The sequence below is a fragment of the Empedobacter stercoris genome, from assembly GCF_025244765.1.
GTDB lineage: Bacteria > Bacteroidota > Bacteroidia > Flavobacteriales > Weeksellaceae > Empedobacter > Empedobacter stercoris.
The window spans coordinates 57,672-173,014 of record NZ_CP104209.1 but is presented as its reverse complement, the minus strand read 5'-3'; the positions used below and the strand labels follow the sequence as shown (position 1 = coordinate 173,014).

The 115,343-nt window shown below is 31.8% G+C and carries 107 protein-coding genes, 2 tRNA genes and 3 rRNA genes (2 of these 112 cut by a window edge); 56 read left to right on the top strand and 56 right to left on the bottom strand.

Annotation, left to right across the window (positions count from 1 at the left end; genetic code table 11):
- The 6 genes from NZD85_RS00820 to NZD85_RS00795 form a co-directional block, all read right to left on the bottom strand.
- Positions 1 to 1,533 carry the start of an efflux RND transporter permease subunit gene (locus NZD85_RS00820; RefSeq protein ID WP_260542776.1) on the bottom strand. 1,551 nt of this gene lie to the left of the window's left edge, so the window shows 1,533 of its 3,084 coding nt (coding positions 1-1,533); it begins with the start codon at positions 1,531 to 1,533; its stop codon lies beyond the left edge, outside the window.
- A gap of 11 nt (positions 1,534 to 1,544) precedes the next feature.
- Positions 1,545 to 2,594: an efflux RND transporter periplasmic adaptor subunit gene (locus NZD85_RS00815; RefSeq protein WP_260542775.1), complete on the bottom strand. Its 1,050-nt coding sequence runs from the start codon at positions 2,592 to 2,594 to the stop codon at positions 1,545 to 1,547.
- Between the two features lie 65 nt (positions 2,595 to 2,659).
- Entirely contained in the window at positions 2,660 to 3,985 is a 1,326-nt protein-coding gene (locus NZD85_RS00810; RefSeq protein ID WP_260542774.1) for a TolC family protein, read from the bottom strand.
- A gap of 16 nt (positions 3,986 to 4,001) precedes the next feature.
- Entirely contained in the window at positions 4,002 to 4,289 is a 288-nt protein-coding gene (locus tag NZD85_RS00805; RefSeq protein ID WP_188319933.1) for a cupin domain-containing protein, read from the bottom strand.
- On the bottom strand, positions 4,286 to 4,741 hold the full coding sequence (locus tag NZD85_RS00800) for a hypothetical protein (RefSeq protein ID WP_260542773.1): 456 nt from the start codon (positions 4,739 to 4,741) through the stop codon (positions 4,286 to 4,288). Before NZD85_RS00800 ends, NZD85_RS00805 begins: the two co-directional genes overlap by 4 nt.
- A gap of 12 nt (positions 4,742 to 4,753) precedes the next feature.
- On the bottom strand, positions 4,754 to 5,350 hold the full coding sequence (locus NZD85_RS00795) for a TetR/AcrR family transcriptional regulator (RefSeq protein ID WP_225541491.1): 597 nt from the start codon (positions 5,348 to 5,350) through the stop codon (positions 4,754 to 4,756).
- Between the two features lie 319 nt (positions 5,351 to 5,669).
- Between NZD85_RS00795 and NZD85_RS00790 the strand changes: the two genes are divergently transcribed.
- Entirely contained in the window at positions 5,670 to 7,115 is a 1,446-nt protein-coding gene (locus NZD85_RS00790; protein WP_260542770.1) for an FAD-dependent oxidoreductase, read from the top strand.
- A 76-nt stretch (positions 7,116 to 7,191) separates the two neighbouring features.
- Here the strand turns inward: NZD85_RS00790 and NZD85_RS00785 are convergent, their stop codons facing one another.
- Complete coding sequence (locus NZD85_RS00785; protein WP_260542768.1) at positions 7,192 to 7,653, bottom strand: Lrp/AsnC family transcriptional regulator; 462 nt, start codon at positions 7,651 to 7,653, stop codon at positions 7,192 to 7,194.
- Positions 7,654 to 7,980: 327 nt separating this feature from the next.
- On the opposite strand from NZD85_RS00785, the gene metK reads away from it, so the two are divergent.
- Positions 7,981 to 9,240 carry a methionine adenosyltransferase gene (gene metK / locus NZD85_RS00780; RefSeq protein ID WP_171622190.1) on the top strand — a complete coding sequence of 420 codons (1,260 nt, stop codon included), beginning with the start codon at positions 7,981 to 7,983 and terminating at the stop codon, positions 9,238 to 9,240.
- Between the two features lie 61 nt (positions 9,241 to 9,301).
- Here metK and NZD85_RS00775 read toward each other — a convergent pair whose 3' ends face one another.
- Both NZD85_RS00775 and NZD85_RS00770 read right to left on the bottom strand, forming a co-directional pair.
- A complete protein-coding gene (locus NZD85_RS00775) occupies positions 9,302 to 9,679 on the bottom strand; it encodes a hypothetical protein (RefSeq protein ID WP_260542766.1) in 378 nt (125 codons plus the stop codon).
- 99 nt (positions 9,680 to 9,778) lie between these two features.
- Positions 9,779 to 10,162: a hypothetical protein gene (locus NZD85_RS00770; protein WP_171622192.1), complete on the bottom strand. Its 384-nt coding sequence runs from the start codon at positions 10,160 to 10,162 to the stop codon at positions 9,779 to 9,781.
- Between the two features lie 145 nt (positions 10,163 to 10,307).
- On the opposite strand from NZD85_RS00770, the gene fabG reads away from it, so the two are divergent.
- Together fabG and menD are read left to right on the top strand one after the other, a co-directional pair.
- Positions 10,308 to 11,051: a 3-oxoacyl-[acyl-carrier-protein] reductase gene (gene fabG, locus NZD85_RS00765; RefSeq protein ID WP_171622256.1), complete on the top strand. Its 744-nt coding sequence runs from the start codon at positions 10,308 to 10,310 to the stop codon at positions 11,049 to 11,051.
- An 82-nt stretch (positions 11,052 to 11,133) separates the two neighbouring features.
- The gene (menD, locus tag NZD85_RS00760) at positions 11,134 to 12,804 is read left to right on the top strand and encodes a 2-succinyl-5-enolpyruvyl-6-hydroxy-3-cyclohexene-1-carboxylic-acid synthase (RefSeq protein ID WP_171622193.1); all 1,671 of its coding nucleotides are present in this window, start codon (positions 11,134 to 11,136) and stop codon (positions 12,802 to 12,804) included.
- A 40-nt stretch (positions 12,805 to 12,844) separates the two neighbouring features.
- On the opposite strand, the gene NZD85_RS00755 is transcribed toward menD, so the two are convergent.
- The 4 genes from NZD85_RS00755 to NZD85_RS00740 form a co-directional block, all read right to left on the bottom strand.
- Positions 12,845 to 13,258 (bottom strand): SRPBCC family protein, encoded by a 414-nt coding sequence (locus NZD85_RS00755; protein ID WP_260542763.1) that lies wholly within the window; start codon positions 13,256 to 13,258, stop codon positions 12,845 to 12,847.
- A 3-nt stretch (positions 13,259 to 13,261) separates the two neighbouring features.
- Positions 13,262 to 15,580, bottom strand: a complete 2,319-nt coding sequence (locus tag NZD85_RS00750) for a hypothetical protein (protein WP_260542761.1) — start codon at positions 15,578 to 15,580, stop codon at positions 13,262 to 13,264.
- Between the two features lie 66 nt (positions 15,581 to 15,646).
- Positions 15,647 to 16,402 carry a peroxide stress protein YaaA gene (gene yaaA / locus NZD85_RS00745; RefSeq protein WP_171622196.1) on the bottom strand — a complete coding sequence of 252 codons (756 nt, stop codon included), beginning with the start codon at positions 16,400 to 16,402 and terminating at the stop codon, positions 15,647 to 15,649.
- A gap of 21 nt (positions 16,403 to 16,423) precedes the next feature.
- Entirely contained in the window at positions 16,424 to 17,044 is a 621-nt protein-coding gene (locus NZD85_RS00740; protein WP_260542759.1) for an L-threonylcarbamoyladenylate synthase, read from the bottom strand.
- A gap of 290 nt (positions 17,045 to 17,334) precedes the next feature.
- On the opposite strand from NZD85_RS00740, the gene NZD85_RS00735 reads away from it, so the two are divergent.
- Together NZD85_RS00735 and NZD85_RS00730 are read left to right on the top strand one after the other, a co-directional pair.
- Entirely contained in the window at positions 17,335 to 18,075 is a 741-nt protein-coding gene (locus tag NZD85_RS00735; RefSeq protein ID WP_260542758.1) for a hypothetical protein, read from the top strand.
- Positions 18,054 to 18,629 (top strand): T9SS type A sorting domain-containing protein, encoded by a 576-nt coding sequence (locus tag NZD85_RS00730; protein WP_260542756.1) that lies wholly within the window; start codon positions 18,054 to 18,056, stop codon positions 18,627 to 18,629. The genes NZD85_RS00735 and NZD85_RS00730 overlap by 22 nt, the downstream gene beginning before the upstream one ends.
- A 50-nt stretch (positions 18,630 to 18,679) precedes the next feature.
- Here the strand turns inward: NZD85_RS00730 and NZD85_RS00725 are convergent, their stop codons facing one another.
- Positions 18,680 to 19,651, bottom strand: a complete 972-nt coding sequence (locus NZD85_RS00725; protein ID WP_188319928.1) for an N-acetylornithine carbamoyltransferase — start codon at positions 19,649 to 19,651, stop codon at positions 18,680 to 18,682.
- 88 nt (positions 19,652 to 19,739) lie between these two features.
- The gene (locus NZD85_RS00720) at positions 19,740 to 20,621 is read right to left on the bottom strand and encodes a DUF72 domain-containing protein (protein ID WP_260542753.1); all 882 of its coding nucleotides are present in this window, start codon (positions 20,619 to 20,621) and stop codon (positions 19,740 to 19,742) included.
- A gap of 182 nt (positions 20,622 to 20,803) precedes the next feature.
- Between NZD85_RS00720 and htpG the strand changes: the two genes are divergently transcribed.
- On the top strand, positions 20,804 to 22,681 hold the full coding sequence (gene htpG, locus NZD85_RS00715; RefSeq protein WP_260542751.1) for a molecular chaperone HtpG: 1,878 nt from the start codon (positions 20,804 to 20,806) through the stop codon (positions 22,679 to 22,681).
- 638 nt (positions 22,682 to 23,319) lie between these two features.
- On the opposite strand, the gene NZD85_RS00710 is transcribed toward htpG, so the two are convergent.
- The 3 genes from NZD85_RS00710 to NZD85_RS00700 are packed head-to-tail and all read right to left on the bottom strand — an operon-like array spanning position 23,320 to position 26,872.
- Complete coding sequence (locus NZD85_RS00710; protein ID WP_171622202.1) at positions 23,320 to 24,090, bottom strand: succinate dehydrogenase/fumarate reductase iron-sulfur subunit; 771 nt, start codon at positions 24,088 to 24,090, stop codon at positions 23,320 to 23,322.
- 60 nt (positions 24,091 to 24,150) lie between these two features.
- Entirely contained in the window at positions 24,151 to 26,163 is a 2,013-nt protein-coding gene (locus tag NZD85_RS00705; protein ID WP_225539516.1) for a fumarate reductase/succinate dehydrogenase flavoprotein subunit, read from the bottom strand.
- A 16-nt stretch (positions 26,164 to 26,179) separates the two neighbouring features.
- Positions 26,180 to 26,872: a succinate dehydrogenase cytochrome b subunit gene (locus NZD85_RS00700; RefSeq protein WP_225539515.1), complete on the bottom strand. Its 693-nt coding sequence runs from the start codon at positions 26,870 to 26,872 to the stop codon at positions 26,180 to 26,182.
- Between the two features lie 318 nt (positions 26,873 to 27,190).
- Between NZD85_RS00700 and NZD85_RS00695 the strand changes: the two genes are divergently transcribed.
- From NZD85_RS00695 to NZD85_RS00660, 8 genes are all read left to right on the top strand, one after another.
- Positions 27,191 to 27,691, top strand: coding sequence for an RNA polymerase sigma factor (locus NZD85_RS00695; protein ID WP_171622205.1), 501 nt, complete (start codon positions 27,191 to 27,193; stop codon positions 27,689 to 27,691).
- The gene (locus NZD85_RS00690; RefSeq protein ID WP_260542746.1) at positions 27,691 to 28,332 is read left to right on the top strand and encodes a hypothetical protein; all 642 of its coding nucleotides are present in this window, start codon (positions 27,691 to 27,693) and stop codon (positions 28,330 to 28,332) included. Before NZD85_RS00695 ends, NZD85_RS00690 begins: the two co-directional genes overlap by 1 nt.
- A gap of 21 nt (positions 28,333 to 28,353) precedes the next feature.
- A complete protein-coding gene (locus NZD85_RS00685) occupies positions 28,354 to 28,665 on the top strand; it encodes a hypothetical protein (protein WP_260542744.1) in 312 nt (103 codons plus the stop codon).
- Between the two features lie 52 nt (positions 28,666 to 28,717).
- Positions 28,718 to 31,102: a TonB-dependent receptor gene (locus NZD85_RS00680; RefSeq protein ID WP_260542742.1), complete on the top strand. Its 2,385-nt coding sequence runs from the start codon at positions 28,718 to 28,720 to the stop codon at positions 31,100 to 31,102.
- A 7-nt stretch (positions 31,103 to 31,109) separates the two neighbouring features.
- Entirely contained in the window at positions 31,110 to 31,430 is a 321-nt protein-coding gene (locus NZD85_RS00675) for a hypothetical protein (protein WP_260542740.1), read from the top strand.
- A 47-nt stretch (positions 31,431 to 31,477) separates the two neighbouring features.
- On the top strand, positions 31,478 to 31,930 hold the full coding sequence (locus tag NZD85_RS00670; protein ID WP_260542738.1) for a DUF4625 domain-containing protein: 453 nt from the start codon (positions 31,478 to 31,480) through the stop codon (positions 31,928 to 31,930).
- Positions 31,931 to 32,027: 97 nt separating this feature from the next.
- Positions 32,028 to 32,882: an ATPase gene (locus NZD85_RS00665; RefSeq protein WP_171622211.1), complete on the top strand. Its 855-nt coding sequence runs from the start codon at positions 32,028 to 32,030 to the stop codon at positions 32,880 to 32,882.
- Positions 32,883 to 33,587 (top strand): formyltransferase family protein, encoded by a 705-nt coding sequence (locus NZD85_RS00660; RefSeq protein WP_260542736.1) that lies wholly within the window; start codon positions 32,883 to 32,885, stop codon positions 33,585 to 33,587.
- A gap of 75 nt (positions 33,588 to 33,662) precedes the next feature.
- Here NZD85_RS00660 and NZD85_RS00655 read toward each other — a convergent pair whose 3' ends face one another.
- Positions 33,663 to 34,268, bottom strand: coding sequence for a DUF4126 domain-containing protein (locus NZD85_RS00655; protein WP_260542734.1), 606 nt, complete (start codon positions 34,266 to 34,268; stop codon positions 33,663 to 33,665).
- A 379-nt stretch (positions 34,269 to 34,647) separates the two neighbouring features.
- On the opposite strand from NZD85_RS00655, the gene udk reads away from it, so the two are divergent.
- The 10 genes from udk (at position 34,648) to NZD85_RS00605 (ending at position 46,905) form a co-directional block, all read left to right on the top strand.
- Positions 34,648 to 35,274 carry a uridine kinase gene (gene udk / locus NZD85_RS00650; RefSeq protein ID WP_171622214.1) on the top strand — a complete coding sequence of 209 codons (627 nt, stop codon included), beginning with the start codon at positions 34,648 to 34,650 and terminating at the stop codon, positions 35,272 to 35,274.
- Positions 35,274 to 35,663 carry an FtsB family cell division protein gene (locus NZD85_RS00645; RefSeq protein ID WP_171622215.1) on the top strand — a complete coding sequence of 130 codons (390 nt, stop codon included), beginning with the start codon at positions 35,274 to 35,276 and terminating at the stop codon, positions 35,661 to 35,663. Before udk ends, NZD85_RS00645 begins: the two co-directional genes overlap by 1 nt.
- Positions 35,656 to 36,930 (top strand): methylmalonyl-CoA mutase family protein, encoded by a 1,275-nt coding sequence (locus tag NZD85_RS00640; protein WP_225539509.1) that lies wholly within the window; start codon positions 35,656 to 35,658, stop codon positions 36,928 to 36,930. Before NZD85_RS00645 ends, NZD85_RS00640 begins: the two co-directional genes overlap by 8 nt.
- 123 nt (positions 36,931 to 37,053) lie before the next feature.
- Entirely contained in the window at positions 37,054 to 38,220 is a 1,167-nt protein-coding gene (locus NZD85_RS00635) for an RsmD family RNA methyltransferase (RefSeq protein WP_260542732.1), read from the top strand.
- A 63-nt stretch (positions 38,221 to 38,283) separates the two neighbouring features.
- Positions 38,284 to 40,461: an FUSC family membrane protein gene (locus tag NZD85_RS00630; protein WP_188319922.1), complete on the top strand. Its 2,178-nt coding sequence runs from the start codon at positions 38,284 to 38,286 to the stop codon at positions 40,459 to 40,461.
- Between the two features lie 130 nt (positions 40,462 to 40,591).
- Complete coding sequence (locus tag NZD85_RS00625; RefSeq protein WP_171622218.1) at positions 40,592 to 41,269, top strand: hypothetical protein; 678 nt, start codon at positions 40,592 to 40,594, stop codon at positions 41,267 to 41,269.
- Positions 41,270 to 41,416: 147 nt separating this feature from the next.
- Positions 41,417 to 42,796 carry a TolC family protein gene (locus NZD85_RS00620; RefSeq protein WP_260542731.1) on the top strand — a complete coding sequence of 460 codons (1,380 nt, stop codon included), beginning with the start codon at positions 41,417 to 41,419 and terminating at the stop codon, positions 42,794 to 42,796.
- Between the two features lie 4 nt (positions 42,797 to 42,800).
- Positions 42,801 to 43,793 (top strand): HlyD family secretion protein, encoded by a 993-nt coding sequence (locus NZD85_RS00615; RefSeq protein ID WP_260542729.1) that lies wholly within the window; start codon positions 42,801 to 42,803, stop codon positions 43,791 to 43,793.
- A 6-nt stretch (positions 43,794 to 43,799) separates the two neighbouring features.
- Positions 43,800 to 44,981 carry an ABC transporter permease gene (locus NZD85_RS00610; protein ID WP_225541469.1) on the top strand — a complete coding sequence of 394 codons (1,182 nt, stop codon included), beginning with the start codon at positions 43,800 to 43,802 and terminating at the stop codon, positions 44,979 to 44,981.
- A gap of 34 nt (positions 44,982 to 45,015) precedes the next feature.
- Entirely contained in the window at positions 45,016 to 46,905 is a 1,890-nt protein-coding gene (locus NZD85_RS00605) for an ABC-F family ATP-binding cassette domain-containing protein (protein WP_260542726.1), read from the top strand.
- Positions 46,906 to 46,945: 40 nt separating this feature from the next.
- Here the strand turns inward: NZD85_RS00605 and NZD85_RS00600 are convergent, their stop codons facing one another.
- Positions 46,946 to 48,433 (bottom strand): helix-turn-helix domain-containing protein, encoded by a 1,488-nt coding sequence (locus NZD85_RS00600; protein ID WP_260542724.1) that lies wholly within the window; start codon positions 48,431 to 48,433, stop codon positions 46,946 to 46,948.
- A gap of 81 nt (positions 48,434 to 48,514) precedes the next feature.
- Here NZD85_RS00600 and aceB point away from each other — a divergent pair, with 81 nt between their 5' ends.
- Positions 48,515 to 50,134, top strand: a complete 1,620-nt coding sequence (gene aceB / locus NZD85_RS00595) for a malate synthase A (protein ID WP_396127073.1) — start codon at positions 48,515 to 48,517, stop codon at positions 50,132 to 50,134.
- Between the two features lie 67 nt (positions 50,135 to 50,201).
- Complete coding sequence (gene aceA / locus NZD85_RS00590; protein ID WP_348650874.1) at positions 50,202 to 51,479, top strand: isocitrate lyase; 1,278 nt, start codon at positions 50,202 to 50,204, stop codon at positions 51,477 to 51,479.
- 157 nt (positions 51,480 to 51,636) lie between these two features.
- On the opposite strand, the gene NZD85_RS00585 is transcribed toward aceA, so the two are convergent.
- Together NZD85_RS00585 and arsC are read right to left on the bottom strand one after the other, a co-directional pair.
- Positions 51,637 to 51,843 (bottom strand): hypothetical protein, encoded by a 207-nt coding sequence (locus NZD85_RS00585; RefSeq protein ID WP_260542723.1) that lies wholly within the window; start codon positions 51,841 to 51,843, stop codon positions 51,637 to 51,639.
- Between the two features lie 47 nt (positions 51,844 to 51,890).
- A complete protein-coding gene (gene arsC, locus NZD85_RS00580; protein WP_260542722.1) occupies positions 51,891 to 52,235 on the bottom strand; it encodes an arsenate reductase (glutaredoxin) in 345 nt (114 codons plus the stop codon).
- A gap of 177 nt (positions 52,236 to 52,412) precedes the next feature.
- Between arsC and NZD85_RS00575 the strand changes: the two genes are divergently transcribed.
- Genes NZD85_RS00575 through NZD85_RS00555 form a run of 5 tightly spaced genes read left to right on the top strand, consistent with a single transcriptional unit; the run spans position 52,413 to position 57,186 of the window.
- On the top strand, positions 52,413 to 52,682 hold the full coding sequence (locus tag NZD85_RS00575) for a DUF6146 family protein (protein WP_260544515.1): 270 nt from the start codon (positions 52,413 to 52,415) through the stop codon (positions 52,680 to 52,682).
- 33 nt (positions 52,683 to 52,715) lie between these two features.
- A complete protein-coding gene (locus NZD85_RS00570) occupies positions 52,716 to 53,114 on the top strand; it encodes a hypothetical protein (protein ID WP_171622229.1) in 399 nt (132 codons plus the stop codon).
- 42 nt (positions 53,115 to 53,156) lie between these two features.
- The gene (prfB, locus tag NZD85_RS00565) at positions 53,157 to 54,257 is read left to right on the top strand and encodes a peptide chain release factor 2 (RefSeq protein WP_260542719.1); all 1,101 of its coding nucleotides are present in this window, start codon (positions 53,157 to 53,159) and stop codon (positions 54,255 to 54,257) included.
- 20 nt (positions 54,258 to 54,277) lie between these two features.
- On the top strand, positions 54,278 to 55,645 hold the full coding sequence (trkA, locus tag NZD85_RS00560) for a Trk system potassium transporter TrkA (RefSeq protein ID WP_260542716.1): 1,368 nt from the start codon (positions 54,278 to 54,280) through the stop codon (positions 55,643 to 55,645).
- Positions 55,645 to 57,186, top strand: a complete 1,542-nt coding sequence (locus NZD85_RS00555) for a TrkH family potassium uptake protein (protein WP_260542714.1) — start codon at positions 55,645 to 55,647, stop codon at positions 57,184 to 57,186. Before trkA ends, NZD85_RS00555 begins: the two co-directional genes overlap by 1 nt.
- On the opposite strand, the gene NZD85_RS00550 is transcribed toward NZD85_RS00555, so the two are convergent.
- Entirely contained in the window at positions 57,183 to 58,157 is a 975-nt protein-coding gene (locus NZD85_RS00550; RefSeq protein WP_260542712.1) for a glycosyltransferase family protein, read from the bottom strand. The genes NZD85_RS00555 and NZD85_RS00550 overlap by 4 nt on opposite strands.
- Positions 58,158 to 58,982, bottom strand: a complete 825-nt coding sequence (locus NZD85_RS00545; protein WP_260542710.1) for a UDP-2,3-diacylglucosamine diphosphatase — start codon at positions 58,980 to 58,982, stop codon at positions 58,158 to 58,160.
- 92 nt (positions 58,983 to 59,074) lie between these two features.
- Here NZD85_RS00545 and NZD85_RS00540 point away from each other — a divergent pair, with 92 nt between their 5' ends.
- Positions 59,075 to 59,287: a heavy-metal-associated domain-containing protein gene (locus tag NZD85_RS00540; RefSeq protein WP_171622240.1), complete on the top strand. Its 213-nt coding sequence runs from the start codon at positions 59,075 to 59,077 to the stop codon at positions 59,285 to 59,287.
- 61 nt (positions 59,288 to 59,348) lie between these two features.
- On the opposite strand, the gene NZD85_RS00535 is transcribed toward NZD85_RS00540, so the two are convergent.
- On the bottom strand, positions 59,349 to 60,164 hold the full coding sequence (locus NZD85_RS00535; RefSeq protein ID WP_260542709.1) for a T9SS type A sorting domain-containing protein: 816 nt from the start codon (positions 60,162 to 60,164) through the stop codon (positions 59,349 to 59,351).
- A gap of 135 nt (positions 60,165 to 60,299) precedes the next feature.
- On the bottom strand, positions 60,300 to 61,691 hold the full coding sequence (lpdA, locus tag NZD85_RS00530) for a dihydrolipoyl dehydrogenase (protein ID WP_260544514.1): 1,392 nt from the start codon (positions 61,689 to 61,691) through the stop codon (positions 60,300 to 60,302).
- Between the two features lie 87 nt (positions 61,692 to 61,778).
- On the opposite strand from lpdA, the gene NZD85_RS00525 reads away from it, so the two are divergent.
- Positions 61,779 to 62,129, top strand: coding sequence for a hypothetical protein (locus NZD85_RS00525; RefSeq protein WP_260542708.1), 351 nt, complete (start codon positions 61,779 to 61,781; stop codon positions 62,127 to 62,129).
- A 29-nt stretch (positions 62,130 to 62,158) separates the two neighbouring features.
- On the opposite strand, the gene NZD85_RS00520 is transcribed toward NZD85_RS00525, so the two are convergent.
- Positions 62,159 to 62,365: a hypothetical protein gene (locus NZD85_RS00520; RefSeq protein ID WP_188319909.1), complete on the bottom strand. Its 207-nt coding sequence runs from the start codon at positions 62,363 to 62,365 to the stop codon at positions 62,159 to 62,161.
- Positions 62,366 to 62,458: 93 nt separating this feature from the next.
- On the opposite strand from NZD85_RS00520, the gene NZD85_RS00515 reads away from it, so the two are divergent.
- Entirely contained in the window at positions 62,459 to 63,064 is a 606-nt protein-coding gene (locus NZD85_RS00515; protein WP_188319908.1) for an alpha-ketoglutarate-dependent dioxygenase AlkB family protein, read from the top strand.
- 9 nt (positions 63,065 to 63,073) lie between these two features.
- Here NZD85_RS00515 and NZD85_RS00510 read toward each other — a convergent pair whose 3' ends face one another.
- Both NZD85_RS00510 and NZD85_RS00505 read right to left on the bottom strand, forming a co-directional pair.
- Complete coding sequence (locus NZD85_RS00510) at positions 63,074 to 63,601, bottom strand: hypothetical protein (protein ID WP_260542707.1); 528 nt, start codon at positions 63,599 to 63,601, stop codon at positions 63,074 to 63,076.
- A 107-nt stretch (positions 63,602 to 63,708) separates the two neighbouring features.
- Entirely contained in the window at positions 63,709 to 64,473 is a 765-nt protein-coding gene (locus NZD85_RS00505) for a M15 family metallopeptidase (protein ID WP_225541460.1), read from the bottom strand.
- 51 nt (positions 64,474 to 64,524) lie between these two features.
- On the opposite strand from NZD85_RS00505, the gene NZD85_RS00500 reads away from it, so the two are divergent.
- Entirely contained in the window at positions 64,525 to 65,811 is a 1,287-nt protein-coding gene (locus NZD85_RS00500; protein ID WP_225541459.1) for a hemolysin family protein, read from the top strand.
- Between the two features lie 120 nt (positions 65,812 to 65,931).
- On the opposite strand, the gene NZD85_RS00495 is transcribed toward NZD85_RS00500, so the two are convergent.
- The 3 genes from NZD85_RS00495 to NZD85_RS00485 are packed head-to-tail and all read right to left on the bottom strand — an operon-like array spanning position 65,932 to position 68,198.
- Positions 65,932 to 66,510, bottom strand: a complete 579-nt coding sequence (locus NZD85_RS00495; RefSeq protein WP_260542704.1) for a hypothetical protein — start codon at positions 66,508 to 66,510, stop codon at positions 65,932 to 65,934.
- A gap of 50 nt (positions 66,511 to 66,560) precedes the next feature.
- The gene (locus NZD85_RS00490; RefSeq protein ID WP_225541457.1) at positions 66,561 to 66,998 is read right to left on the bottom strand and encodes a hypothetical protein; all 438 of its coding nucleotides are present in this window, start codon (positions 66,996 to 66,998) and stop codon (positions 66,561 to 66,563) included.
- A gap of 9 nt (positions 66,999 to 67,007) precedes the next feature.
- Positions 67,008 to 68,198: an MFS transporter gene (locus NZD85_RS00485; RefSeq protein ID WP_260542700.1), complete on the bottom strand. Its 1,191-nt coding sequence runs from the start codon at positions 68,196 to 68,198 to the stop codon at positions 67,008 to 67,010.
- 292 nt (positions 68,199 to 68,490) lie between these two features.
- On the opposite strand from NZD85_RS00485, the gene NZD85_RS00480 reads away from it, so the two are divergent.
- Positions 68,491 to 69,366: a helix-turn-helix domain-containing protein gene (locus NZD85_RS00480; RefSeq protein WP_260542698.1), complete on the top strand. Its 876-nt coding sequence runs from the start codon at positions 68,491 to 68,493 to the stop codon at positions 69,364 to 69,366.
- A 93-nt stretch (positions 69,367 to 69,459) separates the two neighbouring features.
- Entirely contained in the window at positions 69,460 to 71,409 is a 1,950-nt protein-coding gene (locus NZD85_RS00475) for an oleate hydratase (protein WP_260542696.1), read from the top strand.
- 253 nt (positions 71,410 to 71,662) lie between these two features.
- On the opposite strand, the gene NZD85_RS00470 is transcribed toward NZD85_RS00475, so the two are convergent.
- From NZD85_RS00470 to NZD85_RS00455, 4 genes are all read right to left on the bottom strand, one after another.
- Positions 71,663 to 72,010 (bottom strand): hypothetical protein, encoded by a 348-nt coding sequence (locus NZD85_RS00470; RefSeq protein WP_260542694.1) that lies wholly within the window; start codon positions 72,008 to 72,010, stop codon positions 71,663 to 71,665.
- 146 nt (positions 72,011 to 72,156) lie between these two features.
- The gene (locus NZD85_RS00465) at positions 72,157 to 72,243 is read right to left on the bottom strand and encodes a hypothetical protein (RefSeq protein ID WP_244958059.1); all 87 of its coding nucleotides are present in this window, start codon (positions 72,241 to 72,243) and stop codon (positions 72,157 to 72,159) included.
- Between the two features lie 689 nt (positions 72,244 to 72,932).
- Positions 72,933 to 73,574 carry a DUF6266 family protein gene (locus tag NZD85_RS00460; RefSeq protein ID WP_260542692.1) on the bottom strand — a complete coding sequence of 214 codons (642 nt, stop codon included), beginning with the start codon at positions 73,572 to 73,574 and terminating at the stop codon, positions 72,933 to 72,935.
- A 1,043-nt stretch (positions 73,575 to 74,617) separates the two neighbouring features.
- Positions 74,618 to 75,412 carry an alpha/beta fold hydrolase gene (locus NZD85_RS00455; protein WP_260542690.1) on the bottom strand — a complete coding sequence of 265 codons (795 nt, stop codon included), beginning with the start codon at positions 75,410 to 75,412 and terminating at the stop codon, positions 74,618 to 74,620.
- 564 nt (positions 75,413 to 75,976) lie between these two features.
- Between NZD85_RS00455 and NZD85_RS00450 the strand changes: the two genes are divergently transcribed.
- The gene (locus NZD85_RS00450; protein ID WP_171623939.1) at positions 75,977 to 76,399 is read left to right on the top strand and encodes a PaaI family thioesterase; all 423 of its coding nucleotides are present in this window, start codon (positions 75,977 to 75,979) and stop codon (positions 76,397 to 76,399) included.
- Positions 76,400 to 76,562: 163 nt separating this feature from the next.
- Positions 76,563 to 77,477 (top strand): AEC family transporter, encoded by a 915-nt coding sequence (locus tag NZD85_RS00445; protein WP_260542688.1) that lies wholly within the window; start codon positions 76,563 to 76,565, stop codon positions 77,475 to 77,477.
- On the opposite strand, the gene NZD85_RS00440 is transcribed toward NZD85_RS00445, so the two are convergent.
- Complete coding sequence (locus NZD85_RS00440) at positions 77,478 to 78,224, bottom strand: dienelactone hydrolase family protein (protein ID WP_188319901.1); 747 nt, start codon at positions 78,222 to 78,224, stop codon at positions 77,478 to 77,480.
- 79 nt (positions 78,225 to 78,303) lie between these two features.
- Here NZD85_RS00440 and NZD85_RS00435 point away from each other — a divergent pair, with 79 nt between their 5' ends.
- Positions 78,304 to 78,720, top strand: a complete 417-nt coding sequence (locus tag NZD85_RS00435) for a putative signal transducing protein (RefSeq protein WP_260542683.1) — start codon at positions 78,304 to 78,306, stop codon at positions 78,718 to 78,720.
- A gap of 58 nt (positions 78,721 to 78,778) precedes the next feature.
- Here the strand turns inward: NZD85_RS00435 and NZD85_RS00430 are convergent, their stop codons facing one another.
- The 3 genes from NZD85_RS00430 to NZD85_RS00420 all read right to left on the bottom strand — a co-directional run bounded on the left by NZD85_RS00430 (position 78,779) and on the right by NZD85_RS00420 (position 81,875).
- A complete protein-coding gene (locus tag NZD85_RS00430; protein ID WP_260542681.1) occupies positions 78,779 to 79,777 on the bottom strand; it encodes a beta-ketoacyl-ACP synthase III in 999 nt (332 codons plus the stop codon).
- A 175-nt stretch (positions 79,778 to 79,952) separates the two neighbouring features.
- The gene (locus tag NZD85_RS00425; protein WP_171623943.1) at positions 79,953 to 80,846 is read right to left on the bottom strand and encodes a helix-turn-helix domain-containing protein; all 894 of its coding nucleotides are present in this window, start codon (positions 80,844 to 80,846) and stop codon (positions 79,953 to 79,955) included.
- A 102-nt stretch (positions 80,847 to 80,948) separates the two neighbouring features.
- Complete coding sequence (locus tag NZD85_RS00420) at positions 80,949 to 81,875, bottom strand: 2-hydroxyacid dehydrogenase (protein ID WP_171623944.1); 927 nt, start codon at positions 81,873 to 81,875, stop codon at positions 80,949 to 80,951.
- Between the two features lie 140 nt (positions 81,876 to 82,015).
- Here NZD85_RS00420 and NZD85_RS00415 point away from each other — a divergent pair, with 140 nt between their 5' ends.
- Positions 82,016 to 84,043 (top strand): M3 family metallopeptidase, encoded by a 2,028-nt coding sequence (locus NZD85_RS00415; RefSeq protein ID WP_260542677.1) that lies wholly within the window; start codon positions 82,016 to 82,018, stop codon positions 84,041 to 84,043.
- Positions 84,044 to 84,082: 39 nt separating this feature from the next.
- Here NZD85_RS00415 and NZD85_RS00410 read toward each other — a convergent pair whose 3' ends face one another.
- From NZD85_RS00410 to NZD85_RS00370, 9 genes are all read right to left on the bottom strand, one after another.
- Complete coding sequence (locus NZD85_RS00410) at positions 84,083 to 84,595, bottom strand: GNAT family N-acetyltransferase (protein WP_260542675.1); 513 nt, start codon at positions 84,593 to 84,595, stop codon at positions 84,083 to 84,085.
- Positions 84,596 to 85,019: 424 nt separating this feature from the next.
- Positions 85,020 to 85,127: ribosomal RNA gene (rrf, locus tag NZD85_RS00405) — 5S ribosomal RNA — on the bottom strand.
- A gap of 255 nt (positions 85,128 to 85,382) precedes the next feature.
- A 23S ribosomal RNA gene (locus NZD85_RS00400) occupies positions 85,383 to 88,167 on the bottom strand.
- Positions 88,168 to 88,403: 236 nt separating this feature from the next.
- Positions 88,404 to 88,477 (bottom strand) — tRNA-Ala (locus tag NZD85_RS00395).
- A gap of 16 nt (positions 88,478 to 88,493) precedes the next feature.
- Positions 88,494 to 88,567, bottom strand: a tRNA-Ile gene (locus tag NZD85_RS00390).
- Between the two features lie 105 nt (positions 88,568 to 88,672).
- A 16S ribosomal RNA gene (locus NZD85_RS00385) occupies positions 88,673 to 90,191 on the bottom strand.
- The 16S, 23S and 5S rRNA genes sit together here with 2 tRNA genes alongside, the layout of an rRNA operon.
- Before the next feature lie 687 nt (positions 90,192 to 90,878).
- Positions 90,879 to 91,301 carry a hypothetical protein gene (locus NZD85_RS00380; protein ID WP_260542673.1) on the bottom strand — a complete coding sequence of 141 codons (423 nt, stop codon included), beginning with the start codon at positions 91,299 to 91,301 and terminating at the stop codon, positions 90,879 to 90,881.
- A 735-nt stretch (positions 91,302 to 92,036) separates the two neighbouring features.
- A complete protein-coding gene (locus tag NZD85_RS00375) occupies positions 92,037 to 92,579 on the bottom strand; it encodes a lipocalin family protein (RefSeq protein WP_260542671.1) in 543 nt (180 codons plus the stop codon).
- 109 nt (positions 92,580 to 92,688) lie between these two features.
- Positions 92,689 to 93,567 (bottom strand): DUF808 domain-containing protein, encoded by an 879-nt coding sequence (locus NZD85_RS00370; protein WP_225539438.1) that lies wholly within the window; start codon positions 93,565 to 93,567, stop codon positions 92,689 to 92,691.
- Between the two features lie 156 nt (positions 93,568 to 93,723).
- Between NZD85_RS00370 and NZD85_RS00365 the strand changes: the two genes are divergently transcribed.
- Positions 93,724 to 94,437 carry an AAA family ATPase gene (locus tag NZD85_RS00365; RefSeq protein ID WP_260542669.1) on the top strand — a complete coding sequence of 238 codons (714 nt, stop codon included), beginning with the start codon at positions 93,724 to 93,726 and terminating at the stop codon, positions 94,435 to 94,437.
- Positions 94,438 to 94,566: 129 nt separating this feature from the next.
- Here NZD85_RS00365 and NZD85_RS00360 read toward each other — a convergent pair whose 3' ends face one another.
- From NZD85_RS00360 to NZD85_RS00350, 3 genes are all read right to left on the bottom strand, one after another.
- Positions 94,567 to 96,246, bottom strand: coding sequence for a RagB/SusD family nutrient uptake outer membrane protein (locus tag NZD85_RS00360; protein WP_260542667.1), 1,680 nt, complete (start codon positions 96,244 to 96,246; stop codon positions 94,567 to 94,569).
- Positions 96,247 to 96,250: 4 nt separating this feature from the next.
- Entirely contained in the window at positions 96,251 to 99,349 is a 3,099-nt protein-coding gene (locus NZD85_RS00355; RefSeq protein ID WP_260542665.1) for a SusC/RagA family TonB-linked outer membrane protein, read from the bottom strand.
- A gap of 203 nt (positions 99,350 to 99,552) precedes the next feature.
- Positions 99,553 to 100,665 carry a metallophosphoesterase gene (locus NZD85_RS00350; RefSeq protein WP_260542663.1) on the bottom strand — a complete coding sequence of 371 codons (1,113 nt, stop codon included), beginning with the start codon at positions 100,663 to 100,665 and terminating at the stop codon, positions 99,553 to 99,555.
- Between the two features lie 255 nt (positions 100,666 to 100,920).
- Between NZD85_RS00350 and NZD85_RS00345 the strand changes: the two genes are divergently transcribed.
- The 10 genes from NZD85_RS00345 to ribD all read left to right on the top strand — a co-directional run bounded on the left by NZD85_RS00345 (position 100,921) and on the right by ribD (position 109,979).
- Complete coding sequence (locus NZD85_RS00345) at positions 100,921 to 101,193, top strand: DUF2089 family protein (protein WP_221411940.1); 273 nt, start codon at positions 100,921 to 100,923, stop codon at positions 101,191 to 101,193.
- A complete protein-coding gene (locus NZD85_RS00340) occupies positions 101,186 to 101,668 on the top strand; it encodes a PH domain-containing protein (protein ID WP_171622344.1) in 483 nt (160 codons plus the stop codon). Before NZD85_RS00345 ends, NZD85_RS00340 begins: the two co-directional genes overlap by 8 nt.
- Positions 101,649 to 102,245, top strand: a complete 597-nt coding sequence (locus NZD85_RS00335) for a hypothetical protein (RefSeq protein WP_188319888.1) — start codon at positions 101,649 to 101,651, stop codon at positions 102,243 to 102,245. Before NZD85_RS00340 ends, NZD85_RS00335 begins: the two co-directional genes overlap by 20 nt.
- Positions 102,242 to 103,177 (top strand): alpha/beta hydrolase, encoded by a 936-nt coding sequence (locus NZD85_RS00330; RefSeq protein WP_260542658.1) that lies wholly within the window; start codon positions 102,242 to 102,244, stop codon positions 103,175 to 103,177. Before NZD85_RS00335 ends, NZD85_RS00330 begins: the two co-directional genes overlap by 4 nt.
- Before the next feature lie 346 nt (positions 103,178 to 103,523).
- Positions 103,524 to 104,243, top strand: a complete 720-nt coding sequence (locus NZD85_RS00325) for a DUF4290 domain-containing protein (RefSeq protein WP_260542656.1) — start codon at positions 103,524 to 103,526, stop codon at positions 104,241 to 104,243.
- A gap of 24 nt (positions 104,244 to 104,267) precedes the next feature.
- Positions 104,268 to 105,578: a UDP-N-acetylglucosamine 1-carboxyvinyltransferase gene (murA, locus tag NZD85_RS00320; RefSeq protein WP_171622341.1), complete on the top strand. Its 1,311-nt coding sequence runs from the start codon at positions 104,268 to 104,270 to the stop codon at positions 105,576 to 105,578.
- Positions 105,579 to 105,588: 10 nt separating this feature from the next.
- Positions 105,589 to 106,266: a VTT domain-containing protein gene (locus NZD85_RS00315; protein WP_171622340.1), complete on the top strand. Its 678-nt coding sequence runs from the start codon at positions 105,589 to 105,591 to the stop codon at positions 106,264 to 106,266.
- Entirely contained in the window at positions 106,263 to 107,000 is a 738-nt protein-coding gene (locus tag NZD85_RS00310) for a shikimate dehydrogenase family protein (protein ID WP_260542650.1), read from the top strand. The genes NZD85_RS00315 and NZD85_RS00310 overlap by 4 nt, the downstream gene beginning before the upstream one ends.
- A gap of 54 nt (positions 107,001 to 107,054) precedes the next feature.
- On the top strand, positions 107,055 to 108,917 hold the full coding sequence (locus tag NZD85_RS00305) for a DUF349 domain-containing protein (protein ID WP_260542648.1): 1,863 nt from the start codon (positions 107,055 to 107,057) through the stop codon (positions 108,915 to 108,917).
- Between the two features lie 9 nt (positions 108,918 to 108,926).
- A complete protein-coding gene (gene ribD, locus NZD85_RS00300) occupies positions 108,927 to 109,979 on the top strand; it encodes a bifunctional diaminohydroxyphosphoribosylaminopyrimidine deaminase/5-amino-6-(5-phosphoribosylamino)uracil reductase RibD (protein WP_260542646.1) in 1,053 nt (350 codons plus the stop codon).
- A 36-nt stretch (positions 109,980 to 110,015) separates the two neighbouring features.
- Here the strand turns inward: ribD and NZD85_RS14705 are convergent.
- Both NZD85_RS14705 and NZD85_RS00285 read right to left on the bottom strand, forming a co-directional pair.
- Positions 110,016 to 111,382, bottom strand: a protein-coding gene (locus NZD85_RS14705) for an IS3 family transposase (protein ID WP_396127066.1) whose coding sequence is annotated in 2 segments (ribosomal slippage) — positions 110,016 to 110,923 and positions 110,923 to 111,382 — 1,368 coding nt in all. Because the reading frame shifts where the segments join, the coding sequence is not laid out codon by codon here.
- Positions 111,383 to 111,622: 240 nt separating this feature from the next.
- The gene (locus NZD85_RS00285; protein ID WP_260542645.1) at positions 111,623 to 111,925 is read right to left on the bottom strand and encodes a hypothetical protein; all 303 of its coding nucleotides are present in this window, start codon (positions 111,923 to 111,925) and stop codon (positions 111,623 to 111,625) included.
- A 91-nt stretch (positions 111,926 to 112,016) separates the two neighbouring features.
- Here NZD85_RS00285 and NZD85_RS00280 point away from each other — a divergent pair, with 91 nt between their 5' ends.
- Positions 112,017 to 112,622, top strand: coding sequence for an IMPACT family protein (locus NZD85_RS00280; protein ID WP_171622335.1), 606 nt, complete (start codon positions 112,017 to 112,019; stop codon positions 112,620 to 112,622).
- A complete protein-coding gene (locus tag NZD85_RS00275; protein WP_260542644.1) occupies positions 112,622 to 113,671 on the top strand; it encodes an acyltransferase family protein in 1,050 nt (349 codons plus the stop codon). The genes NZD85_RS00280 and NZD85_RS00275 overlap by 1 nt, the downstream gene beginning before the upstream one ends.
- Before the next feature lie 236 nt (positions 113,672 to 113,907).
- Here the strand turns inward: NZD85_RS00275 and NZD85_RS00270 are convergent, their stop codons facing one another.
- Both NZD85_RS00270 and NZD85_RS00265 read right to left on the bottom strand, forming a co-directional pair.
- The gene (locus tag NZD85_RS00270) at positions 113,908 to 114,405 is read right to left on the bottom strand and encodes a hypothetical protein (RefSeq protein ID WP_260542643.1); all 498 of its coding nucleotides are present in this window, start codon (positions 114,403 to 114,405) and stop codon (positions 113,908 to 113,910) included.
- 34 nt (positions 114,406 to 114,439) lie between these two features.
- Positions 114,440 to 114,967 carry a hypothetical protein gene (locus tag NZD85_RS00265; protein ID WP_260542642.1) on the bottom strand — a complete coding sequence of 176 codons (528 nt, stop codon included), beginning with the start codon at positions 114,965 to 114,967 and terminating at the stop codon, positions 114,440 to 114,442.
- A gap of 175 nt (positions 114,968 to 115,142) precedes the next feature.
- Here NZD85_RS00265 and NZD85_RS00260 point away from each other — a divergent pair, with 175 nt between their 5' ends.
- Positions 115,143 to 115,343, top strand: partial view of a helix-turn-helix domain-containing protein gene (locus NZD85_RS00260; protein ID WP_225539432.1) — the 5' portion only. The gene runs 1,005 nt beyond the window's last position; only the first 201 of its 1,206 coding nucleotides appear in the window; the start codon lies at positions 115,143 to 115,145; the stop codon falls past the right edge of the window.

The following is a 115,343-nucleotide window of genomic DNA, read 5'->3' as shown; positions in this document are numbered from 1 at the left end:
CTGATGTTCAAACCAAAGTAAAAAACGATTAAAAATAGTCGTAGGTTGTAAATCTTCTTTTTTTCCAATGCGTGAAGCTAACCAAGGAGTTAACGTAAACCCTACCAATAAACTTGTTAACGTAGAAGTAATCACTACTACCGAAAACTGTTTGAGCATATCGCCTACAAAAACTTGTAAAAATAAGATGGGTAAAAATACCACTACATCCACCAATGTAATAGAAAGTGCTGAAAAACCAATTTCCATTCGTCCGTCCAAAGCTGCAGTTGTTTTATCCTTTCCTTTATCCAAATGACGTTGAATGTTTTCTAAAACAACAGTTGCATCATCCACCAAAATACCAATAATTAAAGACATGGCAAGTAAAGTCATCAAATTAAGCGTATAACCTAATAACCACATCACTGCAAAAGAAGTAATTAAAGAAGTTGGAATAGCGACCAAGACAATCAATGCATTTCTGAAACTACGTAAGAAAAGTAACATGACCAATGCGACTAAAATAACAGCTAAAATCAAATCATACATCACCGAATTAACAGCTGCAATAGTTGTATCCGTACTATCGTCAGTGACTATAAATTGTACATTAAAGCTTGAATTTTGTTCTTCGATCGATTGGAACTGTTCTCTTATCAATTTCGAAACATCTACGGCATTGGCATCTCCTTGTTTCTTAATCAATAAACCTATCCCATTTTTACCATTGTAACGACTGTAAGAAGTAATTTCTTTCACTCCCTCTTCTACAGATGCAATATCTTTAACGTAAATCGGACTATTTGGAAAAGGCATTGCAATTTGTACATGTTGAATTTCTGAAAGTGTATTAAATTTCCCAACTAATCGAACCGAGTTATTTTCTTGGTCAGTTTGCAATTTACCAACAGGAATATCAATTCCAGAACGATTAATGGCTTCCACTATTTGATTCATAGAAATTTTGTAAAGCTTCAGTTTTTCTTTATCTACTTTTACTTGAATTTCTCGTTCTTCTCCACCTAAAATGGTAATTTCGGCCACTCCTTTTAATTGTTGAATTTGCGGTAGAAAATCGTCTTTCATTTTCTGGTAAAATACAGTCGATTCTAAATCGCTTGTTGCACTCACCGACATTATAGGCAAATCATTAGGTGACACTTTGCTCATCACAGGACTCTGAATATCCTTTGGTAAATCCTTTCGAATATTATCAATATAGCGTTGCGCATCCTGCATTGTTTTATCCAAATCTGTTCCATATTTAAGATTGGCAATGATCACAGAAGCGTTGGGCAATGATTTTGTAATCAAATAATCTACACCTTCTAAATTAGAAAGTGCATCTTCTATTTTTCGGGAAACAGAAGTTTCAACTTCATTGGGTTCTGCTCCGGGATAAGCAGTACGGATAACCACAACAGGTTGATTAAAATCGGGCATCAGTTCATAGCTCAAATTCTTAAAACCAATGATTCCTAAAAGCGTAAATACACTAAAAAGTACAATGATCAATGAAGGCCTTTTAATGGAAATTTCTGAAATGTTCATTATAACTGATTTTATTTTATTGTGATATTCGCTCCATCAAAAAGGTTGATAAATCCATTGGTTACAATTACATCTCCTTGGTTTAAACCGCTTGATACAACTGCTGAATTACCTACATTTTTTCCTACAGTAATTGGTTGTATGATTGCTTTTCCATTTTTTATCAAATACACTTTTAGCTTGTCTTTTTCTTTGATAATTGCCGAAGAGGGAATAACAATACCTTGATTCTGTTTGCTATCAGAAAGACTTAATTTACCAAACATTCCTGCTTTTATAGATAAATTATTGATGTTATTTACATGGAATTGTATAGGAAAACTATTACCACTATTAGCTTTACTTCCAATCATTTTAGTCGTTACTACAAGTGGAAAATCGGGATAAAGATCCGCGCTAATTTTATAAGCTTGATTGGTTTGAAAATAAATCAAATCATTCTCTGGAATATTGATTGTAAAACGTAAACTGCTTATGTCTGTAATCTGCAATAAAGGAACTGCAGGCGCTGCAAAACCACCAACCTCATTTAATTTAGCTGTAATCACTCCATTGAACGGAGCCTTAATAGCTGTTTTTCTAATTTGTTCTACTAAACTTGCTTGCTGTATTTTGGCTGATTTTAGATTTAATTTCGTTTTTTCCAACTGAATACCTTGTACTGCATCGGCTTCTGCTAAAATTGTATAACGCTTTACATCATTTTCTAAACCTTCAATCTGAACTTCAATTGTTTGTAACTGATATTTTAACAACGAGTTATCTAATTGTACAAGGGTTTGCCCTTTCCTTACTTGGCTTCCCACATCTACTAAAACAGCATTAATTTTTCCTTGAATATCCGAACTAATTTTAGATTCTTTATTCGGTTCAAAAATTCCTGTATAGAAATTCTCTGTATCTATCGCTCGCAAACGAATACTGTCTACACTTACAACAATCGGTTTTTCTTTATTGAATTGATAAACCTTACTTTCGGTAGTTTTCTTATTGCTTGTAAGTCTAAAAACAACCAATCCGATGAGAATAATCCCCACTATTATCCAACTTATCTTTTTCATATTACCTAAATTAACGATGTATAACTAAGCACTAAAAAATGAGTAGCGCATTTAGTTTACTACGTTTAGTTTTTAATGATTCCTTTCAGTTTTTTTATTTCTAAATCAGCTTTTAAATAATCCATTATAGCCAATAAATAATTTTGCTGCGCTTCTCTAAGTGCATTGTCTGCCAATAAAATATCCGTTAATGTTGCAACACCTTGTTTCTGTTGTAGAATTGATTGTTCGTAAATTGACTGGGCTAAATTTATTTGATTTTTAGTGTTGATGATTGTTTGTTGTGCCATCGTTTTTTGTCGTTCACTATTCTCTATCTCTACTCTATTTTTATCATCAATCAATTGCGCTTGCAGTTCGTTATTACTAATTTCTAATTTTTTCTGATTGATCTTTTGAAGAGTAACCGTTCCGTTGAAAATTGGATAATTGAGTTGTAAACCTACAAAGCCAATGGGATAAAATTTAAGAAAATTATCTGGTGCTTTATCATAACCAAAACCTGTTGTTCCATACGAAGCAACCAAATTAATTGTCGGAAGAGTTTTTGATCGATTTAAAACAGTTAATTCATTGTTTAATAACTTATTATAAGCTTTGACAATTTCAAAATCAACTGTATTTTCTCTTGTATAATGGTTCAGCTGTTGTTCTTCTAATTCAGCAATTACGTCCACATCTTGTTCCATAGGAATTCCAATATTCAATTTCAACATATTTAATATTGAACTGTATTTATTCGATACATTTTCCTTTTGTGTACTAAGTTGATCAGCTTGCAATTGTATTTTACTAACATCTGTTCCTTTTGCCAAAAGTTGTTCTTTCAAAAGTTGCATATTCTTTAATAGCTTTTGTGTATTTATCCAATTACTATCCAAAAAATCAAGTTGATTTTTAAGAATTTGAGCATTGTAATACAAGGTCGTAATGTCGTATAAAACTTGTTCTTCCGATTTTTGAAATTGAAGCTGACTAAGTTCATTGGCGATTTTAGCATTCTCAATTGCTCCATAAACCTGTGGATTATACAAAGGCATTGTCAATCGGACATTTGCATTGATTTTATGCGGTACGCCAAATTGTATATTTCTGAATTGTCCTTCGGGCACTTGCGGATTAAAGACATTCATTGGCATCAATTGTGTAGGCAATTCTATAAAATAATTATAATCAACATTTGCTGCAATTTTCGGAAGCAAATTAGCTTTTGCTTCTTTTTCCTTGTACGTACTGATATTGATGTTGTTTTGATTGACTTTCAACGTTTTATTATGCAGAATTGCCGAATCAATGCATTGCTTTAATGTCCAAACTTCTTGTGCCTGAACTGTATGCCATCCGATAAAAAAGAGCGGAATGATCAATAGTTTGCGAGCGTTCACTAACATTTTGGAGTAAATTTTTTTATTTTAAAAGAATTAAATGTGATTTACAAGTTGCATTTAACCAATGTTTCACATGAGGTTCTATAGAAATATAATCGCCTTGTTTTAAAGTAATTTGTTGCCCTTTTTCATCTTCGTAAGTTGTTATCCCACTAACGCATACAAGAAGTGCTGCTGTTTTTGTAATATGTTCTTTTAAAATAGCTTTTTCTTCTAATCGAATAGCCGTCGAAGTTCCCATTTCTCCTTTAAATAATAAAGTTGCTGAAACTTCTTTTTCCTGTTGATGTAATTCTTCTAAATTCATTTAAAATTTTTATGATAATCTTGATATGATTGTTGCAAATTTGTAACCGCATGCGTTGCTTTTGCTGAATCGGTTTCTGCTTCTAATGTTTTAACTATTTCCAAGTGTGGAAGTAACCATTTGTGCAATTCATCGTGACTCTTTCCTTTCATTGTACAACTTTTTATGAGTTTACTGTTTTCAGATTTAATTTCTTCTGCAAGTAACTTATAATCTGTACCATTCGTTTGGATATAAGTATTGACTAATTCTTCACCCTTCGATACAAAAGGTTTCATTTCTTCATTCACTTTCCATTTTTCGCCATTGTTTAGCTCGATAATATCAGAATTTTCGTTGTGCTGATGAGCTGTCTCATCTTGAACTTCTGATTGCATTGCATTTTTTTCTGATGTAGTGTTACAACTCCAAAAGAGCATGACACTCATTGCTACTACAATTGTTTTTTTCATGTCCTAAAATATTTATTGTTTCTTATTTTCAATCATTTCTAATAGAGTTTCTAAAACTATTTTTCCATCATTTACCAAATCTGTTGAATGCCCCGAAATTTTCCATTTCAGTACAGTCATTCGTATTGACCCAAGAATAATAGTTGTAAGAGTAGAAGCATTAATTCGTTTATTATACTGACCTTCTCTTTGCCCTCTTTCAATATTAGACTGCACAAATTGTTGCATTAATTCTATTATTTCAGAAACTTTATTGCTTAAACTTCCGTCAAAATGAAAAATACTTTCTGCGAAAATGACACTTACAATTGCTGGTTTTTCTGTAAATGTTTGCAATTGAGAATTAAAAATAATTCTAAGTTCTTCTTCTGCTGTTGCATTATGATTCATGATAATGGTACTGATACGCTTCTTCATTTTCGTGATGAAATAATGAAGTAGACAAAGTAAAATTTCATTCTTACTTTTGAAATGACGATACAAAGCAGGCTCCGACAAACCAATATCAGCTGCCAAAGTTTTGATGGTAAGGTTTTGAATCCCATATTTATCAATACGAGCTGTTGCTGCTTCCATGATTTCGATCTGTCGATCTGTAAAATTTTCCATCTGAATTAATCGTTTCTATTGGTTGTTAGTTAGTATTCACTCGCAAAAGTAACAACTAATAATTTATCGTACAATTATTTTTGACTTAAAACTTTTAAATCTATCTTGTATTTGATTATTTTTTTCCTTTTAACTACTATTTTCAATAAATAAAGTCAAAAAAAACAACTGTAAATCCTGGTATTGATTGTCATAAATTCAACACTACATTACTCATTTTTTTAATTTTATAAACGCACTTTTCAGCCAAAAGAAATCGTGAAATTTCTTTATTAATCTTATTTTTGCAAAATAATTTTGTCTTTAAAAAAATATAAATTTGAGTAATATAGTCAATTGGATAAGTTGTAAAGCTTGTAACGGTCATGGAACAAAAAGTCAAGGCGTTTCGAAAAAAAAACTTTTACGCTATGAATTTGCTCTCGCTCAATATAATAAAGATAAGAATACTCGCTCTGCTCCGATAAAGCCAAAAAAATCCATGCAAATTTGTACTTCATGTTCAGGTACTGGATTGACCATTCATAATGAACGTCCTGTAGCGGATGAAAACAAGTATCCACATGTTGCGATAATAGGTGCTGGAATTGGTGGTATTGCGTTAGCTTTAGCCTGTTTGCATCGACAAATTCCTTTTACTCTTTTTGAAAGAGATCGCACGTTTAATGATCGTTCGCAAGGATATGGTTTAACATTACAACAAGCGAGTAAAGAGATGAAAAAGTTTGGTATTCCTACTTTAGATAAAGGCTTAATTTCTACTTTACACTTGGCCCATACAATTGATGGTAATGTGATTGGTGAATGGGGATTAAGAAAACTAATTCATAAAGAATCTGTAGAAACAAGAAACAAGAATAAACCTACTAATATTCACATCGCCAGACAATCTTTGCGTTTAGCTTTCTTAAATCAATTAGGAGGAAATAGTCACGTTTTATGGAACCATCAATTAATTGATTATAAACTAAATGACAAGATTGAATTAACCTTTGATGTTGATGGTGTTCAACAACATTTTAATGCCGATTTATTGGTTGGTGCAGATGGAATCCGAAGTTCGGTTCGTCGAACATTGATCAAAGAAGAAATAAATCCTTTACGTTATTTGGGCTGTATTGTTATTTTAGGAATATGTCAATTAAGTGCATTAGAAAATTTAAATAATCCCTTATTAGATGGCTCAACTGTATTTCAGACGGCTAACGGAACAGAACGTATGTATATGATGCCTTATGATGAAAATGCAGTAATGTGGCAATTTAGTTTTCCTATTTCAGAGGAAGAAGCAATGGAATTAAGTAAAAAAGGAGCTAAAGAATTAAAAGCTGAAGTCGTAAAAAGAACACAATGGCATTCTCCTATTCCCCAGATTATTGCTGCAACTGAAACCGAAAAAATCACAGGATATCCTGTGTATGACAGAAATCTATTAGAACAAGATTTGTTAAAAAGTGCGGGGTCAGTCACTTTACTTGGCGATGCTGCGCATCCCATGAGTCCTTTTAAAGGACAAGGTGCTAATCAGGCGTTGTTGGATGCGTTGTTATTAGCAAAAAAGATTAAATCCGTTTGTCAAAATCAAGGAAAAAATCATGATTTGCGTAACGATATTTTACAACCTTACGAAAAAGAAATGATTGAGCGTAGTAGTGTGAAAGTCAAAAAATCGGCAGAAGCTGCAAAATTTCTGCATTCGGATATTGTTCTCAAAGAAGGAAATGTAACCTTTGGGTCGAAATGGTCTTCTAATTTAGAGCAATAACTTAAAAACAATTATATTCTAAAATAATAAAAGAGGAACCAAAATTCCTCTTTTTTCATTTTAAATTTATAACTGATTAGACCAATTGATAAGCTGTGTCATCTTTTACATCACTAATAACAAACGTACTATGAGAACTTCCAATAACTTTGATCGTTGTTAGTTTATTCACCATAAAATCTCTGTATTCGTCCATATTCTCGAAAGACATTTTTACAATGTAATCATAATCCCCACTAACATGAAAACAAGCTTGTACTTCTTTCAAATTTTGAATTTCAGTTTCAAAAATTCGAATATTACCTGCCGAATGTTGCTGTAATTTGATGTGACTAAAAACAAGTAACTCTTTATTTATCAACCTTCTATTAACTAAAGCTACGTATTTAGAAATAATTCCTGATTTCTCTAATTTTTTTATTCTTTCATGAATAGCAGTTGATGACAAGTTCAACTTATCAGATAATTCTTTGTAAGTAATTTTACTATTTTCCTGCAAATACATCAGTAGTTGTTGATCGAGAGTATCAAATTTCATTGTACAATTATTTTTTTTCTAAAGTAACAATATTAATTGAAAAATAATCTAAAAAAACAACAAAAAGTTATCATCCTTAGAAAATATATTCTAAAATTATTCGTTTTCATTATTTGTATTCTGAAATTCAATTCAATCCTCATAATAGTCTACTAAATTAATAGAACAATAATTCATCTTTTTCTTTTCTAATTCATTTTATTCATTGTATATTTGAACTCGAAAAAATCGAGAGGAAAGATTTGACTGATTGCAACCTCATAAAATAATTGCTAAAACAGGACTTCAGTTATTTCCTCCCCTCATATATCTTAAAAAAATATAGAAATGTCATATTTATTTACATCAGAATCAGTTTCTGAGGGGCATCCTGATAAAATTGCCGATCAAATTTCTGATTCAATTCTTGATCACTTTTTAGCATTTGATGCTAAAAGTAAAGTAGCTTGTGAAACCTTAGTAACAACTGGACAAGTTGTATTAGCAGGAGAAGTAAAATCAAATTCTTATATTGATTTACAACGTGTAGCAAGAGAAACTATCTCTGAAATTGGTTACACTAAAAGTGAGTATATGTTTGATGCAAACTCTTGTGGAATTTTTTCTGCAATTCACGAACAATCTCCAGATATTAATCAAGGTGTTGACAGAAATTCTGATGAAGAACAAGGTGCAGGTGACCAAGGAATGATGTTTGGTTACGCAACAAGCGAAACAGAAAACTATATGCCTTTGGCATTGGATTTATCGCACAGATTATTAAAAGAATTGGCTCATATTCGTAAATACGAAAAGGATTTATTACCATATTTACGCCCAGATGCTAAATCTCAAGTAACAATTGAGTATGATAACGACAATAAACCAGTTCGTATTGATACAATTGTTATTTCTACTCAACACGATGACTTCGCTAACGAAGAAGCGATGAGAGATAAAATTACAAATGATTTAGTTAGTATTTTAATTCCTCGAGTTAAAGCACAATTACCAGTTCATTTGCGCGATTTATTTACAGATAATATCACTTATCACATCAATCCTACAGGGAAATTCGTTATTGGAGGACCTCACGGAGATACAGGTTTAACTGGTCGTAAAATCATTGTTGATACTTACGGTGGTAAAGGTGCACACGGAGGTGGTGCATTTTCTGGAAAAGACCCATCAAAAGTAGACCGTTCTGCAGCTTATGCGGCTCGTCACATTGCTAAAAACTTAGTTGCTGCTGGTGTTGCAGACGAAGTATTAGTTCAAGTTTCTTATGCTATTGGTGTTGCTGCTCCAGTTTCATTATTGGTTAATACTTTCGGAACTGAAAAAGTTAATTTAACAGAAGGAGAAATTTCTAAAAAAGTTTCTGAAATCTTTGATATGAAGCCTTTCGCTATCGAGCAAAGATTGAAATTAAGAAACCCTATTTACAAAGAAACTGCTTCTTATGGACATTTAGGTCGTGAACCTAAAACAGTTACAAAACGTTTTGAATCAGCTAACGGACAAGATGTTGTTGAAGTTGAAGTTGAATTATTTACTTGGGAAAAATTAGACTTTGTAGATCAAATAAAAGAAGCTTTTGGCTTATAAGCTGAAATTTTTATACCCATAAAAAATCCACTCAATGAGTGGATTTTTTTTATGATTATTATTACTTTATTCCATTAACCAACCAATACGAATCACCAATTTGATAAGATATATTGATACTATCTTTTGTCATTACAATGAATTTCGTTGGTGACCAATTTACATTTCGAAGTGAATTAGAACCTGTCATTTCCATCTTAATATCCTCAATAGGATCAACATGTTTGTTATTTGCTGTTTCAAAATCAAACCTGTATAATGTGTTATTTTTTGACACTCTTACAGTACCGCTGTCCTTTACTTCAGTTCCCAAAGAATCTCGAAAAATAATAAATCGTCTTTCATATTTTTCTTTGTAAACTATATTTTGGCTATCATCTTCATTAGAACACGAAAATAAAGTCGTCAAAATGGTCATCAAAAATATACTCGTTCTCATTCAACTCTTCTTTATACATTTAACTATTTTCAGCAAAAAATATTGCACAAAAAAAGACGTTCTGTTTTAAACGTCTTTCCTTCTACATTAATTCGTTACTTATCTTGTTGCATTAGCAGTCCAAACTTTTCCATCTCTTGTATACAAAATCGTTAGTTTATCACTATCAATTCTAATGTACGAAGTCTCATCAGTACTAATACTCACTAAAGTATTATCACCTTTTTTCTCAAATTCAACTCCATTTAAATCAGGAATTTTATCCGAAAAAGCAAAATTGTATTTTGTACCACTTGCAATTTTCGTTACAAATACACTACCATTATCAGAACTTAGTCGATTATCTCCGTCAGTATAACTAATACTTCCTTTATAAGTTCCTGCAAAAAAATCATTATTTGCTGGATCATCGTCATCACTACAAGCTGCAAAAATGAATAAAGCGAAAAATGTTACCGCTAATAATTTCAATAGATTCTTCATGTTTTATATTTTTTTGGGTTTTATATGATTGATATTTTCAATTATAATACCATTAAATGTTAAAGAAAATCAATAAAGTAAATTTTAACATTTTTAACTCTCGCAAAAAATCGTACTTTTGGAACAATATATAATACCTATAAACATGAATTTATTGCAAGGTAAAACAGCAATCGTTACAGGCGCAACTCGCGGTATTGGAAAAAGTATTGCTGAAGTTTTTGTGAAAAATGGCGCAAACGTTGCCTTTACTTATGCTTCTTCTGTAGAAAAAGCTAAAGCTTTGGAAGAAGAATTGGGACAATTTGGTAAAGTTAAAGGTTATCAGTCTGATGCTTCTGATTACGAAGCGGCTCAAAAATTAGTTGAAGATGTAATTGCAGAGTTTGGTCAAATTGATATCGTAATCAATAATGCTGGAATTACAAAGGATAATTTATTGATGAGAATGTCTGTAGAAGATTTTGAGAAAGTGATTCAAACGAATCTTAATTCTGCTTTCAACTTAACTAAAGCAGTTATCAAACCAATGATGAAACAACGTTCAGGATCTATCGTAAATATGTCTTCTATTGTTGGAATCAAAGGAAATGCTGGTCAAGCAAATTATGCAGCTTCTAAAGCAGGATTAATTGGTTTTTCTAAATCAGTTGCTTTAGAATTAGGTTCTCGCAACATTCGTTGCAATGCAATTGCACCAGGTTTTATCGAAACAGAAATGACTGAAGTTTTAGACCAAAAAGTAGTTGAAGAATGGCGTAATGGTATTCCATTAAAACGAGGTGGACAACCAGAAGATGTGGCTAATGCATGTTTATTTTTAGCTTCAGATTTATCAAGTTATGTAACAGGACAAGTTTTAAGTGTAGACGGTGGTTTACATACTTAATTCTTAAAAATATCATACTTTTTGAAAGGTTTTGTTTAGTAAATTTGCTACTCAAAACCTTTTATAATTTAAGACAACTACGTTGAGAAAAATATCAAATAAATTAAATGTTCAATTGATTGCCGAAACATTTTTGGCTTTTGGAATTGATCATATCGTATTATCGCCGGGATCTCGAAATGGAGCATTAACGATGCAGTTTGCCAATGACAAACGTTTCAAAACTTATAGTGTTATCGACGAACGTTCGGCTGGATTTGTTGCGTTGGGAATGGCACAGCAACTTCAGAAACCTGTTGTCGTTTGTTGTACTTCGGGTTCGGCAACTGCAAATTATTACCCAGCGATTACAGAAGCTTTTTTTCAGAATATTCCTCTAATTGTCCTATCTGCTGACCGTCCTGAACATTTGGTAGATAATTTTGATGGACAAACCATTCGTCAAAATAATTTATTCGAAAAACATTCTGTTCACAACGTTCAATTATCAGAAAGTGAGGAAACAGATGATTTGACACGAAATATGTTGTTGACGAAATATGCATTGATTGATTGTATGCATAAATCGGCACCAATTCATATCAACATGCCATTTTCTGAGCCTTTATACGAATCTGTTTCTACGCCCGATATAGAAATTGATAACATCACAATTGATGAAAAAGTATATCCTGAAATTGATGTTATTGATTTTATGAAACGTTGGAATTCTTCGAATCGTAAAATGATTTTGGTTGGTTTGCATCATCCAAATGCCAAATTTGATTATTTGCTTAAGCAATTAGCACAAGATGATTCGGTTGTTGTACTAACAGAAGTTACTTCAAATCTTCATAATGATCGTTATTTTAATAAAATAGATCAGGTTATTTTTCCCTATTCAGAGGAAGAATTAGAAGCTTTGAAACCAGATATTCTTTTGACGATTGGACAAAATATAGTGTCTAAAAAGATCAAAAAGTTCTTGCGTGAAAAACAACCAACGCAACATTGGCATTTAGATGAATATTGGCAACCAGATACATTTCAGGCTTTAACGGACAAAATTGAAACAAAACCTGAATTCTTTTTAGAGCAATTTGTGCCATTTGTCAATCCAAAAGAATCGGATTATTATACAACGTGGAATTCGATTAGAGAAGCAAATAATATCAAACACAAAGAATATATCAATATGATTCCGTTTTGTGATTTGAAAGCCTTCGATTCTATTATTCGAAATTATCCTGAAAATTGGCAAATTCAATATGGAAATTCTACTGTTATTCGTTATGGATTATTATTTGATCACAACGATTCGAATCCTGTTTTCTGTAATCGTGGAACAAGTGGAATTGATGGCTCTACTTCTACCGCAATTGGTGCTTGCATCGCTTCTGAACAAAATACAGTAATGATAACAGGCGATATTTCATTCTTTTATGATTCGAATGCGTTATGGAATGTTAATTTACCTTCTAATTTCAGAATTATTTTGATCAATAATGGTGGTGGAAATATTTTCAAATTTATTCCTGGTCCTTCCGAAACAGATGTTGTCGAAGATTATTTCGAAACCAAACATCATTTCACAGCAGAACATTTAGCTAAAATGTATGATTTTGAATATGAAGTCATTTCAAATTTAACTGATTTAGAAAATTCTTTCAACAATTTTTATGCAGAAAGTAGTCGTCCTAAAATTTTAGAAATTGATACGCGAAACGCATCGAATGATGCTATTTTGAGAGGATATTTCTCTTTTATAAAATAGATGAAATCATATAACAAAATAACCTTCAAAAATTTGAAGGTTATTTTGTTTGCACATATTTCTTTATGTTTTGCATCATATTTATCCAAGCATTTTCTGAATGTGATCGTTCAAACTCATCAGCGAAATCTTTACCTTCAATTGATAAATACGTAAAATTACCCACAGATTTTAGATTGAAAATCACTTCAATTTCATGATCAGAGTTTTGTTTTTTGTAATTGTAACGCAATCTTTCATTCTCTAAAATAGACGTTATGAGTGCCTCATCTACAATTTTTTTATTATTCTTCTGCGTTTCAAAAATAATCTTCTCTCCTACTTTCCACTCGTTACAACTCATTTTCATATCGTCAAAACACGCACTAAATGAATCTTCATTTGTCAATACTTTCCAAATATTTTCGGCAGAACTATCTATCGAAATATTTAGCAACACTTCATCTTTTTCCATTCTTTATTCTTCTAATTTTTTATATTCTTCCAATTTATTTTTATAATTCACCGAAACTCTAATTGCCAATAACCCACTTAATCCTTGTAAATCATCTATTTCAAGATATTCGATATCATTTTTTAGAAATCCCTTTTTTATCAATAAATTAATATAATTTGTGTATTCTTCTCTCAAAATATCTTCGGTATAAATAATACAAATTTTATGTGGCTGATTGATGCGTTCATTTGAACCTTTAACAAAAGCCTTACTCAATCTTTTCTTTACGATTTCGTATTTTGCATTGTTGTATCCATTAACATCAAAGCGTTTTTCGTCTAATTTAAACAAAATATCAAGCGTCGTATTGGTTGCATATAGTAACGAAGCAACTTCCAATTTTAACGGATTATTTTTCTGAATATTTTTGTAACCTTGCTCCAAAGCAATCATCGCTTGCAATTGCCAATACCTTATTTCTCGAATATTTTGGTACGAAAATTTATTTAAAGGCGCTATACTTCGACCAACGTATAAATTATAATCAATTCCATCCGTTTTAAATCGTTCATAATAATGAGGAAAAATCTCTTGCGCATCCTTCTGAAAAGCATCCAATTTATTCGACAAAAGAGAATTTGTCATGGCAATAGACTGATCAAACTTTTTGCGTTCCACATAATATAAACCTGTGGTCGAATCTAATTTTTTCAGATATTCTTCTATAATTGATTTCTCATCTTCTTTGACATATTTCGGAATTTCGGGATGTATTTGAAAAGAAATATAATCAAATAATTCACTTTCAAAATAGATTTTATCGACATTATCAATTCGTTCTAAAAAATTTTGCAAATCTTCAATATAACTCAAGAATTTCACTTTATTCGAGCGTTTATGCAATTCTTTACAAATCAAGATCAAATAATTTAATTGATTGATATAATCCATTTTCAGACATTCATTGCGAATATTGGATGAATTTCGCACATCCAATTCACCGTAAATTGGATAAACATTTTGAAAAGAAATTTGAGATTTTTGTTTCGAATTTCCTCGATTTAATAGATGTTCCTTAGCTTTTTCTCTAAATTTCCAATCAACACTTGGGTGCAATGAAGTATATTCGGTTTGGATATAAGCGTTAATTTGATTTTCAAATTCTACCGAATAGCGGTAAATAGATTCTTCTAAAAGCGGTGTAATTTCGCGTAAAAGATTCGCATTAATTCGATTAAAAACTCCAGTTTCTTTTGAAGCAATTTCTAAAACACCAAGACATGAATTTCCATTTTTAAGTGGATAAAGAATTAAACTCTTGATTCCTGAATTTTTAGCAATTTGCAACATTTTGTCTTGAGGAAATTTCGTGAAAGCTGCATCAACACTTGAAACAACATAATAATCAGCTTTCGAAATTTTATTTTGTAAATCAGTACAAGCGATATCAGTTAATTTCAATTTTTTACGATGATCCATCAACAAACTATTATTTAATTGCAAAAGATGGCTAATCTCCAATTGATTTTTATCTGAATTGTAAGCAGAAAAACCAACCTCAAGTTCATTGATTCGAAATATTGATTTTAAAGCCGAAATAATATCAGATCTCACAATATCAAAAGGTTCTCCGTAAGATAAAAGTTTTGACTTCAAGTTAGAAAGTGCGATTTCGGTTGTGTTATCAAAAAATGATACCAAGTTAAATCCTTTGGCAATCCACGAACCAATCGGAATTTTTTTCATCCACAAGGAAGTGTCTTCGTAATTATTCAACAAGTCATCAATTTCATCTTCAGACAATTCGAATTTGTTTTCAGAAGGAAATATTTTAAAATAATCATGATTAATATCCGTTCCCAAATAGGTTTTGTAACCATTTTCATTTTCTATAACCAATTGATTGGATAAATTGAATTCTAAATTTTTATGGTAATATTTTGATAAAATAAAACAACAACAAAACTTATAGAGTGTTTCATAATCAAGGTGTTCATAATTAAATTTTAAGCTTGATGTCTTGTTCTCTATCAATTCCTTTAATCGATCGGTTGCAAATATAAATTTATCCGAAAACGGGAAAGTTATTGCTTTCAGGTTATATTTAATAAAAGGTTTTGGAATAATTTTATCGATAATTGGTTCTACATTATGAATTAATTTTTCAAAATCTTCAAATGTTTCCACTCCATCAATCAATTCTGGACGAGTTACTTTTAGGTATTCTAAAAAGGCATTAAACTCTCCAAAATTATATTCAGACGCTTCGAGTTCCTTGAATAAAGTCTCGAACGAATAAATAATTTTTATAGGTAAATTATCTATAAAAGGTTGTTCCATATATTTCTCAAAAATAACAAAAGACTACTTTTTAGCAGTCTTTAAGTTATACATATTATTTGTAAATTATCGTGTAAAAACCAATTTTTCTTCAGTAGATAAATTCTCATCAAAACGATACCCATCTACATCAAATGCTTTTACTTGATCCAATGTTTCAACATTATTTTCTGCACAATAACGCGCCATTGCTCCACGAGCATGTTTAAAATACATCATGATTTTTTTCAATTCACCGTTTTTGTAATCCTGAAATTCTACATCGATCATTGGTGCTTTTAGTGATTTTTTATCCAGAACTTTCGCATATTCATTACTCGCTAAATTTAGGATAAACTCTCCCTTCTTTAATTTTGAATTAAAAAATGACGTTAAAATTTCTTTCCAAAAACCATATAAATTCTTAGAACCATGCACATCTAATTTGGACCCCATTTCTAAACGATACAACATTACTTTATCAGAAGGTCTCAACATACCATATAAACCAGAAAGTAAAAAAGCATTTTTATTGAAATAATCTAATGCTTCTTCGTTTAACGTTTCTGCATTTAATCCTCTATAAACCTCGCCTTTAAAAGCTAAAGCTGCGGGAATAGCTTGTTTAGCTGTTGGCTTTATCGTCCAATTTTGATTACGTTCTACATTCATAGCAGAAATATCTTTCGAAATTTTCATCAATTTTTCAAGATCCTTTGCACTCATTTCTTTCATTACATCCATAATTTCTTGTGATTGTGCTAAAAATTGTGGTGTAGTCGCTCTCCATTTTGCATTCGTTTCAAGATTCATCATCTTTGCTGGAGATAATAATATTTTCATGTTTTCTTTTCTTCAAATAAATTATAAATAATCTTCAATATCACCTTTACCTTCACGCAAAACTTCTACGCCATCTGTCATATCAACAACTGTCGAAGCAACATTATCACCGTAACCGCTATCAATTACAGCATCTACTAACTTTTCCCATTTCTCAAAAATTAATTCGGGATCAGTAGTATATTCCACAATTTCATCTTCATCATAAATAGATGTTGATGCAATAGGATTTCCTAATTTTTCGACAATCAATTGCGGAACAGCATGATTCGGCACACGAATACCTACTGTTTTCTTACCTTTATAAGCGACAGGTAAACTGCGTGAGGCATTCATAACAAAGGTAAACGGACCTGGCAATGCACGTTTTAAGATTTTGAACGTACTATTGTCAATTGGTAATGTGTATTGAGATAAATGGCTCAAATCATTGCAAACAATAGAGAAATGCGACTTTTCGAGTTTAACGCCTTTCAATCGCGCTAATTTTTCCATTGCTTTAAGATTTGTAATATCACAACCTAATCCATACACTGTATCGGAAGGATAGATAATTAAACCTCCATTTTGTAAAATTTCAACCACTTGATCAATTGATTTTTCTTGTGGATTTTCTGGATGAATTCGGATATAATCTGCCATTTGTAAATCTTTATCCAAAGATACAAAATTGACAACAAATCAATTCATGTATAGATTCTTGTTTTTTATTCACCGATTGAATTAATCAATGTAAATTACGTATTTTAAAATAACCAACGTCTTTGTTAATTTAAAATTCAAGAATTTCAAAAACACATAATAAAATTTAATTAACTAATTTTCAATGTTTTAAGTTTTATAAAATCAGAATTATTATGATTATTGAATTATTTTATAAAACATATCAATGTTATAAATAACTTAGTAATAAACAATTAACACAAAATTATATGAAAAATTTTTATTCAAAATTATTATTTATAGGAGCCTTAGCACTCTCATTTTATACTAATCATGCAAATGCACAAGTTTATGCGATTGGTTCTGGGCAAACAGCAACGGATGTAACTGATGATGGAAACATTATTACATTAAACACTTCGGAAGCTAATTTCTTTTGGAGTAAAGATGAAGGAATCCAAGTCTTAAATGAAATGCCTGAAAATGTATACAATGTAGGTTCTCCAAAAGTTTCTAAAGATGGTAGTCTAATTGCTGCTTCGGTTGCTAATCCTGCAACAGATATTGTCGAAATGGGTTTATATAATTTAGCAACGGTTACATGGCAATATTTAGGTTCATTTGGACAACATTTAGATAAAGTTGCAGGATCTGTTTGGGATTTTCAGCCAGATGGTAGTAAAGTTGTAGGTTTAATACAATCAAAGGATAACAATGCGCATGCTGCTGTATGGACAAAAGAAGAAGGTTTAGTAGATTTAGGTTCAACAGTTGAAGAAAGGTTTTCCCGTATCAATGCGGTAAGTAATGACGGTAAAATATACGTTGGATGGCAAGATGGAGAAGATGGCAATAGACAGGCCGCATATTGGGAAGATAATAAACAAACAATTGTTAAAGGACCAAATGATGAATTTGTAACAGAGTTTTCTGGTGTTTCTGGAGATGGAAAATGGATGATTGGTGCATTTGGATTTTCTGCTTCAAAATGGAGCAAAGAAGAAGTCTAATTACAATTAATCACCCTAACGAAAACATCTTCTTTAGAGGAGCTTCTACTGCGACGAATAATGATGGTAGTACAATCGTTGGTTATTATAGAGGATGGCCTGGATCAGCTGCAATGGGTGAAGGGTTTATTTGGACAGAAAAAACAGGTTTAGTTAATCTGAATACATACGTAAAAGAGAATTTAGGTTACGATGACTTAGGAATAACATTCGCTTTACCATTAGGTATGTCTACAAATGGAAAACATATCGTTGGTTTGGGAAGAACAGACGATGCTTTAGTTTCATTTCTAATTACTCTACCCGATTCTGATTTAGGAACTTCCGAAATTATTAATACTAAATTTGAAGTATTCCCAAATCCAACTACAGATATTATACAAATTAAAACAAAAGGTAATTTAACTTCTTCTGTCGTCTATAATTTACAAGGACAAATAGTATTAAAGTCAACTAAGAATGAAATCGATGTATCACATTTACCAAATGGAATTTATATTTTAAAAACACTTATTGATGGTAAAGAAGCTACAAAGAAAATAATAAAAAAATAAATACAAAAGCCACTCATAATGAGTGGCTTAATTTATAAAAAAAAAATAATCTAATTATTTTTCAAAATCTCGTGAAATACAGTTTGAGCCGAATAAATACGGTTTGTTGCTTCATCAATCACAATAGAATGATCAGAATCTAATACTTCATCAGAAACAACAACATTACGACGAACTGGTAAACAATGCATGAACTTACCGTTGTTCGTCAAACTCATTTTATCCATCGTAATTTCCCAATCTTTATCTCCTCCATTTGCTTGACCATAATTCTCATAAGATGACCAGTTTTTTGCATAAACAAAATCAGCATCTTTTAATGCTTCATCTTGATCATAAGCAATTGTCGCTCCTTCTGTGAATTTCGGATCTAATTCTAAACCTTTTGGTTGAACAATTGTAAAATCAACCCAATCTACTTTAGAAAACCATTGTGCAAAAGAATTTGGAACAGCTTGTGGTAAACGACGTGGATGTGGTGCCCAAGTCATCACTACTTTTACTTTTTTTGCAGATTGAGTTCCTGGTGTATAACCTGTTTTTTCTGCAATTGTAATTAAATCTGCAAAAGATTGCAATGGATGTAACGTTGCACTTTCCAAAGAAACAACTGGCACAGAAGACAATTCTTTTACTTTATTAAACATGATTTCGTTATAATCTTCGTCACGATCTACTAATTTTGGGAATGTACGAACTCCCAAAACATCACAATATGCACTCATTACCTGAATTGCTTCCTTAATATGTTCTTGTGAATCTCCGTTCATCACAGCTCCATCTGCCATTTCTAACGTCCAAGAATCTGCTCCTGCATTCAAAACCCAAGCATTTGCACCTAAATTATATGCTGCTTTAATTGAGCTTAAACGAGTTCGTAAACTTGGATTAAAAAATATTAAACCAACTGTTTTGTTTTTTCCAACTTCTTGTTGAGCAAAAGGATTTGCTTTAATTTCTAAGGCTGTTTTTAGTAATTCGTCGATGTTTGCTACATCATAAACCGAAGTGAATTGTTTCATAAATAAGAAGAATCTTTTGATTTTATTTGTCCTACAAAATTAATGGAAACAATTTATAAAATGCGCTTATTCTACAATAATTTTTCGATCAAAACAACGTCAATTCATCTTGTGGTCCACGAATATCCAAATCTAAATCATTGTTTAATTTCTTGATGAAATATTTAGCTAACATTGGAGATTCAAGTTCCAAATTTTGATGAATAAAGAAATATAATTTTTCTAATCCTTCTGCTTTCCAAAGTTTAATTGTTTCAATCCATTCATCTAAACGCTCATAATCGGACGGAATATTAGCTCCAACAAAACGCACAAAAGCTTCTGAGGAAGTCAGTCGCATATGCACCATATCTCGCCTACCCGCTGTATCAACAATAATATTCGAAATATTATGTTCTTCTAATAATGTTACTAATCGATTAAAATTTTCTTCGTTCGAAAACCACTCTTCATGACGGAGTTCAACCGCTAACGGATAACCTTTCGAAAAGTTTTCAATGAAATTTTGAAGTTTATCAAAATCTTTTGGTGCAAAGTTTTCGTGCATTTGCAAGAAAATCATGCCTAACTTTTCTTCAAACAACGCAACAGCGTCCAAATATTGATTCAATTTATCCGTCACATTTTGCAATCTTCCATAATGACTTATACTTTGCGGAATTTTCGGAAAAAATTTGAAATCATTCGGCGTTTTATTTGTCCAAGTTTCTACAACTTCTTTAGTTGGAGAACGATAATAAGTTGCGTTCAGTTCAATACTATTAAATTGCGTTGAATAATAAGTTAATTCATCTTTTGTTTTAGGCGGATAAAAATTCTTCAAATCTTGTTTATTCCATTTTGCACAGCCTACATAGACCTCAAAATCATCAGTTTTATCAATTTTATTTAATAAGTCAATTGTTTCTTTTGGTGTTTTTGGCAATGTAAAATCAACCAATTCTGGATTTTCTACTTTTCCGAATTTCATCTTTCTAAATTTTAACCAATAATTAAGCAAATATCAGCATTTTACAAGATCTATTTTAAGACAAAATGTCATAAACCTTTCCTTTGGAATGTCTTTTGAAATTTAAAAACCAATCAACAAATCTGATGATTCAGACAATTTGCAAGAAAAACTAATTATTAAAAATAAAAAATACAATAACGATGAATAAAGGAAGTATTAATGTTTCGGTAGAGAATATTTTTCCATTAATTAAGAAGTTTTTATACAGTGATCACGAAATATTTTTGCGTGAGTTAATTTCGAATGCTTCTGATGCAACATTGAAGTTAAAACACTTAACAAGTATTGGTGATGCAAAAGTAGAATACGGAAATCCAAAAATTGAAGTAAAAATCAATAAAGAAGATAACACTTTACACATTATTGATCAAGGACTTGGAATGACAGCTGATGAAGTGGAAAAATACATCAATCAAGTGGCGTTTTCTGGTGCTGAAGAATTTATCAATCAACATAAAGATGCGGATGGAATTATTGGACATTTTGGTTTAGGTTTCTATTCTGCTTTTATGGTTGCTGATAAAGTAGAAATTATCACAAAATCGTACAAAGATGAACCCGCAGTGCATTGGACATGTGATGGATCGCCTGAATTTACATTAGAAAATTCGGATAAAACAGAGCGTGGAACAGAAATTATTTTACATATTGCTGAAGATTCGAAAGAATTTTTAGATGAATGGAAAATCCGTGAATTATTGACAAAATACAATAAATTCATGCCAATTCCAATCAAATTTGGAACAAAAAAAGAAACACTTCCTTTACCAGAAGGTGCTGCAGAAGATGCAAAACCAGAAGAAATCGAAGTAGATGATATCATCAATAATACAAATCCAGCTTGGACTAAAACGCCATCTGAACTGTCAGACGAAGATTACCAAAATTTCTACAGAGAATTGTATCCAATGCAATTCGAAGAGCCATTGTTTCACATTCACTTAAATGTTGATTATCCGTTTAATTTAACTGGAATTTTATTCTTCCCTAAATTAGGAAACAACATTAATATCGATAAAGATCGTATTCAGTTATACCAAAATCAAGTGTTTGTAACAGATGAAATAAAAGGAATTGTTCCTGATTTCTTGATGCTATTACGTGGTGTGATAGATTCTCCAGACATCCCGTTGAATGTTTCTCGTTCTTACTTACAAGCAGACGGTGCTGTGAAGAAAATTTCGGCACATATCACGAAAAAAGTAGCAGATAAAATGTCTTCATTAATGAATCAGAATCGTGAAGATTATGAACAAAAATGGAACGACATTAAAGTTGTGATTGAATATGGAATGATTTCGGAAGATAAATTCTTCGAAAAATCTGACAAATTTGCATTATATCCAACTGTAGATGGTAAATACTTTACATGGGAAGAATTGAATGCTTCGATAAAAGATAATCAAACCAACAAAGATGGAAAATTAGTTGTACTTTATTCTTCTGATGTTGATGGGCAAGATCAATACATTCAAATTGCAAAAGAGAAAGGTTACGAAATTATTTTATTAGACTCTCCTATTTCTTCTCATTTGATTCAGAAATTAGAATCAACAAAAGAAAATGTAACTTTTGTTCGCGTTGATGCAGATCATATCAATAATTTGATTGAAAAAGATGAAGTAAAAATTTCTAAATTATCGGATGAAGACAAAGAAAAATTGAAAACGGATATCACAGCGTCTATCAACAACAAATCATACACCATTCAATTAGAAGATTTATCTGGAACAGATGCACCATTCATCATTACACAATCAGAATTTATGCGCAGAATGAAAGATATGCAAGCTTCTGGTGGTGCAGGAATGTTTGGAATGGGTAATTTTCCAGAAATGTATAATGTTGTCGTAAATGCAAACTCAGAATTAGCAACAGAAATTTTAGCAAAAGAATCGAAGGAAGAAAAAGATGCATTGATTAATCAAGCATTAGATTTAGCAAAATTATCACAAGGATTGTTAAAAGGTAAAGAATTAACAAATTTTATCAATAGAAGTTTTAAGAACATAAAATAATCTCAGAACACTATATTTTAGTCGTCTTAAGCTTAAAATCCAGCACATAATGTGCTGGATTTTTATTTATCTTATCCATTATTGATGTGTTAAACTTTTTAAATTAATGCAAAATAATTTGCTTAACATGATTTTTGTCATTAATTTTACATCAAGGAATTAATAATTATTCGTTCAGGACTTTAGAATACTTGAGTTGTTTTAAAACAGAACATTAAAATCAATAATTGTTTTTCCCATGAAAATAACGAAATTTTTAAGCCGACAGAGAATTTCCATTTAAAGGTGGAAGTTAATTCAAATCATTATCAAAAATTTCGGGAAGGATTTCAAGCAATTGAAATCCTTTTTAAACCAGACGTTCTTTTTAATTGATTTCGGCTCATAGTTTATATAAGACTTTATTATTAGTCATATATGAGTGTATATCATTTATTATTAAAAATAGATATTTGTTCTATTTATAAAATTCTTTTTTTATAATCATTTAGAAAGGACAAATTACAATGGACTTATTCAGAGGAAAGAATTTGACATTGCGAAGGATTTCAAGCAATTGAAATCCTTTTTTTATGCTTTTTAAAGCACAAAAAAAGAGAGACATATGCCTCTCTTTTATAAATATATATCAGAATGTATTATTCTTGTGATACAATTTTAGCAGATAAATACTCACGGTTCATACGTGCAATGTTATCTAAAGAAATTCCTTTAGGACATTCAACTTCACAAGCACCTGTATTTGTACAGTTACCAAAGCCTTCTAAGTCCATCTGAGCAACCATTTTCTGAGCACGACGAGCAGCTTCTACTTGTCCTTGAGGTAACAATGCGAATTGAGAAACTTTTGCTCCTACGAATAACATTGCTGATCCATTTTTACAAGTTGCAACACATGCTCCACAACCAATACATGTTGCAGCGTCAAACGCTTCATCTGCATTCATTTTGTTTACAGGAATATTGTTTGCGTCTACTGTACGTCCTGATGTGTTAATAGAAATGTAACCTCCAGCTTGTTGAATACGATCAAAAGATGTACGGTCTACAATTAAATCTTTGATTACTGGGAATGCAGCAGATCTCCATGGTTCGATGTATATCGTTTCACCATCTTTGAACTTACGCATGTGTAATTGACAAGTTGTAACACCTCTATCTGGTCCGTGTGCTTCACCGTTAATGAATAAAGAACACATACCACAAATACCTTCACGACAATCGTGGTCGAAAGCAACTGGCTCTTTTCCTTCCTCTACTAATTGCTCGTTTAATAAATCAAGCATTTCTAAGAAAGAAGAATCTGTAGAAACATCTTTTAAGGAATATGTTTCCATTTTTCCTTGAGCATTAGCGTTTTTTTGACGCCAAATTTTCAGCGTGATGCTGATTGTTTTTGATGATGCCATAATTCTATATGATATTTTGACATTTTGCTTGATCGTAAACTATCAAGCAAAATGATTTTATTATTTATAACTACGAGTTTTAAGCTCGATATATTTGTAATTCAACTCTTCTTTGTGTAAAACCTCTGCGTTAATGTCGCTTCCTTTGTATTCCCAAGCAGCAACATAAGCATAGTTTTCATCATCACGCATAGCCTCTCCTTCTTCTGTTTGATACTCTTCACGGAAGTGTCCACCACACGATTCGTTACGGTTAAGTGCGTCTATAGCCATTAACTGTCCTAATTCAAGGAAGTCAGCTACACGTCCTGCTTTTTCTAACTCAGTATTCATTTCGTTAGCCTCACCAGGCACTTTCACGTCACGGTAGAATTCTTCACGTAAAGCAGCAATTTCAGCAATCGCTTCTTTTAAACCTTCTGCGTTACGTGCCATACCTACTTTGTTCCACATAATGATTCCTAAACGTTTATGGAAACTATCTACTGTCTTAGTTCCTTTATTGTTTAAGAAGTGTTGAATTTGATCTTTTACAGCTTTCTCTGCTTCATCAAATTCAGGTGTATCTGTTGGGATTTTCCCTGTACGAATATCAGCTGATAAATAATCTGCTATAGTGTAAGGTAAAACGAAATAACCATCTGCTAAACCTTGCATTAAGGCAGAAGCTCCTAAACGGTTAGCTCCGTGATCAGAGAAGTTAGCCTCTCCAACTACGAAACATCCAGGGATTGTTGATTGTAAGTTGTAATCAACCCAAACACCACCCATTGTATAGTGAATTGCAGGATAGATACGCATTGGATTCTCATATGGATTCTCATCTGTAATTTTATAATACATTTGGAATAAGTTACCATATTTCTCTTCAATCCATTTTTTACCTAATTTTTCAATTTCAGCATCTGATGGATTTTGATCACCGTTTGCAAATGCAACTTCACGACCTTTTTTCTTAATTTCATCTGTAAAATCTAAGTAAACTCCTTCTCCTGTTTCGTTTGCTTCAATACCGTAACCAGCATCACAACGCTCTTTAGCAGCACGAGACGCAACGTCACGAGGAACTAAGTTACCGAATGCAGGATAACGTCTTTCTAAATAGTAATCTCTATCTTCTTCTTTGATATCGACTGCTTTCTTCTTACCAGCACGAATCGCCTCAGCGTCTTCTTTCTTTTTAGGAACCCAGATACGACCAGAGTTACGTAAAGATTCAGACATCAACGTTAATTTTGATTGATTTGTACCGTGAATTGGAATACAAGTAGGGTGAATTTGTACATAACATGGGTTAGCAAACAAAGCACCTTTTTTATGAATTTTCCAAGCAGAAGTTACGTTAGACCCCATTGCATTAGAAGACAAGAAATATACGTTTCCATATCCACCAGTTGCAATAACTACTGCGTGTGCAGAATGTCTTTCGATTTCACCAGTAATTAAATTACGAGCAATAATACCACGAGCTTTTCCATCTACAAGTACAATGTCTAACATTTCGTGACGATTATACATTTGGATGTGCCCTAAGTGAATTTGCTGATTCATTGCTGAATAAGCACCTAATAATAATTGTTGTCCTGTTTGACCTTTCGCATAGAAAGTACGAGATACTTGTACCCCACCAAAAGAACGATTATCTAATAAACCACCGTAATCACGTGCAAAAGGTACCCCTTGCATTACACATTGGTCGATGATATTACCTGAAACCTCTGCTAAACGATAAACGTTAGACTCACGAGCACGGTAATCACCTCCTTTGATTGTATCGTAAAATAAACGGTAGATAGAGTCGTTATCTCCTTTATAGTTTTTAGCAGCATTGATCCCTCCTTGTGCAGCAATAGAGTGAGCACGACGTGGAGAATCTTGGTAACAAAAAGCTTTCACTTTGTATCCTAACTCTGCTAAAGTAGCAGCAGCAGAACCTCCAGCTAAACCTGTACCAACTACAATAACATCAATTTTATCACGGTTATTTGGAGCCACTAAGTTTAAGTGAGCTTTGTGTTCGCTCCATTGTTTTGCGATATCTCCTTGTGGAGATTTAGAATCTAATATACTCATTCTTGATATTATTTAATTATTTAACAAAAAAATGGTAAACAGCGATGATAATGAAACCAGCTGGAATTAAAATAGAATACCATTTCCCGAAAGCTACAATTACAGGTGTATATTTGCTATGTTTTGCACCAATAGATTGGAATGCAGAAGCAAAACCATGTTGTAAGTGTAATGATAAAAATACAAAAGCAACAATGTAAATTACTAATCTTACAAACCCTAAAGCACCTTCTAATGAGAATACGTGACCTAAATGATCCATAAAGTAATTTCCTTGCGCAAACTCTGGATTTGGAGTAATGTAGTGATCCATGATTGTTGGAACCCAAAAATCATACAAGTGTAATAATAAGAAAACTAAGATTACAGATCCAGAAATAATCATATTTCTTGACATCCAAGTTGCATTTGCAGCACCATTATACTTTTGATAAGCAACTGGTCCACGAGCTTTCTTGTTTTGAGCCTCTAATACAAACCCCATTACAAAGTGGTAAACTACACCAATTAATAAGATAGGTTGCATTAAGTACTGAATAAAAGGGTTGTTACTCATGAAAGCCGAAACTTCATTGAACCCATTCGGATTAATTACAGATAACGCATTAATCACGAAATGCTGTAACAAGAACACGATCAAAAATAACGCTGAAAGCGCCATCGCGAACTTCCTACCAATCGACGATTTTAGTAATGATTCATTTGCCATAAAGCAATTCGTTTAATTTTTTAGATATTTCTACAAATTTAATCATCCCTCTACTCTAATCACAATGAAATATATCATTTCATTAACATAATAGTTAGTTTAGAATCATTCTTAGTTATTTAGCAAATTTTTAACAATTAAAAAAAATATTGTGTAATCAATAATTATTCTCTATACTTGCAATAGAAAAGTAGAACAACTTTTCATAGGTTTAAGTTAGTTAGGTTAATCCTCTTATAGCAATATAAGAGGATTTTTTATTTTTGGTTGTAACATTTCAATTTTTTATACTACATATAAAGTCAACAAAGCAATAGTTTGGACAATAAAGCAAAAATTTTCACTGAATTAATCGAGAAAAATCAAGGAATAATCCACAAGGTTTGTCGTATTTATACAGACGACAAAGACTCTCATGACGATTTATTTCAAGAAATTGTTTTGCAATTATGGCGTTCATACGATTCATTTAAAGGCGATTCTAAATTTAGCACATGGATGTATCGGGTTAGTTTGAATACCGCTATTACTTTAATTAGAAAGAAATCAAAATCAAACGAAACTGACCTAAACGAAACGCATTTTATTCATTTAAAGTCAGAAGAAAAAGACGAATTCTTAGAAGAACGCATCACCCTATTGTATGCTGCTATTCGTCTATTAAATGATGTAGAAAGAGCTTTAGTTCTCCTCTTTTTAGAAGATTTACCTTATAAAGATATTGCCGAAACTTTAGGAATTTCAGAAGTGAATGCGCGTGTAAAAATGAATCGTGTGAAGATTAAATTAAAAGAAATAATGTCTAAAATGGAACAATAATGGAGTTAGATGACTTAAAATCAATTTGGGGTTCCATCAAGGAAGAAGAAAAATTTGATCAAAATCAAATTTTTCAAATGTTAAAAAAGAAATCATCAACAACAATAAAATGGTTGTTTATTTTCACGTTTTGTGAATTCATCCTTTTTCTTGTTTACAATGCTTATGTCTTAATTTCGGGGAAAAATTTTTTTAATAATGATGTCAAATCATTAGTTGAAGAGAAAACGATTACCAATTATGAAATTGCATCAGTTTTTAGTATAGTCATTACATTCGGATTTTTGGTCATGGCTTATCGTTACTACAAGAAAATAAATCTAAATCAATCTGTTGTTGATTTAATGAAAAACATCATCTCTTTCCGTCGATTAGTCAATTTATTTATTCTTTTTACCGTTTTGAGTTTGATTGTTTCCTCTGCACCGTTTTATTACGAATTAGGTCAATCTATTTATTTAGCAAAACATGTAAATGACATTCAACCTCTTACAGATAACGCCTCTCTTTACGGATGGATTGCTATCATAACAGCTGTTACATTTATCGTAATTATAGGGACTATTTATTATGGAATTATTTATTTTCTATTTTTAAGAAAACTTCAACAAAACTTAAAAGAATTGAGAGAAATGAAATAAAATAGTATTTTTGCAAGAGAAATGAAAAAATTCATCCAATATACCATGCTAATGATTTCACTGTTTATGACAGTGTATCAATCTGCGCATATATTGGAACACGCTTTCAATGAAGAGCACAAAGAATTAAAAGAGCAATTCTCTAACGTACACAATCACAGCTGTACAGTCTGTCATTTCAATCAGCATTTTATCGAAAATGATTCAGAAATCGAATTATTTCAATGGTCGATATCATTCATTCAAAAAGATAAAACACTTTACACAACTCGTGTAAAACAAACAGTATTACTTACTCAAAAAAGCCTTCGAGCACCACCCTATATAATTTAATTTCAGTAAAAAACCATCCTTATTTTTTTAACGTTATTAAATTATTGTATTTATGTCAATCAACATACAATGTAGTATTGTAGCTACATTTTTGTGCGGATCTGTGTTTGCGCAAAATATTTTCGAAGGTCAAATTATTGATAAAAACCAACAACCAATTCCTTTCGCAACCTTATATATTAACAACGATGAATATCATGCAAATGCTGAAGGAAAATTCAAAATAGAAAATTTAAATCAAGGGCAATACCAAGTGCAAATTGATGAACAAGGTTACGAACCTTTTTCGCAAAACATCACATTTGATAAAAATCAAAAAATTGTCTTTACCCTTACATTTCACAAAGCATACAATTTAGATGAAGTAACTGTTTTGGGACATCATCACGATTTTTCGACTGCAAATATTCAACGTGTCGATCAATCCTATATTCAAGAAAACTATGCAGGATCTTTAGCCAAATCATTAGAAAATATGGCTGGAATTAACGCTTCTGGAATTGGGTCTTCAGCGTCAAAACCAATCATCCGAGGACTTGGTTTCAACCGATTAATTGTTGCTGAAAATGGAGTTAAACAAGAAGGTCAACAATGGGGAGCTGATCATGGTTTAGAGATTGATGCGCTAAATATTGAAGATATTGAAGTCATAAAAGGACCTGCTGCGTTGGAGTACGGAAATGAAGCTATTGCAGGAGTTATCAAAATAAATAACAATAATTTACCCGCAAAACATTCGCTTTCTGGAGAAACAAAAGCATTGTATCAATCGATTAATGATAATATTGGAATTGGATTTAATTTAAAATCTCGTGGAAATCATTTTTTCTACAAAATAAAAGGTTCTTATTCAGATTATGCCGATTACAAAACAACAACAGATCGCATTTATTACCTCAATCGGTATTTACCAATTTACAACAAACGAGTAAAAAATACGGCTGGACAAGATTTTAATGCAGAAATACAAACTGGTTATATTGGCGAAAAATTTCGCTCGATTTTAACTGTTTCTAATGTTAACCAAAAGATTGGGTTTTTCCCTGGTTCGCACGGAATTCCATCTATTGATCGCTTAAAAGATGATGGAAATAACCGAAATATCGAATTTCCTTATCAAAAAGTAAATCATTTCAAAGTAATTTCTGAAAATGAATTCCGCTTAAACTCGAAAGATGTTCTGAAATTTCTGGGTAGCTACCAAAATAATCGTCGACAAGAAGTAAGTGCTTTTCATACACATTACGCAAATCAACCAGCTCCTTTATTAAATCCGAATTTAGAATTAGATTTTAATCTTTCTACTTACGATTCTCAATTAAAATTTGAACATAATCACAGTAAAAATTTCAAGACGATAATTGGTGCTCAAGCGCAAATTCAGGTAAATAATATTAGTGGATACAATTATTTATTACCAAAATATGATCGAAACATTTTTAGTGGATTTCTGATTGAAGAATTCAAAAAAGGAAATACATGGAAAGTAACTGCTGGTTTACGTTATGATTATTCTACTTTTAAATCTGAAGGCTATTTTGATGAATTTTTATACAATTATTTAATCGAAAAAGGAAACTCAACAGGCATAGCAGATTATTATGCCAATCGTAGTAAGTCCATCGATCGTAATTTTAGCAATTTGAATGGAATGATTGGTGCAACTTTTCAACCTAATCAACAATGGGATTTCAATTTAAATATTGGAACAAATTTCCGTTTACCAACAGCTATCGAATTAGGTTCTAATGGAATTCATCACGGAAGTTTTAGACACGAGCGCGGTGATGACAATTTGGATGTTGAAAAAGGAATTGCATTCGACTTTAAATCCGTTTTTCATAAAAATGACTGGGATATATCGGTAAGTCCTTATTTATATTATTTCAGTAATTACATTTTCTTGAAACCTTCGGGACAATTTTCTATACTTCCTCATGGCGGACAAATTTATCAATATACGCAAAGCAAAGCGTTATTAACTGGTTTTGAATTTGAAGTTCGTAAAAAAATCAATGAAAACTTTGATGCAAATGTTGTCTACGAATATTTGTATAACCGACAAATTACTGAGAATAAAAAGTTAGGAAATTATCTTCCTTTTACGCCTGCGAATAATGTGTTTGGACAAGTTAATTATAAAGTCAATCAAAATATCGGATTTTTAGATGAGTTGAGCTTTTTTGTAAATGGAAAATATACCTTTGAGCAAGATAAAATTGCACAAAACGAAGATCTTACTCCAAGTTATTTTTTAGTTGGCATTGGAGGAAAAACGAAACTTAAATTCAATAATTTTCATGCAAATTTAAGTGTTCAAGTTTCTAATTTATTCAATAAAAACTATTACAATCACACCAGTTTTTATCGTGCTTTACAATTACCAGAACAAGCTCGAAACATACAAATTATGGTCGGAATTCCGTTCGGAAAATAGTTTATACATGAAAAAGAGACAGCCATTTTTTGGACTTTTCTTTAGTATTATTCTTTTTTCGATACCGATTTTTAATCAATTACATTTTTCTTTAATCGATCATTCGCCAGAAATTTCGAATCAAAAGAAAGAAATTATTCATCATCAGTGTAATCATTTTATATTTTATACAATTTTTATTGATACTCATGATGATCCTAAAGTTGAAGTAAAACTTAACGAAGAATTTTACAAAAAAGAAAGTTTTGAACAAGTAGAAAAAATTGAAATTTCTACAATTGAATATCATTTTACACGAGGACCACCTCAAGATTTTGTTTATAAATAAATCAACTAAAATCTTAAAATAACTATTCAAATCAAAAAAATAAAACAATGAAAAACACAATTTTAAAATACATATTCGTTTCAATCGTCGCATTATTCGTTACGTCTTGTTCATCAGATGACTCTTCATTAGATACAACAAAACCAGAAATTAATTTGATTGCTCCAATAGATCATGATGAATTTCATTTAGGGGAAACCTTTACAATTGATGCAATTTTGAAAGATAATATAGAATTAGGTGCTGTAAAAATTGAAATTCATTCTGCGGAAGACGGACATGAACATAGAACAGCAAATGTTAATTGGACGTATGATGCGGAAGAGGCTATTCCGGCAGGAAAAACCGAGCACACATTAAGTCATCAAGTAAATATTCCTGCAGAAGGAATTACAGAAGGGCATTATCACTTAGGATTATTCTTAATTGATCGCGCCGGAAATCAAACACAATCCTTTATCGAAATCGTTGTAGGTGAAGATCACGATCACGAACATTAAAATAATTTTAGAAACGCTCGAAATTTCGAGCGTTTTTTTATGTCTATTGTTAAAAGAATGTTACTTTAGCAATCCTCAATTATATCAAAACTAAAAAATGATTGCAATAGCGGATAGCGGTTCTACTAAAACAGATTGGGTGATTTTAGATAGTAACCTGAATGAAGTGTTTAGAACAAATACAATCGGATTTAACCCATATTTTGTAACAGCTGAAGATATTACTGCTGAATTACAAAAAAATGAAGATTTTGCACCTGTTGCAAATGAGTTTACGAAAGTCTTTTTTTACGGAGCTGGAACTTCGAGTGAAGCGATGTACGAAGTCATAAAAAACGGATTAAATAATTTCTTCCCTAATGCAGAACTGGTTGTTGACCATGATTTATTAGCTGCTTGTTATGCTACGTACATGGGAAAACCTGCAATGGTTTGTATCTTAGGAACAGGATCTAATTCATGTTATTTTGATGGAACAACTTTACGTGAAGAAACAAAATCTTTGGCTTACATCTTAGGAGACGAAGGTTCTGGAAATGATTTAGGTAAACGAGTATTACGCGCTTTCTATACAAAAAAAATGCCACCGCATTTGGCAAAAGCGTTTGATGATTATTACAAATTATCTGTAGAAGAACTAAATAAAAATGTATATCAAAACAAATTTGCAAATACCTATTTAGCTTCCTTCAATAAATTTGTGGTTGAGCATAAAAATGACCCATTTATTCAGAAAATTATTTATGATGCAATGTCTTCTTTTATTGAATATCAAATTATGCCTTATGAAGAAGCACGTCATTCCGAATTAAATTTTATTGGTTCTATCGCTCACATATACGAAGATGTTATACGTTCTGTTGCTGCTGAATATCACTTAACTGTAGGACATATCATTAGAAAACCGATTGACAACGTTGTGGATTATCACAAAAAATATTTAATTAAATAAATGATTTCTCAACCAAAAATTGCGATAATTTCTTACAACACGCCTCATCGTAAAACGCAAGATGTTTTAACTGGCCTGAAAGCAAAAGGTTATCAAAATATAAAAGTATTTGCACTACCATTTGTACAACGCGAAAATCCCTTCAAACCCATTTACCAACATCGTCCAAGTAAGGCTATACAGGTAGATCCAATTGAATTTTGCAAAAATTTCGGATACGAATTTGATTTAACAACTGCTGATACCTTAAATCGCCAATTAAATGATTTTGAAGCTAACTTTGTCATCATAGCTGGTGCAGGTTTATTACCAGATGAATTGGTCGAAAATCATAAAATCATCAATACACATCCAGGTTTTTTACCTTTGACAAGAGGTTTAGATTCACTAAAATGGGCAATTACAAAAGGTGTAGAAATTGGTGTAACTACCCACTTTGTCGATACAGAAGCAGATGCAGGTTTTTTGATTGAACAACAGCATATTCCGGTTTATGAAAATGATACTTTTCATTCGGTTGCTTATCGTCAATATGAAATCGAAATTGAAATGTTAATAAATTCGATTGAAATAATTCCGACCCTTTCAAAATTCAAATCACTTTCTTCAAACAAGTTTGAAGCGACAAGAAGAATGCCTAAAGTAATTGAAGAAAACCTAATGCAAGCGTTTGAAGGTTACAAAGAAAAATATAAAATAGTTTAACCTATTGATTAAAATAAACTAAAAAGGTTTACTCAAAATTTTGAATAGACCTTTTTTTATTCCTTAATATTTATTTTACAATTCTTCTGCTAATAATTGCTCTCCTTTTTTTTGAACACTTTTATATGCTCTATAACAAACATATAATATAAACAATACAAAAATAAACGCTAATGGCGCTAATACAATTGCTGTAATACTTAATACAATAGAACTAAAAGTTTCACCTGTATTAACCAAAAAATTACCAGCACCAGCAGTTGTAGTAGTTGAAACTGCTCGTGCAGCAGCAGTAGTTCCGCTAATCGCTGCCGCAGTTCCACCACCAGCTATAATTGCTAAAGCCCAAGTTGCTACCTCATTCATTTCTGGTAACGTTATGCCAACCGCGATCGTTCCTGCAATCCCTGCCAAAGGTACCGCTACGGTATCTAAAAGATTATCAATAATTGGAATATAATAAGCCCCAATTTCAACCAACATCGCTACACCAAGCGTAATCAACGCTGGTGTACTTCCTATCCACATCCAACTATCATCAAGATTAATAAAACTTCCGCCAAATTTCACCACTAAACTTAAAACAAATAATGGTAAAAAAATCCTAAAACCAGCTGCAGCAGCCAATCCAATTCCGAGAAATAAAGAGAAAACAGTAGTCATTGATAATAAATCATTCATAGTATAGTATTTTATATAGTTCTGATTTAATAAATATAACAATAAAAAAGATAAAGTTTTTATTTTTTTTCTTTCCTTTGCATTCGATTAAGAAAAACCAAGTGCTACAAAGTACTTTTATTTTGTAATTAAGTCTAAATGTTTGAAGTACATCTAAATAATCGATTAATAACTCAACCTATATTGAAGTGGATTGATCATTATTTCTTTTCACAAAATCAATCAACCAAAACTTTTTCACGACACCCTTTAATATTTTGCAAGAATCCATTTCTTTTTATTTTAATTTCTAATAAGAAAATTTTATCTTTAAGGAAATTTTATGAGAACTCTTGCAATGGAAATATCAAACGAAATAAAAAATAATAATAAAACAAAAATGCTGGTAATAGGAATTGCAGGAGGTACAGGATCGGGAAAAACGACCGTTGTAAACAATATTTTGAGAGATCTTAACGCTGAAAGTGTCATCGTTATTTCTCAAGATAATTATTATAAAGATCATCCTGAATTATCATTTGATGAACGTTCTAAAATAAATTTCGATCATCCAAGATCTATTGATTTTGAATTGTTAAAAGAACATGTTGCTTTACTTAAAAATGGAGTTTCAATCGAGCAACCTGTTTATTCGTTCATTACGCATAGTCGCAAAGAGGAAACAATATTGACACATCCTCAGTCTGTTATTATCGTAGAAGGAATTTTGGTACTTACAGATCCAGAATTACGCGATTTGTTTGATGTAAAAATCTTTGTTCACGCAGATTCTGACGAAAGATTAATTCGCCGTGTACGCCGTGACATACAAGAACGCGGTCGAGATTTGGATGAAGTTTTAACGCGTTATCAAAAAACACTGAAACCAATGCATCAACAATTTATCGAACCTTCTAAAAACTATGCAGACATTATTATTCCAAATATGAAAAAGAAAAATTCTGTCGCAGTAAAAGTTTTATCAACTGTAATTAAAGAAAAACTTAACTCAAAAACTGCTGTATAATGAAAGAAAAATCGGAAGAAATCTTTGACGAAGAGCTAATACCAGAAGTGCCGAAAAGAAAAATTAAAGATACTTTTGTCTTCAAATTTGTTTGGAATCGTTACTTTATATTAACGGTATCGTTTGCTATTTGGATGATTTTTTTCGATCAAAACTCTTTTTTCGTACATCGCGAGTTAGATAAACAAATCAAATTATTAGAGGTTGATGAACAATATTACCAAGAACATTTGGATAAAGAAACAGAGAAATTAAATCAATTAAATAGTAATCCTGCTGAAATAGAACGCATCGCAAGAGAAAAACATTTCTTGAAAAAAGATGATGAAGATATTTTTATCATTCAGCAAGAGAAAATTGAGAAGCCACAAAATAAAGAAAATGAATAAATTATTTCAAGATTTCGATACGATTTCTGAAAAAGAATGGAAAAATAAAGTTCAAGTAGAACTGAAAGGATTAGAATATAATGAAACGTTGGTTTGGGGAACAAATGACCAAATTAACGTTAAACCATTGTATACAAAAGATGATGTTGATTATTCAACTATTCAACCATTACCAAAATCTTCTAAAGATTGGAAAATAATTTCAAAATATACGGGAAATAAAAATCAAGATTATAGCTTTTTATATGGTTATTTGATCAATCAAAAAGAAGCAAATTCTACGTTAGATCTTCCTAATTACTTGGATTTATTTATTCAGTATGATGGCTCATCAGCTTTAAAATCTCTTGAAAAACTTCCGAATTTAAAATATTTGGATATAGATCCTTATGGTTATTTGGCTCAAAATGGCTTGTGGCAAAATGATTCTGAGAATGCAACAAAAGAATTGATAAAAGAAGCTTTAGCTTTAGAAAATTTCGAAAAAGTAATTTCAATTCAAGGAGATATTTATCAAAATGCAGGAGCAAATCATGTACAACAAATTGCGATTACACTTGCACATGCTGTCGAATATTTAGAGAACTTTGGTGCTGATGTTGCTGATAAAATCTATTTTAAATTTGCTGTAGGAAGTAATTATTTCTTCGAAGTGGCAAAATTAAGAGCGTTCCGTTTTTTGTGGAAAATGATTTTAGAACAATACAATAAAGAAAGTGAAGCCTTTGTTTTCACCTCAACTTCTGATCGTAATAAATCTAAATTAGATATTTACAACAATGTTATTCGTTCTACTGTAGAAGCCTCTTCTGCTATTTTTGGTTCGAGTGATGCTGTTTTTGTAGGTGCTTATGATGAATTAAATAACGAATCTGATTTTGGGTTAGAATTAGCAGCAAAACAACAATTGTTATTGCAAAAAGAATCCTATTTAAATCAATTTGCTGATCCTGCTGCAGGTTCTTTTTATATTGAAACCTTAACAAACCAAATGGCAGAAAATGCATTAGAATTATTCAAAACAATTCAAACTGCAGGTGGATTTATTAAAGCCTTACAAAGCGAAACCATTCAAGATTTTATTTATACAAGTGCGAAAAAAGAACAAAAAGATTTTGATGAACAGATTATCAAATTGATTGGTGTAAATAAGTTTAGAAACCCTTCTGATGTCATTGAAAAAATGCCAAAAGAAAAAATAGTTAAACCAGCTCTTTTTATTCCTATTGTACCAACTCGTTTAGCAGAAAAAGAAGAAAATAAATAAATTTCGCAAATGAAATTGACAAGCAATTTCATTCCGAACAAAATAATAATAAGACTTCAGTATCCTTGTGTTACTGAAGTCTTGTTTTTGATAAAACATTAGCTTATTTCTAAAAAAATCGTTTTGAATCAAAATATTTTAACACAAGAATTTCAAGATTATTTAAAAATAATCGAGCAAGAAGATTTCAAATCTATTGGTTTAAAAAAATCGTTATTTGATGGTATTTCTTCGGCAGAAATTGCACAACAATTAAAAGGAATTCAAGTAGCAAAACATAAATTACCAACACTTTATTCGACAAAAAACATTTATTTTCCGCCATCTATCAATTTAGAACAAGCAAGCTCTGAAGCTGCTGCAAATTATAAATCGAGTTTGGTTAAAGGAAAAACATTAATCGATTTGACCGCGGGTTTTGGAATTGACACCATGGCTTTTGCTAAAAATTTCGAAAAAGTATATCATATCGAACAAAATCCAGAATTAAGTGAAATTGTACAACATAATGCACAAATTTTAGCTCCAAATTTAGAAACATACACTGGTACTTTTCAATCATTTTTTGAAACCAATCCTGAATCTAAGTTTGATGTTATTTATCTTGATCCAGCCCGAAGAAATTCGAGTGGAAGAAAATTTATTTTAGAAGATTTAGAGCCAAATATTTTAGAATGGATGCCAACTTTTTTCGAGAAATCTAATAAAATCATCATCAAGCTTTCTCCATTATTGGACATCACTTCTACCCTACAGCAAATTGATTCCATTTCAGAAATACATATCGTTGCTTTAAAAAATGAAGTGAAAGATTTTCTACTGATTATTGATAAAAATTGCTCCACTAAAAATCCTTTGATTAAAGCAATTAATTTAGAAAGTAATCAACCTGAATTTTCATTCAACTTTGAAGACGAATACAATTCTAATGCAAATTTTGGAACAGTACAACAGTATATTTACGAACCAAATGTTGCTATTCTAAAAACGGGCGCTTTCAAATTATTGAGCGAAAAATTTAATTTGCATAAATTACATCAAAACACCCATTTATATACGTCTAATGAACTTTTGAACGAATTTCCTGGAAAAATATATTCAGTGGAAAAACACATCAATCATCCTAAAAAAGAAATTATAAAATCTAAAGCTAATCTTTTGGTAAAAAACTATAACCAAGCAATAGATATTGTCAAAAAGAAATTTAAAATAACAGATGGTGGTGAAACAACATTAATTTTTACACAAAGTATATATGGTTTTCATATTCTAAAAACTTCGCGTGTTTAGTTGGGTTTCGAGAAAAGTTGTGCTAATTTTATACAACAATTTTACAACCCTATAATTTTGCATTTGAAACTTAAGAATAAAATCGAAAACTTTATATATGGAGAAGCGCTTTCTGATGGTTTAAAAACCTCTTTGGCGATTATCATACCTCCTATAGTCGCAAGTTTTTTTGGCGATTTGTATGCTGGTGTTACAATAAGTCTTGGCGCAGTTTTAGCACACATGACAGACACTCCTGGTCCATTCAAAGAACGTCGAAACTTGATGTGGCTTTCCGTTTTATTAATTTTTATTGTTTCATATTTAACAAAAACGATTAATAATTTTCCAATTTTATTAGGAATTTGTTTAACGATTATCGTATTCTTTTCTAATATGTTAACCGTTTGGGGACAACGTCTAAGTGCACTCGGAATGGTCATCATGATGTCGATGGTGATGAATATGAACGACTTGAGACAAGAATTAACTCCATTACATACTGCCTTATACGTTACTGCTGGTGCGGCATGGTACACTATTTTTAGTTTAGCGATTAGTACATTTCGTCCCTACAGAATGGCGCAACAAAATCTTGCTGATGCCATGATTCATATTTCGGAATACATCCGAATTAAAGCTTCTATGTTTGATAAAGATTCTAATTATGATGACATTGTCCAAAAACTTATTGACGAACATGTTGTCATTAATGAAAAGCAAAATTTGGTCAGAGACTTAGTTTTTACCAATAAAAAATTGGTAAAAGACCAAACACCAATCGGACGATCGATTGTTTTTATGTTCTCAGATTTAATGGATATTTTCGAAAATATTACTGCAACTCAATACGATTATGTCAAAATTAGGGAAGTATATGGCGATACAAAGGCGATGCGCAAAATTTATAATATGATGAATAAATTAGCGCACGAACTAAAAATGATTGCTTATCATATCAATTCGAACAAACGTCCTAAAAAACCTTCTTTTGATTTTGATGCTGAATTAAAAAAGATTGATGACGCAATAAAAGAATTGTATGCTGAAGGCAAAAAACCTATCGTTTTATCCAAAATTTATATCAATCTAAAACAAGTTGTTTATAAAATAGAATTTATTCATAAATTCTTTTACGATGATTCTTTTACCGAAAAAAAGAAAAATCCGTTGGATCATGCAGAGCATTTTCAACCAACAGTCGATTATTCGTTCGGAAAAATAAAAGATCATCTCAACCTAAAATCTTCTATTTTCAGACATGCTATTCGTTCCTCTATTGTCATGCTTTTAGCATATTGTATAACATTTATTATTCCCATGACCTATCACAGTTATTGGCTATTAATGACTGTTCTTGTTATCTTAAAACCTGGTTTTAGCGTGACAAAAAAGAGAAACTTACAGCGTTTAAAAGGAACTATTTTTGGTGGATTAATCGGAATTTTAATCCTACTTATTTTTCCACAACTATCTGTACGATTTGTATTGATGTTATTCTTTATGTTAATGGCGTATACATTCATACGTCACAAATATGCTGTTGGCACCTTTTATTTAACAGCTTACATCTTGATTTCGTTTAGTTTTTATTCGCAAAAAGATTCACTTTATATCATACAAGAACGAACAATAGATACATTAGTTGGTGGTTTAATGGCCTTTATTTCATGCTACATTATTTTACCTTCTTGGGAAAAAAATAACATGAATGAATATATTCAAAAAGCGTTAATTGCTAATTACGAATTTGTTTTTCTTATTTTTAAAAAATTAGCTGATAATGACGTTACCACAACAGATTATAAATTAGCGCGTAAAGACGTGTTTATTGCAATGGCAAATATCAATTCAGTTTTTCAACGTGTCATTTCAGAACCAAAAGATAAACAAGAAAATGCAGATGATTTGAATAAATTTACCATTTTCAATCAATCATTTGTATCCTATTCACTTGGATTAGTGAAAATTCTAAAGAAAAACAACTCGGTTATTTTAACTTCCGAACACATACGATTAATGAAAAAAATATTGCAATTATTACTTCAAAATATTCGACTTTATGGTGAATATGAAACCGAAAATTTACCCAAAACAATCGAGTTTAAAGAAAAAACAATTGCATATACTGAAATCGAAACGGAGGCTTTACAAAATGACTCTGAGTTGATTGAAGATTTACTTGAGTATTTGTACGAAATCTCTTACGATTTCACGAAAGTTGGACATGTTTTTGTAAAAGAAAAACCGTTAAAAGAATAAATATAATTTAACTATTCAAAATCTAAAATCATACGTTATAACTACCTTTTTTTGTTCAATAAAAAATAATTTTAAAAAAAACATACTAAAACATTATTAATCACTATATTTAAAGAGTAAAGGTTGGTATATGAAAAAAATAGTTTATTTCGCGATAGGAAGCTTGTTTATAATGCAATCTTGTGAGCAAAAAAAAGAAGCTCCAAAAGAATTAGCTGTTAATACAACAACTACGTACGAGAGTGCCTTAGATGTTCCTGTGAGTAAAGTTGGTGTGGTAATTAATATTGATACTGTTGGATTTTTTAATCATAATTCTCAAGAATTAAACCATAATATCGATTCAAAATCAATCCAAAATCAATTGATACAATTAAATTCGAAAGTTGACATCATTAAAATAATTCGTGAAAAAGCAATCAAAATTTTAGACGATCATCAATATGATTATCAAATAATTGATAAATTTGACAATAAAAACGTACCAAACGAATTAATTACACAAGAAAATGTTCATTTAGTTAAATTTGATAACTTGAAAAATTTAATATCTCAAGATGATTTAGTCGTTATCAATGTAAAATCTGGTTTGGATTTTGATCCCGAAAACAAACTAAAATACATTGCTAAAACCTATGTTTATATCAATATTTTAGACTTAAAAAACAATTCGTTAAAATATAGCGAAACAATTGGAGGAACTAAATACATTGAGGAGACAATCAAACAAGGATCAATAGATTATTTAGAGAAAATGATGAAAGAATCGTTAAACGAGACCTTAAATATAATTGATAATAAATATTAAATACATTGAACTATGCGCCAATTATGTTGGCAATTATTGGAAGTCCTGAACCTTTAAAAAGTTTCAGGATTTTTATTTTTAATCATATTCTAATACTAGTTTTTATTCATGGTATATTTTTTGTTAATTTTATGCCAAAATTGAGCAATGCCTATCCATCGATATTATAGTTATTTCGTTCTTATCTCTTCATTTTCTTTTGGTCAACAACTAATTGACCCTCAACTAAAACTACCTGTTGAAAAAGCAATTGAATCAAGTTACAATTTAAAAAATAAACAACTCGAAGTTGATAAAAACAACTCTAAATATGATGAAATAAAAGGTAAACAAAAACCAAGTTTGTCTGCAATTGCTTTGGGAAGTTATTTAAATTCGAACGGAACAATTGATATTCCTACAAAATCTATTGATCTTATTTCGACCGAATTATTTGCAGGAAATCAAAGATTTAATACCTCAACTGGATTATTTACAATTGGTATAAATGCATCTCAAGTCATTTTTTCAGGATTGCAAATACCAAATGCTTTAAACGCTATTCAAGAAAAAAGCGTAGCTTTAGATTACTTAAAAGATGCAGAAAAAGATGTCATAACAAAGGACATTTTACAAACTTATGATCAATTGATGTTGATACAAAAAGTAGAAGAATTGATTTCAAATTCTGCAAAACGTTTAGATAAAGAACATCTTAAAGTTCAGAAAGCAATTCAAAACGGTTTGGCAATACCATATGATCGTGAAAAAATAAAATTAGCATTGCTCGAGTTAGAGGCTCGACAAGTTGAAGTAAATGGAAGCCGACAATTACTTTACAAGAAATTAGAAACATTAACACATTTATCGATAGAAGATTTACAACAAATAGAGTATGAACTTACTCCTATCCATATAATTTCGGCTGAGTATACATTAGAAAATAAAAAAGAGTTGAAAGCGCTTGAACATTCAATAAAGGCTTACGAATTTTTGTACAAGAAAGAAAAAGGTTCTCATCTTCCACAAGTTTTCGCTTTCGCAAATACCAATTACACTTCTATTTTTGGAAGTCGTTTCAAGTTAAAAGATGTCGGTTTATTAGGCGATGTCAATCTAAAAATGAATCAATTTACATTATTCCCAAATATTTTGATTGGAATTGGTGCAAAATGGGAATTATTAGATGGTGGTCAACATAAAAATAGATTAGCGCAAGCTAAAACAGATATCTTAATTAATGAAAATAAATTGAAAGATTCGCAAGAAAAACTACACCTCTTATTAAGTAAAAATAAGATTGATTACGAAACTTCTACTGAAAAATTGAAAGTAAATAATCAACAAAATACCATTGCAACAAATAATTTAGAAATCGCTTCAAGACGATTTCAAGAAGGATTAATAGATGTTACCGAGCGTTTGGATGCTGAAAATGATTATTACAAAGCCAATCTGGGTTATTATGCTCAAATTATAGATCAACGCTCTAAAACCTATGAATTACTACAAACTTCTGGTGAATTATTTAATCAAATCTCAAATTAAAATCATGAAAAATACCTTATACTATATTTTTGCATTAAGCGGACTAATACTTTTTTCGAATTGTACATCTACTGATAAAGAAAATAAATCAACCGAAGAAACTGTTTTTCAAGGAAAAATTGAACGTGATCAAATTACAGTTGTCACAAAAATACCAGGTAAAATAGATCAAATATTGGTTCACGAAGGCGATGAAGTAAAAAAAGGACAAACACTTTTTGTTTTACAATTACCAGAAGTTGATGCCAAAAAAAGTCAAGCCGAAGGTGCTGTAAATTCAGCTGAAGCGCAATATGAAATGGCAAAAAAAGGTGCGACAGATAATCAATTGAAACAATTACGTGCAAAAGTTGCTGGCTTGAAAGAGCAATTAGATTATGCTGAAAAATCGAATCATCGACTAAAAAATATGCTTCGTGATAGTCTTGTACCGCAACAAAGTTACGATGAAGTTTATGCAAAATATCAAGGTGCAAAAAATCAATATTTAGCCGCAAAAGCCGAATTAGCTGATGCCGAAAATGGAGCTCGTGTTGAGCAACAACAAATGGCTTTGGGACAAAGAGAACGTGCATTAGGTGCTTTGCAAGAGATTGATGTTGCAGAAGCAGAAAGATACATCAAAGCGCCACAAAATATGACAATCGAAACAATTAATCTAAAAATAGGAGAATTAGCATTGGCTGGTTATGCTATAGCGAACGGAATTCTGGAAGAAACTACATTTTTTAGATTTACCATTCCTGAAAATAAAATTAGTCAACTTCAGAAAAATCAAATTGTCAATTTAAAGATTCCTTATAAAAATAATTTAGAACTCAAAGGTAAAATTGTTTCGATAAAAGCGCTGAATTCCTATGCAAACATCTCGACTGCTTATCCAGATATTGATCAGCAACAATCCCTATATGAAGTAAAAGTAGTTCCTGTTGATAACAAACAAGCTGCTCAACTCTTGACAAAAGCAACTGTTATTTTGGATCTTAACACTAAATAAATTCTAATGAAAACAATTTTTCATTTAATTATACGAGAGTTCAAACTTTTCTTCAAGAATCCTGTTTTACCCATTTTATTCTTGGGTGCGCCTATCATGTATGGTGTTTTGATTGGAAATGTCTATAAAAAAGGAAATGTAACCGATTTGCCAATTATTGTCGTTGATGAAGATCGCACAACAACAAGTCAAAAAATTATTCAAATGTTAGATGAAAATGAATCGGTTCACGTAGCCGAAATTTTAGCATCTACATTCGACTCTAAAAATAAAGCATTAGCAATCGGAGCAGAAATAGTCGTTGTGATTCCTCGCAATTTTCAATCCGATGTACAACAAAAGAAATTGCCCGAAATTACATATTTCGTAAATGGATCAAATACTTTAACATCCAACACAGCTGCTATTGCTGTAACAACAGTATTATCTACTATGAAAGCTGGAATTTCAATTGAAACAGCTCGAAAACAAGGCGTACCAGAATATATAGCGACTCAAAGTTACGAACCATTCAAATCAACTATGATTCGACAAAATATACGCAGTGGAAACTACTTATATTTTATGCTTCCTGGTGTATTACTAACTGTATTGCAACAAGTTTTATTATTAGGATTAGCGCTTTCTTTTGCATCAGAATTTGAAAATAAAACATTCAACACCTTAATTTCAAAATCATCCAATCCATTTACACTATTATTTACCAAAACATTTCCATATCTAATCATGTCGATTTTCATTTTCATACTATACTATTGCTTTGGAATGTTTTATGACATGAAATTAGAAACAGAATTTTGGCCTTTCTTCTCTTCTACTCTTGCCTTTATTTTAGCTGTTTGTTTTATGGGATTTTTAGTCAGCATCTTACTTCCAAGCCAACTAAAAGCTACAGAAGTCTTGATGGTCGTGGCTACTCCAAGTTTCATTTTAAGTGGATTTACTTGGCCATTGAGTCACATGCCAAAATGGATACAAACAATTGCAGATGCCATTCCATTAACGCATTATCTCAAAATATTTCGTATTCTTTTTATCGAAAAAGGAGATCCAAGGTTAATTCAACCACATTTAAATAATCTAATTATTATAGGAAGTATTTGCTTTGTCTTATCTTTGGCTCTCTTAATCGTTAAAATAAGAAAAGCTAAACAGTCGATCAAGCAAATCGAAACAGAAAAGATTTAGTTTCTTTTTTAACTCACAAAACAGATAATAAACCATGAATTTTCTTACAGTTGAAAATCTAACCAAATCATACGGAATCCGAACACTATTTAAAGATGTTAATTTTCATGTCAACGAAGGAGACCAAATCGCATTCGTAGCCAAAAATGGAAGTGGAAAATCTACTTTACTTAAAATTTTAGCTGGATTAGAAACAGCCGATTCTGGTGAAGTTCGCCCAAACAAAGGGGTCAAAATTTTAATGTTAGACCAAAGTGATGATTTCGACGAAAATTTAAAAGGTGAAGAATATATTTTTAATCATTCGAATGAAGTATTAGATGTTGTTCGTCAATATGAAAACATGATTGAGAATGACCCAACAAATCCAGAATTAGTTGATTTAATGGGAAAAATGGATGTCTTAGATGCGTGGAAAGTCGAACCGACAATCAAAGAAATTTTATCAAAATTGAAGATTGATTTCTTGGGTCAAAAAATTGGAAAGCTTTCTGGTGGTCAACGTAAACGTATTTCTTTAGCAAAGTTTTTGATTGATTTGAGTTTCGAAACAGGATATGTTCTTCTAATTTTAGATGAGCCTACCAACCACTTGGATATCGAAATGGTAGAATGGTTAGAATATTTCTTAAACAAAGAAAACAAAACCTTGATTCTTGTTACACACGACCGTTATTTCTTAGATGCTATATGTACCAAAATTTTAGAAATGGAGGACAAAACATTGTATGTACATTCAGGAAATTACGAAACTTATATTACAAACAAAGCATTGCGTATCGAAAATCAGAACGCAACAATTGATAAAGCAAAAAATCTTTACCGCAAAGAAATTGAATGGATGCGTCGTCAGCCACAAGCGCGAACAACAAAATCTAAATCTCGTATTGATGCTTTTTATGATACAGAAAAAGTTGCCAAACATAAAATTGTCGATCAAAAAGTAAAATTAGAGATGGTCATGACGCGCTTAGGTCAAAAAATCATCGAGATGGAACATGTTTCGAAAGCATTTGGTCAAAAGAAAATTTTAGATGATTTCTCGTATATTTTTGCACGTGGTGGAAAAATCGGCTTAGTCGGTAAAAATGGTGTAGGTAAAACTACTTTCTTGAAAATGCTTGAAGGAATTGAACCTGCTGATAGTGGCGTTATTGAACGTGGTGACACATTAAATATTGGACATTTTAAACAAGACGGAATCGACTTTAAACAAGATGAGCGTGTTATAGAATTTGTAAAAGATATTGCAGATTTCTTTCCTCTTGCAAATGGAAAGGAAATGCGTGCTGAACAATTCTTAGAAATGTTTTTATTTACGCCAGAACAACAACATACTCATATTTCTAAATTAAGTGGAGGAGAGAAAAAACGCCTTCAATTACTGGCTATTCTGTACAAAAATCCAAACTTCTTGATTTTGGATGAGCCTACAAATGATTTGGATTTACCGACATTAACTGTTTTAGAAAGTTTCTTAGAAGATTACCAAGGTTGTTTATTAGTCGTTTCCCATGACCGTTATTTTATGGATAAAGTGGTTGATGAATTAATGATTTTTGAAGGAGAAGGAAAGGTTTCTCGTTATATGGGAACATACACTGAATACCATATCGAGAATAAAAATAAACCTGAAATTGACGATAATAAAAGTGAAAAAGTAATCGCAACTCAAGATAAAATTGAATCTAAAGAAAAGATCAAAGAAACAAAACCTCGAAAGTTATCGTTCAAAGAACAACGAGAATTAGAAGAAATTAATAAATCTTTACCAATTCTTGAGGTTAAAAAGGAAGAATTAACAAATTTACTTTCAGATCCTAATTTAAGCTACGATAAAATTGCTACAATTGGAGATGAACTACAAAAAATTGTGGACGAAATTGAAGAAAAAGAATTTCGTTGGTTAGAATTAAGCGAATAAAAAAAAGGAACTTTAAGTTCCTTTTTTTATTTTTCATATTTTATTTACTTTGTTTTTTTATAAAATCATTAATGGTAACATTTAAACGTTTGTTACGAATATCTTTTTCAAAACGAATTGGTCCAGCAGCTCTTTCAGCACAATCTTTCATTCCACAGTTCTCACACGTTACCGCCACTTCTTTTACTGGAATAGAAGGATCGTTCATAAATTTAATTTTACGTTGAGCCGATTTATATAAAACACCTATCGTTACACTTCGTAAATAACTTGGATTAAATGGATCTTTTGTCGCTGAAGAAATTACATAATATTTTTGATTATTATTGAATGGATACAACGAAATCTGAGCAGAAATTGTATGCTGATCTTCTGGATTATTTTCTAATTCTTTCAACACATTCAACGAAACCCAACGTCGACAATAATGTTCATCTGTTTCATTTGCTTGAGGCGATTGTTGTTGATTAAGATGTAATTCTTTGGTTAATTTAAACGAATTAGAACCCGCTTTAGTTGATAATCGCAAAAAGAATAAATCGCGAATATTAAAATGCTTCGGTAATAAATTAGTCATTCGTTGATATACAGTTTCTGGTGATTCGGTATATTTCCCTAAAATTTCTTGAAATTTAGACAAATCATGGTGCTCCACAGCAAATAGATCTTTCATATCCGCCAACAGTTTATCTTCAGGTAACAATAACGCTCCCGCAAAATAAGAAGCATAAAAATTATTCAACAATTGATCAAAATTGTCAAAACTAGCCCAAGAAAAAGTATACAAACGCTCCTTTAAATCTAAATAATTATACCCTAATTCTTTTGCTAAAATAAATCGTTTCTGATCGTTATCCGAAATCGAATTGATATACAATAATTTTTTATCCTTGATATAAATCGAACGGAGTTTAGCTAAATCTTTTCCTTCAAAATGGTCAAAATCTTCATAAACAATTGTATAATTAAACTCTTCTTTTAGAATTTCTTCCATGGTATCATTCGATACAAAACCATCATAATCAACTAAATATTCTTGTAAAAAACTTTTTGCAGCTTTTTCTATATCTGGAAAATAATTGTCGTTTGCTTCCTGAAAAGAACGCAAAGAAGCTAAGAAAAAACTTTCTCGTGTCAAATTATAATTATTCCCTATTTCGATCAAGGTTGATATAAATGCATTCACCTTCATAGGTGCATTCGAAATGATCTCAATTAAGTCTCTTTCTTCTATACCAAACAACTCTAATGGTATTTCTTGTAACAAATTAGATTGTAAAATTTCAGCAACTGGCGCTAAATTTTTATCTAATTTTAATGAAACTATCTCATCGTAAGGTATTTCCAAAGCCTCTGCAAGCAATACTATTTTATCAGTTTTCGGATATTTTTTACCTTTTTCGATCTCATTTAAATAAGATTTTGAAAGCCCTGTTAACTTAGATAACTTAAACAATGACAAATCTTTAGCAGTTCTAACTTGCTTTAATTTTAATCCAAAAATTAATTTAATGTATTCTTCTTGCATAATTTTTTCAAAAATATTTGGTAAATGTAAACGAATTTTTATAATTTAGCGAACGTTCGCTGGAAGTAAAATTCCGCTCGAATGACCAAAACCAAAATTACAACAAAAACACAAAAAATGGATACTATTACAAGTGAATTAAAATTATCGCACAAAGTGCTGGATAGTTATCCAGACATTTTGACAAATGAAGCTGTTACATTTTTGACAGCTTTACACAAAAAATTTAACGATAGACGATTAGAACTATTGGCTGAAAGAAGCGAAAGACAAATCTTTTTTGATTTAGGAAATTTCCCATCTTTTCTTTCAGAAACAAAGGATATCAGAAATAGCGATTGGACAGCCGCTCCTATTCCTGAAGATTTACAAGATCGTCGCGTTGAAATAACTGGTCCGGTTGACCGTAAAATGGTAATTAACGCCTTAAATTCTGATGCTAAAACCTTTATGGCTGATTTTGAAGATAGTAATTCTCCTACATGGGATAATAACCTTCAAGGACAACAAAATTTAAAAGATGCAATAAATGGTACAATTTCTTTCGAATCGAAAGGAAAAATGTATCAGTTAAATAATAAAACGGCAGTTTTAATGGTTCGTCCAAGAGGACTGCACCTTAATGAGAAACATGTTGTAATCAACAAGCAAAAAATATCAGGCTCACTATTTGACTTTGGTTTATATTTTTTCCATAATGCACACACGTTACTTTCCAAGCAAAGTGGGCCTTATTTCTATCTTCCTAAATTAGAACATCATGCTGAAGCCGCATGGTGGAATGATGTTTTTGTATTTGCACAAGATTATTTAGGATTAAAACAAGGAACAGTTAAAGCAACTGTATTAATTGAAACGATTACAGCAGCATTTCAGTTAGATGAAATTATTTATGCGTTAAAAGATCATATCGCAGGACTAAATTGTGGTCGTTGGGATTATATTTTTTCTTATATCAAAAAATTCAAAAAACATCCAAACTTTATTGTTCCAGATCGATCGCAAGTTACCATGACTTCTCCTTTTATGGCTGCTTACTCGCAGGCTGTAATTCAACGTTGTCATAAACGAAATATACATGCAATTGGAGGGATGGCTGCTCAAATTCCGATTAAAAATAATGAGGAAGCAAATCAAGCAGCATTCGATAAAGTAAAAAATGATAAACTGCGAGAGGTTAAAAATGGTCATGATGGAACATGGGTTGCACATCCTGCATTAGTAGAAATTGCACGAAATGTTTTTGATGAATATATGCCTCAAGCAAACCAGATTGATAACAAACGTGAAGACGTTTTAACTACTGCCGAAGCATTGTTAGAACTTCCTAAAGGAACAGTTACTGAACAAGGTATTAGAGAAAATATCAATGTTGGCATTTTATACCTTGAGAGTTGGTTAGCTGGTCGTGGAGCGGCTGCATTATACAACCTAATGGAAGATGCTGCGACTGCAGAAATATCACGTACACAGGTTTGGCAATGGTTACGTCAACACATCACGTTAGAAGACGGATGCGAATTTAATTGTGATAAATATAAAAAATTAAGAGCCGAAGAGGTTCAAAAAATAAAAGAATTAGTTGGAGAAGAAAACTACAAAAACGGAAAATATGAATTAGCAATTCAGATTTTTGACGAATTAGTTTTATCTCACAAGTTTACAGAATTTTTAACATTAGAAGCCTATAAGTATATCTAAAAGCACACTATAACCCAAGAAACACACAACACACATACACACACAAACAAAACACAAAAACACAATTATGAGCAATCAAGAAAGAATTCAGAAAATTCAGCAAGATTGGGCTACCAATCCACGTTGGAAAGACGTTACTCGTCCTTATACGGCAGAAGATGTTATTCGCCTGAGAGGTTCTTTGGACATCGATTACACTTTAGCAACTATGGGAGCTAAAAAGCTATGGGAAGGTTTAAACACTAAACCGTTTATGGCTGGACTTGGCGCTTTGAACGGTAATCAGGCAATACAGGAAGTTCAAGCTGGCTTAGATGCAATTTATCTATCAGGATGGCAAGTAGCAGCAGATGCAAATCTTTCTGCTGAAATGTATCCAGATCAATCGCTTTATCCAGCTAATTCTGTACCGATGGTTGTAAAACGTATCAACAATGCTTTACGTCGTCGCGATGAAATTCAGTCCGTAACCGAACAAGGAAACATTGATTATATGGTTCCAATTGTTGCAGATGCAGAAGCTGGTTTTGGTGGAAATTTAAATGCTTACGAATTAATGAAGCAAATGATTGAAGCTGGAGCAGCAGGCGTACATTTTGAAGATCAATTGTCTTCTGCAAAGAAATGTGGGCATTTGGGCGGAAAAGTTTTAGTTCCTACCCAAGAAGCAATTAACAAATTAGTTGCTGCACGTTTAGCAGCTGATGTTTGCGGAACGCCAACTTTATTAGTTGCAAGAACAGATGCGGAAGCAGCTAATTTAATTACATCTGACATTGACGAAAGAGATCAACGTTTTATACTTACAGGAAGTCGAACTTCTGAAGGATTTTATAAAGTAAAAAATGGTTTAGAACAAGGAATTGATCGCGGATTAAGTTATGCAGCATACGCTGATTTGATTTGGATGGAAACATCAAATCCAGATTTGGGAATGGCAAGAGAATTTGCTCAAGCAATTCGAGAAAAATATCCTAATCAATTATTAGCTTACAACTGTTCGCCATCATTCAATTGGGCTAAACATTTGACAGAAGCTCAAATGGAGACGTTCCGTGAAGATTTAGCTGAAATGGGATATAAATTCCAATTCATCACATTAGCAGGATTCCATGCCATGAACACATCAATGTTCGAACTTTCAAGAGCTTATAAAGCAAAAGGAATGGCTGGATACTCGCAATTACAAGAACGAGAATTTGCGTTACAAGAAGAAGGTTTTGCAGCCGTAAAACATCAATCTTTTGTTGGAACTCAATATTTCGATTACGTACAAAATACCGTGCAACAAGGTATTTCGTCTACTACGGCTATGGCCGAAAGTACGGAAACCGCACAATTCTAATACATACTTTTCAATTAAAAAGGACGTACCGCAACTACGTCCTTTTTTCATTTTATTCACTTTTTTATAAGTTAACACATAATCAACTTTAATAATCCGATTAAATAAATTAATAGCTATGAATACATTTTTTTAATTATTCAGCCAAGGAATTAAATTATTGATTAGCGTTCAACTTTTTCTCATATCTCTTGCGAATATATTCGGCAGCTAATGTAACAGCAATTCCACCAACTATTCCATATACCGACCGTTTACCAAAAAATTTTGCTACAGTAACACCAGTTGTAGCCGCTGTTGCTAATAATCCTATTTTGGTATTTTTCTCACTTCGGTTTTTTATAAATTTATCTAAAACATTCATCGTTAATTGTTTAATTTTATAAATACTAAACAATTATCAAACCAAATTTACTTTATAAAATCCTCTACTAATTCTTTTGGTCGTCCAACTACTCCACTTTTTTCATCAATTACAATCGGTCTTTGAATTAACTTTGGAAATTCTATCATTGCGTTCAAAACCTCATCTTCAGACAATTCTTTGCCTTTAAAATTAAGTTTCCATTCCTCTTCATTTGTTCTTACAATGTCTATTGGTTTCAAACCTAACTTCGTCAAAATATCTTTTAATTCTTCTTTTGTTAGAGCTTCTTTTAAGTACTCTCTCACTTCAAAATCTTTTCCAGATCCTTCCAAAACTTTCATCGCTTCTCTACTTTTTCCACAGCGTGAATTATGTAAAATCGTATACATTCTCGTTATTTTTTAGTAAATTTAATCAAATTAAAAATTATGAAAAAGCTATTTTTATTAATATGTCTTCCTCTCCTATTTTTTGCCTGCACTACCAATCAAACATCCCAAAATTCTGTTGCAAACAATGATTAAAATTCTCTAAAATTTGAACTTAATGAAGATGGAGATTATGATATTGTAGTTTTTGATCCTCAATACGACATTTACCTTAAAACAGTTGCTTTGCCTAAAGAATATTATTCAAAATCATATTACGAACAAAAAAATCGTCAATATGTAATGATTTGGAATCAACGTCACATGCAACCTTTTGTTTATAACCCTGATTTGTACGCGGTTAGTATAGATTTAGATCCTACAATTGATTATGGATTAGAGTTTGAATATAAGTTATTTAACTTTTTCCGATTTATTGAAAGTAAATATCGTGTCAGAATTAGATAATATCGTTTATTTTTGTAGCCTAATTTTAGAAAGATGAACGATTTTTCAACCACTATATACAATCAAATTATAGAAACCATGCCTGATTTGGCAGGACTTCATAAAAAAGATACTGAGTTATTAGAGTTTCATATCGAAAATGAATATAAATCATCCTTTGGAGATTTATATATTCAGACTTCAGAAGATGATAAAATTTGGATTAGATCTACTTTTCCTTTTACAACATACGAAGTGGACTCTGTTGAAGAACTTTTGTATATTATTGAAGGATTATTATTTAACGTATTATTTTGGGTAATCAGTTACGAAGATAACGATTGGGACGATACATTCTTAATTCTAAAAGATCAAGAAATTAAAACAGAACAAGGCTTTACTTATAAAATCCTTTCGTGGAATGGAAAAGATGATAAAGTGATTAATGCTTAAACTCGTACCTATAAAATCTCCTATTTTTATACATTTGCAATTATGTTTAACAACGAATTACTAAAAGACATCCAAAAACGTACGCAGGATTTGCACGAATATTTGGAAATCGAGCAAAAAGAAATCGAAGTTCAGAACGAAGAAGAACATGCCGCTTCACCTGAATTTTGGAATAATCCCAAAGAAGCGGAAGCTTTTATGAAAATTTTGCGTGGAAAAAAGAAATGGATTGAAGAATACCAAACCATTGCAAATGCGGTAAACGATGTAGAAGTTTTAGTAGAATTTAACCGCGAAGGTGAAGTGACAGATGAAGAAGTGACGGAACAATATAATGTTGTCACAAAACTTTTAGAAGATATCGAATTCAAGAATATGCTTTCAGAAGAAGGAGATAATCTTGGAGCTATCTTACAAATCACTGCTGGAGCTGGTGGTACTGAATCATGCGATTGGGCATCAATGTTAATGCGTATGTATTTGATGTGGGCCGAAAAACATGGGTACAAAGTAAAAGAATTAAACTTCCAAGCAGGTGATGTTGCAGGTGTAAAAACAGTGACATTAGAAGTTGATGGTGAGTTTGCATTTGGTTATCTAAAAGGAGAAAATGGTGTACATCGATTGGTACGTATTTCACCTTTTGATAGTAATGCTAAACGCCACACAAGTTTCGTTTCGGTTTATGTTTCACCGATTGTAGATGATTCTATTGAAATTGAAATCAGTCCAGCTGATATCGAGTTACAAACATCTCGTTCTGGTGGAGCTGGAGGTCAAAATGTAAATAAAGTAGAAACTAAAGTTCAATTAACCCACAAACCTACAGGAATTGTAGTTGTTTGCCAAGTTGAGCGTTCACAATTAGCAAACCGTGAACGTGCGATGGAAATGTTAAAATCTGAATTATACAAAATAGAATTAGACAAAAAAATGGCTGCTCGCAACGAAATTGAGGCAAATAAAATGAAAATCGAATGGGGTTCTCAGATTCGCAACTATGTGATGCATCCATATAAATTAGTAAAAGACGTCAGAACAGGAACAGAAACAGGTAACGTGGATGCTGTAATGAATGGAGAAATTGACGAATTCTTAAAATCGTTCCTTATGTTAATGGGACAAAAAGAAACGTCTAAATAATTATATCCTAAATTTCTTTCATGAAAATATTAATCGGAGGTGCTGGAGAAGTTGGTTTTCACTTAGCAAAATTACTTTCCAACGAAATGAATGACATCGTCATCATGGACATGGACAAAGACAAATTGTTGATGATAGAAAACAGTTTGGATGTAATGGCTTATCGAGGCGATATCACTTCTTTCAAAGCTTTACGAGAAGTTGGAATTGATGAAATAGATATTTTTATATCAGTTACTCATCTCCAAAATACAAATCTTACAAGTGCTTCAATCGCAAAAGATTTAGGTGCAAAACGCACTTTAGCTCGAATTTCGAATCCCGAATTTTTGTACAAAGAAAATCAATTTTGGGTGCAAAGTATGGGAATTGATGCGCTTATTAGCCCCGAAAAATTGGCTGCTGACGAGATTTATTCCCTTGTTCAGCAATCTGCTTTTAATGCCATGCATCCATTTGCAAATGGTCAATTATTTATGGTTGGAACCGTTTTGGATGCGGATTGTAAAATTTTGGACAAAAAATACAAAGACATGTATTTGACAACAAAAGGTGGTGAAGACAATCTTTTGATGCCAATTGCTATTATTCGAAGCAACGAACGTGGCGAATACAAAACCATTATTCCAGAAGCTGAAACTGAATTTTACATTGATGATCACGTCTATTTTATAGTCAAAAAAGCAGGTATTTTAGAAACTTATAAAATTCTTGGCAAAAAACAAGAATATTACAAAAATGTAATTGTACTGGGAGGTGGAAGTATTGGAGTTAAAGTTTCTAAACTTTTAAAAGATAATAAACACAATGTTAAATTATTGGAAATCAACCGAAACAAAGCATTTGATTTAGCCGATGATTTAAATAATATATTAATTATAAATGGTGATGGTCGAGACGGAGAATTGTTATTAGAAGAAGGAATTTCAGATTCTGATGCATTTATTGCCGTTACTGGAAGTTCTGAAACCAATATTATGTCGTGTTTATTAGCAAAATCTAAAGGTGTTAAAAAAACAATTGCTTTAGTCGAAAATATCGACTATATTCATCTTAGTCAAGAAGTTGGAATCAATGCTTTTATCAATAAAAAACTTTTAACAGCTGATAGCATTTTCCGTTATATTCGACAAGGATCTGTGATGGATGTAACAGGTATTTCGGATTTAGATGCGGAAGTGTTAGAGTTTAGAATTCATGAAAATTCTGAAATTGCAAATAAATCCGTTTCTGATTTCCCTTTTAAAGAAGGTGCTATTATTGCAGGAATTGTTCGTGGAAATGAAGGGTCTATTCCAACTAAAGATTTCATTATCGAACCTAAAGATCATGTGGTTGTTTTTAGCCAAGCGAATTTTATTCCAAAAGTGACCAAATATTTTAAATAATGAAATCGCTTAACATCAAAGTAATCCTGAATCTTTCGGGTGTTTTATTATTATTAAATGCACTTTTCATGTTTATTTCAACATGTGTAAGTGTTTATTTTAATGACAATTTAATCTACCCTTTTTTACTATCGGGAAGTTTAGTGGGATTAGGAGGTACTGCAATGATGTATTTTACACGAGACAGAAGAAAACACATCAATAAACGCGAAGGCTATATTGTGGTTTGCGTGGGATGGCTTTTCTTGATTCTTTCTGGCTGTTTACCTTATGTCACCTCTTTGATATTATTGCCAAACGATCATATTATCAACGAAAATTTTAGTTTTGTCAACATCATTTACGAAACCGTTTCAGGTTACACTGCTACCGGAACTTCGATTTACGATGATGTAGAAAGTTTGCCTAAAAGCATTTTATTTTGGCGAAGTACAACCAATTGGATTGGCGGAATGGGAATCATCGTTTTGACAATTGCAATTTTACCATTTCTTGGAATTGGCGGTCGACAGCTCTTTATGGCAGAAGCACCCGGAATTTATACCGATAAAATCCATCCACGAATTACTGAAACTGCTAAAAACCTATGGTTAGTATACTTAGGTTTAACTGCTTTTTTTGCTTTGTTGCTTTATTTTGGAGGAATGAATTTATTTGACGCTGCAAACCATTCGATGAGTGTGATTGCAACAGCGGGTTTTTCGACCAAAAATGAGGGATTAATGTATTGGAATGACAATGTTTTTATACAATATGTTCTAATTGTCATGATGTTTTTGGGCGGAACTAATTTTGCATTAATCTATTTATTAATCAAAGGACAATTTAAAAAAGTATGGAGTAACGAAGAGTTTCGCTGGTGGGTTGGCTTACTTGCAGTCGTAACATTTATAGTTTTCGTTGTATTATTTTTTAATATTTATCCCAATTATTCCATCGAAACCTATTCTTGGTCCAACTTAGAACACTCATTTAGAAGTTCCTTATTCCACGTCGTTTCTATCGCTTCCACAACTGCTTTAGCTATGGAAGATTATACCAGTTGGTTAACCGTAACCACGTTAATCTTTTTCTCTTTATTCTTTATTGGCGGTTCAGCAGGTTCTACTTCAGGTGGAATCACGGTTATTCGACACGTTATTTTATTAAAAAATAGTTGGATAGAATTCAAACGTATTTTACATCCAAACGCAATTATTCCTGTTCGTTACAACAATCGATCACTGAATCAATCCATCGTTTTCCACGTCATGGCATTCTTCGTTATGTTTATGTTTACATGGATTGTCAGCTCTATTTTATTTGCGCTTTTGAATTATGGTATAACTATGAGTTTCCAAGATATCTTAGCTTCTTTAACATTAACGGCATCCACTTTAGGAAATGTTGGTCCTGGAATCGGCGAATTTGGTCCGGGTACCTCAATGAATTCTTTAACAGATAATGCTAAATTATTATGTTGTTTTCTAATGGTTTTAGGACGATTAGAGCTTTATACCATCTTAATTTTATTCACACCTGCATTTTGGAAAAATAATTAAACAATAGCTTCTAACATAACATTTTGAATAATCTTTTCGGTTTGATCAGGAAAATATATATCAATAATTTTTGTAGAGTCTGCCCAACGTTGGAGCATTTCGATATTCAAATCATATGAACAATCAACTCCTAGCCTTTTTAATGCTTCGCAATTACACAATTGCTCATATTGACCTTTTATTGGTATCACAAATAACTTCTTTTTTAAGTAAATACTTTCGGCTGGTAATTCGAAACCTGCTCCACATAAAACACCTTTACAATTTTCGAGCGCTTTTGTAAAAAGTCGTTCATCAATAGGATAAATTTCAACATTAAATTGCTTAGAAATTTGCTTCGTAAAAGGTGAGAACACTTTCCATTTAGAATCTTTAATAAACGATAATTTTTCAATGATTTCAGAAGGATGAAAACTTGGTAAATAAACTAAATAATAGTCTTCTTCTTTTGGATTGAGCATTCGAATTTTATCTCGAATAATAGGCAAGAAAATAGAATCATTGTATGCTTCGAAATGAAAACCATACTGTTTAGTGGTTGGTGCATAATATTTCAAAATTGTTTCACCTGTTTTATTCTTCACTTTGGGCGTTTCATCAAACAATAATGAAGCTTGGTGGCTTAAACTTATACTATTTTTCTTTTTCTTACGAGCCGAATGAGCTGTAATCGGCTCAAAATCATTTATAATCAAATCATATTGCTCTATTGGAAAATGATTCACTTCTTTCCAAAATGATTTAAAGCTATTTTCTTTCAATATTTTTTTATATGAAACTTTTCCGACTTGATTATAAAACAACGATAGCCCCTTATGATGTTTAAATTGATAATTTTCGAGTTGTAATTGAGAATTAGAACCACTCACAAAAACGTCTAAATCTCCATATTCTTCGAGAATGGGTAATATTTTTTGCGCACGAGCAAAATGACCATTTCCAGTCCCTTGCAAAGCATATAAAATTCTCATTTACTTCTTATTAAGAATAGAAACAATCAACTCATCTAATGAATAATTAAATTCGATTTCTTCTAAATTTTGCATCAAAATATCGTGATGTTCTTCAAAATAAAATACAGACCAGTTTCCATCTACACACTCTAAAGCCGATAAATTCTCGATCCAATCACCCGAGTTCATATAAACACAACTCCCTTTTTCTAGTTTAACATGGCGCATTTGTGGTTGATGAATATGTCCACAAATCACATAATCATATTCATTTTCTATCGCAAGTTCAGCAGCTGTTTGTTCAAAATCATTGATATGTTTAACTGCTTTTTTAACTGAATTTTTTATTTTTTGTGACAAAGAATAACGTTCACGACCAAAAAACTCTAAACATTTATTGATAAAATAATTGAATTGTATTAATTTATCATATCCCCAACCTCCTAATTTCGCAATCCATTTCGAATGTTGAATCGAAGCATCAAACACATCTCCATGAAAAATCCACGCTACTTTATCACCTTGTTTCAATATAAATTTATCAGTTAACAGAATATTCCCAAAATGCATAGTCGAAAATTTACGTAACAATTCATCGTGATTTCCTGTAATGTAAACAATTGGAATTCCTCTCTCTGAGAGGTTTATCAGGTAACTGATAATTTGAAGGTGAGATTCAGGAAAATAACTTTTCTTAAAATTCCAAATGTCTACGATATCACCATTTAGAATTATTTTTTTTGGATTGATGGATTGAAGATAGGCTAATAACTCTTGAGCCTTGCAACCAAAAGTTCCCAAATGCACATCAGAAATTACAACAACATCGAGATTACGTTTCATAGATTTTTATTTAAATATCCAAATCAAATATTACTTGAACGTTTTTTTAATCTTATGAAATCTTTATAAATTTGAATTTAAATTGTAAAATTATGAACGAAATGAAATTCAAAACAAATATAAATTGTGATAGTTGTATCAAATCTGTGAAACCTTTTTTAGATGAAGCTGTTGGAGAAAATAACTGGAAGGTCGATACGACTGACGAAAGAAAGGTATTAACTGTAAATACGACTGAGGACGAAGAAGAAATTGTGGAAGCTGTAACCGATGCAGGTTTTAAAATTCAGAAAATAGAGGAATAAAATAAAAAGGGATTCAGTGAAGTACTGAATCCCTTTTTTATTAATTAAAGAATATGAATTCTTATTTTTTAACTACTTTTTGAGTAGCTGTTTTCCCATTAGAAGTTGTTTTAACAATGTAAATTCCTTTTGCTAAAGAAGATACATCAACTGTTTGAACTCCTTTCACTTCAAAAGATTTTACTAATTGTCCGTTTATGTTGTAAACTTCTACAACCGATTTTTCTTTTACATTAAAAGAAGCTGTATTTGTCCATAAAGTATTAGAAACTGCTTTCGTTGAAGTTAAATCATAAACATTCATATTAACATCCCATAATTGGATATTGTCTATATCAAGAGCATAATCAACTTCTTTACCTATTTTTAAAGCAAATAAATCTTTTGTTAAATCAGAAACATTTAAATCTATTTTATCTGATAAATCTAACGTTACTTTAACCCAATTTCCATTAGTGTCAATTACCCCACCATATTGATTATTTGTAGAAGAAACAACTTTTAAATCCGAAGTTAAATCTCCTACATTATACGCATAATAACCCGATCCACTTTTATAAACATTCAATGACAATGATTTTCCAGCTGTCCCTTTCACCCAAAACGTAATTTCTTTAGGTTGTGCAGAAACAGTATTTCCTAATCTTGAAGTAAAAACATAATCATTTCCACTAGTATTTGTAGTGATATTTAAAGAATTAGATCCATCTACCCCTTTACCAACTCCTTGAACAGCATAAGATTGTAAACCATATGAATTTACTCCACTTGTAAACTCAGTCCAATCTTCAAAATCAGCTCCTGGTATAGCGTTAACTTGAGCGTAAGATAAGGTAGATAATGCAGCAACTGCTACCAAAGAATAGAATTTTTTCATATTTATTAATTTTAAATTATTTATGTAAAGATAGTTAAAAAAATAAATTTAAAAACTATACATAATTGAATTAACAATTTCATAAAATAAAAAAGCGACCCAATGGCCGCTTTTTTATAATTTTATATTTATTTCTTAAATATGAATTGCATGTCCATAAGCATCTTCAACAGCTTCCATTATAGCTTCTGCCATTGTTGGATGAGCATGAACTGATTTCATAATCTCGTGTGCTGTTGTTTCTAATTTACGTGCAACAACTGCTTCTGCAATCATTTCCGTAACACCATCACCAATCATATGACAACCTAACCATTCTCCATATTTCGCATCAAAAACAACTTTTACAAAACCATCAGCAGCACCATTTGCTACAGCTTTTCCATTAGCTGAGAATGGAAATTTACCAACTTTAACTTCGTAACCTGCCTCAATTGCTTTTGCTTCTGTCAAACCAACAGATGCAATTTCTGGTGAACAATATGTACAACCTGGGATATTTCCGTAATCAATAGGTTCTACTTTTTCACCTGCAATATGCTCCACACATAAAATTCCTTGTGCTGATGCTAAGTGTGCTAAATCTGCTCCTTTTACAACATCACCAATTGCGTAGTATCCTTTCACAGAAGTTTCACAAAAATCGTTAATTACAATTTTACCTCTTTCTGTAGCGATCCCTACTTCTTCTAAACCAATATTTTCTGTATTTGGAACAACACCAGCTGCAGATAAAACAACTTCTGCTTCAAGAACTTCTTCTCCTTTTGATGTTTTAACAGTCGCTTTTACTAAATCGCCAGATGTATCCACACCTGTAACTTCTGCATTGGTTAAAATTTTAATTCCAGATTTTTTCAAAGACAATTGCAATTGTTTTGAAATATCTTCGTCTTCAACAGGAACAATTCTTGGCAAATATTCTACAATTGTTACCTCTGTTCCTAATGTATTGTAGAAATGAGCAAACTCAACGCCAATAGCACCAGAACCTACTACAATCATAGATTTTGGTTGTTTCTCCATTGCTAAAGCACCGCGGTAACCAATAACTTTTTTACCATCTTGTGGCAAAGCAGGTAATTCACGAGAACGTGCTCCAGTTGCAATAATTATATTTTCTGAAGATAATTCACTAACAGATCCATCTGCAGCAGTAACTTTTACTTTTTTACCAGGTAAAACTTTTGCTTCACCTTGAATCACTTCAATTTTGTTCTTTTTCATTAAGAATTGAACTCCTTTACTCATACGATCTGCAACTCCTCTACTACGAGCAACTACATTTCCAAATTCGAATGATATATCTGAAGGTAAGTTAATTCCGAAATCTTCTGCATGGTTCAAGTATTTAAAAACTTGTGCAGATTTTAATAATGCTTTTGTAGGAATACATCCCCAATTAAGGCAAATTCCACCTAATTCCGCTTTTTCTACGATTGCTACTTTTTTACCTAATTGTGCTGCTCTAATTGCTGCTACGTATCCACCAGGACCACTTCCAATAACTATAATGTCGTAACTCATTTTTTCCATAATTTGAATGCTAATTTAAACATTCTGCTTCGAAAAAAAAGGAATTCCAGAAAATAGATTAAAATTTCTTACTTTTGCATGGTGAAAATATTCTTTGAAAATTACGCTGACGACTTACATGTCGAGACTGAATTACCTTTGGATGGTAGCTTGTCTCAAGCTATCGAGATTTTTCATAACCTACCAGATTATGACGGAAGTTTTATTGGTTTGATTAATCGAAATGGGAATACTGTTCAAATTTCGAAATATGATCGATTTCTATTTTTAGTAGAAATACCTGTCTATCATGAACAAGCTTCATATTCTACATTGTTTACTTATTTTCAAGTAATGCAATTATTACACGATTTGTACAAAGGATTTGATCCTTACAAAATAAAAGGACTAAAATTTGAACAGTATTTAAGTGAAAAAGCAACGAAATAATCGTTGCTTTTTTAGCTTAATCAGATTCATTAATTCGCTAAATCAGAATATTTTTTTCGAGATACATTTATACGAATTAATGCATAGATTAAAGAAATTACGGCTAAGGTATAGGTAACTTGTATTAACAAATCTGCTATATCTACTTTTAACTTTTTTAAATATCCAGCTATGAATACTAAAATAAAGCTAATTACACAAACAAAAATCGGATGTTTAACATAAAAATTTCTCATATTTAACCAAAATTTAACTTTTATAAAAATATATATTTTTATAAAAGTTCCAATTATTATCAAATAAATATTCTTAAACATTTGTTTTCGCTTGTGAACTTATTCAATGACTTATATACTGCTGAAGAGAATTTATTGCCACAAGATGGTACAGTAAATTATTTTGGTCAAATTATGACTGATGAACAAGCGGATCTTTATTACAACAAATTACTTCATGAAATTGAATGGAAAAATGACCAAGCAATTATTTACGGAAAACTGATTGAAACAAAACGTAAAATAGCATGGTATGGTGACTTTCCTTTTACTTACACCTATTCTAAAATCACTAAAATTGCATTACCTTGGATTACTACTTTACTCGAGTTAAAGAAATTGGTTGAACATAAAACTGGTGAAACTTATAATTCGTGTTTAGTCAATTTGTATCACGATGGATCTGAGGGAATGGCTTGGCACAGTGATGACGAAAAACAATTGAAACAGTATGCCGCTATTGCGTCTTTAAGTTTTGGTGCAGAAAGAAAATTTGCTTTCAAACATAAAGCAACCAAAAAAGTAATTGCTCTACAGCTTGTAAGTGGAAGTTTATTAATTATGAAAGATGAAACGCAAGATTATTGGTTACATCGCTTACCGCCTACAAAAAAAGTACATACTCCTCGAATTAATTTAACGTTTAGAACGATTGATTAATCGCAATAATTAGTTCAGTTTCCCTATTTTAGAATGATAAAACACTACACTTAGTTGATTAAATTTATTTAAAAACGAATCATTAAAATTGTTCAAACTTATAGATTCTAAATCAATTTTTGTTTTTAGCGTAGGTAGAGTGATTACTTTACTTGAAACAGAGTCTACACTATTCCATTTTGCTACAAGTTCTTTTGTCGAAACTAAGAAAAATGTTTCACCATTTTCTTTTGTCAAATCAGCACAAACAACCGTACGCTTTATTGCTGCCAATTCTATTCTTCTTGACTGACGATTATAACGGAAATAAGACACAAAAGTCGCATTCCCAATCGTATTTGTCATTTTAAACCCTTTTTTTGTTTCTTCAATTCTCGCATTTGGGTCCAATTCAACAAACGTTAAACTGCATTGTTTCTCATAATCAGAACTAGATAAAATAAATTCTATTCGTTTCGTTTCGAAATTAATGGATACTTTATCAAACTTTCCATCACCGTCAAAATCTTTCACAACAAAGCCTTTTGCAAAAATCATCAGATTCGTGCTAAAAAACAATGCTATAAAAAATAATAACCTCATCAAACTAAACCGTTTTATTTTACCTAAAGATACCACAAAAAAGGTCCAAAAAGGAGCTTTAACTATTTTATAACAGGATTTATATCAAGTATATTTTCTGTTCGATATTTTTCAATAAAATCATCTGTAAAATTCTCGCTTCCTAACAATTTATTTTCTTGTAAAATCTTCTTGATATCAAGTTTTTTATACGCTTGTAACATGGGTTCTGAAATAGATTTGTACGTAAAATGCCAAGGTTCATACTTAAAACCTTTTCGTGATGCTTCATTTGTATAGACCAAATAAAAACCATATTTAGAAGCATTTTCATCCAACCAAAGTTTAAATTTTCGCATTGATCCTCCTTCGTTAAAATGCTTTTCATTCAATGGATCAGCGGGAATTCCACGTGTTCCATCAATTATATCCAAATCAGTTCCCCAATGGTGACGAGATGTCCCAGGAATAGTTGAATACTCGATGATTTTTTCGATATTTTGTTTTGCTCCAATTTTTTTGGCTTGATTGGCTCTATATTTTCGTTCCCAAATGCCATTTTGGTACGTATAATTTCTGTAACTCGAAATCACGTGTATTTTAAAGCCAGCTTTCAAGGCATCAGCCTTCATTAATTCAAACTGCTCTGCAACTTCTGGCAACAGTTTATATCCTTTTCCAACCATCGTTGGATTCCCTTTTCCAATTAAATCAGCTGTTGTAAAAGTTGGAGTTATCGTATCATTTTCTATAGAATTTTGTTCGTTGTTTCCAAACGCACAGCCTACATTCAACAAGAATACAAGTAAAATTAAATAAGAGAATTTTAAAATATTAAATTGAGACATTATGATCGGTATTGGTTTTTGGTTTATTTTTATCAAAATTATAAAATAAAAGTGGAGATTATTATAATAATTGTATTGATTTTATTGAACGGAATTTTTTCAATGTCAGAAATGGCTCTTGTTTCATCAAGAAAATTTAAGTTAGAAAATCAAATGAAGAAAGGAAGTTCTGGTGCAAAAACTGCTTTGGAATTGGCTGAAAATCCAAACAAATTTCTTTCGACTGTACAAATCGGAATTACCTTAATCGGTATATTATTAGGGGTTTTTTCTGGTGACAAATTAACGGCAGATTTAACGAGTTTTCTAACGAATATTACCTTTCTTGCACCCTATGCCAAAACTCTTTCTCCAATTATTATGGTGGTAATTATTACCTATTTTTCGATTGTCTTTGGCGAATTATTACCAAAACGATTGGGAATGAAGTTTCCCGAAACCGTTTCAACCATCGTTTCTAAACCAATGAAATGGTTATCTGCTATCACCTCACCTTTTGTTTGGTTACTTACGGCTACAAATGATTTTTTCTTGAAACTCTTCGGTATTAAAGATGATGGTAGTGAAGTGGTGACAGAAGAAGAAATTAAAAGCATTATCAAAGAAAGTACAGAAGGTGGTGAAATACAGGAAAAAGAACACGAAATCTTAGAACGTGTATTCGAATTGGGAGATCGACGGGTGAACACATTGGCTACACATCGTTCGGAAATTGCCTCATTGGACATTTCAGACGATTACGAAAAAGCACGTGCTAAAGTCAAGAAAAACAAATATTCTGCTTATCCTGTTACCAAGAATAATAACTTAGACGAAATCGTTGGTATCTTAAAATTAAAGGATATGTTTGGCGTAAGTAAAGAAGATTTTACCCTAAAAAAATACATACACAAGCCTATATTTGTCAACGAAAATTCGTTTAGTTATCCTTTATTGGAAATGTTACAGAACTCGCAAGCACATTTTGCAATTATTTTAGATGAATATGGTACGACTGCAGGAATAGTTACTATAAATGATATTTTAGATGAGTTGGTAGGAGATACGCCAGAAAGCCAAAACGAAGATTATGAAATCGTAGAGCGCGAAGATGGCACATGGCTAATTGATGGACAATTTTCGATTTATGAATTCGAAAAATTCTTTGAAATTGATATAGACGAAGAAATTGAAAACCGCTATGTAACTGTTGCCGGAATCTTTTTAGATAAATACGAAACCATTCCAAATGTAGGAGATAAAGTAGAAGTAGATGATTTAACACTCGAGATTGTAGACAAAGATGGCAACCGAATTGATAAAATATTAGCCTATCGAAAATGTGAAACGTATCAATAATAGAATTTACAACTTGCATAAAACAAAATATCTCAACCTATGGATTGAGATATTTTTAGAACTATAAAATTACCTATTAGTTTACAAATCAGATGGTTTTGGAATATTTAAAAATCCACCTTATATGATAGCTCCAGTTTGTGCAGTTCCTACTTTAACCATAGAGTTGTTAATAACCAATATATCAAAACCCCATTCGTAGGTAGTTTTCGAAACAGGTGCTGCGTCTTTATAATCTGCATAAATTCTCCATGTTCCATCTTTTTGGAAAGTATGTACATCTTTATCAGCAACTGTTAATTTACCAAATTCTGTTTTAGCAGATCCAGCATCATTAAAAGCACTTGAAACAGTATTAATTGATTGATTGTTTAAACTAACTCCCCCCATTGCTTTACTTGAACTTTGTGCATCATTTAATAATCTAAATTGTGCTGAAGTTACAATAACTGTATAATCCGTAGTAGAAATATTAAGATTAAGATCACTAATCCAGTCCGAATCTTTTAAGCTAATAGTATATTTATAAGTAGTAAAAGGTTTAACTGTACCATTAAAGGCTTCTAAAGTTTTTGTAGTCTGATCCCAATACACAGGTTTAGATGTCGCTGAAGCATTTTCCATAATTGCAATACGTGCATTACCTTGTACATCCAATTTTGCAGTAGGCGTAACTGTTCCAATCCCTAAAAAAAACAAAAAAAGCGACCAACTTGGTCGCTTTTCAAACTATTTATTCATCAGAATTGCTACTCCACTTTCGTAATCTTAAACAATCTGCCATTCATCTCGAACGTATCATTTTCGGATTTACCAACTAATATTTTAGCCAAAGGTGTATGGGTTGACAACACAAATATCTTTTTATTCTCAAAAACAATTTCGCCAAAACTAACCGAAATACAAAAATTACCCATTGTTGTTTCTACATAACTGCCTCGAGAAATGGTTGTATTCTCAATCACTTTTAAAGTAGAAAAAACCTCTTGTTGAATCAAGACTTCATTCAACTGATTCTGAATACGTGTAATTTCTTGTTGCATCATTTCGCGCGATGTTTCGTATTTATCGCCCATACTACTTTTGGTATCGTTGTTCGATATGCGCAAATCCTCAATCAAACCATTCAGATAGTTTATTTTTTCCTCAATCTGCTGTGCTATAAATTCGTATAATGCTGTCTTCATTCTATTTTATTAAATGGTGTGTGGCGTATTTTTAAACTTTAACATATATATTGTTCCCAAAAAACAAATCGCTGCCGAAACATAAATCACCATCGGAATACGGGCAATATAATCCTGAAAATACCAACCAGCACACAATGCTCCAAAACCTATCCCCGCTTCCATCGCAATATACATAGTTGCCATTGCCTTGCCACGTTCTTCGGGTTTACTAAAATCTATCGTCCATGCATTAAGCGCTGGAGAAAGAATTCCGGTCGAAATTCCATACATCACCCCCCCTAAAATCAACCCTATTTTTGCATCAATAGAAGCCAAAAGTACCAATGCAATAATCAATAAAACTAAGCCTAATTTTATCACCAACACACGCCCTTTTTGGTCAGATATCTTACCTGCAAAGAAACGAACCATCATAGATGATATTGTAAATACCATAAAGAAAACCCCTTTATTTTGAAAACCTAAATGTTCGGTCCAATCTGGAATTAACGTCAATATAGAACCATAAGCAACATACGAAAGAAACGTAATCAATGCCGCTGGCAAAGCTTCTTTTGCAAAAACATCTTGCTTCGAAATCTTTAATAATCCGAACGAAAATTTTTGTTTATTTTGCAAGGTCTCTTTCATATTGAATAAAATCAATATCGATAATAATGCAAAAAACGAAGACGTAAAAAACATCACATTAATCGATGTATATAATGTAATTGTACTTCCCAATGCAGGTCCAATTGCCATTCCGATACTGAAACAAATTCCGTGCAAGCCCAATGCTTCGCCCCAACGTTCGCGCGGAATAATATCTGCAATATAAGCTGCTGTTGCAGTGGGTTTGAAACCTGTCGAAAAGCCGTGTACCAATCTCAAAAATAAAAAACCTGAAACGGTTGTTAAAACAGGATATAAAATTCCGCACACAAAACAGACAATAGAACCGACTGCCATAATAGGTACCCGCCCCACTTTATCGGTTAATTTTCCACTAAAAGGTCTCGAAATTCCCGCTGTCAAGGTAAATAATGCAATAATAAATCCTTTGTATTCTGCTCCTCCCATGCTGCTTAAATAAGCAGGTAGCTCGGGAATCATCATATTAAAACTCGCTGAAAACAACAACGAACTCAAACACATTAAAATAAAATGGAGATTATAAACGGGATCTGAATTTAATTTTTTATTAATGGCAGAAAACATAACGGATTTTTTGCAAAGGTAATTTATCTTAACCGAAACAAACTACACAATCCAAAAGTATTACTTGTTACAAAAAATTACTACATCATTCAACATTGTTAGCCGATATTTCATTGATTATATTCATGAAATTTCTTATTTAAGAACTACTTAGTTGATATGAAAATAACTTTTACATTAGAATACAGTTAAAATACCTTATTGTATTTAATTACTTACTAAATAATTCTTATTTTTGCTATATCAATTCTACTACCCTAAAAAACGATCTGACCAACTATTATTTTCAAGCATGAAAAACTATGAAAACCTAAAAGAGACCTTGTCTTTTTATGGCGTAAATTGTAATAAACTATATTATATCTCATCAGGAAATCCAATTTTTGCTTTTCCTGAAAGATCATTTCGAATCGACTTTTATGCATTTTGTATTTGTTTATCTGGCTCAATAGAAGTTGAGATAGATTCTCAGAAATATTTTATTACTCAAAACGAATTCTTGATTTCTGCTCCTTCTACTGTTTTGAAAATTCTAGATACTAACTCTAATTTTAGAATGAAATTGTTGTTTTTTGAGAAAAATTTTCTCCTTAAAAACATTTCTAATCCTTTCTTTATTGATAAACTTAATTTGTTTACACATCAAAACTTTACAGTTTGTAAGGCAAATAAAAAAGATGCGAATCATCTTTTAATGTTAATCAATTATCTTCAAGAACAACGAGAAAGAAATGTTTTGTTCTTAGAAGATATTATTCGATCGATTATTTTTACTTTACTTCTTGAATCTGCCTCTATAATTGCTGAACAATATTCAAAAGTAAATAAAAATCATTCCCGCGAAATCAACACTCTATTTTGTAAGTTTACACAACTTGTTCAAGAAAATGTTATCGCTCACAAAGACGTACAGTTTTATGCAGATCAATTGTTTATTACAAATAAATATTTGATTCACCTTGTAAAAAAAGCAACTAAGAAAACTCCACATGTTATTATTGACGAGTATTTATTAAAAGAAGCGTATGTTTTGCTTGGCTACTCAGAGAAAACAATTGTCCAAATAGCATTAGATCTAGGTTTCAACTCTTCTTCATCTTTTGGTCGTTTTTTTAAAAAATACACTTCTATTTCTCCTCAACAATATAGAAAACAACAACATATATAAAAAAAGAAATTTGGGATACAAATGACGAATTTCGGGATACTTTAGAAAAATAATAAAGCGTAATTTTATTGTAGAATCTTAAAATAAATAATTATGGATAAAGTTACTTCAAAATTTGACAACGTTTTAAATCATTCTACTATCTACGGAAATATTGATCATCAACCAGATGCGAGTAAAGAAACACCAAGAAACACTCCAGAAAAATCTTATCCTTTCTCTGATCAAATAGGAAATTACCAACGCAATAAAGGAATTCCTACAAAATCTTATAAGGACAGTAAGGTATATATTGTGGGAAGTGGTATTGCAGGTTTAGCTACTGCCTATTATTTTATTAGAGACGGACATTTCACTCCAGAGAATATCACATTTATAGAACAACTTCAGGTAGAAGGAGGTTCGTTAGATGGAGCTGGAAATGCAAAAGATGGTTACATAATTCGAGGAGGTCGAGAAATGGATTGTACCTACGAGAATTTATGGGATATTTTCCAAGACATTCCTGCATTAGAGTTACCAGAACCTTATAGTGTTTTAGACGAATATAGATTAGTAAATGATAATGATTCTAATTATTCTATTGCACGTTTAATTCATGAAAAAGGGAAAGTAAAAGACTTTAGTAAATTTGGTTTAAATAAGAAAGATCAATTAGCTATTATCAAACTTTTGTTGAAGAAAAAAGAAGAATTGGACGACATAACGATTGAAGATTATTTTAATCAATCATTCTTAGAAAGTAATTTCTGGACATTTTGGCGCACAATGTTTGCCTTTGAGAATTGGCATAGTTTACTAGAGTTCAAATTATATATGCATCGCTTTTTACATGCGATTGATGGTTTAAATGATCTTTCTTCATTGGTATTTCCTAAATACAATCAATACGACACTTTTGTTACGCCATTAGGTAAATGGTTAAAAGAAAAAGGAGTAAAAATTCAGTTAAATACACTGGTTAAAGATTTAGATTTATTAATTAATACAGAAGGAAAAGTAGTCAAAGGAATTATAACAGAACAAGATGGACAAGATGTAATTATTCCTGTTACACCAAATGATTATGTTATTGTAACTACTGGTTCTATGACTGAAGATACTGCGTATGGAGATAATACAACGGCACCAGTTTTAGCGATAGATAATAATACTAGTGGTCAAAGTGCAGGATGGAAACTATGGAAAAACCTTTCTGCTAAATCTCCTGTTTTTGGTCGTCCAGAAAAATTTTGTGGGAATATTGAAAAATCTTCATGGGAATCTGTTACTTTAACTTGTAAACCTTCTGCATTAGTAGAAAAACTAAAAGAATATTCTGTTAATGATCCATATTCAGGTCAAACTGTTACAGGTGGAATTATTACCATTACAGATTCTAATTGGTTAATGAGTTTTACTTGTAATCGTCAACCACATTTTCCTACACAACCAGATGATATTTTAGTTCTTTGGGTTTATGCATTATTTATGGATAAAGAAGGAAACTACATCAAGAAAACAATGCCTACTTGTACAGGAAACGAAATCCTAACAGAATTATGTTATCATTTAGGAATTGAAGACCAAATAGATGACGTTATTGAGAATACAATCACTCGTTCTGCTTATATGCCTTACATCACATCTATGTTTATGCCTAGAGCAAAAGGAGATCGCCCACAAGTAGTTCCAGCTGAGTGTAAGAATCTAGGTTTAGTTGGTCAATTTGTAGAAACCAATAACGATGTAGTTTTCACAATGGAAAGTTCTGTTCGTACCGCACGTATTGCAGTTTATGAATTACTTAATTTAAATAAGCAAGTTCCAGACATTAATCCATTACAATACGACATTCGTCATTTATTAAAAGCAACTAAAACGTTGAACGATGATAAACCATTTATGGGTGAAGGTTTATTGAATAAAGTTTTAAAAGGAACTTATTTTGAACATATTCTACCTATTGGATCAGATTCTCCTCAAGAGGAAGAAGAAAAAGAATCTTTTCTATTAGAACAATTTGGTAAATTCAAAGAATGGGTAGGACATTTTAGAGGTTAAAATCACCCTCAATTCAATCCTGAATACCAATACTATAAAACCAATAAAAGCTTCTAAATCTTTAGTGATTTAGAAGCTTTTTGAGTATTACTATATTTTTTCTATTTAAAAACTATACCAGCTTTTATTAATAAATATTAGCTATAGTGATATTATTATTGAATTATTAAAGGTTTTATTTCAAATTCTGATTCAATATTTTCCTTTAATTTTAGAAATTCTATTGTATGCATACTATGCAAATCAACATCAGTTAATCCAAATGGTCCATTTTCTCAGTAATATATAGTCCATTTTCAAGCTCAATTATTGCTTTCTCCATTTCATCAAGTTCATTTTCGAAATATTTAAAATGATAATTAATGATTTTTAAATTTAAAATTAATTCTATTGGTTTAGATTCAACTTTCCTTGCTAATTCAAACTTTTTTAAAGTTTCACTTTCATTCCATTCTTTTGTTGGAAAGTAAGGAATTTGAATTAGTTTATCATTATCAATTTTTATAAAAGACTCAAACTCCTGTAATCCATATTTATTTTCTGGGTTATAACAATATTTTATTTCGGTTATAATTTTTCCAATACTATCAGTCAGGGTCATTTTACAAAATTAAACTTAACAATATTTCTTTACAAGAATAAACAAAACCTGTTTTACAAAAAAGTTGTCATTTCTATATTTCATTCAACAACATCCCAATATACAAAATCTCAACCACTCCCAACACCCCACAAAAAAAGCTCTTATCAAAGAGCCATTTGGTTAAAGAACTGTTTTGGATAATAAAATTTATTTCCAAATTTTATATAAGGAATCTTATTCGTTTTCCTCATCCTATACAACGTTTTGTCACTCACGTTAAGCAAACTTTTTAGGTCTGCGTTATCATAGAATTTCTGATTTTCTTCTAATAGTAGAAAAGTTTTTTGGAATTCTATCAGCAGGAGCTTCATATCCTTTAATGCCTCTCCATCGTTTTGTAAAAATAAATCATTTTTCATATATTTAGTTGATGTTAAGATGTACTAATTTATAAAATAAATACTTAATAACCAAATATTTACCAAACAAACAATATTCCTTTACACGAAATCTAGCTATCACCCTACTTTTTGTAGAGTACTCAAATCGATTATGTTCGACAATAAACCAATGTATCGTTGAACAGTTTTAGGATTAAAACCATAAATACAAGCAAGCTTCTCCCAGAATTTTACACCAAACATAAAGTTGAAAAAAAAATACATATTCACTTTGCAAAAAAAATACCACATAGAAACATAGAACCAAATGATTTTGCTTTCCAATTAGTAGTCTACCTATTCGTATTTTCAACTAATCTTTATAAGCCATCACAACTAAAACTATGTTTCTATGTGGTCAAAATAAATTTGAACAATATCTATAAAATTCTATTTTCGATACGATTCTTCTTCACTCTTCTACGCCATTAATCAAAGTATTGTACCGAAAAATCACTCCAATCAACGAACTTCATTTTACTACTACCTCACTACTACCTTTACACAACCATATACTCGCCAAGATAAATACTGGTACTCGCCATAGCCTTTGTTTCACTATTCAGAAACGCCCAAAAATTCACTTTTTTGCCATTGTAATACGTTGGTAAAGTAACATCTATAATCATAGAATCACGAGTTACAACATTCTGAAACACTTCGAACGAATTTAGTTCCTCGCAATAACAAACAAGATTCACAAGATCCGAAGGTTGCGCATTGCCTTGCCCAGAATTATCTTCCCAATTCATTTGGAAACTATCCCCACCTGCCGTGTCTATCGTAGGTTGTAAAAAGCCAACCAAATCGCCTTTCGACACCAACACACGCTCTAATACAATAATGGGTAAACCATTCTCCATTTCCAATGCATTGTTCAGCATATAAGACGTCGCAATGTTGTAGCGCGATTTTAGCCCAACTCTATTCCCAAAATATAAATTAAGAATAAGACGAATTGGTTGCAAAAAACCAATAATTTTCTTAAATTTGATTTGTTGCATCAATTGCAAATCAGTAGGTTGGCTTTTAGATTTTTTTGGCAAACTACGGATAATGTCTTTGCCGCGCCAATTAACGCCTACTACAGTTCCTACTTTTCCTGAGAATCCACCAAGGATTCCTTTTTTAATTTCTGCCATAATTGCAAGTTTTTATTGTTAATATTCATAAAGTTAGCAACAGAAACAACACCATTTACAAAAACACAATTTTGTGCCCGCATTTGCCCTGCTCTGCCCGCATTTGTCCACTTCTGTCCAGTTGCTTTTTACACAATAATAGTAATATAACAAAATAAAAACCTCGCTAACCTCCTATTTATAAGTGCTAGAGAGAAGTTGAATTTTTGGTCAATTTTGGTCTTGTTCGACCATCGTTCGACCATTGTTCGACGAATCTTCGGAAAAACGGCATTCTCGTCGAAGAACGGTCGAAGAAAACACGAACAAAAGTGGGAGGAAATTGAAATTGTAAAAATAAAATGATGCAAGAATACTTTGTTTCGCTATCCATACATTCATTATTACATTCTACAATAAATTATTTCGTGATACATGAATATTTTTTTTATAAGTATCTTATTTACAAAAAAAAATAATTATATTTGCTTCTAATTTTACGAAATGCAGATATAGGTGATTTTTTACGAAACAAAAGCTAGATCAGTTTCGTGAAAAAACAATGTTAGCGGCAATTATGAACCAAACCGTCAGAAATATAATTTTAATTAGCGGAATTATTCCAGCAACATTTTTGTTTCTCCTATCTATATTTTGGCTATTTCAATTTATAACAGACATATTTTATGATTGGAAAACATTCCTTTTAATTTTATGCTTTTCATTCGGAATCCTAGGATATATAGGATTATGGAGGAATTTAGTTTTACCCAAAAAACGAGTTAAAATAAATTCATATTTACTTGGATTTGGAATAATTGGATGTTTATCATTTATAATATTTGAAGGTGGAGAAAGAGCAATAAAGTGGATAATGAAATGGTTAATCCTATTGATAAATATACAAATTCTGAAATTGAAACACTTTTAAAAAAAATACAAATCATAAAATAAACTACTTATTAAATCATTTACTCATCATTTCATTTTTAAATGATGCTAATTTTAATTTTAAATACATAATATAAACCACCAAAAAAGCTCCTTCTCAGGAGCTTTAGTTTTTATGCAACGTTATTAATAAACTCTTTTTCGAGGATACCGTCTACTATTTTTTCAACCTTATCGATGTTTGCTTTTAGTAATTCGTTGTCTTCTATTTGTTCTATTTCATGAAACTGCACATGTTTGTTAAACCCTTGTAATTTGGCATAATAACGTTTTAGTTCGGTTTTATTGAACAAGTTTCCGTTCTTCACATAAATCACATGTATTTTTGATTTGATGTATTGCGAAACTTCTAAAATATCGCCTCTGTTACGTGAAATATCTATCGAATAGAAAATAGATTTTAGGTACTCACTTTTTGCAGTGGGCTCTTTTACCAACCAATCTGTTGTCTTAGGACTTGCTGCAATCGGAATGATGTTCAACACCTTATTTGGGAACAGACACGCCATTTCCCATGCCAATCCTCCACCTAAATCTGCACCAATAATGGCAAAAATTTCTTGTACTTCCAACTCAAATAACGTCAACCAAAACAACACCGCCACATCGCGTGCTGTGATATGATCGCGTGGAATATAATCGTACTTAATGGTTTGGGAAACACCATTGCCAGGAATATCTATACTAATTACCGTATACTCATTAAGATCAATTGCTTTGTTTTTTCCCATGACACCATCCCAATGATAGGTACAATCTGAATCTCCGTGTAAGGAATGATTAATCAAAATAACTGGTGCTGTTCCTAATGGAAGCCCAAATAGTTGAAATGTTACTGAAACATTGTTTAAAATTGTATTGTCCTCTAAGGGCCAAACTGGGATTGTTACTTGTTGTAAACTTTGCATTGTTTTTAATTTTATATGGGTAATTGTTGTTTTCTTTTAGTCAAAAAAAAATCCCCATCGACACTCGACAGGGAATTATAAAATATATTAAAAAATAAAATCTCTTTTTAGTATACATGACATTCCCACGTCTGGATATTCCAAACCTGTTTGCGAATCGACATATATAAGCACGTAAACTTCATTTTTTAATTACTTTGTTACTCAAATGTATAAAACATTTTTCGGTAAAAAGTTAATTTTATGTGAAACTTTTGTAAAATTTTCTATATAAAGTTAGTTATATACTTCTATTGCTTGAAAAAAACGTCATTTTTGATCTCATTTCAGAATCGCATTAAAAAAAGAAATGTAGATAGAGAATAGAATTTTAAGTGCTAAATCTTTATAGTTTGACACTCCTATTGGCGATTTTAAAATAAGGTGCTTTCTATTAAAAGCTGTTTGGACTATTCTAAACGCTTAGAAGGACAAAATTATCAGAGAAGAAAACTTAAGTAACATAAGAGTTTAACGTTAATTTGCTTTTGACAAATCTCTATATTTGTTGAAAGTATATTTTTTATGACACCAGAAAAAAGAAAGTTAATAGAAGCAAGTTTTAATCGTTCGGAAACATTAAAATTCTATAACGCTTTATTGATTGAATGTGAAACTGATTATGTTTCTATCAAAATACCGAAACAAGAGATGATGACGCGTAAACATGGGATGTTTAATGGTGCAATGATTGCTTCTTTGGTTGATGTTTCTTCTGGGTATGCAGCTGTTTCGCATTATGAGGATGATTGTTATGTGGTAACTGTAGAACTAAAGGTAAATTATTTGAGACCAGCATTGGGCGATTATTTATTGTCGAAAGCGTATGTGATAAAAGGTGGAAAAAAGATAAGTACCATACGAACAGAGGTATATGTTGTAAACGAAGAAACTGGGAAAGAAACACATGCAGCTACATCTTTGGTCACGATGATGAGAATAAAATAGTCGTTTAGTGAATGATTTAAAATTCAACAAAGCCATTTTTAAATACAATAAATTAAATATATCTAATCTTGCCATTTTATAAAAAATAAGCATTGAATAAAAAGTGATATCTTTAGGGTAAAAAAAAATGGGATTGTAACTTTGCATTCTAAATATCTAAAAAATGGTAAATTTTATATTAATCGCAGTCTGCATTATCGCCGGAATGGTGTTTAAAGCAACAAAATCTATACATCCTGATGCACATAAAGGGATCAATACATGGATTTTATATTTAGCTTTACCAGCAGTCTCGTTTAAGTATTTACCAAAAGTAGAATGGTCGCAAGAAATGCTATTCCCTATCTTTTCGACTGTCATTATTGCGGTAGGAAGTTTGTTTTATATGAAGTTCTACAGCAAAGCAAAAGGGTATTCTGAACGTTCGCAACGTTCGTTAGAGTTGGCGAGTGGTTATAGCAATACTTCATTCATCGGTTTTCCATTGATTTCGGCATTTTATGGTGAACAATATTTGAGTATTGCGATTATTTGCGATCAAACGATGTTTTTGTGTTTGTCTACAATCGGAATTGTATCAGCCTTAAAAGGTGGTAGTAACGGTTCTGGAACAATTAGTTCTTCCTTTATTTTGAAACGATTGTTTACCTTCCCTCCTTTTTTGGGTTGTATCAGTGCATTGATTTTGTCACAATTTGTCGACTTATCTCCAGCCGAACCTTTCTTTGATAAATTGGCTGCAACAGTTGGTCCTTTAGCTTTATTTTCGGTTGGATTACAATTAAAATTTAATGGTTGGAGAAAGTTATGGTCTCAAATCTCGATGTCGATGGTATACAAACTGATGATTGCACCTGCCGTTGTGATGCTTTTAGCCCTTGTAATTGGTATAAAAGGTGATGTAGCAAAAATCTCTATTTTCGAGGCTGCAATGCCAACTTTAGTAACCTCGAGTATCATTGCAGAGCAGTTTAAACTAAACACTAAATTAACCAATTTGATTATTGGAATTAGTATTATTGTTGGGTTCTTTACCGCTGCTTTTTGGTATGAGATGATAGAATTGTTTATCAAATAATTATTTCAAAAGCTCTTTCAAAAACAATAAAGTGTGTTGCCACGCTCTGATTGCCATTTGTTTATTATAATCTGGTGATTCTGGGTTTGTAAAGGTATGTTTGGAATTGGCATAGGTAATCATTTGCCAATCTGTATTTCCTGCATTCATTTCGATTATCAAATTCGATATATCTTCTTGTTTTACCGATTCGTCTTCTGCTGGATGCTCTATCAAAATTTTTGTTTTTAATGGTAGATTTTCTCGAACTGTATCTTTTGCCAATCCTCCATGAATAGAAACTACACCAAGCACCGGCAACTGAGCACGCGCTGCTTCTAAAGCGCCTGTACCACCAAAACAATAACCAATTACTGCAATTTTGTTTGAATCGGCACCCGCTTCGATTAACTGTTGTAAAGCTAAGTCAATTCGTTTTTGATACGCGCTATAATCTGTCTTATATTTCCCTGCAATTTTAGCTGCCTCTGCATTGTTAGTTGGATAATTACCTTCGCCATAAATGTCTGCAATAAATGCTATATATCCCTCTTTTGACAAGTCTAATGCAGCTTGTTTTGCTTCATTATCTGCACCTTTCCAAGCAGGAAGAATCAAAACTCCTGGCAATTTATTTGTCTCATTTTCCGTGACTAAACCATTTAGTTTTTGCATACCATCTTTGTAAACAACTTGTTTTAGGTTTTGTGCATTTGCTGTGTTCATCAGTAATACGATTAAAAATAAATATTGAATAATAGTCTTCATCTTCTAAAAATATTAGAACATTAAATTAAAAAGAACTAATTTTATAAAGGATACGAATTGAATATTTAACACAATTATTATGAAACTAATTACATTAAAAACATTTGAAACTCCGATTGAAGCGCATATTTTACGATCGAAATTGGAAAGTGAAAATATAGATGCATTTGTTTTTGATGAACATTCGGTTGGAATAAATCAGTTCTTGTCTAATGCAATAGGTGGCGTAAAAGTGAAGATAAAAGAAGAAGACACTGCCCGTGCTATGAAGGTTTTGGATGAGATTAAAGCAACTGATTATACGAATGATTTAGATGAAATTATCGTCTGTCCGAAATGTGGTAGCAAAGCATATTATAGTTATTTCAAATCAATGAAAGGAAGAAAAGGTTTGCTTTCGTTATTATCTTCTATCCTCTTTTGGGTGTACCCTATTTACTACAAAAATGTTTTTAAATGTAAAAAGTGTGGAGAAGAATTTGATGGATTACAATAAAAAAAGAACGACAAAAATTGCCGTTCTTTTAGAACAAAAAATATATGAATTTTATCGATTAGATAGTCCAGCGCAATAAGCTTGCTCCCCAAGAGAAACCTGCTCCAAATGCTGTCAACATCAATAAATCTCCTTTCTTTAATCTTGATGTATTTTCCCAAATACATAACGGTATAGTGGCTGCGATTGTGTTTCCGTAGTTTTCTATATTGATTAACGTTTTACCCTCTTCAATATTAATTTCGTTTCCTACAGCGTCAATAATTCGTTTATTCGCTTGATGCGGAACTAACCAATTCACATCTTCTACCGAAAAATCATTTCGTTTTAACACATTTATACAAGTATCGCTCATTGATTGAATGGCATTTTTGAAAACAATTTTACCATCTTGTCTGATATAACGCTTCTCATCTACCAATAACTGCGAACTTGCAGGATATAAAGATCCTCCTCCTTCGATGTTTAAGAATTCTTTTCCAGTTCCGTTGCTTAACAACAAGGCATCTAAAATTCCTTCTTCGTTTGTTGGTTCAAGCCAAACAACACCCGCACCGTCACCAAATAAGATATTCGTCGAACGATCTTTGATGTCTACATACGCACTAATTTTGTCTGCACCAATCACCAAGACATTCTTGTAACGATTGCTTTCAATCAACGAAGCACCCATATCGAGCGCATATAAAAATCCAGAACAAGCTGCATTCATGTCAAATGCCCATACATTCTCTATTGCTAATTTTTCGCAAACGATATTTGCCGTTGCAGGCATCAGCATATCAGGTGTAGAAGTAGCGACAATTAATGCATCAACATCTTTGATGTCTTTTTGGTAAGTTTCAAGTAAGTTATGAATCGCACGAACTGCCATATCAGAAGTTGCTAAACCTTCCTCTAAAATTCGTCGTTCTTTAATTCCTGTTCTTTTTACAATCCATTCATCAGAAGTATCTGTAATTTTTTCTAAATCAGAATTAGTTCGTTTATTTTCTGGCACATAACCTCCAATTGCTGAAATATGTGCAAATATTTTTTTTGTAAAATCTACCTTCATAAAATTCTTTTCAATCAAACTTTAAGAAAATAACGTCTACAAAAAGACGCATCATTCAAAATTTGAGCAACAAAGGTCTATCCAATTTACGAAATCAGTTAGCACAATAAACGTAATAATATGTCAAAAAGACGTTTTAAGAAGATTTTAAAATTGTATTGATTTACGTCAATAATTAGGTTGAAGCTATAAAAGTTGTAGGAGAAATGCCTGCATAATTTTTGAAAAATTTACTAAAAACCGAAGTGTCAATAAAGTTCAATTCAGTTACAACATCAGAAACACTATGTTTTGGGTTTTTCAATAAAACTTTAGCTTCCAATATAATAGCTTCTGCAATAATTTGTTTTGGGGATTTATTAAAGACTTCGACAATAATTTTAGTCAAATGCTTTCGGCTGATAAACATTTCATCTGCATAAAACTGTACATTGCGTTGACGTCGAAAATGCGTCGAAACCAGATACAAAAACTGTTTTGCTAACTCTTCTTTTCTGACTTCTTTCGTTGCGCTTTTAGCTGTTACTGCTTGGTTATAATAATTTCCCATTTCATACATTAGGACAGAAAAATGATGTAAAACCAAATCTTTTGCGAAGATATTATCGTTTTTTATCGTGTATTTACTGATTTTATTCAAATTATAACGCATATCACGTACAATTTTTTTATCTAATGAAATTATTTTAGGATACTTAGACGACAAAAATTCAACCAGATTATGTGATTTCACATGGAATCCAGCTTCTATAATCAAATCCGAATCAATAAAGATCGCTTTTACTGCAAAATCAGCCGAATGTTCTATAATTTCGAATAACTGACCTGGTAAAACTACAATAATATCATCACGTTTAATCAACGTTGGTTCTAAATTAACCGTGATTTCGCATGTTCCTGCTGTAATTAAAATCAACCCAAGTGACGTAAATTTATAGGGTTTACGTTTTACAAAATAATAGTTATTTTCTGGACCTACATCAAATATTGCTAACCGACGATCAGTTGCCTCTTCTTTGTAAGTTCTTAATATATTATCAATTGAATAAAGTTGAATATAGTCACTCATTTTTGAACTGTCATTTTTACAACTACAATGTTAAAAGATTTTTTTGACAAGTAAAAACTTAAAAGCGTCTTTTTAACAAAATATTATGTCATTTTGATGAAATTAATAGCCTTTATCCAACGATACTTCGTTTTCTAACGTTTCCATATTTTTCAGTTTCTTATAGTTAGTAGCTACTTGTTGTAAAGCTGTCGTTGCATTAGTAACACTCGCAATATGAGGCGTTATGTATATATTTTTATTCGACCAAAACGGGTGATTTTCTGGTAATGGTTCTTCTCTGAATACATCTAAATAGGCTTCTTTTATCTGCTTTTCATCAATAGCAATTAATAAATCCTTTTCGACCAAATGAGCGCCTCGACCAACATTGATTAAAACGGTTTGTTTAGAACATTGATTAAAAAACTTATAATTTAAAATACTTTCTGTCTCAGTTGTCAACGGTAAAATATTTACTATAAAATCTGTATTCGCAATAGCAGAATTCAAACCTTCTTTACCTACAAAAGTCGCTACTCCATTCATATTCTTCTGAGAATTTGACCAACCTTTTACGCGAAAACCTAAGGCAACAAAACGTTCTGCAACCAGTTTTCCTATCTCACCTAATCCCAATATGGTAATAGTCGTTTCATGAATACTTGTATAATTTTTTGGAATCCATTCCTGTTGAAGCTGATTTTTATGATACGTCAATAGATTTTTCATTGATGTCATTATACACGCCAACACATGCTCAAACATCTCTTGTTTCAAAGCTGAATCCACGATGCGCGTTACCTTTACAGAATCAGGAATTTCTGTATGCAATAAATGATCAATACCAGCTCCCACAGATTGAACAACTTTCAAATTTGGAAATTCTTTTATATAATCCTTGTGCGGTTTCCAAGTCGCTATAAATTCTACATCTTCAGGGTTTGAAATAATTGGGTAAACTTCGACTTTTGTTTCTGGCAATAATTTCTGCAAATTTCTTTGCCATTCCTCTGTTGGTTTTTGATTAAATAATAAGGCTACACTCATAATTGATTACTTTTAAAACAAATTTACTCTTCTCGAAATTAATCTCCCATTAAATTTGACGATTTGTCAGATTCTTTACATTTGGATTAGATTTTGAAAGAGCTAAAACAATTATATTTTAACAAAAAAATACACTATAAATGACGAATCCGCTATTAGAAAAATTTGAAACACCTTTTGAAAGTGCTCCTTTTTCTAAAATCAAAAATGATGATTACAAACCTGCATTTATTCAGGCAATTGATGATGCAAAAGCAGAAATTGATGCCATTACTTCAAATGCAGAAGCTCCTACTTTCGAAAATACAATTGAAGCAATGGAACTTTCGGGCGAAAAGTTAGGTCGAATTTCTTCAATCTTTTTCAATTTAAATTCAGCAGAAACAAATGATGAAATTCAACAAATTGCGCAAGAAGTTTCGCCATTATTATCTGAATTTGGGAATGATGTACGCTTGAATCAAGATTTATTTGAACGAATTAAAGTTGTTTATAATCAAAAAGATTCGCTAAAACTAACAGAAGAGCAAGCTTATTTATTGGAGAAAAAATACAAAGGTTTTTCGAGAAATGGAGCAAACCTGAACGAAGAAGATAAAAATAAACTTCGCGAAATTGATAAACAATTAGCCATGCTTTCGTTACAATTTGGGCAAAATGTATTAGCAGAAACCAATGCATACGAATTGATAATCACAGATGAAAATGACTTGAAAGGTTTACCTCAATATGTCATCGATCAAGCAAAAGCAGATGCTGAACAAAAAAAATACGAAGGGTGGTTAATTACATTGCACGCACCAAGTTACATTCCGTTTATGCAATATGCTGAAAATCGTGAATTGAGGGAAAAATTATTTAGAGCAAATGGTGTAAAAGCTTATCAAAATAATGAATACAACAACGAAGAAAATGTCAAGAATATAGTAAAACTTCGTCAAGAACGCGCTAAAATATTAGGGTACAAAACGCATGCTGATTATGTTTTAGAAGAACGTATGGCTAAAAAACCTGAAACGGTTTTAGATTTCTTACATGATTTATTAACAAAGGCAAAACCTTTTGCTGAAAAAGAAATCAAAGAATTAGCTGCCTTTGCAAAAGAAGTTGACGGGATTGAAACTTTACAACGTTGGGATCATGGGTATTATGCAGAGAAATTGAAACAGAAAAAATTTAGCCTTTCTGATGAAGAATTGAAACCTTATTTTCAATTAGAAAATGTCATTCAAGGTGCTTTTGATATTGCAACAAAATTATATGGTATTACGTTCAAAGAAATTCAGACTATAGATAAATACAATGAGGACATTACGACTTACGAAGTATTAGATAAAAATGGGGAATTCTTGAGTTTATTGTATGCAGATTTCTTCCCACGTTCAGGAAAACGCCCAGGAGCTTGGATGACAAGTTATAGAGAGGCTTCTAATGTACATGGTAATTCGAAACGACCACACATATCAATAGTATGTAATTTTACAAAACCTACAAAAGATACACCGTCATTATTGACATTTCAGGAAGTAACAACATTGTTCCACGAATTTGGACATGCATTACACGGAATGTTACCTAACACAACTTACGAAAGTCTATCTGGAACAAATGTATATTGGGATTTTGTAGAATTACCTTCTCAATTTTATGAAAACTTTTGTTATGAACCAGAAGCATTGAAGTTATTTGCTAAACATTATAAAACAGGTGAAATTATTCCACAAGAATTAATAGACAAAGTGCGTGAGTCTTCTACCTTTATGGAAGGTTATCAAATGGTTCGTCAATTGAGTTTTGGATTATTGGATATGGCTTATCACGCAAATGATTTAGTAGAAATTAATGATTTACAACAATTTGAAAAAGCAACATTCAAACAAACCGAATTATATCCAGAAGTAGATAAAAATATAATGAGTACATCTTTTTCTCATATTTTCCAAGGAGGCTATTCGTCTGGTTATTATTCCTATAAATGGGCCGAAGTTTTAGATGCTGATGCATTTGCCTTTTTCCAAGAAACTGGAATTTTTAACCAAGAAACAGCTCACAAATTCTATCAATTATTATCGTCTGGTGGCACAGTAGAACCGATGAAATTATACGAAGAATTTAGAGGACACAAACCTACAGCTGATGCTTTATTAAAGCGAGCTGGATTAGTATAATTATTAAAAATCCGACTGAAATTTCAGTCGGATTTATTTTTATAGTAATTTCTCATAAGCTTTTCTTGGATCTCCATCGTAATGCACTTCTCCACAATATTTATAACCTAATTTTTCCAAAATTCTCAACATCGAAAGATTGTCAAAATTTGTGTCAACCTTTATACTATGAATGCCTTTAAGTAAAGCAATGTGTTCTACTTCTTTCATAGTCCACGTTCCAATTCCTTTTATCGAAACATCTTGTGCAATAGCCAAACGATGAATAACAAGATAAGGTTTATCGCTTAACCAACTACCTACCAAATTATTATAAGCAGGCTCTTCACGATCAATCAAAGCCAAATACCCAATAATCAAATGGAGTTCATCCACAATAACATATCCATAACCATTGATCAAATCATCCTTTATCACCTCTTTATTTGGATAGCCATTCTGCCATTGCTCACTCCCCTCCTCTTTTCTTTTGTGAATTGCCTGTTGTAGAATATCCCAAATTCTATCCAAATCTACATTTACTGCTTTTCTAAACGAAAGAATTTCTTTCATAAAATAATTTATATACTCAAATATAATATTTTCTGGGCGTTCCCTCGCCAACAAAATTATAATTAAATAGTAAAAAATTCCTACGCTCGGTCGGGCTATCCGCTGCAATCTTTTGTTTGGAGTAACATAGTACCTAAAAACAAAATCCTTCGTCAAACAAAAGGATTTCCACTACTATCCCTAACGCGGGTTATAACTGATAAACATAAGACATAAACAAAATTAAAACTGTCAATCTGTGAGTTTATCGAGGAATCTCTACTATTCGTCATTTCGAGTGAAAATCTGTGATTTTTCTATCGAGAACTTAGACCAAAAGAACGCATTTCAGCTTCGTGAAGCTCTAATATCTAATTACTAACATCTCAAAAAAATCTAAACACAAAAAAAGCCTCAAGAAATAAATCTTGAGGCTTTTGATAAAAACTGGCGACGACCTACTCTCCCGCAATAGCAGTACCATCGGCGCAGGCAGGCTTAACTTCTCTGTTCGGAATGGGAAGAGGTGAGCCCTGCAGCTATAGTCACCCTAATATTTTTAATTAGGTATTAGTTCCTAGTATATCTTGACATTATTAAATGTTGTATTAAGTCTTATGTTTTATTGTATTAAGTGATTACTTAATACTTTTTACATAATACATTTTACAAACTTTTACAATCTGGTATTATATGTTTAATCCAAATAAGATTAACTAACCTTCTCTATGACGATTAAATCAATGTTAGTATTTAATCTTTTTAATTTTTGATATTGCTATCATTATCTTTGATTCGTTGTACTTTTAAGAAAAAGTCTATGGGTAATTAGTACTACTCGACTATGACATCGCTGCCTTTACATCTATAGCCTATCAACGTTGTAGTCTACAACGACCCTTTAAAGAAGTCTAATCTTGCGGCGAGTTTCGCACTTATATGCTTTCAGTGCTTATCTCTTCCAAACGTAGCTACTCAGCGGTGCACCTGGCGGCACAACTGATACACCAGAGGTTTGTTCAACACGGTCCTCTCGTACTAGAGTCAAGTCCGCTCAAACTTCTAACGATCACAACAGATAGAGACCGAACTGTCTCACGACGTTCTGAACCCAGCTCGCGTGCCACTTTAATGGGCGAACAGCCCAACCCTTGGGACCTTCTCCAGCCCCAGGATGTGACGAGCCGACATCGAGGTGCCGAACCTCCCCGTCGATGTGAGCTCTTGGGGGAGACTAGCCTGTTATCCCCGGAGTACCTTTTATCCTTTGAGCGATGGCCCTTCCATACGGAACCACCGGATCACTATGTCCTGCTTTCGCACCTGATCGACTTGTTGGTCTCACAGTCAAGCACCCTTATGCCATTACACTCTACGCACGGTTACCAAGCGTGCTGAGGGTACCTTTGAAAGCCTCCGTTACTCTTTTGGAGGCGACCACCCCAGTCAAACTACCCACCATGCACTGTCCTTCCTAAAAGGAAGTTAGGCTCCAAGTAAATAAAGGGTGGTATTTCAACAATGACTCCACAATACCTAGCGATACTGCTTCATAGTCTCCCACCTATCCTACACATTATTTACCCGAAGTCAATACAAAGCTATAGTAAAGGTTCACAGGGTCTTTTCGTCCCGTTGCGATTAACCGGCATCTTCACCGATACTACAATTTCACCGAGATCATGGTTGAGACAGTGCCCAGATCGTTACACCATTCGTGCAGGTCGGAACTTACCCGACAAGGAATTTCGCTACCTTAGGACCGTTATAGTTACGGCCGCCGTTTACTGGGGCTTCAGTCAAAACCTTCGAGTTACCTCTAAGCTCCTTCCTTAACCTTCCAGCACCGGGCAGGTGTCAGACCCTATACGTCATATTTCTATTTTGCAGAGTCCTGTGTTTTTGATAAACAGTCGCCTGGGCCTTTTTACTGAGGCTGTCATTGCTGACAGCGACCTTTCTCCCGAAGTTACAGGTCTATTTTGCCTAATTCCTTAACCATGAATCGCTCGAGCGCCTTAGGATACTCTCCTCGACCACCTGTGTCGGTTTACGGTACGGGCTGCACATCTCGCTATTTCTTGGAACAATTTTCAGAGGATTATCACTCCAGCCGAAACCTTCGTGTACTATCCCTACTTTACGTAGGTTCAACGTACTATTCCGTCAGTACGCACCTCCTACAATCATTCGTCACTTTTATTGAGTGCAGGTACGGGAATATTAACCCGTTTGCCATCCACTTCCCCCAAAGGGTGCGTGTTAGGTCCCGACTAACCCTCAGCTGATTAGCATAGCTGAGGAATCCTTAGTCTTACGGCGAATAAGTTTCTCACTTATTTTATCGTTACTCATGCCTACATTTTCTTTTCTAAAAGCTCCACCACCCATTACCAGGTGACTTCTGCGCCGTTAGAATGCTCCCCTACCAGTACATCTAAAAGATGTAATCCATAGCTTCGGTAATATGCTTATGCCCGATTATTATCCATGCCGGATCGCTCGACTAGTGAGCTGTTACGCACTCGTTAAATGAATAGCTGCTTCCAAGCTAACATCCTAGCTGTCAATGCAATCCAACCGCGTTTTCTCAACTTAGCATATATTTGGGGACCTTAGCTGATGGTCTGGGTTCTTTCCCTCTCGGACATGGACCTTAGCACCCATGCCCTCACTGCATAGAAACATATATTAGCATTCGGAGTTTGTCAGGAATTGGTAGGCGGTGAAGCCCCCGCATCCAATCAGTAGCTCTACCTCTAATATACTTAACTATACGCTGCACCTAAATGCATTTCGGGGAGTACGAGCTATTTCCCAGTTTGATTGGCCTTTCACCCCTACCCACAGGTCATCCGAAGACTTTTCAACGTCAACCGGTTCGGTCCTCCACTTTGTGTTACCAAAGCTTCAACCTGCCCATGGGTAGATCACAAGGTTTCGCGTCTAATACTACTGACTATAACGCCCTATTCAGACTCGCTTTCGCTACGGCTCCGGACCTGAAGTCCTTAACCTTGCCAGCAACATTAACTCGTAGGCTCATTATGCAAAAGGCACGCCGTCACACTTACGTGCTCCGACCGCTTGTAGGCGTACGGTTTCAGGTTCTATTTCAACTTTCTATTCGAAATGCTTTTCACCTTTCCTTCACAGTACTAGTTCACTATCGGTCTTTGAGGAGTATTTAGCCTTGGAAGATGGTCCTCCCATATTCGGACAGAATTTCTCGTGTTCCGCCTTACTCGTTATCAACATTATAAAAATTTCACTTACGGGACTATCACCCTCTTCGGTTAACCTTTCCAGGTTATTCTGTTATCCTTATAAAGTCTTTAGGGCTAATCCGCGTTCGCTCGCCACTACTTACGGAATCTCAATTGATTTCTTTTCCTATTGGTACTTAGATGTTTCAGTTCCCAACGTTCGCTCTGCTTACGCAGTGACATGTCTTCAACATGCCGGGTTGTCCCATTCGGAAATCTTCGGATATAATGTGTATGTGCCACTCCCCGAAGCTTATCGCAGCTTATCACGTCCTTCATCGCCTCTCAAAGCCTAGGCATCCGCCGTACGCCCTTTGTAACTTTTTTCTCGATTTAACCGTCATATTTATGAGCGGTTATGTTAATCTTACTCGTTTTATTGATTAATTGTATACCTTTTTAAAACTTTTGTATTTATTTCTAAATCTGTTTGTTTTTGATTGTATGCGATTATAATTATTAAATTATAATCTGTTTCTAATAATGTCAATGAACTCTTCTGTTAATTCGGAAATGTGATAATTTGCTAATTAGCTAATTAAATAATTCTCAAATTAAAATCGTGGAGAATATCGGAGTCGAACCGATGACCTCTTGCGTGCAAGGCAAGCGCTCTAGCCAGCTGAGCTAATCCCCCTCTTTATGTTATTTAGTAGTCTCAGGCAGACTCGAACTGCCGACCTCTACATTATCAGTGTAGCGCTCTAACCAGCTGAGCTATGAGACTCTTTAATACTCTTAAAGAGTGGTCTATATTTATAGTTTATACAGAATAAAAAGCCGAATCAAAATCAATCTTCTAATTAATAGAAGAAAATTCGTCGTTCTCTAAATATGAGATGTTCCAGCCGCACCTTCCGGTACGGCTACCTTGTTACGACTTAGCCCTAGTTACCAGTTTTACCCTAGGCAGCTCCTGTTACGGTCACCGACTTCAGGTACCCCCAGCTTCCATGGCTTGACGGGCGGTGTGTACAAGGCCCGGGAACGTATTCACCGCATCATGGCTGATATGCGATTACTAGCGATTCCAGCTTCATAGAGTCGAGTTGCAGACTCCAATCCGAACTGAGATAAGTTTTCGAGATTCGCATCCTATCGCTAGGTAGCTGCCCTCTGTACTTACCATTGTAGCACGTGTGTAGCCCAAGACGTAAGGGCCGTGATGACTTGACGTCGTCCCCACCTTCCTCGCGGTTTGCACCGGCAGTCTCATTAGAGTCCCCGTCTTTAAACGCTGGCAACTAATGATAGGGGTTGCGCTCGTTGCAGGACTTAACCTAACACCTCACGGCACGAGCTGACGACAGCCATGCAGCACCTTGCATTCTGTCCGAAGAAAAAACTATTTCTAGTCCTGTCATTATGCATTTAAGCCTTGGTAAGGTTCCTCGCGTATCATCGAATTAAACCACATGCTCCACCGCTTGTGCGGGCCCCCGTCAATTCCTTTGAGTTTCATTCTTGCGAACGTACTCCCCAGGTGGGATACTTATAACTTTCGCTTAGCCACTGAATCCGAAAATCCAACAGCAAGTATCCATCGTTTACGGCGTGGACTACCAGGGTATCTAATCCTGTTCGCTCCCCACGCTTTCGTCCATCAGCGTCAGTTAATGTTTAGTCACCTGCCTTCGCAATTGGTGTTCTGCGTAATATCTAAGCATTTCACCGCTACACTACACATTCCAGCAACTTCAACATTACTCAAGACTAACAGTATCAATGGCAGTTTCATAGTTAAGCTATGAGATTTCACCACTGACTGATTAATCCGCCTACGGACCCTTTAAACCCAATAAATCCGGATAACGCTTGCACCCTCCGTATTACCGCGGCTGCTGGCACGGAGTTAGCCGGTGCTTATTCTTCTGGTACCTTCAGCTATCTACTCGTAGATAGGTTTATCCCCAGATAAAAGTAGTTTACAACCCATAAGGCCGTCTTCCTACACGCGGGATGGCTGGATCAGGCTTCCACCCATTGTCCAATATTCCTCACTGCTGCCTCCCGTAGGAGTCTGGTCCGTGTCTCAGTACCAGTGTGGGGGTTCACCCTCTCAGGCCCCCTAAAGATCGTCGACTTGGTGAGCCGTTACCTCACCAACTATCTAATCTTACGCATGCCTATCCTACTGCGATAAATCTTTCAAAACTCCATAATGCTATGAAATCTATTATAAAGTATTAATCCTCCTTTCGAAGGGCTATCCTTTTCAGTAGGGCAAGTTGCATACGCGTTACTCACCCGTGCGCCGGTCTCTAATTCCCGAAAGAATTATACCCCTCGGCTTGCATGTGTTAGGCCTCCCGCTAGCGTTCATCCTGAGCCAGGATCAAACTCTCCATTGTAAATTATTTTGTTTAGTCTATAAGACTTATGTTTTTACAACTTCGAATTTCCTTAAGCTCCATTATTCAAGGATTGACTTCGTTATTATTCGGCTTATTTTTTCTTCTGTATATATTATAATTTCAAATGAACTTCTCAGTTTATAACTTACAAAACATCGCTGTTTCTGTAAGCGGTTGCAAAGGTAAAACTTATTTCTTAACTACCAAATTTTATTTTAAAAAATTTAAAGTTTTTATTTCAATAAGTCAATTTACTTCGCAGCAAAATCACTCTCGTTATTTGCGGTAGCAAAGGTAAAACTTATTTCTAATTCAACAAAATTTATTTTTAAAAATTTTGTCGCTTGTTTTACTTTATGTCAACTACAATACTACTCGTCTTTCGTATTGGGATTGCAAATATACAACCCATTTTTCCGAACTTCCAAACACATTTTACATTTATTTTACTTTATATCCCTAACTAACTGTTATGACGGGAAATATTTTTTGAGAATTTTAGATTTGAGAAACTAGATAGTAGATTTCTGACTCGAAAATATCGTTTTTACTACAGAAAATGAGTAGATATTATAAGCAGTTTTTTATTCATCGTTTCCAATGTAGCTCAATTCTTTGTTTTTTTGTCTAACTGAAATCGAAAATTGGAGTTGTGCAACAGTTACCCTTATTAGCAGAAGTTTTTTATTGAATTTTTATATATTGGTATTTATGTCCAAATATATTGCTTAATCCTTTTGTTAGTGACTTGTCAACAATGCGTTTTTTAACTTTTCCTTTAATAGTGATGAAAATTTTATCGTCTCCAATCTTATATATTTTTTTAGCTACAGAACTTGCTGTTAATTTAGGGTTAAGTTTTATTGCGTTTTGGTATATATCATCTTCAGCTAAAAATAAATAATCCTCGATTATTTCATATATACCAAATGTTTCAAAGTATAGATCATATTCGTTTGTTAGCTTAAATGTTCCGTCATCAAACAAAATTATACTTTCGTACAATATTCCACTTAAGTTCATCCTGTATTCAGCTTTTACATTTTGTGCATTGACTGAAATGGTAAAAAATGTCAGTATTATCAATAATAGCAATTTTCTATTCATGTAGGTCGTTTTTTAAAATTTCTACTAACGTTTCGGCGCTTGACGAAGGTGTGACTTCTATCACTAAACTTCAAACAAAGCGCGAAGTTCAAACTTACGAAAAAAACTTTATACAAAATACGAAATAGCTACTTTTACCAAGTGTTTATTAGTTGTAGTTATTAGTTTTCAATTATAATTTTTTACACCAATTTTCTTGTGATGATTCACAATTTTTTTTAGTTGATTATCACACTTATTACCAATTTCCAGAAGTTTTTCTCCATTTATTTTCATTTAGGATATCACCCAATTTAAATCGTTCTTCTTTGATGTTAATTTCACCAATTACCATTGATTCTTTTCAAAATCATAAATTGGAATAAAATTAAATGTATAATCAATAAATTTTTCATTTCTGATTTAGCTTTTTGTAAAAAAAAGTAGTTTATTTCGTAAATCTAAAATGATATTAATTATTTCAAAAAGCTAAAACCTAAGTTATTCTCCTCAAAATAAGAAGCAAAAAATTGTGGATTTGTAAATTCTATATTACCTATTTTCAGAGTTGAATTTGGAAAGAAATATTGTATTATTTAAGTTCTTACTACACCATGTAAACCTACAGTTGACCCTTCAGTTAAATAAGTAAAATTTTCATTTCTGATTATAAATTAGACAAATTTATAATCAGAAATGAAAAGATCCGAGTTGCATCCTGTATCAGTTTTTTCAGGACGGACAATTCTATATATTTTATTTTGCAATTGGCACCTGAGATGGCCAAATTAATTTACTTGGATCAAACCCTACTTTCTTTGCAGAATCTAAAAATCGATCTTTTACTTTATCCGATATTTCTTTTTTACGCGATAAAATCCATAGCTTTTTATAATCTTCGCTTGCAACTAATGCATTATTATAGTCTTTATCGTAATCAATTACATATAATTTTTTAGCAAAAATAGGTAAGAATGTTGTTGAAAATAATCCAACATTTTCGATATCTTGTGTTGCAATCCCTTCAATCTTACTCCACCCTTTTTTCTTTTTATCATATCCACGTACAATCACTCCCAAAGAACCATTTTCTTCGTTCAAATTAAAACGGTGCGTTACATTCGTATGACCTTTTTGTACTTTGTTTTCTAAACGAGCAATTTCGTACCAACGTCCTAAAAACTCGTCTAAATCAAAGTTTTGTACTGGTTTATATTTAATATTTTTTTTGTTGTGATTAACGATATAAGCCGTTGTCCCTATCGCAAGTGCAGCAAGAGCTAATTTTTTAAAATTCATTCACCTAAAATGTTAGGATGCAAATGTATCAATAAAATTGATGTAGAATTGAATAATGCTTGAATAAAATTTACAATAAATCAACCTCTACATTCATTTATATTATTTCCTAATGAGCTTTACCCAAACCAAATAATTTCTTAAAAATCGTAACAATTAGCACGACAAACAAACCTGCTATTAAAGCCACTAAAGCTTCGCTAATCATAGCTGGAATTGAAGTTGGAATTAAATGATGTAAGTATTCAATATTATGAACAAATATTTGTCCTGAAACCAATAGTAACGCAATCGTACCAACCACACCCAAAATCTTGATCACATAAGGGAGTGCGCTCACTAAAAAGTGTCCCATTTTCGAAACCATTCCTTTATCTTCGGAAGCTTTGATCAATCTAAATCCAGCATCATCCATACGAACAATTAACGCTACTATCCCGTATACTCCTAAAGTCGCAATAATAGCAATGATTGAAACAGTCAAAACCTGTGTTATCATTGGTTGCTCTAATACAGTACTTAAAGCTATTATCACAATTTCTATGGAAAGAATAAAATCTGTAATAATTGCAGATTTCACTTTCGATTTTTCTGATACTTCCTTGTTGTCTTCTGCTTTATCTTCCTGAATCACTTCTGTACCTTTCTTGGCACGATGAAAAATATATTCAATAATTTTCTCAACACCTTCAAAAGCCAAATAAAAACCACCTAAAATCAATACATATTTAATTGCTTCTGGCAAAAAGTGATTCAATGTTAAAACAATTGGAACAATAATTAATTTATTGATAAACGAACCTTTTGTAATGGCCCATAAAACTGGAATTTCTCTCGAAGACAAAAAACCTGTCGCTTTTTCAGCATTCACCGCTAAATCATCGCCTAAAATCCCTGCTGTTTTACTCGCTGCAACTTTACTTGTTACCGCTACATCATCCATCAAAGCTGCAATATCATCTAATACTGCAAATATTCCTGAAGCCATATTATTGTTGTTTTTGGTTTGTAAATGTAAAGAATATTGATAATTCAATCGAAATATTTTAGAATTAATTAAATAGAAAAACCTCAACTCTTTTTTGGATTTAAAAATCGAGTTTCGAATTAAAAAAGTTTAATTTTGAAATTTGAAATACTTGATATGAATATTTACGATTTGATTGTTGATGATAAAGAAGAAATTTCTTTGAATGATGTTTTTTTAGATGAGCAAAATCTTGCCCAAGTAAAACAATTAATCAAAGAAAATCGCTATATAGAGGAATTAAATAAATATAATTTACCCGTTAACAACAAAATTTTGCTGCATGGTTTTTCGGGATGTGGAAAAACAACTACTGCAAAAGCGATTGCAAATGAAATTGGAAAACCTATATTGATTCTCAATTTAAGTAATATCGTTTCGTCACGAATTGGAGAAACTTCACAAAATATTCGAATGCTTTTTGATAAAGCTGCTCGCGAAAAAGCTATTCTTTTTTTGGATGAATTTGATCAAATTGGAAAAGCACGCGGAAATGACGACAAAGATGTTGGTGAAATGAGGCGATTAGTGAATACGGTTATTCAACTGATAGATTATTTACCTCAAAATTCGTTGTTAATCGCAGCAACCAATCATCCGCATATTATAGACGTTGCCTTATTAAGAAGATTTCAATTAAAAATTGATTTCAAAATACCTACAACAGAAATGTTAGATACGTATTACGATAAACTTTTAAGTGAATTACCCAAAGATATACAGTCGCTTCATCGAAAATACAATATTTCTTTTGCAGAAGCAAAAGACTATGCGCTTACAAATGCTAAAGCATTGTTGATAGAAAAATTAGAACGACAAACTAATTCTTAATTGAATGAAATATTAAAAAACACAAAAGCTACTCAAAAAAATGAGTAGCTTTTCAATTTAGTCAATTCTTTTAAATTTTTTGAAAAACGCTATTCTATTTTCACACCATATAAAAAACTTTTGTCATCATTAATAACCAGGATTTTGTTTTATATTCGGATTAATCGAAATTTCCTTGTATGGAATTGGCCATAAATATTGACGTTCGTTAAAGTTTCTTGTTGCTAATTTTTTAACTAATCCTTGATTGTACAAGCCCTTTAAGTCTACCAATCCATTCTCATCAATTTCAGGAGTTGAAGGGAAAACCCATAAGCCCTTATCAACTATTTTAGATTTTAAAGCAGCTGGATCTAAGAAACCATAATTATCTATTGTTAATGCTTCATCTGCTAAATCCCAACGAATCAAATCATCTAAACGACGATTTTCCCAAGCAAATTCCATTCTTCTTTCTGCACGAAGTGTTTTTCTAAGTGAAATTTGATTATCCATCGTCACCGCAGGAAAACTTGTTTCATTTTTATATGCTCTTTTTCGAACTTGATTAATTGCTTCAATGGTAGATTGATCAATTTCATTTAGCTCAATTTTTGCTTCCGCATACATCAATAAAACATCAGCATATCGCATGATAATAATATCTGTATCGGCTTTATAATCATCAGACCAATCAACATCAACACCTTTTTTTAGGGACAATCCATTGTAAGAAGCATACGTATCAACAGCTCTTGTGTCACTATTTTTGACCATAGAACCCGTTGTTGTATTTAATACAGTTGTTGCATATGGATTAGGATTGTAGATATACCCCAAAAAGTCTGAACCAAATTCTACAATTGTTTCTTTTAAACGTGGATCACGATTTTCGAATGGCTTTTGTGGATTATATAAAGGCGATTCATCAATAGGTTTTCCATCAGAAGCATAAAAAGAAAAGAATAAATCCCACGAAGGTTGCGCTGTTGCTGTTCCTCCTGCATTACGTGGAATAAAATTTTTAACTGATAAATCTTCCCCTAATTCTGTAGAACGTGGTATGGAGAAAATTGTTTCTACCGCATTTCGTGTACTTGATTTAAAATATTCTCCAAAATCTGGATATAACGAATATTGATTCAAATCCATACAAGCTTTTGCTGCATCTCTTGCTAATGCATAATCTTTAAAATATAATGCATATCTTGATTTAAATGCTAAAGCTGCTCCTTTTGTTGCTCGAGCAAATTCATTGCTTGCGTATGATTTTGGTAAATTTTCTGCAGCAAAATCTAAATCTTTATAAACTTGTGCAATCACTTCTTTTTTATCTGTTCTTCCTAATTTGAACGCATTATCGATATCTAACGTGTTCGTATAAAAAGGTACATCTCCCCAAAGAAAAACTAATCTTGCATATGCATTCGCACGCATAAAACGTGCTTCAGCTTCGAATTGTAATTTCTTAGGAGTTGAAACAGTGTTATCTGCCTTTTCTAAGTTTTCTAAAATTGTATTGGCTCTTGAAACAGCTTTGTACAAATTTTTCCAATTTAATTCTGCTACACTCCAAGTAGATGTGATTGTACCTGCAGCATAATCATTCATCGTTTGACGTTGCGACCAATTGTCAGTCATACGCTCGGCGCGCCAATTAATTTCTGTATCCCATGCGTATTGACGATACAAATCATTTAATGATAAATTGATTTCACTTTCGTTAGAATACCAGTTTTCACTTGACCCTTCTGACAAAGGGTTAAGGTCTAAATCTGCACAAGAAGTGAAAGAAGCAAAGATTGATAAGGCAATTATAATTTTTTTCATGATGTTAGAATTTTACAGATAAACCAAGGGTGAACGAACGACTGATATAAGTATTATAATTTACTTCAGGATCCCAACCTTTTGGAAAACTATCAATCGAGAATAAATCATTTCCAGAAGCAAATACACGTAAACTCGAAATACCAACTTTATCTGTTAAATAGACAGGTAAAGTATAACCTATCGTAATATTTTTCATACGGAAATAAGACCCTTTTCTCATCCAAAAAGTAGAAGTTTCGTAATTATTATTTTCAGCACCAACATTTGATAAACGAGGGTATTTAGCTTTCATATTCTCTTCTGCAGTATTGTAAACACTCCAATAATTACCATAGATAATTCCAGATGGATTTGTCCAAGAACTTTGAAAAGGTTTCATGAATTGAGTTGATAAATACGCATTTTGTTTTCCTACACCTTGAAATGTCATAGCAAAATCAAACCCTTTGTACGCTACATCTAGTGTACCTCCAAATAAATATCTTGGTAAAGAACCTCCTAATAACTGACGATCATATTCGGGAGAAATAATACCATCTGCCACACCATCTGGCCCACTAATATCTTTATAACGAATATCCCCTGGTTTCACATTTTTATTTAAGGTGGCAGAATTTGCAACTTCATCTTGCGTTTGGTAAATACCTTCTGCAATATAACCATACCATTCTTTGTATTGACCACCTGCCATAATTGCTTGAGCATCATCAAAAACAATCCCTCCTAAATCTCCCATAACTGATTTTGAATCTGAAAGATTTAATGCAATTCCATATTTAAAATCATTGATTCTATCTCGCCAAGAAATCGAAAAATCCCAACCTTTTGTATACATAGACCCTGTATTTTGTTGGGGATTATCATAGCCGATATAATCTGGAATTTCAAGCTCTAACAACATATCTGATGTCTCCTTTTTGTAATAATCAAAGGTTACATTTAATCTATTTTTGAAAAACTGCGCATCTAAACCAATGTTTTTTGTTTCAGTAACCTCCCACGTTATATCTTGTATAGCATAATTTACTTGCGCTGCCGTTGTTCCTGAAACAACTTGTCCACCCATATAAAATAATGCATTCGAAAAATTAATAGACGACTGATAAGGATAGTATCCAATTCTCTCATTACCCAATTGCCCCCATGAAGCACGAACTTTTAAGTACGATAAAAAATCAACATCTTTCAAGAAACTTTCTTCTGAAACTGCCCAACCAGCAGAAATAGAAGGAAATGCTCCCCAACGATGATCTGGATGAAAACGAGAAGACCCGTCGTAACGAATATTGGCTTGTAAGAAATATTTATTCGCATAATCATACATCACTCGTCCAAAATACGATCGATAAGAAGTTTCGTAAGCGCTACCATTTGCTTTTTGGAAATCGGTTGGAGCTAAATCTAAATAAGGAAAATCCATTAATTCAAAATAATCACCTGTGGCTTTTACCAATTCATTTTTCGTGTAAAAATCTTCATAACCTACCAAGGCATTTACCGAATGTTTACCAAAATCATTTTGATAATTTGCTAAAAATTGTTTCGTTAAAGCGACCTCATCTGTGCGATATTCAGCTAAATTTGTTGTTGCAAATCCACTCATATACCCCATAAATACATTTGGATCTTCTGGTGAGTAATACGGTATTTGTTTTACAAATTTTTTACGCTTATTAAAGCTCACATTCGGTGCAACAATCGCTGATAATTTCAAACCTTTAACAGGTGTATAGTGCATTGCAACACGTCCATTCAGAACATTTTTCCATGTATTATCTGTACCTCCATAATGCAATTTAGCATAAGCATTAGAACCTGTTTTTCCATCAGCAATACGTCCATCTTCCCAAAAAGCAGCGTATATTGGAGCAAAACGAATTGCTTCCCAAATAGGATTAATATTAGGGCTTTCTTCTTTTGAATAGACATAACTCATATCAAAATCAGCTGCTAATTTATCCGAAACTTTATACGTATTATTCACACGAGCCATTAAACGTTTATAATGTTGATTCGCATAAATTTCGCCCATATTATCATAACTAATTGATGCTCTTGTCGTCGATTTATCATTTCCAGATGTTAATGATATTGCATGACTCTCTTTGAACGCACTATTTTTTAACAACAATTTTTTCCAATCTGTCAAAGGATAACGGTTAGGATCGTCTTGATGCAATTGATCATAATTATGTATTGTTTCTTGGGCATAAATGGAATGTTCAGAAGCTGATGCATTTCCAGTATCATTCCAAGCGAATTCGTTCATCATTTCCATGTAACGCTTCGCTCCTACTGTAGTAGGAAAAGTAGTAGGCGTGATCCATGTCATCGCATTTTGATACTCAATATTCGTTTTTCCTTTCGCTGCTCTTTTTGTCGTGATCAAGATTACGCCCGAAGCAGCACGAGCTCCATAAATAGAAGCTGAAGCTGCATCTTTTAAAACAGTTACATCTTCTATATCATTTGCATTTACATCATCAATACTTTTTACAGGAACACCATCCACAATGACCAATGGTGAAGTATCTCCAATAGAAGTAATTCCACGTACAACAATAGTTGCAGATGCATTAGGCGAACCACTATTTCGTGTAACCATAAGACCAGGCATAGAACCTTGTAGAGCTTGTGAAACATTCGTAGAATTACGTTTTGCAACTTCTTCGCCTTTAACATCCGAAACTGATCCTGTTAAATCCTTTTTCTTCGCTGTACCGTATCCAATTACGACAACTTCATCTAACGAATTTGTTTGTTCTGGATGAAGTGAAATTTGAATCGGAGAATTTGTCGCAAATTGTTGTTCAAGACCAGAATACCCATCAAAACTAACGGTCAACGTCAGGTTTTCCAGAGTTGTTTCTATATTTAAATCTCCGTTAATATCTGTATAAAATGTCTGATTAAGCTCTTTTACAACAACTTCTACATCAGCCATTCCGTATCCATTTTCATCAATTACTTTTACAGGAAAATTACCTTCATCAGAAAGTTGTTGAATAGGATTATTAAACGATCGGATTGTAGAGATTTCTTTTGCTTGTAATGAGAGAAGACCACCAAATAAAAGAAGTGGAATAGTTAATCGTTTCATGTCCATGTTTGTTTGTCGCGAAATTATATGGTTTATTGCAGAAACATATTAACTTAACTTTAACCGTTTTTTTAAGTAATTGTAAACGACTTTAAATAATCGTTAATTCTATATTGTTAATTTTGAAAATTTCCTATTTATCCTTATTTAATAGCATAAAAAAAGGTAGAAAATCTACCTTTTTTATTTTTTCTTTTATCTATTTAATCTATTGTAATTATATATTCATTACGTTCGTCCTTTTTCCATGCAAATTGTTGAGTAGTTGGAGAAATACCGAATAAAGGAGAAAATGTTTTAATTTTAACCGTTTTGTTATCCGGATAAAACTCTAATATTCTCAACCATCCATCTCCTCCATTCCCATAATGTCCACCTCCCATCGATTGAGCATCAAACAAAATTTGATGAACAGATTTTCCTGCATCATTCTTATCCATTCTATATCCTTCACCAGAAATATGTCCCGCTAAAACCAATTGCATATTGGGAGTTGATTTTACTAATTTTTGCCAAATCTGTTCTCCTGTATTTGAATGAGGTAATTTGATTCGAGAAGATTTCTGAATTTTATTATCGATTGAATAAGGTTCGAAAATAACCCAAGTTTCATCTTTTGTCAATCGCTTATCATCTCTCCCCATATACGCATGTGTCATCATTACAATTTGATGGTTTTTATATTGTTCCAATTGTACAATTTTATTTGCCCATTCTAATGTATAATCTCTCGGGGCATATTCTAAAGTTAAAAACAAAAAATCTTTACCATTCAAATTTTTTAGCTCAAAAGCAGAATTTGCTAAAGTTGCTTTTTCATCTTCATCTACACCATTTTGAACAATTGCTTTTCTATTTAAAAAATTTTTATCAATTGGAAAAAATTCATCAAAACGAGTCCAACGTTTTCCTTCTCTATTAATGGTATAATCATGGTTACCTGTCGCTGTAATATAAGGCACCTTTCCATCCAAATAACTAAACGCTTTTGATGCAGTTTCCCACTGTTTTTGTGCAGTTTGATTTCCATCATGACCATTGTTAATGATTTCATTTTGTTCGACTAAATCTCCAACACACATCACCATTTTAACATTTAGAGACTCAATATTATTTTCAATCCATCTCGTCATCAACTCTAAAATAGGTTGATTTTGATTTAACTTAGTATAGTTCTGAATATCTGGAATCATAATAATTGACCATGATTTTTGATTGTCTAACTTTGGTGCTTGATATTTTTCTTGGGCGGTTAAACTTCCTCCAAAACAGACAATAAATAATAAAATTGTTTTAGTGATTGTTCTTATTTTCATTTGATAATTTGTTTTATGTTTTGCATTATTGTTTTTTGACAAAATAACATCGAACAAAAAGAAAACGTATTAAATTAAAATTAAATCATCAAAAAATACACTTTATCAAAGATTGATTATTAGTTAAATCATAAAAAACTCTGAATCAATAATAGATTAAAGTTTTAAAAGTTAATATAAATATGTTTTATTTTTTTTGATTATATTAAATATTATATTAATTTTATTTAAATTTAATTTAACTTTATTTATATTTTGAAAAAACTACCCGTACTTTGTCCAAGTTGCACAGAAGAGTTAGCTGTAGAAAAACTGATCTGTAACAATTGCGAAACGCAAGTTGTTGGTAACTATGAACTTCCATTATTTTTAAAACTTTCCTCAGAAGAACAACATTTTATTATGCAATTTTTCTTAAGTTCAGGAAGTCTAAAAGATATGGCAAAACAAATGGATGTAAGTTATCCTACTATGCGAAATAAGGTAGATGATTTGATTCATAAAATAAATTCTATATCAAATGAATAAAGAGTTTACTGTTACGATGTCACCATTTTTTAAATGGACAACTGTCATTCTAATTTCCTTTTTATTACTCATTGGATTATCACTGATTTATAATGAAAAAAGTCTATTTCCTAAACTAATTTACTGGGGAATAGTAACTCCTGTTCTAGTTGGTTGTTATTTATTTTCTATTAATAAAATTAAAATTGACTTAAACAATATTTATTTTTGCACGAAAATTAAAACATTTGTTATCCCTATAAATGAAATAAAAAGCATCTCTCGAAAATCTCAAAACAATTTGATGATAATTGGCGCAAGAGGCGTTTATGGATTGATTGGAATTTCGATGGATAACTATCGATGTAATATAAAAGACCGAACTAAATTGGTTGCGATTGAATTAGAAAATGTAAAATATTTGATTAGTTGCGACGAACCTGATGAATTTATTCACACGATAAAAACCTTAAAAGATGATCAAAAAACTTCTTAATCCTTTTGCCTATTTTGACGATAAATTATTATTGATTATTGGATTAATCGCACATTTATTCTTTTCGTACATCTGTTATTTGACCGATTCGTATTTCCCTGATTTTTTGAGTATTCAAAAAATAAAAATTGATTTTTCGTTTGTCGATATTATCTACCAAAATACCCGAAATGTCTTAATTGCTATACTTCTACTTTATTTCTATGGAAAATTTATCAATCCAAAAACTCGTTTCATTGATATTGTAAATGTGGTTTTAATTTCGAGAATTGCTTATTATATTGTTTTTATCACCGATTTTATTCCATTTATCAATCAGAAGATAAACAAGGTTACGGAAGGAGTTTTATCTAATGATTTAACCATTTTACAAAATCCTTCTATTATGATAACGGTAGTTATTGTAGGTTTTTTCGCATTATTTTGTATGGCAATTATGTTTTACTATTTGTACAGGGGATTTAAAACAGTTACAAATCTCAAAAACACTAAACAAACCTTGGGTTACATTGCAGTAATCTTTCTTTTGATCCTTTCTACAACGATTTTAGCACTTATAATTCCACAAAAACTATGAGAAACTTACTATTTTTAACTCTTCTACTATTCTCAAATTTTAAACTTTTAGCGCAAACATCAAATGATATTAATGAAACTAAAATTCAATTAAATGAGAATAACATTCAATTATTTGGCACTTTATGCTTACCTTATGAAATGAAGAATAAAATCCCTATTATCTTACTTATTTCTGGATCTGGACCAACGGATAGAAATGGTAATAATCAAATGATGACAAATAACTCCTTAAAATATTTGGCACATGAATTAGCAAAAAAAGGTATTGCATCTATTCGATATGATAAAAGAGGAATTGGAGAAAGCTCCATACCTCAACTTGATGAATCTAAACTCACTTTTGATGATTATATAAGTGATGCTAAAAATTGGGTGACATTAATTAAAAAAGATGAAAGGTTTAATTCGATTATAATTGCTGGACATAGTGAAGGATCTTTAATTGGTATGCTTGCTTCTAAAAATAATGTAAACAAATTTATCTCAATATCTGGAGCAGGTGAACCTATTGATCAGACTCTTAAAAAGCAGTTAAAACATTTACCAGATCAATTAAAAAATGAAGCTTACGGTATTATCGATTCTTTAAAAAATGGAAAAATCGTAAGAAATATTAATCTTAATCTAACTACATTATTCCGCCAAAGTGTTCAACCTTATTTAATATCTTGGTTCAAATATAATCCTGTTGAAGAATTCAATAAATTAACTATTCCGAATTTAGTAATTCAAGGAGATATGGATATACAAGTGAGTATTGAAAACGCAAAAAATCTTTCTCCTCAATCAGCTGTTATTATACAAAAAATGAATCATGTTCTAAAAAATGTAGATGCTAAAGAAGATATTTCCTCCTATTACAATCCAGACCTTCCTATAAATAAAGAATTAGTTGATACTATTATTCATTTCATTTTACGAAATAATTAATATAAACACTTAATTCACATCAATTAATATCAAAAACAGAAGAAGTGATCGGCAGAAAGAAGAACTAATCTAATCTTTAAACGATAACCAACTAATTTTTTGATAAAAAAAAGATTATATTTGTTGACAATCAAAAGGTTTTTAACCTAATTTTCTTTACTAAACAAAGGCTTTACTTTTTAAACAAATTTGAAGAAAGTAAATAGAAAGATAAGTTTATCTTCTTCTAATTAAACCATATTTGAAGGACAATAATTTAATAAAAATTTAGCAATCAATATCCCTTTTTCACTCAAATAATCGGATAGATTTTTGTAAATTTGTAACTAATACATTAGAAAATTTAATGGAATATAATACACTTCGTACGCAATTGATTATTCCAGAATATGGGCGTCATATTCAAGAAATGGTAAATCATTGTAAAACAATAACAGACGAAACAGAACGCAACGGATTTGCTGAAATTATCATCGAAGTTATGGGAGAATTAAACCCACACTTGCGCGACGTACCAGATTTCCAACACAAACTTTGGGATCAACTTTTTATCATGGCAGAATTTGATTTGGATGTAAAATCTCCTTATCCAATTCCGACAAAAAAGGACACTGTAAACAGCAAACCAAACAAAGTAAATTATCCACAAAGCATTTATAAATACAGATATTACGGGAATAATATTCGAAAAATGATTGACGTTGCTGTAACATGGGAAGAAGGTGAAAAAAGCGAAGGCTTGTACTTTGCTATTGCTAATCACATGAAAAAATGTTATTTATTGTGGAATAAAGATACCGTTGATGATCAAGTTATTTTCAATCATTTATTCGAATTATCTAATGGTAAAATTGATTTAAGAAAAGTAGAAGATCATTTGGTTTCTCCTGAGCGTTTAAGCAATAACAATCATTCAAACAACAATCAAAACAACAGAAGTAACCGAAGTTATCAAAATAATAATCGAAACAATAACCAAAGTTCGACTAATCGTAATAACAGCAATAACCGAAATAATCAAAATAACAATAATCGAAACCAAAACGTTCGAAACAATAAAGGTTAAATCAAAACTATTTAATACAACTAAATGGCTACATTTCAAATAAAGGGAGGGAAACCTTTGAAAGGAGAAATCACTCCTCAAGGTGCTAAAAATGAAGTACTACAAATTTTATGTGCGGTCTTATTAACCAATGAACAAGTTCGTGTTAAAAACATTCCGGATATCCGAGATGTCAATCGTTTGATTGAAATTTTAGGAGATTTAGGTGTCAAAACACAAAAAAATGGAAAAGGTGATTTCACTTTCCAAGCCGATGAATTACGATTAGATTATTTAAAAGGAAAACAATTTCGAAAAGATGGAGCTGCTTTACGTGGATCAATCATGTTAATGGGACCACTTTTAGCTCGTTTTGGAGAAGCATTTATGCCAAAGCCAGGTGGAGATAAAATTGGACGTCGTCGTTTAGATACACACTTCGAAGGTTTCTTTGCATTAGGAGCAAAATATCGTTTCAATCCAGACGAAGATTTCTACGGTGTAGAAGTGGACGAGAATGGACTACAAGGAAATTATATGTTGTTGGAAGAGGCTTCTGTAACAGGAACTGCCAATATCATTATGGCTGCTGTGCTTGCAAAAGGAACAACAACTATTTACAACGCTGCTTGTGAGCCCTATATTCAACAATTATGTAAAATGTTAAACAGAATGGGTGCTAAAATTTCTGGAATTTCTTCAAATCTTTTAACGATCGAAGGAGTTGAAAAATTAGGCGGAACCGAACATACATGTTTACCAGATATGATTGAAATTGGATCATGGATTGGTTTGGCAGCAATGACAAAATCTGAACTAACCATCAAAAATGTTTCGTGGGAAAATTTAGGTGTTATTCCAGATGTTTTTAAAAAATTAGGAATCAAATTAGAACGTCGCGAAGACGATATTTATATACCTGCTCAAGAAAATTATGAAATCGAACGTTTTATTGACGGTTCTATCTTAACAATTTCTGATGCGCCTTGGCCAGGATTTACACCTGATTTATTATCAATCATTTTAGTAATTGCAACACAAGCGAAAGGAAGCGTTTTAATCCACCAAAAAATGTTTGAATCACGTTTATTTTTCGTAGATAAACTAATCGATATGGGAGCACAAATCATTTTATGTGATCCTCACCGTGCCACTGTCATTGGTCTTAATCACGAAACACCTCTTAAAGGAGCAGAATTAACGTCGCCTGATATTCGTGCCGGAATGTCTTTATTGATTGCTGCACTTTCTGCAAAAGGAAAAACAGTTATTCATAACATCGATCAAATTGATCGTGGTTACGAAGATATCGATGTACGTTTACGCGCTATTGGAGCTGATATTATACGAGCATAAAAAATAAAAAATGCAATCTATTATTGAATTTATCACCAATTTTGTTCAACGCCCAGACAAGGTATTAATGGACATTATCAATAATTACGGTTATTGGATATATGCCATTCTATTCTTGATAATTTTTGCCGAAACAGGTTTAATTGTCATGTCATTTTTAATGCCTTTTTTACCTGGAGATGCGCTTATCTTTTCGATTGGAATGATTGCGGCCAGCGATGACCAAAACCATTTACATATCGAATATATCATTCCTTTACTGATGGTTGCAGCAATTCTTGGAGATAACGTAAATTATTATGTTGGACGAAAATTTGGCGGATGGATCTTAGGAAGAAAAGATTCGTGGTACCTTAAAAAGAAACACATCGAAAAAGCAACAGAATTTTTTAACGAAAACGGTAAAAAAGCAATCATCATTGCACGTTTTATGCCAGTAGTTCGTACTATAATTCCATTTATATGTGGTGTGACAAACCTTAATTACCGTACATTTATCACCTACAGTTTTTTTGGTGCTGTACTTTGGGTTGGCGTAATTTCTTTTTTAGGATATACTTTAGGTCAGTTTGACATCGTAAAAAATAATTTAGAGAAATTCATTTTTGGAATTATTTTATTGGCCAATATGCCTTTAATTATTCGAATTGTGAAAGCTCGATTCAATAAAAATAAAACAGACGAATGAGACAATTTGGATTAATCGGAAGAAATATTTCTTATTCTTTTTCGAAATCTTATTTTGCTAAAAAATTTATAAATGAAAACATTGTAGACTGCGTCTACAATGTTTTTGATTTACAGCATATCGATGAAGTAGAAAAAATTTTCGAAGCAGAAGGCTTAATAGGTTTTAATGTTACAATTCCCTACAAACAAGAAATCATTCCTTTTTTGGATGAATTATCGCCCGAAGCAAAAGCAATTGGTGCAGTAAATACAGTTTTAATTAAAAAAGGAAAAAGAATTGGCCACAATACAGATTGTTATGGTTTTCAACACTCTTTACAACCTCTTTTAGAACAGCATCACAAAAAAGCATTAGTTTTGGGAAATGGCGGTGCTGCAAAAGCTATTTTTTATATTCTTGACCAATTAAATATCATATATAAAATTGTTTCAAGAACGAAAATTAAAAATCATTTTACGTATGACGAATTGAATGAAGAAATCATGCATTCTCATCAAATAATTGTGAATTGTTCACCAGTAGGAACTTTTCCTAATATTGAAAATGCACCACTTCTACCCTATCAATTTCTAAAAGAAAACCATTTATTGTACGACTTGATTTACAATCCAGCCGTGACAAAATTTTTAGAAAATGGACAACATAATGGTTCTAAAATAAAAAATGGACACGAAATGTTGATTCTACAAGCAGAAAAAGCTTGGGAAATATGGAATAATCACACAAAATAGACTTGATATTGTCCTCAAATTTTATTAGATTTGAGAAACAAAACTTATTTTCTTATGAATACTGAATTGGATAACCTGCAAAATGCAGACGGAGAACAATTACCTAAATCTGCAACCACAAACAACTCTAACACGGAAACTTATAAAACAGAAGAGTTAGTCAACCAAGAAAAAGTGAGCGATATTTCGTTTAAAGATTATGAAACATTCAGCTTTGATGTCTTAATAAACGAAGCTAAAAATCTATTGAGCAAGTACGATGTTCAAGATATTCGCGAACATTTCAATCAAATTCGAGATGCGTTTAAAAATAAATTAGACGAAGACGAAGCTATTAAAAAAGAAGCTTTTTTGAATGAAGGTGGAGATGAATTAGATTTTAGATACGAAACTTCTTATAAAGCTAAATTTAATGCTGTTTATAACGATTTCAAAAATCAATTAGCTGTTTTTCATAAAGAAAATGAGAAAAAAGAATCAGATAATTTAAAAGAACGTTTAGAAATTATTGACGAATTAAAAGCCTTATACCAAGAACAAAATGATTCTTCTGCGGCGATGTTCAAACAATTTCGCGAGTTGAAAACTCGTTGGCATAACGCAGGAAGAATTCCTAGCAAAAATGCTGAAAATGTTTTTAAAAATTATTTTTTCCATTTAGACAATTTCTACACGTATTTGGATATGAACAAAGAATTGCAAACTTTGGATTATGCACATAATCTTGAAGTTCGTTATTCTATCATCAAACGTGCAGAAGAATTAGTCTTAGAAAATAATGTTCAAAAAGCGTTGAATGAATTGCAATACCTTCACCGTTTATGGAAAGAAGAAGCAGTTCCAGTACAAGAAGATTTGCGCGAACCAACGTGGCAGAAATTCAAAGAATTAACGAATAAAATTCATGACCGTAAAGGTGAATTGAATGAAAAAATAAAACAAGAGCAAAAAGATAATTTAGAGAAGAAAACTCAAATCATTGCTCGTATTAAAGAAATTGCATCAAGTTCAACAAGTAAATCGCACAGTGATTGGCAAAAAGCAATTAAAGAAGTAAATACATTACGTGAGAACTTTATTTCGTTGGGACGTGTGCCGAAAGATAAAAATTCTCAAACTTGGGAAGCTTTTAAAGAAGTGACACGAGAGTTTAATCACATCAAAAATGATTTCTACAAAGATTTAAAATCAGAACAACATATTAATCTTAAAAAGAAATTGGCTTTACTTGAAATTGCAAAACAACATGCTGAAAGCACAGATTGGAATGCTTCAGTTCAAGTGATTAAAAGAATTCAAAATGATTGGAAAAAAATTGGTCATGTTCCAAGAAAAAATTCAGATAAAATTTGGAAAGAATTTAAAGATACATGCAACCAATTCTTTGATCGCTACAAAAAACGTCACGAACAAGCGAATCAAAAATTTGAACAAAACTATACAAACAAGCAAGCTTTATTAGAGGAATTCAAGAATCAAACTATTTCTGATAATAAAGACGAAGCATTGAAACAATTAGAAGAAATTCAAAACAATTGGACGAGTTTAGGAAAAGTACCAACGGATAAAACATTAATCAACCAAGAGTTTACAGATATTTATCACAAAAAACTTGAAGCGCTAAATCTTTCGAAAAATGAATTGAACGATTACAAGTTACAATCTTTTGTCAATAAAGTAAAAGCTGGAAATAATGGTAATTTATTGGATGATGAGATTAGAAAAACACGTAAAACGATTGAAGAATTAGAAAAAGAAATCAATCAATTAGATAATAACGTACATTTCTTTTCGAATGCGAATGAAAACAATCCTTTATTAAAAGATGTTTACAAACAAATTGACGAAAAACGTAAAAAATTAATTGAAGCTGAAATCAAATTGAAAACATTATTCAACATAGATTTTAATGCATAATTTTTAGAGATGACACAACAATCTATCGATGAGCACTATATGGCTCGTTGTATACAAATTGCTACAAACGGGTTAGGAACAACATATCCTAATCCGTTTGTTGGTTCTATTATTGTACATAACAATCAAATTATTGGTGAAGGTTTTACATCTGAATACGGTGGTCCTCACGCAGAAGTAAACGCGATCAATTCAGTCAAAAATCCTGAATTATTAAAGGAAAGTACTTTATATGTGACATTAGAACCCTGTTCGCATCATGGTAAAACACCTCCATGTGCAGATTTGATTATTGAAAAAGAAATTCCGAAAGTTGTAATAGGAACGTTAGATCCGTTTGCTAAAGTAAATGGACAAGGTTACTTACGTTTGCTAAAAAATGGTGTGGATGTGACATTAGGTGTTTTAGAAAAAGAATGCATCAACCTTAATAAGCGTTTTATTACATTTCATCAAAAAAAACGTCCATACATTATCCTAAAATGGGCACAAACTGAAGATGGATACATCGGACGTGATGATATACAATTGTGGATTACCAATCAATACACCAAACAATTGGTACATAAATGGCGAACGGAAGAACAAGCTATTTTGGTTGGAAAAAACACAGCTTTAATTGATAATCCACAATTAAACTCAAGACTTTGGACTGGGAATAATCCGTTGAGAATTGCGATTGACAAAAATTTAGCTATCCCGAGAAGTTTTCATTTGTTTGATCAGACTCAACCTACGGTTATTTTTAATTCACTTGAAAATTCATCAGAAGAAAATTTAAACCTTATCCAATTGGATTTTTCGCAACCAATATTACCGCCTATTATGAACTTTTTATATGAAAATAATATTCAATCTCTGATTGTTGAAGGTGGATGCGATACAATTCAACATTTTATTGATGCCAATTTGTGGGATGAAGCAAGAATCTTAAGTTCTGATACCATTTGGAATGAAGGAATTTTAGCACCACGCTTAAAAGGAATACGAACTGAAAAACATCGTTTTTTGAATGATGAATTAAATATTTTCGAAAATAGATTAGATAATGAAGAACCTTAATTTAGACTGCACCCAAAAGTTTGGACAGATTAAAAATTAATAATTATAAAAATGAGTTCGATATTGTATCGGGCTCATTTTATTTAAGTTCGATTTTATTCTATCGTTATTGTAATAGTAAATGTATTGTTTTATTTCTTTTTTTAGCTCTTCAATAGAATTAAATTTTTGTAAATAAAATAGTTCCGATTTCAGTATTCCGAAGAAATTCTCGATAATAGCATTATCTAAGCAATTTCCTTTTCTACTCATACTTTGTATGATTCCTTTTTCATTTAATAAAGCCTGATATTGTTTCATTTGATATTGCCATCCTTGATCGGAATGTAATATCAAATCTTTGGTGTCTTTCGTTATTTTAAATGCCTTTTTAAGCATTTGAGTTACTTGATTAAAAACAGGTCGTTCGCTTAACTCATAGCTGATAATTTCTTGATTGTACAGATCCATTATCGGTGATAAATATAGTTTTTTATCTTTTACTTTAAACTCGGTAACATCTGTTACCCATTTTTGGTTGGGTTTATCAGCCTTAAATGCTCTTTGCAAGATGTTTGGTGCAATCTTTCCTTGTTCTCCTTTGTAAGATTTGTATTTTTTTCTTCGAATCAAACTCTTTAATCCTAAGCTATTCATCAGTTTAAGAACAGTTTTATGATTGATGATAGTTCCTGATTTTCTTAATTCATCGGTAATTCGTCGATAGCCATATCGCCCTTTATGCTGATGATAAATGGATTTTATCTTAAGTTTTAATTCCTCGTATTTATCTGTTTTACTACGTGAAATATGATAGTAAAAGCTGCTTCTAGCCATATGTGTACAATCTAAAAGTAAATTTAGATGAAATTCTGGCCTTAATTCATTTATGGCTTGTGTCCAAGTTTCTTTTGTTTTTCTTCCTCGGCTTGAATTAAGGCATTGAACTTTTTTAAGAGTGCAACTTCACAACGTAAACGTTCAATCTCTAACAATAGTTCTTCTTCTCTTGATAATGGTTGTTTCGATTTTTTAGGTCCACCCTTAGATGTGCTCATAGTCTTGGGACGGCCTTTTGGTTTGGGTTTTAATCCGTCTATTCCAAAGGTAGCAAAATCTTTTTGCCATTTTATAATAACCGATTCACTTGGAATATTAAATTTAACTCTGGCTTCTCGTAAACTAAGATATTGACTAGTTATAGTCTTAATAACTTTCAACTTAAATTCAACGCTATACGTTTGGTTTTTTTTAGGTTCTATACCTGAAATTCCTTGATTATGATAATCAGAAACCCATTTCTTTAATAAAGAAGCATGTATATTTTCTTTTTTACTAATTGAACGTATTGTTCGATGTTTTTCTAAAACTTCTTTCACACAGCGTAACTTAAATGCTACACCATATTTTACTTTTCTTGTCATAAAAAATGCCCCCAAAAGTGTCTAACTTTTTGGGGGCAGTGTAATTTTGAGGTTCTTTTTTTATTTGAATTTATTAAAATTTTCGTTTAATAATTATTTCATCAAATTTATTATTCTCAAATTCAATTTTATTTTTTAACGCAATTTGAAAATTCATTTCAGAAAATTTATTTTTTAGCTTCAATATTAATTTTCCATCAGCAACATCAAGTTTATAATTGAATATATTTTGTTCTTTTGTTACATAGCAAATGTTGGTTCATTACAAGTTTGACAATCAATTAAACTTACTCTTTTCTTTTTTAAAAACCTAAATGCTATTGTATGACAAAATTGAAATTTAGCTTTTGCTAAAGAATTATTATAAATCTTTAAATTTTCACTTTTGTAAAATATACTATCTCTATTATCTGTTATAATTTCATCGTTATATGAATCATTCATAGAATTATTAATGATTTTTTTGAACTCCTTTTTTGAAATATTTTGAGAGAAAACTATATTCGAAAATATTAATATGATTAAAAATAAATATGTTTTCATTTAAAGAACGTTTTTCATCATTCATAAATATAAAACCTTTTTTTCTTTAAAGTACGATTTAAACTATCTTTGTGCTACTTTTCAATAGAACATGACAGACAATTATCGTACAATCGAAAAACCTGTAGAGGATGTAATTTTCAAGGAATTGGGTAGCAAATTCATCAACTTTGCGTATCCAGTTGAAAATGAAGATGAGATCAAAATATATTTAGATCAATTACGTGAAATTCATCCTGATGCAAATCATCATTGTTACGCTTATATTTTGGGCATAGACAAAAAAAATCATCGCGCAAATGATGATGGAGAACCAAGTGGATCTGCTGGTTTACCAATTTACAATCAAATTTTATCAAGTGAAATTACCAATATATTAATTGTTTCTGTACGTTATTTTGGTGGCACAAAATTAGGAATTCCAGGCTTAGTAAAAGCGTATAAATATGCTGCTCAAGTTGTATTGGAAGAAGCCACTATTGTTGAAAAATTTGTTTCGAAACGTATTAAAATGGTTTTTAATTATGATCAACAAGGAATTGTTGAACGCAATGTAGAGCGAATTTCGGGCGAAATAAAAGACAAACATTTTTCGGATAAATGCATGTTTACCATTTCGGTGAGAGAAAGTAAAATAGACGAATTTATTCAGATGTTTAAAGAATATTATCAAATGGAAATCAAAATTATTGACTAATGTTAAACAGTTTAACTTCTTTACGTTTTTTCTTTGCTTTTGCTGTTTTTTTGAGTCATTTAACGTTTGTTAAAACAGATTTAGCGTGGTATAACTTTCTAAAAAATAATGTCTTTTTCGAAGGGTATTTAGGGGTTGGTTTTTTCTTTATCCTAAGTGGTTTCGTTTTAGCACTTAATTACGAAAATAAAATCATCGAAAATCCTAACTTCAATAAAAAGAAATTTTACATTGCCCGAATTGCTCGAATTTATCCATTGCATGTGCTTACATTTTGCGTCATGTTACCTTTTGTTATACTAAATGTTTGGCAAGGTACTTTTCATTGGGATATTGCTGGAGCAAATCTATTTTTGTTACAATCATACATTCCGATAAAAGATTTTTACTTTTCTATCAACAATGTTTCGTGGAGTATTTCGACTGAATTATTCTTTTATTTCATGTTTCCATTTTATGTCATTTGGCTGTATAAATTCCCGAAACTGAAATACATTTTATTGTTAGCAATTCCGATTATTATCTTTGCAGAACCCTATTTTAGAACAGATATGAAAATGGAAAAAGCTATTTTCTACATCAATCCTTTGGTTCGTAGTTTAGATTTTATTTTAGGAATTATTACCTGTCAGATCTATAAAAAAATAAAAAAATCACCTATTAATTTCTCGAAAGGAACTTTAATCGAATTGGCTGCAATTATCGTTTTATCCATCTTTTTTTACTTCCATAATGATGTTGCAAGAGCGTTTCGTTACGGAATTTATTATTGGATTCCGATGGTTGGAATTGTTTTAATTTTTGCTTTACAACGCGGATTCTTTTCTAAACTATTACAACATAAAACACTGGTTTATTTGGGTGAAATTAGTTTTGCTTTTTATATGATTCACATGATTGTGATAAAATATGGAAACCAATATCTCCCTGCAATAAACGATTTTCTGAAGATTGGAATTTATTTCGCCGTTGCCTTAATTTTAAGCGCTTTGACTTTTGAATATTTCGAGAAACCTGTTGCAAAATGGATTAAAGAAAAAGTAAGGTAGTAGTGATGTTTTTTTGTTAATTTAAAAAATCTATGATAATTAAAATGGTCACAATACTAATTGCAACTACAATTAAAATATCCAAATAATTTATTTTTTTCGAACCAAATTTTGTTGTTCTTTTTCGTTTTTTTGTCAGCACTATTCTCTTCATTTTACAATAAATAAGTCGTGAAATCAATTCACGACTTATTGGTCAAAAATACATTACGTAGTTAGTTAGTTGTTAATCCGTTTTATTGGTATTTATAGCAACTTCCAGTTTTTTTAGCCGATTTACCTGCCATTTTATCAGATAATAAAAGAATAAATGGGCATCTCACCTCCGCAGCTTGTTGTTTTAAAACTTTCTCAGCACGCTCATCTTTTCCATTTCCAGATCTAAAGTTTACCCAACCTGTTTTTGATTTCAAATCATCCCCTTTTTTTAATCCAGCAACTAAAGATTTATCTTCTAAAATAATAACTTTCGGCCAATCTTTGTCATCGGTAATTTCTATCTTTTCTGAAACATCTTCGATACGAGTGCTTTTTCCGTAGAAAACCTTGTTTACAGAATATTTACTTAATGATTGTATTGCATCTTCTCCATCATAAGTAAATTCTACAGTAAATTCTCCTACACGCTTTATTTGACCTTCTATAATTTCTCCTGAATGTTTATAAATTTTATCAACTTGTCCAAAAGCCACAGAAGCCATAAAACCTAATCCTAAAATAAAAATGTTTTTCATAGTTAATTTTTTAATTTGTATATAATGTATTTATTTAGTTTACAATTAAAACACTTGCAGTGTCATCGATAGATATAGTAGTATTTAAAGTACTTGATTCTAAAAGACCATGATTCTCTTTTAGATTTGTTGTTTGTTTTTTCATTAAATCAATCAAATGACTTATAGACTCTTGATAGATTTTCTTTTTTGTAGAATTTTTAACTAAAGAAATATAAACTGTTTTATAGTTTTTCTTTGTTGGAGTTGTTTGTTCTATTTCTTGTGCGATATTTTGAAAAAAATTAGTTCTATTTTCAGAATTCACAACAACAATTCGTTTAATGTTCTTACCTTCAGTTTCCACCTCCATACTTATAGTATATGGATCTATCGTGATAGAATTGTAGTGTACTTTTTGATTACCAAAATTATCATCTATAGAACTGGACTTTATTTGATAATAATCTTCTAATTCGGTTACTCGATTACCGATAAATTGTTTTAACGTTTTGTAATCTAAATTTTGAGCAAAAATCACATTAGACAACATGACTAATAAAAGAGTTAAAATATTTTTCATATTTCTATTTAATTATCTAATTTATTACGACTTACATTTGTTATAAATCTTCACAAATTTTAAAAATCATAAAATAAATTCCTACTTTTGCAAGCATAGTTAATGGGTAGTTTATATTAAACTACCTACGGGTAGTCTATGTAGAACGCATATAATCAACTAAATGATCTAAATCTTGAAAAAATTTCTCTTATTATTATTCTTTTCTTTTTATACTCAAGTAGGGTTTGGAAACACAATTAATTCCGAAATTCTAAAGAAAGAGATTAGTAATTTCAACCAAATTGGTGCTTATAATAAATCTATTTTCAAATTAGATAGTCTTATCTACTCTAAGAGAGTTAGTAATTATGATTTATACAATTTGTATTTATTA

Bases quoted from the DNA above. Each gene is read 5' to 3' on its own strand.
- NZD85_RS00815 (WP_260542775.1), bottom strand. From the start codon at position 2,594: ATGAAAAAGATAAGTTGGATAATAGTGGGGATTATTCTCATCGGATTG.
- NZD85_RS00810 (WP_260542774.1), bottom strand. From the start codon at position 3,985: ATGTTAGTGAACGCTCGCAAACTATTGATCATTCCGCTCTTTTTTATC.
- NZD85_RS00805 (WP_188319933.1), bottom strand. From the start codon at position 4,289: ATGAATTTAGAAGAATTACATCAACAGGAAAAAGAAGTTTCAGCAACT.
- NZD85_RS00800 (WP_260542773.1), bottom strand. From the start codon at position 4,741: ATGAAAAAAACAATTGTAGTAGCAATGAGTGTCATGCTCTTTTGGAGT.
- NZD85_RS00795 (WP_225541491.1), bottom strand. From the start codon at position 5,350: ATGGAAAATTTTACAGATCGACAGATCGAAATCATGGAAGCAGCAACA.
- NZD85_RS00785 (WP_260542768.1), bottom strand. From the start codon at position 7,653: ATGAAATTTGATACTCTCGATCAACAACTACTGATGTATTTGCAGGAA.
- metK (WP_171622190.1), top strand. From the start codon at position 7,981: ATGTCATATTTATTTACATCAGAATCAGTTTCTGAGGGGCATCCTGAT.
- NZD85_RS00775 (WP_260542766.1), bottom strand. From the start codon at position 9,679: ATGAGAACGAGTATATTTTTGATGACCATTTTGACGACTTTATTTTCG.
- NZD85_RS00770 (WP_171622192.1), bottom strand. From the start codon at position 10,162: ATGAAGAATCTATTGAAATTATTAGCGGTAACATTTTTCGCTTTATTC.
- fabG (WP_171622256.1), top strand. From the start codon at position 10,308: ATGAATTTATTGCAAGGTAAAACAGCAATCGTTACAGGCGCAACTCGC.
- NZD85_RS00755 (WP_260542763.1), bottom strand. From the start codon at position 13,258: ATGGAAAAAGATGAAGTGTTGCTAAATATTTCGATAGATAGTTCTGCC.
- NZD85_RS00750 (WP_260542761.1), bottom strand. From the start codon at position 15,580: ATGGAACAACCTTTTATAGATAATTTACCTATAAAAATTATTTATTCG.
- yaaA (WP_171622196.1), bottom strand. From the start codon at position 16,402: ATGAAAATATTATTATCTCCAGCAAAGATGATGAATCTTGAAACGAAT.
- NZD85_RS00740 (WP_260542759.1), bottom strand. From the start codon at position 17,044: ATGGCAGATTATATCCGAATTCATCCAGAAAATCCACAAGAAAAATCA.
- NZD85_RS00735 (WP_260542758.1), top strand. From the start codon at position 17,335: ATGAAAAATTTTTATTCAAAATTATTATTTATAGGAGCCTTAGCACTC.
- NZD85_RS00730 (WP_260542756.1), top strand. From the start codon at position 18,054: ATGGAGCAAAGAAGAAGTCTAATTACAATTAATCACCCTAACGAAAAC.
- NZD85_RS00725 (WP_188319928.1), bottom strand. From the start codon at position 19,651: ATGAAACAATTCACTTCGGTTTATGATGTAGCAAACATCGACGAATTA.
- NZD85_RS00720 (WP_260542753.1), bottom strand. From the start codon at position 20,621: ATGAAATTCGGAAAAGTAGAAAATCCAGAATTGGTTGATTTTACATTG.
- htpG (WP_260542751.1), top strand. From the start codon at position 20,804: ATGAATAAAGGAAGTATTAATGTTTCGGTAGAGAATATTTTTCCATTA.
- NZD85_RS00710 (WP_171622202.1), bottom strand. From the start codon at position 24,090: ATGGCATCATCAAAAACAATCAGCATCACGCTGAAAATTTGGCGTCAA.
- NZD85_RS00705 (WP_225539516.1), bottom strand. From the start codon at position 26,163: ATGAGTATATTAGATTCTAAATCTCCACAAGGAGATATCGCAAAACAA.
- NZD85_RS00700 (WP_225539515.1), bottom strand. From the start codon at position 26,872: ATGGCAAATGAATCATTACTAAAATCGTCGATTGGTAGGAAGTTCGCG.
- NZD85_RS00690 (WP_260542746.1), top strand. From the start codon at position 27,691: ATGGAGTTAGATGACTTAAAATCAATTTGGGGTTCCATCAAGGAAGAA.
- NZD85_RS00685 (WP_260542744.1), top strand. From the start codon at position 28,354: ATGAAAAAATTCATCCAATATACCATGCTAATGATTTCACTGTTTATG.
- NZD85_RS00680 (WP_260542742.1), top strand. From the start codon at position 28,718: ATGTCAATCAACATACAATGTAGTATTGTAGCTACATTTTTGTGCGGA.
- NZD85_RS00675 (WP_260542740.1), top strand. From the start codon at position 31,110: ATGAAAAAGAGACAGCCATTTTTTGGACTTTTCTTTAGTATTATTCTT.
- NZD85_RS00670 (WP_260542738.1), top strand. From the start codon at position 31,478: ATGAAAAACACAATTTTAAAATACATATTCGTTTCAATCGTCGCATTA.
- NZD85_RS00665 (WP_171622211.1), top strand. From the start codon at position 32,028: ATGATTGCAATAGCGGATAGCGGTTCTACTAAAACAGATTGGGTGATT.
- NZD85_RS00660 (WP_260542736.1), top strand. From the start codon at position 32,883: ATGATTTCTCAACCAAAAATTGCGATAATTTCTTACAACACGCCTCAT.
- NZD85_RS00655 (WP_260542734.1), bottom strand. From the start codon at position 34,268: ATGAATGATTTATTATCAATGACTACTGTTTTCTCTTTATTTCTCGGA.
- udk (WP_171622214.1), top strand. From the start codon at position 34,648: ATGCTGGTAATAGGAATTGCAGGAGGTACAGGATCGGGAAAAACGACC.
- NZD85_RS00645 (WP_171622215.1), top strand. From the start codon at position 35,274: ATGAAAGAAAAATCGGAAGAAATCTTTGACGAAGAGCTAATACCAGAA.
- NZD85_RS00640 (WP_225539509.1), top strand. From the start codon at position 35,656: ATGAATAAATTATTTCAAGATTTCGATACGATTTCTGAAAAAGAATGG.
- NZD85_RS00625 (WP_171622218.1), top strand. From the start codon at position 40,592: ATGAAAAAAATAGTTTATTTCGCGATAGGAAGCTTGTTTATAATGCAA.
- NZD85_RS00620 (WP_260542731.1), top strand. From the start codon at position 41,417: ATGCCTATCCATCGATATTATAGTTATTTCGTTCTTATCTCTTCATTT.
- NZD85_RS00615 (WP_260542729.1), top strand. From the start codon at position 42,801: ATGAAAAATACCTTATACTATATTTTTGCATTAAGCGGACTAATACTT.
- NZD85_RS00610 (WP_225541469.1), top strand. From the start codon at position 43,800: ATGAAAACAATTTTTCATTTAATTATACGAGAGTTCAAACTTTTCTTC.
- NZD85_RS00605 (WP_260542726.1), top strand. From the start codon at position 45,016: ATGAATTTTCTTACAGTTGAAAATCTAACCAAATCATACGGAATCCGA.
- NZD85_RS00600 (WP_260542724.1), bottom strand. From the start codon at position 48,433: ATGCAAGAAGAATACATTAAATTAATTTTTGGATTAAAATTAAAGCAA.
- aceB (WP_396127073.1), top strand. From the start codon at position 48,515: ATGACCAAAACCAAAATTACAACAAAAACACAAAAAATGGATACTATT.
- aceA (WP_348650874.1), top strand. From the start codon at position 50,202: ATGAGCAATCAAGAAAGAATTCAGAAAATTCAGCAAGATTGGGCTACC.
- NZD85_RS00585 (WP_260542723.1), bottom strand. From the start codon at position 51,843: ATGAATGTTTTAGATAAATTTATAAAAAACCGAAGTGAGAAAAATACC.
- arsC (WP_260542722.1), bottom strand. From the start codon at position 52,235: ATGTATACGATTTTACATAATTCACGCTGTGGAAAAAGTAGAGAAGCG.
- NZD85_RS00570 (WP_171622229.1), top strand. From the start codon at position 52,716: ATGAACGATTTTTCAACCACTATATACAATCAAATTATAGAAACCATG.
- prfB (WP_260542719.1), top strand. From the start codon at position 53,157: ATGTTTAACAACGAATTACTAAAAGACATCCAAAAACGTACGCAGGAT.
- trkA (WP_260542716.1), top strand. From the start codon at position 54,278: ATGAAAATATTAATCGGAGGTGCTGGAGAAGTTGGTTTTCACTTAGCA.
- NZD85_RS00555 (WP_260542714.1), top strand. From the start codon at position 55,645: ATGAAATCGCTTAACATCAAAGTAATCCTGAATCTTTCGGGTGTTTTA.
- NZD85_RS00550 (WP_260542712.1), bottom strand. From the start codon at position 58,157: ATGAGAATTTTATATGCTTTGCAAGGGACTGGAAATGGTCATTTTGCT.
- NZD85_RS00545 (WP_260542710.1), bottom strand. From the start codon at position 58,982: ATGAAACGTAATCTCGATGTTGTTGTAATTTCTGATGTGCATTTGGGA.
- NZD85_RS00540 (WP_171622240.1), top strand. From the start codon at position 59,075: ATGAACGAAATGAAATTCAAAACAAATATAAATTGTGATAGTTGTATC.
- NZD85_RS00535 (WP_260542709.1), bottom strand. From the start codon at position 60,164: ATGAAAAAATTCTATTCTTTGGTAGCAGTTGCTGCATTATCTACCTTA.
- lpdA (WP_260544514.1), bottom strand. From the start codon at position 61,691: ATGAGTTACGACATTATAGTTATTGGAAGTGGTCCTGGTGGATACGTA.
- NZD85_RS00525 (WP_260542708.1), top strand. From the start codon at position 61,779: ATGGTGAAAATATTCTTTGAAAATTACGCTGACGACTTACATGTCGAG.
- NZD85_RS00520 (WP_188319909.1), bottom strand. From the start codon at position 62,365: ATGAGAAATTTTTATGTTAAACATCCGATTTTTGTTTGTGTAATTAGC.
- NZD85_RS00510 (WP_260542707.1), bottom strand. From the start codon at position 63,601: ATGATTTTTGCAAAAGGCTTTGTTGTGAAAGATTTTGACGGTGATGGA.
- NZD85_RS00505 (WP_225541460.1), bottom strand. From the start codon at position 64,473: ATGTCTCAATTTAATATTTTAAAATTCTCTTATTTAATTTTACTTGTA.
- NZD85_RS00490 (WP_225541457.1), bottom strand. From the start codon at position 66,998: ATGAAGACAGCATTATACGAATTTATAGCACAGCAGATTGAGGAAAAA.
- NZD85_RS00485 (WP_260542700.1), bottom strand. From the start codon at position 68,198: ATGTTTTCTGCCATTAATAAAAAATTAAATTCAGATCCCGTTTATAAT.
- NZD85_RS00480 (WP_260542698.1), top strand. From the start codon at position 68,491: ATGAAAAACTATGAAAACCTAAAAGAGACCTTGTCTTTTTATGGCGTA.
- NZD85_RS00475 (WP_260542696.1), top strand. From the start codon at position 69,460: ATGGATAAAGTTACTTCAAAATTTGACAACGTTTTAAATCATTCTACT.
- NZD85_RS00470 (WP_260542694.1), bottom strand. From the start codon at position 72,010: ATGACCCTGACTGATAGTATTGGAAAAATTATAACCGAAATAAAATAT.
- NZD85_RS00465 (WP_244958059.1), bottom strand. From the start codon at position 72,243: ATGAGGAAAACGAATAAGATTCCTTATATAAAATTTGGAAATAAATTT.
- NZD85_RS00460 (WP_260542692.1), bottom strand. From the start codon at position 73,574: ATGGCAGAAATTAAAAAAGGAATCCTTGGTGGATTCTCAGGAAAAGTA.
- NZD85_RS00455 (WP_260542690.1), bottom strand. From the start codon at position 75,412: ATGCAAAGTTTACAACAAGTAACAATCCCAGTTTGGCCCTTAGAGGAC.
- NZD85_RS00450 (WP_171623939.1), top strand. From the start codon at position 75,977: ATGACACCAGAAAAAAGAAAGTTAATAGAAGCAAGTTTTAATCGTTCG.
- NZD85_RS00445 (WP_260542688.1), top strand. From the start codon at position 76,563: ATGGTAAATTTTATATTAATCGCAGTCTGCATTATCGCCGGAATGGTG.
- NZD85_RS00440 (WP_188319901.1), bottom strand. From the start codon at position 78,224: ATGAAGACTATTATTCAATATTTATTTTTAATCGTATTACTGATGAAC.
- NZD85_RS00435 (WP_260542683.1), top strand. From the start codon at position 78,304: ATGAAACTAATTACATTAAAAACATTTGAAACTCCGATTGAAGCGCAT.
- NZD85_RS00430 (WP_260542681.1), bottom strand. From the start codon at position 79,777: ATGAAGGTAGATTTTACAAAAAAAATATTTGCACATATTTCAGCAATT.
- NZD85_RS00425 (WP_171623943.1), bottom strand. From the start codon at position 80,846: ATGAGTGACTATATTCAACTTTATTCAATTGATAATATATTAAGAACT.
- NZD85_RS00420 (WP_171623944.1), bottom strand. From the start codon at position 81,875: ATGAGTGTAGCCTTATTATTTAATCAAAAACCAACAGAGGAATGGCAA.
- NZD85_RS00415 (WP_260542677.1), top strand. From the start codon at position 82,016: ATGACGAATCCGCTATTAGAAAAATTTGAAACACCTTTTGAAAGTGCT.
- NZD85_RS00410 (WP_260542675.1), bottom strand. From the start codon at position 84,595: ATGAAAGAAATTCTTTCGTTTAGAAAAGCAGTAAATGTAGATTTGGAT.
- NZD85_RS00380 (WP_260542673.1), bottom strand. From the start codon at position 91,301: ATGAATAGAAAATTGCTATTATTGATAATACTGACATTTTTTACCATT.
- NZD85_RS00375 (WP_260542671.1), bottom strand. From the start codon at position 92,579: ATGAATTTTAAAAAATTAGCTCTTGCTGCACTTGCGATAGGGACAACG.
- NZD85_RS00370 (WP_225539438.1), bottom strand. From the start codon at position 93,567: ATGGCTTCAGGAATATTTGCAGTATTAGATGATATTGCAGCTTTGATG.
- NZD85_RS00365 (WP_260542669.1), top strand. From the start codon at position 93,724: ATGAATATTTACGATTTGATTGTTGATGATAAAGAAGAAATTTCTTTG.
- NZD85_RS00360 (WP_260542667.1), bottom strand. From the start codon at position 96,246: ATGAAAAAAATTATAATTGCCTTATCAATCTTTGCTTCTTTCACTTCT.
- NZD85_RS00355 (WP_260542665.1), bottom strand. From the start codon at position 99,349: ATGAAACGATTAACTATTCCACTTCTTTTATTTGGTGGTCTTCTCTCA.
- NZD85_RS00350 (WP_260542663.1), bottom strand. From the start codon at position 100,665: ATGAAAATAAGAACAATCACTAAAACAATTTTATTATTTATTGTCTGT.
- NZD85_RS00340 (WP_171622344.1), top strand. From the start codon at position 101,186: ATGAATAAAGAGTTTACTGTTACGATGTCACCATTTTTTAAATGGACA.
- NZD85_RS00335 (WP_188319888.1), top strand. From the start codon at position 101,649: ATGATCAAAAAACTTCTTAATCCTTTTGCCTATTTTGACGATAAATTA.
- NZD85_RS00330 (WP_260542658.1), top strand. From the start codon at position 102,242: ATGAGAAACTTACTATTTTTAACTCTTCTACTATTCTCAAATTTTAAA.
- NZD85_RS00325 (WP_260542656.1), top strand. From the start codon at position 103,524: ATGGAATATAATACACTTCGTACGCAATTGATTATTCCAGAATATGGG.
- murA (WP_171622341.1), top strand. From the start codon at position 104,268: ATGGCTACATTTCAAATAAAGGGAGGGAAACCTTTGAAAGGAGAAATC.
- NZD85_RS00315 (WP_171622340.1), top strand. From the start codon at position 105,589: ATGCAATCTATTATTGAATTTATCACCAATTTTGTTCAACGCCCAGAC.
- NZD85_RS00310 (WP_260542650.1), top strand. From the start codon at position 106,263: ATGAGACAATTTGGATTAATCGGAAGAAATATTTCTTATTCTTTTTCG.
- NZD85_RS00305 (WP_260542648.1), top strand. From the start codon at position 107,055: ATGAATACTGAATTGGATAACCTGCAAAATGCAGACGGAGAACAATTA.
- ribD (WP_260542646.1), top strand. From the start codon at position 108,927: ATGACACAACAATCTATCGATGAGCACTATATGGCTCGTTGTATACAA.
- NZD85_RS00285 (WP_260542645.1), bottom strand. From the start codon at position 111,925: ATGAAAACATATTTATTTTTAATCATATTAATATTTTCGAATATAGTT.
- NZD85_RS00280 (WP_171622335.1), top strand. From the start codon at position 112,017: ATGACAGACAATTATCGTACAATCGAAAAACCTGTAGAGGATGTAATT.
- NZD85_RS00275 (WP_260542644.1), top strand. From the start codon at position 112,622: ATGTTAAACAGTTTAACTTCTTTACGTTTTTTCTTTGCTTTTGCTGTT.
- NZD85_RS00270 (WP_260542643.1), bottom strand. From the start codon at position 114,405: ATGAAAAACATTTTTATTTTAGGATTAGGTTTTATGGCTTCTGTGGCT.
- NZD85_RS00265 (WP_260542642.1), bottom strand. From the start codon at position 114,967: ATGAAAAATATTTTAACTCTTTTATTAGTCATGTTGTCTAATGTGATT.